106 protein-coding genes, 3 tRNA genes and 2 pseudogenes (1 of these 111 only partly in view) are annotated in these 114269 nt (G+C 71.4%); 57 read left to right on the plus strand and 54 right to left on the minus strand.

Annotated features, from left to right (window positions below; all coding sequences use genetic code 11):
• Positions 1–3 precede the first annotated feature (3 nt).
• From OH804_RS26850 to OH804_RS26860, 3 genes are read left to right on the plus strand one after another with little or no spacing between them, the layout of a single operon-like run.
• Positions 4–297: a hypothetical protein gene (locus OH804_RS26850; RefSeq protein WP_196920579.1), complete on the plus strand. Its 294-nt coding sequence runs from the start codon at positions 4–6 to the stop codon at positions 295–297.
• Positions 297–1184 carry a class I SAM-dependent methyltransferase gene (locus tag OH804_RS26855; protein WP_406060308.1) on the plus strand — a complete coding sequence of 296 codons (888 nt, stop codon included), beginning with the start codon at positions 297–299 and terminating at the stop codon, positions 1182–1184. The genes OH804_RS26850 and OH804_RS26855 overlap by 1 nt, the downstream gene beginning before the upstream one ends.
• Entirely contained in the window at positions 1181–1564 is a 384-nt protein-coding gene (locus OH804_RS26860; RefSeq protein ID WP_406060310.1) for a hypothetical protein, read from the plus strand. Before OH804_RS26855 ends, OH804_RS26860 begins: the two co-directional genes overlap by 4 nt.
• Before the next feature lie 41 nt (positions 1565–1605).
• On the opposite strand, the gene OH804_RS26865 is transcribed toward OH804_RS26860, so the two are convergent.
• From OH804_RS26865 to OH804_RS26875, 3 genes are all read right to left on the minus strand, one after another.
• Positions 1606–2502, minus strand: coding sequence for a GNAT family N-acetyltransferase (locus tag OH804_RS26865; protein WP_406060312.1), 897 nt, complete (start codon positions 2500–2502; stop codon positions 1606–1608).
• Between the two features lie 10 nt (positions 2503–2512).
• Positions 2513–3676 (minus strand): low temperature requirement protein A, encoded by a 1164-nt coding sequence (locus OH804_RS26870; RefSeq protein ID WP_196920575.1) that lies wholly within the window; start codon positions 3674–3676, stop codon positions 2513–2515.
• A 76-nt stretch (positions 3677–3752) separates the two neighbouring features.
• Positions 3753–4547 carry an SAM-dependent methyltransferase gene (locus tag OH804_RS26875; RefSeq protein WP_406066682.1) on the minus strand — a complete coding sequence of 265 codons (795 nt, stop codon included), beginning with the start codon at positions 4545–4547 and terminating at the stop codon, positions 3753–3755.
• Between the two features lie 137 nt (positions 4548–4684).
• Between OH804_RS26875 and OH804_RS26880 the strand changes: the two genes are divergently transcribed.
• Positions 4685–5149 (plus strand): hypothetical protein, encoded by a 465-nt coding sequence (locus tag OH804_RS26880; protein WP_196920573.1) that lies wholly within the window; start codon positions 4685–4687, stop codon positions 5147–5149.
• A 45-nt stretch (positions 5150–5194) separates the two neighbouring features.
• Here the strand turns inward: OH804_RS26880 and OH804_RS26885 are convergent, their stop codons facing one another.
• Entirely contained in the window at positions 5195–7591 is a 2397-nt protein-coding gene (locus OH804_RS26885; protein WP_406060315.1) for a glycoside hydrolase family 65 protein, read from the minus strand.
• Positions 7592–7762: 171 nt separating this feature from the next.
• On the opposite strand from OH804_RS26885, the gene OH804_RS26890 reads away from it, so the two are divergent.
• Positions 7763–8392, plus strand: coding sequence for a phosphatase PAP2 family protein (locus tag OH804_RS26890; RefSeq protein WP_196920571.1), 630 nt, complete (start codon positions 7763–7765; stop codon positions 8390–8392).
• Positions 8393–8422: 30 nt separating this feature from the next.
• Here OH804_RS26890 and OH804_RS26895 read toward each other — a convergent pair whose 3' ends face one another.
• Complete coding sequence (locus tag OH804_RS26895) at positions 8423–9100, minus strand: prepilin peptidase (protein WP_406066684.1); 678 nt, start codon at positions 9098–9100, stop codon at positions 8423–8425.
• A gap of 741 nt (positions 9101–9841) precedes the next feature.
• On the opposite strand from OH804_RS26895, the gene OH804_RS26900 reads away from it, so the two are divergent.
• The 12 genes and pseudogenes from OH804_RS26900 to OH804_RS26955 form a co-directional block, all read left to right on the plus strand.
• Positions 9842–10408 (plus strand): hypothetical protein, encoded by a 567-nt coding sequence (locus OH804_RS26900; protein WP_196920569.1) that lies wholly within the window; start codon positions 9842–9844, stop codon positions 10406–10408.
• Positions 10402–11331 carry a hypothetical protein gene (locus OH804_RS26905; protein ID WP_406060317.1) on the plus strand — a complete coding sequence of 310 codons (930 nt, stop codon included), beginning with the start codon at positions 10402–10404 and terminating at the stop codon, positions 11329–11331. Before OH804_RS26900 ends, OH804_RS26905 begins: the two co-directional genes overlap by 7 nt.
• Entirely contained in the window at positions 11328–11987 is a 660-nt protein-coding gene (locus OH804_RS26910) for an SAF domain-containing protein (RefSeq protein WP_406060319.1), read from the plus strand. Before OH804_RS26905 ends, OH804_RS26910 begins: the two co-directional genes overlap by 4 nt.
• 2 nt (positions 11988–11989) lie before the next feature.
• Positions 11990–12790 carry a ParA family protein gene (locus OH804_RS26915; protein WP_366635961.1) on the plus strand — a complete coding sequence of 267 codons (801 nt, stop codon included), beginning with the start codon at positions 11990–11992 and terminating at the stop codon, positions 12788–12790.
• Complete coding sequence (locus OH804_RS26920) at positions 12780–14321, plus strand: CpaF family protein (RefSeq protein WP_406060321.1); 1542 nt, start codon at positions 12780–12782, stop codon at positions 14319–14321. Before OH804_RS26915 ends, OH804_RS26920 begins: the two co-directional genes overlap by 11 nt.
• Positions 14282–15228, plus strand: a pseudogene (locus OH804_RS26925) (type II secretion system F family protein). The gene OH804_RS26920 and the pseudogene OH804_RS26925 overlap by 40 nt, the downstream one beginning before the upstream one ends.
• 105 nt (positions 15229–15333) lie before the next feature.
• Complete coding sequence (locus OH804_RS26930) at positions 15334–16203, plus strand: type II secretion system F family protein (protein WP_196924725.1); 870 nt, start codon at positions 15334–15336, stop codon at positions 16201–16203.
• Positions 16204–16226: 23 nt separating this feature from the next.
• A complete protein-coding gene (locus OH804_RS26935) occupies positions 16227–16433 on the plus strand; it encodes a hypothetical protein (protein ID WP_196920563.1) in 207 nt (68 codons plus the stop codon).
• Positions 16434–16438: 5 nt separating this feature from the next.
• The gene (locus OH804_RS26940; protein WP_196920562.1) at positions 16439–16882 is read left to right on the plus strand and encodes a TadE/TadG family type IV pilus assembly protein; all 444 of its coding nucleotides are present in this window, start codon (positions 16439–16441) and stop codon (positions 16880–16882) included.
• The gene (locus tag OH804_RS26945) at positions 16879–17346 is read left to right on the plus strand and encodes a TadE/TadG family type IV pilus assembly protein (RefSeq protein WP_196920561.1); all 468 of its coding nucleotides are present in this window, start codon (positions 16879–16881) and stop codon (positions 17344–17346) included. Before OH804_RS26940 ends, OH804_RS26945 begins: the two co-directional genes overlap by 4 nt.
• Positions 17343–17792, plus strand: a complete 450-nt coding sequence (locus OH804_RS26950; RefSeq protein ID WP_406060324.1) for a pilus assembly protein TadG-related protein — start codon at positions 17343–17345, stop codon at positions 17790–17792. Before OH804_RS26945 ends, OH804_RS26950 begins: the two co-directional genes overlap by 4 nt.
• A 14-nt stretch (positions 17793–17806) precedes the next feature.
• A pseudogene (locus OH804_RS26955) lies at positions 17807–18766 on the plus strand (LysM peptidoglycan-binding domain-containing protein); the annotation flags it as partial.
• A gap of 713 nt (positions 18767–19479) precedes the next feature.
• On the opposite strand, the gene OH804_RS26960 reads toward OH804_RS26955, so the two are convergent.
• Positions 19480–20334, minus strand: coding sequence for a Rieske 2Fe-2S domain-containing protein (locus OH804_RS26960; RefSeq protein ID WP_406060325.1), 855 nt, complete (start codon positions 20332–20334; stop codon positions 19480–19482).
• Between the two features lie 197 nt (positions 20335–20531).
• Here OH804_RS26960 and OH804_RS26965 point away from each other — a divergent pair, with 197 nt between their 5' ends.
• Positions 20532–21332, plus strand: coding sequence for a crotonase/enoyl-CoA hydratase family protein (locus tag OH804_RS26965; RefSeq protein ID WP_196920557.1), 801 nt, complete (start codon positions 20532–20534; stop codon positions 21330–21332).
• A gap of 1 nt (position 21333) precedes the next feature.
• Here OH804_RS26965 and OH804_RS26970 read toward each other — a convergent pair whose 3' ends face one another.
• The 8 genes from OH804_RS26970 to OH804_RS27005 form a co-directional block, all read right to left on the minus strand.
• On the minus strand, positions 21334–25029 hold the full coding sequence (locus OH804_RS26970) for a discoidin domain-containing protein (protein WP_406060328.1): 3696 nt from the start codon (positions 25027–25029) through the stop codon (positions 21334–21336).
• 91 nt (positions 25030–25120) lie between these two features.
• Positions 25121–28018: a discoidin domain-containing protein gene (locus OH804_RS26975; RefSeq protein WP_406060330.1), complete on the minus strand. Its 2898-nt coding sequence runs from the start codon at positions 28016–28018 to the stop codon at positions 25121–25123.
• Between the two features lie 141 nt (positions 28019–28159).
• Positions 28160–29779 carry a glycoside hydrolase family 13 protein gene (locus OH804_RS26980; RefSeq protein WP_307788560.1) on the minus strand — a complete coding sequence of 540 codons (1620 nt, stop codon included), beginning with the start codon at positions 29777–29779 and terminating at the stop codon, positions 28160–28162.
• Between the two features lie 140 nt (positions 29780–29919).
• Complete coding sequence (locus OH804_RS26985) at positions 29920–30807, minus strand: carbohydrate ABC transporter permease (RefSeq protein ID WP_196920553.1); 888 nt, start codon at positions 30805–30807, stop codon at positions 29920–29922.
• A gap of 12 nt (positions 30808–30819) precedes the next feature.
• Complete coding sequence (locus OH804_RS26990) at positions 30820–31776, minus strand: carbohydrate ABC transporter permease (RefSeq protein WP_112586243.1); 957 nt, start codon at positions 31774–31776, stop codon at positions 30820–30822.
• An 86-nt stretch (positions 31777–31862) separates the two neighbouring features.
• Positions 31863–33242: an ABC transporter substrate-binding protein gene (locus tag OH804_RS26995; protein ID WP_406060333.1), complete on the minus strand. Its 1380-nt coding sequence runs from the start codon at positions 33240–33242 to the stop codon at positions 31863–31865.
• Positions 33243–33573: 331 nt separating this feature from the next.
• A complete protein-coding gene (locus OH804_RS27000) occupies positions 33574–34578 on the minus strand; it encodes a LacI family DNA-binding transcriptional regulator (protein ID WP_406060335.1) in 1005 nt (334 codons plus the stop codon).
• A gap of 92 nt (positions 34579–34670) precedes the next feature.
• Positions 34671–36158 carry a dihydrolipoyl dehydrogenase family protein gene (locus OH804_RS27005; RefSeq protein WP_406060337.1) on the minus strand — a complete coding sequence of 496 codons (1488 nt, stop codon included), beginning with the start codon at positions 36156–36158 and terminating at the stop codon, positions 34671–34673.
• Between the two features lie 80 nt (positions 36159–36238).
• On the opposite strand from OH804_RS27005, the gene OH804_RS27010 reads away from it, so the two are divergent.
• Complete coding sequence (locus OH804_RS27010) at positions 36239–37315, plus strand: serine hydrolase domain-containing protein (RefSeq protein ID WP_406060339.1); 1077 nt, start codon at positions 36239–36241, stop codon at positions 37313–37315.
• Here the strand turns inward: OH804_RS27010 and OH804_RS27015 are convergent, their stop codons facing one another.
• Together OH804_RS27015 and OH804_RS27020 are read right to left on the minus strand one after the other, a co-directional pair.
• Positions 37316–38641, minus strand: coding sequence for a cryptochrome/photolyase family protein (locus OH804_RS27015; protein WP_406060341.1), 1326 nt, complete (start codon positions 38639–38641; stop codon positions 37316–37318).
• Positions 38638–39561 (minus strand): phytoene/squalene synthase family protein, encoded by a 924-nt coding sequence (locus OH804_RS27020; RefSeq protein WP_406060343.1) that lies wholly within the window; start codon positions 39559–39561, stop codon positions 38638–38640. Before OH804_RS27020 ends, OH804_RS27015 begins: the two co-directional genes overlap by 4 nt.
• Before the next feature lie 65 nt (positions 39562–39626).
• On the opposite strand from OH804_RS27020, the gene OH804_RS27025 reads away from it, so the two are divergent.
• From OH804_RS27025 to OH804_RS27065, 9 genes are all read left to right on the plus strand, one after another.
• Positions 39627–40769 carry a polyprenyl synthetase family protein gene (locus OH804_RS27025; RefSeq protein WP_406060345.1) on the plus strand — a complete coding sequence of 381 codons (1143 nt, stop codon included), beginning with the start codon at positions 39627–39629 and terminating at the stop codon, positions 40767–40769.
• Between the two features lie 28 nt (positions 40770–40797).
• Positions 40798–42279, plus strand: a complete 1482-nt coding sequence (gene crtI / locus OH804_RS27030; RefSeq protein WP_406060347.1) for a phytoene desaturase family protein — start codon at positions 40798–40800, stop codon at positions 42277–42279.
• On the plus strand, positions 42276–42896 hold the full coding sequence (gene idi, locus OH804_RS27035) for an isopentenyl-diphosphate Delta-isomerase (protein ID WP_196920544.1): 621 nt from the start codon (positions 42276–42278) through the stop codon (positions 42894–42896). Before crtI ends, idi begins: the two co-directional genes overlap by 4 nt.
• Positions 42886–43836, plus strand: a complete 951-nt coding sequence (locus OH804_RS27040) for a MerR family transcriptional regulator (RefSeq protein WP_196924724.1) — start codon at positions 42886–42888, stop codon at positions 43834–43836. The genes idi and OH804_RS27040 overlap by 11 nt, the downstream gene beginning before the upstream one ends.
• 75 nt (positions 43837–43911) lie before the next feature.
• Entirely contained in the window at positions 43912–44688 is a 777-nt protein-coding gene (locus OH804_RS27045) for a polysaccharide deacetylase family protein (protein ID WP_406060349.1), read from the plus strand.
• A 154-nt stretch (positions 44689–44842) separates the two neighbouring features.
• Positions 44843–44915 (plus strand) — tRNA-Glu (locus tag OH804_RS27050).
• 57 nt (positions 44916–44972) lie between these two features.
• Positions 44973–45046 (plus strand) — tRNA-Asp (locus tag OH804_RS27055).
• Between the two features lie 99 nt (positions 45047–45145).
• Positions 45146–45219 (plus strand) — tRNA-Phe (locus tag OH804_RS27060).
• A gap of 139 nt (positions 45220–45358) precedes the next feature.
• Positions 45359–45562 (plus strand): hypothetical protein, encoded by a 204-nt coding sequence (locus OH804_RS27065; RefSeq protein ID WP_196920542.1) that lies wholly within the window; start codon positions 45359–45361, stop codon positions 45560–45562.
• 159 nt (positions 45563–45721) lie between these two features.
• On the opposite strand, the gene OH804_RS27070 is transcribed toward OH804_RS27065, so the two are convergent.
• Positions 45722–46849, minus strand: coding sequence for a hypothetical protein (locus OH804_RS27070; protein WP_196925109.1), 1128 nt, complete (start codon positions 46847–46849; stop codon positions 45722–45724).
• Positions 46850–47015: 166 nt separating this feature from the next.
• Between OH804_RS27070 and OH804_RS27075 the strand changes: the two genes are divergently transcribed.
• The gene (locus OH804_RS27075) at positions 47016–47543 is read left to right on the plus strand and encodes an SRPBCC family protein (RefSeq protein WP_196920541.1); all 528 of its coding nucleotides are present in this window, start codon (positions 47016–47018) and stop codon (positions 47541–47543) included.
• Positions 47544–47555: 12 nt separating this feature from the next.
• On the opposite strand, the gene OH804_RS27080 is transcribed toward OH804_RS27075, so the two are convergent.
• Positions 47556–48260: a DUF2786 domain-containing protein gene (locus OH804_RS27080; RefSeq protein WP_196920540.1), complete on the minus strand. Its 705-nt coding sequence runs from the start codon at positions 48258–48260 to the stop codon at positions 47556–47558.
• 130 nt (positions 48261–48390) lie between these two features.
• On the opposite strand from OH804_RS27080, the gene OH804_RS27085 reads away from it, so the two are divergent.
• Entirely contained in the window at positions 48391–48831 is a 441-nt protein-coding gene (locus tag OH804_RS27085; protein ID WP_196920539.1) for a hypothetical protein, read from the plus strand.
• A 57-nt stretch (positions 48832–48888) separates the two neighbouring features.
• Here OH804_RS27085 and OH804_RS27090 read toward each other — a convergent pair whose 3' ends face one another.
• Complete coding sequence (locus tag OH804_RS27090) at positions 48889–49278, minus strand: hypothetical protein (protein ID WP_091396011.1); 390 nt, start codon at positions 49276–49278, stop codon at positions 48889–48891.
• Positions 49279–49433: 155 nt separating this feature from the next.
• On the opposite strand from OH804_RS27090, the gene OH804_RS27095 reads away from it, so the two are divergent.
• Entirely contained in the window at positions 49434–50777 is a 1344-nt protein-coding gene (locus OH804_RS27095) for an ABC transporter substrate-binding protein (RefSeq protein WP_196920538.1), read from the plus strand.
• Positions 50778–50843: 66 nt separating this feature from the next.
• Here the strand turns inward: OH804_RS27095 and OH804_RS27100 are convergent, their stop codons facing one another.
• Together OH804_RS27100 and OH804_RS27105 are read right to left on the minus strand one after the other, a co-directional pair.
• On the minus strand, positions 50844–51587 hold the full coding sequence (locus OH804_RS27100) for an enoyl-CoA hydratase/isomerase family protein (protein WP_196920537.1): 744 nt from the start codon (positions 51585–51587) through the stop codon (positions 50844–50846).
• A gap of 52 nt (positions 51588–51639) precedes the next feature.
• The gene (locus tag OH804_RS27105; protein ID WP_196920536.1) at positions 51640–52497 is read right to left on the minus strand and encodes a 3-hydroxyacyl-CoA dehydrogenase family protein; all 858 of its coding nucleotides are present in this window, start codon (positions 52495–52497) and stop codon (positions 51640–51642) included.
• 177 nt (positions 52498–52674) lie between these two features.
• On the opposite strand from OH804_RS27105, the gene OH804_RS27110 reads away from it, so the two are divergent.
• Positions 52675–52962 carry a hypothetical protein gene (locus OH804_RS27110; protein WP_091396025.1) on the plus strand — a complete coding sequence of 96 codons (288 nt, stop codon included), beginning with the start codon at positions 52675–52677 and terminating at the stop codon, positions 52960–52962.
• Positions 52963–53011: 49 nt separating this feature from the next.
• Here the strand turns inward: OH804_RS27110 and OH804_RS27115 are convergent, their stop codons facing one another.
• Positions 53012–53791 (minus strand): bifunctional 2-polyprenyl-6-hydroxyphenol methylase/3-demethylubiquinol 3-O-methyltransferase UbiG, encoded by a 780-nt coding sequence (locus tag OH804_RS27115; protein WP_196920535.1) that lies wholly within the window; start codon positions 53789–53791, stop codon positions 53012–53014.
• 54 nt (positions 53792–53845) lie between these two features.
• Here OH804_RS27115 and OH804_RS27120 point away from each other — a divergent pair, with 54 nt between their 5' ends.
• Positions 53846–54235, plus strand: a complete 390-nt coding sequence (locus tag OH804_RS27120; protein ID WP_196920534.1) for a PPOX class F420-dependent oxidoreductase — start codon at positions 53846–53848, stop codon at positions 54233–54235.
• Between the two features lie 84 nt (positions 54236–54319).
• On the opposite strand, the gene OH804_RS27125 is transcribed toward OH804_RS27120, so the two are convergent.
• Positions 54320–54529 carry a BldC family transcriptional regulator gene (locus OH804_RS27125; RefSeq protein ID WP_007073996.1) on the minus strand — a complete coding sequence of 70 codons (210 nt, stop codon included), beginning with the start codon at positions 54527–54529 and terminating at the stop codon, positions 54320–54322.
• Positions 54530–54779: 250 nt separating this feature from the next.
• Positions 54780–55619 carry a hypothetical protein gene (locus OH804_RS27130; protein WP_196920533.1) on the minus strand — a complete coding sequence of 280 codons (840 nt, stop codon included), beginning with the start codon at positions 55617–55619 and terminating at the stop codon, positions 54780–54782.
• Between the two features lie 193 nt (positions 55620–55812).
• On the opposite strand from OH804_RS27130, the gene OH804_RS27135 reads away from it, so the two are divergent.
• Positions 55813–56895: a Leu/Phe/Val dehydrogenase gene (locus tag OH804_RS27135; RefSeq protein ID WP_406060355.1), complete on the plus strand. Its 1083-nt coding sequence runs from the start codon at positions 55813–55815 to the stop codon at positions 56893–56895.
• 302 nt (positions 56896–57197) lie between these two features.
• Positions 57198–57413 carry a DUF3073 domain-containing protein gene (locus tag OH804_RS27140; RefSeq protein WP_030332207.1) on the plus strand — a complete coding sequence of 72 codons (216 nt, stop codon included), beginning with the start codon at positions 57198–57200 and terminating at the stop codon, positions 57411–57413.
• 136 nt (positions 57414–57549) lie between these two features.
• Here OH804_RS27140 and amcA read toward each other — a convergent pair whose 3' ends face one another.
• The 5 genes from amcA to OH804_RS27165 form a co-directional block, all read right to left on the minus strand.
• Positions 57550–57777 (minus strand): multiple cyclophane-containing RiPP AmcA, encoded by a 228-nt coding sequence (gene amcA, locus OH804_RS27145; protein ID WP_124821604.1) that lies wholly within the window; start codon positions 57775–57777, stop codon positions 57550–57552.
• The gene (amcB, locus tag OH804_RS27150) at positions 57746–58849 is read right to left on the minus strand and encodes a cyclophane-forming radical SAM peptide maturase AmcB (RefSeq protein WP_406066686.1); all 1104 of its coding nucleotides are present in this window, start codon (positions 58847–58849) and stop codon (positions 57746–57748) included. The genes amcA and amcB overlap by 32 nt, the downstream gene beginning before the upstream one ends.
• Before the next feature lie 126 nt (positions 58850–58975).
• On the minus strand, positions 58976–60130 hold the full coding sequence (purM, locus tag OH804_RS27155; protein ID WP_196920530.1) for a phosphoribosylformylglycinamidine cyclo-ligase: 1155 nt from the start codon (positions 60128–60130) through the stop codon (positions 58976–58978).
• 57 nt (positions 60131–60187) lie between these two features.
• Positions 60188–61726: an amidophosphoribosyltransferase gene (purF, locus tag OH804_RS27160; RefSeq protein ID WP_196920529.1), complete on the minus strand. Its 1539-nt coding sequence runs from the start codon at positions 61724–61726 to the stop codon at positions 60188–60190.
• A 168-nt stretch (positions 61727–61894) separates the two neighbouring features.
• Entirely contained in the window at positions 61895–62248 is a 354-nt protein-coding gene (locus tag OH804_RS27165) for a sterol carrier family protein (RefSeq protein WP_307788559.1), read from the minus strand.
• Positions 62249–62409: 161 nt separating this feature from the next.
• Between OH804_RS27165 and OH804_RS27170 the strand changes: the two genes are divergently transcribed.
• Complete coding sequence (locus OH804_RS27170) at positions 62410–64476, plus strand: hypothetical protein (RefSeq protein ID WP_406060358.1); 2067 nt, start codon at positions 62410–62412, stop codon at positions 64474–64476.
• A gap of 167 nt (positions 64477–64643) precedes the next feature.
• On the opposite strand, the gene OH804_RS27175 is transcribed toward OH804_RS27170, so the two are convergent.
• From OH804_RS27175 to purS, 4 genes are all read right to left on the minus strand, one after another.
• On the minus strand, positions 64644–65435 hold the full coding sequence (locus tag OH804_RS27175; RefSeq protein ID WP_372432950.1) for a 2-phosphosulfolactate phosphatase: 792 nt from the start codon (positions 65433–65435) through the stop codon (positions 64644–64646).
• Positions 65404–68061 (minus strand): phosphoribosylformylglycinamidine synthase subunit PurL, encoded by a 2658-nt coding sequence (purL, locus tag OH804_RS27180; RefSeq protein WP_406060361.1) that lies wholly within the window; start codon positions 68059–68061, stop codon positions 65404–65406. Before purL ends, OH804_RS27175 begins: the two co-directional genes overlap by 32 nt.
• A gap of 67 nt (positions 68062–68128) precedes the next feature.
• Positions 68129–68812, minus strand: a complete 684-nt coding sequence (gene purQ / locus OH804_RS27185; RefSeq protein WP_406060363.1) for a phosphoribosylformylglycinamidine synthase subunit PurQ — start codon at positions 68810–68812, stop codon at positions 68129–68131.
• Positions 68809–69072, minus strand: a complete 264-nt coding sequence (gene purS / locus OH804_RS27190) for a phosphoribosylformylglycinamidine synthase subunit PurS (RefSeq protein ID WP_030491392.1) — start codon at positions 69070–69072, stop codon at positions 68809–68811. The genes purQ and purS overlap by 4 nt, the downstream gene beginning before the upstream one ends.
• Before the next feature lie 357 nt (positions 69073–69429).
• On the opposite strand from purS, the gene OH804_RS27195 reads away from it, so the two are divergent.
• Both OH804_RS27195 and OH804_RS27200 read left to right on the plus strand, forming a co-directional pair.
• Positions 69430–70113, plus strand: coding sequence for a trypsin-like serine protease (locus OH804_RS27195; protein ID WP_196920525.1), 684 nt, complete (start codon positions 69430–69432; stop codon positions 70111–70113).
• 24 nt (positions 70114–70137) lie between these two features.
• Positions 70138–70701, plus strand: coding sequence for a YbjQ family protein (locus OH804_RS27200; RefSeq protein ID WP_406060365.1), 564 nt, complete (start codon positions 70138–70140; stop codon positions 70699–70701).
• Between the two features lie 80 nt (positions 70702–70781).
• Here the strand turns inward: OH804_RS27200 and purB are convergent, their stop codons facing one another.
• From purB to OH804_RS27220, 4 genes are all read right to left on the minus strand, one after another.
• Positions 70782–72206 (minus strand): adenylosuccinate lyase, encoded by a 1425-nt coding sequence (purB, locus tag OH804_RS27205; RefSeq protein ID WP_196920523.1) that lies wholly within the window; start codon positions 72204–72206, stop codon positions 70782–70784.
• Positions 72207–72291: 85 nt separating this feature from the next.
• Positions 72292–74685 carry a hypothetical protein gene (locus OH804_RS27210; protein ID WP_406060367.1) on the minus strand — a complete coding sequence of 798 codons (2394 nt, stop codon included), beginning with the start codon at positions 74683–74685 and terminating at the stop codon, positions 72292–72294.
• Entirely contained in the window at positions 74678–75709 is a 1032-nt protein-coding gene (locus tag OH804_RS27215) for a glycosyltransferase family 2 protein (protein WP_196920521.1), read from the minus strand. Before OH804_RS27215 ends, OH804_RS27210 begins: the two co-directional genes overlap by 8 nt.
• Positions 75710–75866: 157 nt before the next feature.
• On the minus strand, positions 75867–77159 hold the full coding sequence (locus tag OH804_RS27220; RefSeq protein ID WP_406060369.1) for an acetyl-CoA C-acetyltransferase: 1293 nt from the start codon (positions 77157–77159) through the stop codon (positions 75867–75869).
• A gap of 55 nt (positions 77160–77214) precedes the next feature.
• Here OH804_RS27220 and OH804_RS27225 point away from each other — a divergent pair, with 55 nt between their 5' ends.
• The 7 genes from OH804_RS27225 to OH804_RS27255 all read left to right on the plus strand — a co-directional run bounded on the left by OH804_RS27225 (position 77215) and on the right by OH804_RS27255 (position 84280).
• Positions 77215–78594: a 3-oxoacyl-ACP reductase gene (locus OH804_RS27225; RefSeq protein WP_406060371.1), complete on the plus strand. Its 1380-nt coding sequence runs from the start codon at positions 77215–77217 to the stop codon at positions 78592–78594.
• Entirely contained in the window at positions 78594–79460 is an 867-nt protein-coding gene (locus OH804_RS27230) for a MaoC/PaaZ C-terminal domain-containing protein (protein ID WP_406060373.1), read from the plus strand. Before OH804_RS27225 ends, OH804_RS27230 begins: the two co-directional genes overlap by 1 nt.
• Before the next feature lie 79 nt (positions 79461–79539).
• Positions 79540–80292, plus strand: a complete 753-nt coding sequence (locus OH804_RS27235; protein WP_196920517.1) for an NUDIX domain-containing protein — start codon at positions 79540–79542, stop codon at positions 80290–80292.
• Complete coding sequence (locus tag OH804_RS27240; RefSeq protein ID WP_406060375.1) at positions 80289–81260, plus strand: serine/threonine protein kinase; 972 nt, start codon at positions 80289–80291, stop codon at positions 81258–81260. Before OH804_RS27235 ends, OH804_RS27240 begins: the two co-directional genes overlap by 4 nt.
• 9 nt (positions 81261–81269) lie before the next feature.
• Positions 81270–82229, plus strand: coding sequence for a hypothetical protein (locus tag OH804_RS27245; RefSeq protein ID WP_196920515.1), 960 nt, complete (start codon positions 81270–81272; stop codon positions 82227–82229).
• On the plus strand, positions 82226–83488 hold the full coding sequence (locus OH804_RS27250) for an adenylosuccinate synthetase (RefSeq protein ID WP_196920514.1): 1263 nt from the start codon (positions 82226–82228) through the stop codon (positions 83486–83488). The genes OH804_RS27245 and OH804_RS27250 overlap by 4 nt, the downstream gene beginning before the upstream one ends.
• Before the next feature lie 156 nt (positions 83489–83644).
• Positions 83645–84280 carry a DedA family protein gene (locus OH804_RS27255; protein WP_406060378.1) on the plus strand — a complete coding sequence of 212 codons (636 nt, stop codon included), beginning with the start codon at positions 83645–83647 and terminating at the stop codon, positions 84278–84280.
• 6 nt (positions 84281–84286) lie between these two features.
• Here OH804_RS27255 and OH804_RS27260 read toward each other — a convergent pair whose 3' ends face one another.
• The gene (locus OH804_RS27260) at positions 84287–84928 is read right to left on the minus strand and encodes a response regulator (protein WP_406060380.1); all 642 of its coding nucleotides are present in this window, start codon (positions 84926–84928) and stop codon (positions 84287–84289) included.
• Complete coding sequence (locus OH804_RS27265; protein ID WP_406060382.1) at positions 84925–86076, minus strand: sensor histidine kinase; 1152 nt, start codon at positions 86074–86076, stop codon at positions 84925–84927. Before OH804_RS27265 ends, OH804_RS27260 begins: the two co-directional genes overlap by 4 nt.
• Before the next feature lie 167 nt (positions 86077–86243).
• Here OH804_RS27265 and OH804_RS27270 point away from each other — a divergent pair, with 167 nt between their 5' ends.
• Positions 86244–86903, plus strand: coding sequence for a DedA family protein (locus tag OH804_RS27270; protein WP_406066688.1), 660 nt, complete (start codon positions 86244–86246; stop codon positions 86901–86903).
• On the opposite strand, the gene OH804_RS27275 is transcribed toward OH804_RS27270, so the two are convergent.
• Positions 86878–87516 (minus strand): TetR/AcrR family transcriptional regulator, encoded by a 639-nt coding sequence (locus OH804_RS27275; protein WP_196920509.1) that lies wholly within the window; start codon positions 87514–87516, stop codon positions 86878–86880. The genes OH804_RS27270 and OH804_RS27275 overlap by 26 nt on opposite strands.
• Positions 87517–87583: 67 nt before the next feature.
• On the opposite strand from OH804_RS27275, the gene OH804_RS27280 reads away from it, so the two are divergent.
• From OH804_RS27280 to OH804_RS27290, 3 genes are all read left to right on the plus strand, one after another.
• A complete protein-coding gene (locus tag OH804_RS27280) occupies positions 87584–88036 on the plus strand; it encodes an SCP2 sterol-binding domain-containing protein (protein WP_196920508.1) in 453 nt (150 codons plus the stop codon).
• 1 nt (position 88037) lies between these two features.
• A complete protein-coding gene (locus OH804_RS27285) occupies positions 88038–89252 on the plus strand; it encodes an acyl-CoA dehydrogenase family protein (protein ID WP_196920507.1) in 1215 nt (404 codons plus the stop codon).
• A gap of 194 nt (positions 89253–89446) precedes the next feature.
• Entirely contained in the window at positions 89447–91009 is a 1563-nt protein-coding gene (locus tag OH804_RS27290; RefSeq protein ID WP_196924720.1) for an AMP-binding protein, read from the plus strand.
• 30 nt (positions 91010–91039) lie between these two features.
• Here OH804_RS27290 and purD read toward each other — a convergent pair whose 3' ends face one another.
• The 3 genes from purD to OH804_RS27305 all read right to left on the minus strand — a co-directional run bounded on the left by purD (position 91040) and on the right by OH804_RS27305 (position 94780).
• The gene (gene purD / locus OH804_RS27295) at positions 91040–92290 is read right to left on the minus strand and encodes a phosphoribosylamine--glycine ligase (protein WP_406060385.1); all 1251 of its coding nucleotides are present in this window, start codon (positions 92288–92290) and stop codon (positions 91040–91042) included.
• Between the two features lie 90 nt (positions 92291–92380).
• The gene (locus OH804_RS27300) at positions 92381–93319 is read right to left on the minus strand and encodes a type IV toxin-antitoxin system AbiEi family antitoxin domain-containing protein (RefSeq protein WP_307788557.1); all 939 of its coding nucleotides are present in this window, start codon (positions 93317–93319) and stop codon (positions 92381–92383) included.
• 171 nt (positions 93320–93490) lie between these two features.
• The gene (locus tag OH804_RS27305) at positions 93491–94780 is read right to left on the minus strand and encodes an adenylosuccinate synthase (RefSeq protein ID WP_196920503.1); all 1290 of its coding nucleotides are present in this window, start codon (positions 94778–94780) and stop codon (positions 93491–93493) included.
• Positions 94781–94904: 124 nt separating this feature from the next.
• On the opposite strand from OH804_RS27305, the gene OH804_RS27310 reads away from it, so the two are divergent.
• Positions 94905–95954, plus strand: a complete 1050-nt coding sequence (locus OH804_RS27310; RefSeq protein WP_196920502.1) for a hypothetical protein — start codon at positions 94905–94907, stop codon at positions 95952–95954.
• A 91-nt stretch (positions 95955–96045) separates the two neighbouring features.
• Positions 96046–98484, plus strand: coding sequence for a chromosome partitioning protein (locus tag OH804_RS27315; protein WP_196920501.1), 2439 nt, complete (start codon positions 96046–96048; stop codon positions 98482–98484).
• 45 nt (positions 98485–98529) lie between these two features.
• Here OH804_RS27315 and OH804_RS27320 read toward each other — a convergent pair whose 3' ends face one another.
• Positions 98530–98958: a DUF3151 domain-containing protein gene (locus OH804_RS27320; protein WP_196920500.1), complete on the minus strand. Its 429-nt coding sequence runs from the start codon at positions 98956–98958 to the stop codon at positions 98530–98532.
• Positions 98959–99207: 249 nt separating this feature from the next.
• On the opposite strand from OH804_RS27320, the gene OH804_RS27325 reads away from it, so the two are divergent.
• The gene (locus OH804_RS27325; RefSeq protein WP_196920499.1) at positions 99208–100401 is read left to right on the plus strand and encodes an LOG family protein; all 1194 of its coding nucleotides are present in this window, start codon (positions 99208–99210) and stop codon (positions 100399–100401) included.
• Between the two features lie 50 nt (positions 100402–100451).
• Here OH804_RS27325 and fbaA read toward each other — a convergent pair whose 3' ends face one another.
• Both fbaA and OH804_RS27335 read right to left on the minus strand, forming a co-directional pair.
• Positions 100452–101477: a class II fructose-bisphosphate aldolase gene (gene fbaA / locus OH804_RS27330; RefSeq protein ID WP_124853722.1), complete on the minus strand. Its 1026-nt coding sequence runs from the start codon at positions 101475–101477 to the stop codon at positions 100452–100454.
• A 135-nt stretch (positions 101478–101612) separates the two neighbouring features.
• Positions 101613–101996: a phage holin family protein gene (locus tag OH804_RS27335; protein WP_238677616.1), complete on the minus strand. Its 384-nt coding sequence runs from the start codon at positions 101994–101996 to the stop codon at positions 101613–101615.
• A 124-nt stretch (positions 101997–102120) separates the two neighbouring features.
• Between OH804_RS27335 and OH804_RS27340 the strand changes: the two genes are divergently transcribed.
• Positions 102121–102333 (plus strand): hypothetical protein, encoded by a 213-nt coding sequence (locus tag OH804_RS27340; protein WP_196920497.1) that lies wholly within the window; start codon positions 102121–102123, stop codon positions 102331–102333.
• Positions 102334–102385: 52 nt separating this feature from the next.
• Positions 102386–103954, plus strand: a complete 1569-nt coding sequence (locus OH804_RS27345) for an LPXTG cell wall anchor domain-containing protein (protein ID WP_406060389.1) — start codon at positions 102386–102388, stop codon at positions 103952–103954.
• Positions 103955–104038: 84 nt separating this feature from the next.
• Here OH804_RS27345 and OH804_RS27350 read toward each other — a convergent pair whose 3' ends face one another.
• Positions 104039–105100: an LCP family protein gene (locus tag OH804_RS27350; protein WP_406060391.1), complete on the minus strand. Its 1062-nt coding sequence runs from the start codon at positions 105098–105100 to the stop codon at positions 104039–104041.
• 2 nt (positions 105101–105102) lie between these two features.
• Complete coding sequence (locus OH804_RS27355; protein ID WP_196920494.1) at positions 105103–105582, minus strand: SigE family RNA polymerase sigma factor; 480 nt, start codon at positions 105580–105582, stop codon at positions 105103–105105.
• A 182-nt stretch (positions 105583–105764) separates the two neighbouring features.
• Here OH804_RS27355 and OH804_RS27360 point away from each other — a divergent pair, with 182 nt between their 5' ends.
• The 3 genes from OH804_RS27360 (at position 105765) to OH804_RS27370 (ending at position 110130) form a co-directional block, all read left to right on the plus strand.
• Positions 105765–107330 carry an LPXTG cell wall anchor domain-containing protein gene (locus OH804_RS27360; protein ID WP_406060392.1) on the plus strand — a complete coding sequence of 522 codons (1566 nt, stop codon included), beginning with the start codon at positions 105765–105767 and terminating at the stop codon, positions 107328–107330.
• Positions 107331–107581: 251 nt separating this feature from the next.
• Positions 107582–109153: an LPXTG cell wall anchor domain-containing protein gene (locus tag OH804_RS27365; protein ID WP_406060394.1), complete on the plus strand. Its 1572-nt coding sequence runs from the start codon at positions 107582–107584 to the stop codon at positions 109151–109153.
• Between the two features lie 155 nt (positions 109154–109308).
• Positions 109309–110130, plus strand: coding sequence for a DedA family protein (locus OH804_RS27370; RefSeq protein WP_406060396.1), 822 nt, complete (start codon positions 109309–109311; stop codon positions 110128–110130).
• A 165-nt stretch (positions 110131–110295) separates the two neighbouring features.
• Here the strand turns inward: OH804_RS27370 and OH804_RS27375 are convergent, their stop codons facing one another.
• The 6 genes from OH804_RS27375 to OH804_RS27400 all read right to left on the minus strand — a co-directional run.
• Positions 110296–110673 (minus strand): helix-turn-helix transcriptional regulator, encoded by a 378-nt coding sequence (locus OH804_RS27375; RefSeq protein ID WP_030332125.1) that lies wholly within the window; start codon positions 110671–110673, stop codon positions 110296–110298.
• Between the two features lie 57 nt (positions 110674–110730).
• A complete protein-coding gene (gene pyrE / locus OH804_RS27380; RefSeq protein WP_366631586.1) occupies positions 110731–111270 on the minus strand; it encodes an orotate phosphoribosyltransferase in 540 nt (179 codons plus the stop codon).
• A 169-nt stretch (positions 111271–111439) separates the two neighbouring features.
• Complete coding sequence (locus OH804_RS27385; RefSeq protein WP_406060399.1) at positions 111440–112249, minus strand: SDR family NAD(P)-dependent oxidoreductase; 810 nt, start codon at positions 112247–112249, stop codon at positions 111440–111442.
• A gap of 10 nt (positions 112250–112259) precedes the next feature.
• Positions 112260–112913: a hypothetical protein gene (locus tag OH804_RS27390; RefSeq protein ID WP_406060401.1), complete on the minus strand. Its 654-nt coding sequence runs from the start codon at positions 112911–112913 to the stop codon at positions 112260–112262.
• Between the two features lie 72 nt (positions 112914–112985).
• On the minus strand, positions 112986–113750 hold the full coding sequence (locus OH804_RS27395) for a hypothetical protein (RefSeq protein ID WP_406060403.1): 765 nt from the start codon (positions 113748–113750) through the stop codon (positions 112986–112988).
• A 92-nt stretch (positions 113751–113842) separates the two neighbouring features.
• A protein-coding gene (locus OH804_RS27400) for a DUF4178 domain-containing protein (RefSeq protein ID WP_406060405.1) crosses the window boundary here: on the minus strand, positions 113843–114269 show its 3' portion. 158 nt of this gene lie beyond the right edge of the window; only the last 427 of its 585 coding nucleotides appear in the window; the start codon falls outside the window, past its right edge — the gene reads right to left on this strand; its stop codon occupies positions 113843–113845.

Raw genomic sequence — 114269 nt, forward strand, 5'->3', positions numbered from 1 at the left:
GTCATGCCGTTCGGTGTGTTGCAGGAGATGCCCGGCGTCAGCGAGGCGGAATACCGGCAGGTGGAGCGACACCTCGGGCCGGACCGGCCACCGGGCCTCCTCGCCCATGTCGCCGGGCCGACCGAGGACGGCTGGCGGATCATCAACGTCTGGCAGGACGAAGCGGCATTCCGTCGGTTCCAGTCCGAGCGGCTGGTCCGGGCTGCTGGCCTGGCGGCGCAGGAGGACGGCTTCGACCCGACGAAGGCGGCTCACTTCCGGTCGGTGAGCGTCGACGGCGCCGAGATGCCGTTCTGATGGCCGACACCGCCGCCCTGCGGTCCCGCAATGCCGCCTTCTGGGCGGGAGCGGCTGCGGGCTGGATCCGTCACGCCGATCGGCAGGACGAGGTCGGCCGACCCCTGGGCGCGGCAGCCATGGACCGCCTGACCGCACGGCCTGCCGAACGCATCCTCGACGTGGGCTGCGGATGCGGCGGCACCACGGCGGAGATCGCCGCCGCAGTCGGCGAGACCGGCGCGGCGATCGGTGTCGACATCGCCGAGGCGATGGTGAACGCTGCCCGGCAGCGGTACCCGGGCATTCGGTTCCACAGTGCCGACATCGAGACTCTCGATGCCGTGCCGGGTGCTCCGTTCGACGCGGTGTTCTCGCGAATGACGCTGATGCTGTTGGCGGACCCGGTTGCCGGCTGCACCACGATCCGGCGATCACTGCGCCCGGGAGGGCGCCTCGCCGCGACCGTCTTCCGCGACAGCGGCGTCAACCCGTGGCTGTCCGCGGCGATGCTCGGCGCCGCACCGCGTCTCGGACCGTTACCACCGCTCCCGGTCGGTGACGAGCCCGGTCCGTTCTCCTTCGCCGACCCCGCACGCATCACCCGGATCCTCACCGCCGCCGGCTTCACCGCCATCACGATCACACCGTGCGACGTTGCCCTGGAGACCACGGACGACGCCGATGCGGTGGCCGAATGGCTCATCGAGGTCGGCCCGGCCGGTGCCGCGTACCGGACGGCTCTGCCGACTGCGCAAGCCTCGGCCCGGGCGGGGGCGGTCCGGCTGCTCGACCGGTTCCGTGAGCCTGGCGCCGGCTACCGACTGCCCGCCGGTCTCTGGCTCGTTACCGCGAACGCCGCCGGAACCCCCACCCACCACGAACCCCGTGAGGACAAAAGCCAATGAGTACGTTCCGACCGCTCGCACCAGCCCTCTGCCTCGTGCTCGCCCTGACGGCGTGCACTGAGGCCGACGCGCCCAAGCCCGCTGCGGCGCCAGACACGACAGGATCGACCAGCGCGGCCGGACCCGCTCCGGCCGACGGCTCCCCGGTGTCGGCAAAGGACGTGTGCGCCTACCTGGACGGCCAGGTGCCGACGCTCAAGGGGATCGGGTCCGAGACGGGCGCGATGGCCAACCTCACCGTGAACCTCTATTCCTGGTACGAGAAGCAGGGCCCCGTACCGAACGGCCGTGACATCGACGACCAGACCCGCAAGGAATGCCCGGCGACCCGGACCGAGGTGTTGAAACTCGCCGGCATGGAGAGCTTCGAGCGGCTGTAGCCACGCGAGCGCGACGCCCGATCACCGGACGGTTGCGGCCGTCAGTGCCTGAGCTGCTTCTCGAACCAGTGGTGGGCGTAGTGCTCGGTGTTGTACGCCTCGATCTCCCGGTAACCGGTCGCCCGGTACAGGGCGATCGCCTCGGTGAGGTTGCGGTTGGTGTCCAGCCGGACCGCTGTCGCGCCGTGCTCGGCGGCGTACCGTTCCAACTCGCCCAGCAGCCGCCGCCCGACGCCGAGCCCGCGTACGGTGTCGGACACCCACACCCGTTTGACCTCCGCGGACGCGTCGGGGTGGAGTTTGACAGCGCCGCAGCCGATCGGTTCGCTGTTGAGGGTGGCGAGGAGGAGCACCCCGTTGGGCGGGACGAGCGCTTCGTCGGGGAGCGGTTTGCTCAGTGCGGGGTCGAATCCGCCGTCGAATCGTCGTGCGATGTCGCGGACGTAGGCCCGCAGGCACGCGCGGGCTCGCGGGTCGCTCGGTGGGCACGGTTCGATGACGACCATCGAGCCCATGAGCAGCCGTTCGACCTCGGCCATGGCGGTGACGAGTCGTTCGCGGCGGTGTTCGCTGAGCGGTTCGAGGATCGAGGCGGCGAGATCGTCCGACCGCTGGTCGAGGTCGGCCCACTGGGTTCGGCCGGCCTCAGTGAGGGTGGCGACGCGTACCCGCCCGTCGCCGCCGGTCTGGTCGACCGGTCCGACGGTGACGAGGCCGTCGTTCTCGAGGGTGCGCAGGAGTCGACTGAGGTATCCGGAGTCCAGGCCGAGCCGGGCCCGTAAGGCGGCGACCTCGGCGCCGGCGGGGCCGATCTCCCAGAGCAGCCGAGCCTGCCCCAGGGGGCGCCCCTGGGCCATGTACTCGTCGTCGAGCGCACCCACCCGCTGGGTGACCGTCCGGTTGAACCGCCGCACGGCGGCGACGAGAGCCGAGTCCATACACCTGACTTTAGTCAGCAGATCTGGGTCGGCGGTAGGACATGATGCCGGCGTTGTCCAGGACCGCCACCGCGAGCACCACACCCGTGGCGACCGCGCTGACCGCCAGCAGCGGCATCCGTACGGCGGCCGCCGCGCCGCCCAGTAGGAGCAGGGCGCCCAGCCGGGGCCAGGACAGCCGCCGGTGGATCGCCAGCGAGAAGAGGATCCGCCCGACGAGGAACAGCGCCGGCCCGCCCAGGATGACCATGACAGCCTTCGTGTCGCCGACCTCGGTGGGGTGGGCGATGCTCAGTTCGGCCCCGACAGCCGTGAGCACGATGCCAGCGATCATCACCAGGTGCAGGTATCCGGCGATGACGCCGAGCCGCGACGTGTCGGCGTGCTCGATGGCCGAGCCGAGGTGCTGACCGGCGGGTGTCACGTAGAGCAGACCGATCAGCACGGCGGTGGCGAAGACCAGCAGGAAGGCGGCGGTCTCGGCCGGGTCGAGGCGGGTGCCGGAGTACGACAGGCCGGCGACCAGGACGAGTTCACCGAGCGTGATGATCATGATCTGCTGGTAGCGCTCGGCGAAGTGCTCGCCGGCGAGGCGCAGCTCCTGCTGCCGGGCGCGACCCAGCATGGGCGTGGGCCAGCCGAGCCGTGGCCCGCTCAGGTCGATCGCGAGCGCGGACGCCCAGAGCACCACCCGCCACTCCGGCAGGAACACGCCGGCCAGCCACGGTATGGCGGTGACGCTGTACCAGCAGAGAATCCGCAGCGCCCGGCGCTGGCGCGGATGCCCGCGCAGCGTCGAGACGGTGATCACGCCCCGGACCAGGTGGACCGCGACGTACGCGCCGGCGAACAGCCCGGCCCGTCCGTGCAGCGCCTGTGGGATCGCGACCCCGGTCAGCAGACTGCCCAGCGTGGCGGCGACCAGCACCGCTCGGATGATCGGCGTGTCCGGGTCGTACCAGTCGGCGGTCCAGGTGGTGGTCACCCAGATCCACCAGACACCGACCAGCAGCAGGGCGGTACGCAGCGTCCCGGCCAGGGTGAGGTCGTGGAGCAGATGCTCGGCCAACTGACTGAGGGCGAGGACGAACGCCAGGTCGAAGAACAGCTCCAGGAAGGAGGCGCTGAGCGGCGCGTCCCTTCCCCGTAGCAACCGCTCCGGCCTGCTCGCCATCGGCGCTTCCTCCTCCGGTGGCACGCGCTGCGTCCGTCGTACCACCCGAAGCCCGCCGCTGGCGGCGAAAGCGGTGTCAGCGGCGGACGCCGACCGCCGCGTACCCGTGGGCGTCCACGGTCTCCGGCTCACCGTCCGGTCGCCACCGGGTGGTGGTGACCAGGCCGGGTTCCACCAGGTCGTACCCGGCGAAGAAGCGTGCCGTCTCGGCTCGCGTGCGGGGCACCAGTGGGGCGCTGCTGCTGCGGTAGACGGCCTGGCCGCGCTCGGCCAGCTCCGGCGAGATGCCGTCCAACGTCAGGTGGGACAGCACCAGATGACTGCCCGGCGCGGTGGCGTCGCGCAGCCGGGCGACCGCCGCCCACGGGTCGTCCTCGTCCGGCACGAAGTGCAGCACCGCGAGGAGCAGCACCGCCACCGGCTGGTCCAGGTCGAGGGTGGCCCGCACGTCCGGGTGGGCCAGCAGTTCGTCCGGCCGCCGCAGGTCGCCCTGAACGACAGCGGTGGCGGGTACGCCCGTCAGCAACTGCCGGGCGTACCCGACGGCCACCTCGTCGTAGTCGACGTAGACCACCCGCGCGTCGGGTGCCACGGCCCGCACCACCTCGTGCACGGCGTCCTGGGTGGGCAGCCCGGCGCCGATGTCCAGGAACTGGCGGACGCCCTGCTCGGCGGCGTACCGGACGGCTCGGCGCAGGAAGTGCCGGTTGGTCTGGGCGGCGACCCCGGTCTCCGGGAAGATCTCCAGCACCCGGTCGGCGGCAGCCCTGTCGGCGGCGAAGTTGTGGCTGCCCCCGAGGAAGTAGTCGTACATTCGGGCGACGTTGGGTCTGGTGGTGACGTCAGGTGCCGGCTGGTCGGTCATGCGGATCCCTTCGGCGGCGGCGCGGAACCCGATGTCTAGCACCCGGGGCGACGACCCGCTGACCCCTCGTGTCGTTGATCCGGCTGCGCCCATGGTCACCGCTGACCACGGTGGGGGCACCGACTCAACGAGGAGGGACGCCGATGACCGCTCAGCGCGAGACCGTGCAGGTCGACCACGACCTGTTCCGCGCCGTGTACGACTCGCCCGCATCACTGCCCGGCCGACACCGCTGGACCACCCCCGAGTCGGACGTCCGGCGGCTGGAGAAACTGCTCGGCATGCCGGCGCGCAGCATCGGCGCACCCCTCTGGGTCAGCGGCGACGAACCCGACTGCCCGAAGTGCCGCCGGCGGGTCACCTGGTACGACATCGTCTCGTCGGCGCTCTCCGGCCTGCACGACAAGGCCATGATCGCCACGGTCATCCTGGGTGAGCGCAAGTACGTCAACACCGAGATCCCGGATGCCATCGCCGGGGTGCGCTGCTCCGACTGTCACACGGCGATCGACGGTCTGCGCAGCTTCAAGTGCCACAACTGGGCGTACGCCTTCGAGGCGCTGGAGGCCGTCCGCGAGCGGATGGCCGGCGGTCCGGTGCCGACCTGAGCCGACACCGCGCCGGCGTGGGCAGAGCCGCGGCGGCCCGGCTGCTCAGTCGGCCGAGCGGCGGGTGGGGCGGCGGCCGGGCGGGGAGGGCGGCTCCGGGCCGGGGTCGGGCACCGGTGGCATCGGCCGGGTGACCGGCTCGGTGCCGGTGACCCGCAGCGACTCGCCGTGGTGCCACAGCTCGACCTCGGCATCTCCGGCGGCGTCGGGCAGCTCGTAGCGGGCCTCGGCCGGAGTCAACGTGACCCGCAGCCGGTGGCCGCGCCAGCGCAGGCTGAACGCCAGCCGGTCGATCCGTCGCGGCAGGCGGGGGTCGAAGGAGAGCACAGTGCGGTCGTCGCGCAGCCCGCCGAAGCCCTGCACCAGCGCCAACCACGCGCCGGCCAGTGAGGCCAGGTGCAGCCCGTCGGCGGTCTTGTCACCCAGGTCGGCCAGGTCCTGAAGGACCGACTCGGCGAACAGGTCGTACGCCAGATCCAGGTGCCCGACCTCGGCGGCCAGCACGGCCTGCGGTGCCGCCGACAGCGACGAGTCGCGGACCGTGCGGGCCTGGTAGTAGGCCAGGTTGCGGGCCTTCTCGTCGGCGGTGAACTCACCGGGGCAGAGTTGCATGGCCAGCACCAGGTCGGCCTGCTTCACCACCTGCTTGCGGTACAACTCCAGGTACGGGAAGTGCAGCAGCAGCGGGTAGTCGTCGTCGCCGGTGTTCGCGAAGTCCCACTCGGGTTGTTCGGTGAAGCCGGCGGCCTGCTGGTGCACCCCGCGCTCGCTGTCGTACGGGATGGCCATCGCGTCGGCGGCGGCCCGCCAGCCGGCCACCTCGTCGCGGTCCACGCCCAGCCGGTCGGCCAGCTCGGGATGCGCCTCGGCGGCGTCCGCCGCGCCGCGCAGGTTGCGCTTCGCCATCAGGTTGGTGAAGACGTTGTCGTCGACAAGCGCGGCGTACTCGTCGGGGCCGGTCACCCCGTGCAGGTGGAAGTCGCCCTCGCCCGACCAGTGGCCGAAGCCGTGCCAGAGCCGGGCGGTCTCCACCAGAAGCTCCAACCCCGCCTCGGCCAGGAACCGCTGGTCGTCGGTGGCCGCCAGGTAACGCAGCACCGCATCGGCGATGTCGGCGTTGACGTGCAGCGCGGCGGTGCCCGCCGGCCAGTAGCCGGAGCTTTCCCGGCCGCCGATGGTGCGCCACGGGAAGGTCGCGCCGGTCAACCGCAGCTCGGCGGCCCGCTCCCGCGCCTCGGGAAGGTGGGCGTGCCGCCAGCGCAACGCCGAGCGGGCCACCGCCGGGGCCAGGTACGTGAGCACCGGCAGGACGTAACTCTCGGTGTCCCAGAGGACGTGCCCGTCGTAGCCGTTGCCGGTCAACCCCTTGGCCGAGATGGTCCGGTCGGAGTCCGGGCGACCGGCTTGGATCAGGTGGAACATCGCGAACCGAACGGCGTGCTGAAGCTCCGGATCACCGTCGAGCTGCACGTCGGCGACCTGCCAGGCCGCGTCCAGAGCGGCGCGCTGGTCGGTGAGCAGGGCGTCGAAGCCGTCCGCGCGGGCCGCGTCCGCCTCGGCGGCGACCAGGGCGGCCAACTCGTCGGCGGACGTCGCGTCGACAGCCGCCCACTCGTAGGCGGCGAACTTCGTCAGCCGCAACCGCTCCCCCGGGCGCAGGCGACCCGTCACGGTCAGCCGTACCCGGTCCGCCGTGCAGTCACCTGTGGTGCTCACAGTGCCCGGCCCCTCCAGCAGGTGACTGACCGCCACCGCGACGCGCTGGCCGCTGCGCTCGGTGCGGTGCACCAGCACGCCGTCGAGGCCGCTCGCACGGTACGTCTCGGCGGTCAGTGGGTCGGTGGGCACCGAGGCGGCCCGAGGGTCGTCCGACCGCTCCGGCACCTTCTCGTTGGCCAGCAGGTCCGAGCAGACCCGCAGGTCGACGGCGGTGTCCAACGGCTCGACCTCGTACCTGACGGCGGCCACCGGGCGACGCGGCAGCGACACCAACCGGGTGCTGCGGATGCGGACGCCCCGCCCGGCCGGTGAGATCCACTCGGTCTCCCGGCGCAGCACGCCGGTCCGCAGGTCGAGCACCCGTTCGTGGCTGCGCAGCGTCCCGGTCCGGAGATCCAGTGGCTCGTCGTCGACCCAGAGCCGGATCAGTGCGGCGTTCGGTGCGCTGATGACGGTGTCGCTGGCCGACGGGAACGCGTACCCCTCCTCGGGGTAGCTCAGCTCGCGCCGCTCGTGGAAGCCGCTGACGTAGCTGCCCGGCATCCCGCACGGGGCACCCTCGTCGAGCACCCCGCGCCAGCCGATCCACCCGTTGCCCAACGCGAAGATCGACTCGGTTTCGCCGAGCCGGTCCAGGTCGGCCTCCGTACGCCGGATCCGCCAGGTCTCGTCGTCCGCCGCGGCCGTGGACTGCGGTTGATCGGTGGCCGAACCGGTCTGCACGAAGTCTCCTGTCGATGTTGGTCTTCTCCCCGCAGCCAACCAGAACTGGCTGTGCGAATCCTGGACGAAGGTCGTGCGGACCGCCCGACCTTCGACAGGAGCGGTGCCCTCTGGCGCGTTCCTAGGGTGTCCCCAAGGTGAACAGGGTATGAACGTGAAGTGAGGTGATGCATGCTCAACAACGGCAGCATGGACGTTCCGGAGATCAGCGCCGAGTGGTACAGCGACGTCGTCGACGCCGCCGCCGGCAGCCCCGAGCCGGTGCAGTGGTTCGTCGGACACGCCACCGAGGGGGTGATCCTGCTGCTCGGCGCGCTGCTGCTGATGGCCGCGCTGAGCCGCTGGTCCGGCGGCCCGCACGGCCGGGCACTCGCCCTGATCGCGCCGGTGCCGGCCCTCCTGGCGTACGTGGGCAGCGAGTTCCTCAAGACCGTGGTGGACGAGGACCGCCCCTGCCGGACCATCGCCCGGGAGATCATCGCGGGCGCCTGTCCACCCCCGGGCGACTGGTCGTTCCCCAGCAACCACGCCACCATCGCCGGCGCGTTGGCGGTCACCACGTTGCTGCTCTCCCGCCGACTCGGCATGGTCGCGCTGCCCCTGGCCGCGCTCGGCGCCTTCTCCCGGGTCTTCGTGGGTGTGCACTACCCGCACGACGTGATCGCGGGCGTGCTGTTCGGTGCCCTGGTCGCCGTGGTGCTCACTCCGTTGCTGGCCCGCCCGACCAGCGAGGTGCTCCGCCGCCGGGCCGACCGCCCCGACAGCCCGGCCCCCAAACTGGCCAGCCGCTCGCGCCCCTGACCACCGACGTCCCCGCCGCCCGCCGACGGGTCAGGCCGCCAGTAGGAGGGCAGCCGTCGTGCCGAACAGCAGGAACGGGCCGAACGGCAGGTGGGTGCTCCAGTTGGCGCGGCGGGTGACCAGCAGGCCCAGACTCACCAGCGCGGAGAGCCCGAAGGTGAGCACCAGCCCGAACACCAGCACCGGCCACCCGTACCAGCCGAGCAGCGCGCCGACGCTCAGTGCCAGCTTGGCGTCGCCCAGCCCGAAGCCGCGCCGGCCGAGCAGCACCGCGGTGCTGGCGAAGAAGAGCGCCAGCCCCGCGCCGCCGATGACGGCCCGCAGCCAGTGCCCCGGGTCGGCGTCGAGCGCGGCCACTCCGAGCAGCAGCCACGTCCCGGCCGCCGCGGGCACCGTGAGCCGGTCCGGCAACCGGTGCACGGCCAGGTCGACGAGGATCGCCGGAATAGTCCAGCCGAGCCACCAGATCAGCGCCGGCAGCGCCCCGCCGGACGGACCGGCGACCGCCAGCAGCACCGCCGCCGCGAGCACTACCAGCTCGACAGTGCCCGGCGGTGGGCCGACCCGGGCGCGGCAGCGACCGCACCGGGCCGCCGGGCCCAGCGCCGGCCAGGGGCGGGTCAGGCCGACCGGCGCGCCGCAGGCGTCGCAGCCGCTCCGGCTGGGCAGACCCGGGGGTACGGCGTAGCGCAGCGCGGCCAACCGCATCAGCGGGCTGATCGCGAGGACCGCTGACACTGTCGAGACCCGGGTGCGTGCGCGCGGCGGAGGGGCGGGTTCCTGCGTACCGCCGGACGGTGGGGGTGCCGGGCTCCGATCGGGCGGGTCTTCCCGTCCGGGGACGGCCGCCGGGGGGCCGGTCAGCGCCATGCCGCCTCCATTGCGGCCACGCGCTGCCTTGCGCCGCTGAACACGGATCGTGATCGAGCACTCGCACTGGTGTAGCGGATGGCGCAGAAAGCGACCTGCCCGCCCGGCCCTGTGGAGGTGCCTTCGACCGCCGCCGGGCCCGACGAGGCGGCCCGCTGCTCGGCCGGCAACGCCGTTCGAATGCCGGGATGTGGCCACGATGTCCTACTCCCGCGACCGCTGGCGAGACCCCGGCGAGCCCATCCGACCCGGTGCCACCCCATCAATAACGACAGTTCGCTCGACCATTGCCCGGGGCACAGTGTGGACACCCGCCACCACCACCTGTCATCACGCAACGTGTTCGCTTGAATTGCCTCTGTTGCATCGGCGAGCGTCAGCCTATGCTCGCCCCTTGGGTGTGACGCAAGCCTCACCTTCACCATCGGACGACACAGGACCCCGAATTTGTAAAAGATCCGTAACGGTGAATGCAGAAGCGCAATGAACGGCTCCGGATGTGCTGATCCGGGCGCGCTTCCGCATGCCCGACGGCGGTGAACCCGTCACCGCCCCGGGCGACCACGAGGAGGCTCGACGGTGCGCGGACGGCAGCTCAGACGAGCGGCAATCTGCCTGCTGGCGGCCGTGGCGGCGATGCCGGTCACCGCCTGCGCCAGCGGACGGGAAACGGTCGAACGACCGACGGCAGCCCGCGACAACGAACAACGGACCGATCCCGACGTCGAACGGCGCGCCGCCGAAAAGGCGGCACTCGACGCGTACTCCGGGTATCTCGCGGCCTCCCGTACGGCGGGCGTGCGCAGTGATCCCCGCGCGCCGGAACTGACCCGGTTTCTCGCTGATCCGCTTCTCACCCGGGTCCAATTGTCCATTCGCGACGCGAAGGAGCACGGCGCCATGCGCACCGGGACGTTGAAGTCCGACCCGACCGTGACCGCCGTCAGTCTGGACGCGAAGCCGGCCACAGTGGATATCCAGGACTGCCTGGACACCACCGGCTACCGGCTGGTCTACGCCAAGAACAAGCGCCCGGTCCCGGGCAGCGGCGGTGGCAGACACCTCTCCACCGCCACCGCCACTCGCTATCCCGACGGCCGCTGGCTGATCAACTCCGGTACGACGCACCGGGACCAGCCGTGCTGACCCACAGCGGAAAGGGTGCCCGACGAGCGCTCGCCGGGATCGGCCTCGCGCTGCTGCTGGTCGTCGGCGCGACGGTGCCGGCTGCCGCCGCCCGACGTGCCGACCCGGGGGCGGGCTGCCCGCCCGCCCAACCCGACTGCAGCGTCTGGGACGACGAACCCGGCAACCCGGGTGATCCCGGCGGCGGCGGGGACGACGGTGGGGACGACGGCGGCGACGGTGGTGGCAGCGGCACCTGCCAGTGGGACGGGCGGATCATCCCCTGCTACGACGAGTTCCTCGGCTGGTTCAACAGCGGTGACGGCTGCTACTACAAGCTGGAACAGCCGCAGCCCGAGGCCCCCGAGGGCCAGCAGTGGTACGTGAGGACGTGCAACGGCGGCGACCTGGGCGCCCAGACCGAGGTGCTGCTGGACGATCCGCCGGCCGGCTTCGGCGCACCACCCAACCCTGAGGAGCTGGCCCGTCGCGCCCTCGCCTCGATCACGCTGCTGCCAGCCCCGCTGGGCGTCGCGCCCCGCAAGCGCGTCGGCCCCGGCCTGGTCGGCCTGCCGGTGTGGATGTGGTCCGAGAAGAACCCGAACTACTTCGGCCCGATCGACGCCCACGAAACCGACCGGGGCCTGCGAGTCGACATCACGGCGGCGGTCACCGAGATCGTCTGGGACATGGGCAACGGGGACAAGGTCTCCTGCCCAGACGAAGGCACCAGGTACGAGTCGACAGGCGATCGGGCGGGCACGACCTCCCCGGACTGCGGCTACCACAAGGGCTACCAGAAGGCCGGCACGTACAACGTCACCGCGACCACGTACTGGACGGTGACCTGGCGCGGCGGTGGCGAGAGCGGCGAAATCCTGGTGACCCGAAACAGCGGCATCGTTCCGATCCAGATCAACGAACTCCAGGTGGTCACCAGATGAGCCTCGCGACGCGCAACGGGACCCCGTCGGTGGACGCGCCCGTCAACCCGCCCACAGTGGTCCGACAGCGCCGGGTCCGTCCCGGGCTGCTCGGTCTCGCGGTCCTCCTGATCGCCCTGGGCGGGCTGGGCGCGGCGTTCGCTGTCACCTCCGTGCGGGCCACCGGCAGCTACCTGGCGGTGGCCCGACCGGTGGAGGTGGGCCGCGAGATCAGCGCCGCCGACCTGGTCACCGTGCAGGTCGCCGGCGGCCAAGGGTTGCGCCCGGTGCCCGCCGCCCGGCTCGACGAGGTGGTCGGCAAACGGGCCGCTGTCGCGCTGCTTCCGGGCACGCTGCTCACCCTGGGACAGGTCACCGACGATCCGCTGCTCGGCCCCGGCCAGCAGCAGATCGCACTCGGCCTGAAGACCGCCCAGGTGCCGGCCCGCGAACTGCACCCCGGGGACAAGGTCCTGCTGGTCAGCACTCCGGACGACAATGCCGACGGAGACGCTGCCGCCGCCAGCACCCGGTTCGCGGCCACCGTCATCGACATGGTCAGCCCGGCCAACGACGACAAGGTCCTCTACCTGGCGCTGCTCACCCGTGACGTGCCCGCGGTGGTGGCGCTCTCCGCAGAGGAACGCCTCGCCGTCGTGCTGACCGAGGCGGCCTGAGCATGGCCATCATCGCGCTGGTGTCCGCGAAGGGTTCGCCCGGCGTCACCACCTCGGCGCTGGCCTGCGCGCTGGCCTGGCACCGGCGGCTGGTGGTCGCCGAATGCGACCCGGCCGGCGGCTCGATCCTCGCCGGATACCTCGGCGGCCAACTGGACGGCCCGCGCGGCATCGGAGAGCTGGCCGTCGGCGAGTTGCGCGACGGCAACCTGGAGACCGCGTTCTGGTCCCAGCTGGTCGACCTGGACGCACCCCGCCGGGAACGGCTGCTGCTGCCCGGCCTCGTCGACCCGGCCCAGAGCGGCAGCGTCACCCCGCTCTGGCAACGCTTCGCCGACTACTTCGACGCCCTCGACCGCGGCACCCCCGGCTACGACGTCCTGGTCGACTGTGGCCGGCTGCACGTGACCGGGCCACCGTGGCCGATACTGCGGGCCGCCTCGGTGGTGCTGTTGGTGACCCGGGCGCACCTGCCGGACCTCTCCGGCACCCGCGCGGTGGTCACCGCCATCGAACGGGACTTCGCCGAGCACCGGGTGCCCCCGGGCACCCTGCGGCTGCTGCTGGTCGGCGACGGGCACGGGCGGGCCGAGATCAGCCGCGCCCTGAAACTGCCGATCATCGCGCGGCTGCCGCACGATCCGCGTACCGCCGGGGTGCTCGCCCTGGGCGGGACCGTACGGGCTGGACGGCCGCTGATGCGCGCGGCGTCCGCGCTGGAGGTCCCCATCGGGGCGCTCCTGGAACGGCGGCGGGCCCGGTTGGCGTGGCCCGTGCAGCAGGGGGTGCCGGATGCGGTTTGAGCCGGTCTCCACCGACCCACGCCAACAGCCACCGGGCGTGACCTCCACCGCGCCACCCCTGGCCGAACCGAACGGCCGGCACCACCAGTCCGGAACGCCGCCGCAGCCGATGACAGCGGCCACCCCGCCGCCGCAGCCGCCGCCCCGACCCCGGATGGATTTCCAGGTGGTCCGGGAGCTGCGCCGGGAACTCACCGAACGGCTCACCCTCTGGCAGCGCGGCCGGGAGTTCACAGTCGACGAGGAGGACACCGAGCGGGCCCGACTCGCCGTCACAGTGGTCGCCGCGTACGCGGACTCCGTGCGCCGGGCCGGCACGCCCATGGCCGCTGGTGATGAACGCCTGCTGCTCGACCAGGTGACCGCGGAGCTGGTCGGGCTCGGCCGGCTACAGACCCTGCTGGTCGACGACACCATCGAGGAGGTGCACATCCTCGGCTGCGACCAGGTACGCATCACCCGGCGCGGCGGTGGGGTGGACTGGGCCGAGCCGATCGCCGACAGCGACGCCGAACTGGTGGAGATCCTCCAGGCGGCGGCCCGCCGGGCGGGCGCGACCGAGCGGTCCCTCTCCACGGTGAAGCCCACCCTCGACCTGCAACTGCCCGACGGCAGCCGGCTGGCCGCGGTGTTCCTGGTCAGCCACCGCCCGTACGCGGTGATCCGCAAGCACAACACGCTGGAAGTGAGCCTCGACGACCTCGCGGGCGCCCGAGGTGACCTGGACGAGATGATCGACCCGCTGCTGCGCGACTTCCTCCGCGCGGCGATGCGCGCCGGTCTGAACATCATGGTCGCCGGATTGGCCGGCGCCGGAAAGACCACAGTCATCCGGGCGCTGATGAACGAGATCCCACCCGACGAGCCGTACGTGCTGTTGGAGGAGAGTCGGGAGCTGCTCCCGGCCCGCCGCCGGGAGCGGCACCGGGCGGTGATGAGCTTCGAGGCCCGCGAGGGCCACGGCGAGCGCGGCTTCGACGGCCGCCCGGCCGGCGAGGTGACCATCGCCGACCTGATCCCACTGTCGCTGCGGATGGGCGTCCTGCGGATCATCGTGGGCGAGGTGCGGTCCCGGGAGATCGTGCCGATGCTCCAGGCGATGACCACCAGCCGGGGGTCGATGTGCACCATCCACGCCCGTACCGCCGCCGGGGTGAGTGAACGGATCGTCGAGCTGGCCCTGGCGCACGGCCGCGAGATGACCGTCGACCAGGCCCGCCGGATGGCCGGCAACGCGCTCGACCTGATCGTCTACGTCACCATCGAGGACGAGACCGCGATCGGCGGGCGGAAACACCGGTTCGTCTCCCACGTGGAGGAGGTGATCGGGGCCGGCGAAGCCGGTCGGATCACCACCACCACCGTCTTCGGGCCCGGCCCGGACGGTCGCGCGGTCCCCCGGCACCTGCCGGAGCGGGTCCGCGACCAGTTGCTGCGGGTGGGTTACGACGCGCGGCTGCTGACCCGGTGGGTCGAGGCCGGCGCCGGTGCCTGGCGGCGGCCACGGCAGACCCGACTGGCCCGGCGGTGACCTGATGCTCGGCAGCCTGGAGTTGATCGCGGTGGTCTCCGGGGCCGCCTGTGTGGCCGGGTTGGTGCTGGCCGTTGTCGCGCTGGTCGGCACCCGCCGGCCCCCCGGGCCGCGCCCGGGCAGCGGGCCGGGGCTGAGCCGACTGTGGCGCGGGCCGGGCAGCACCCCGGCCGAGCAGCGCGGCTACCAGGCGCTGCTGGTCGCCGCGCTGGTCGCAGGCGCGTTGGCGTTCCTGCTGACCGGGCTACCGGTGGTCGGCCTGCTGGTCGCGGTGGCGGTGCCCGGCACCCCGTGGCTGTTCGGGGTGGGCAAGGCCGAACAGCGGGCCATCGCCCGGATCGAGGCGGTCGGCGAGTGGACCCGCCGACTCAAGGACGTCTCCGGCACCGGGCAGGGCCTCCAGCAGTCGATCATCGGCACGATCGGCAGCGTGCCACCCGGCATCGAGGACGAGGTACGGCTGCTCGCTGCCCGTCTCCAGGCCGGCTGGATGGCCCGCTCCGCGCTGCTGGCGTTCGCCGACGAGATCGCCGATCCGGTCTGCGACCAGGTGGTCGCGGCGCTGATCCTGCACCTGTCGGACCGGGGTGAGCGGCTGGGTGACGTGCTCGGTTCGATCGCCGGCGCGGCGTCCGCGGAGGTGGCCACCCGGCGGGAGATCGAGGCCAAGCGCACCCAGCCCCGGTTCGCGGTTCGCTTCCTCACCGGGATGACGCTGGCGACCCTGGCGTACGGGCTGATCAACGCCGAGTACGTCAGGCCGTACGGCACACCCGTGGGTCAACTGGTGATGGCCGCCCTCGGCGCCGCCTTCATCGGCCTGCTGGCCTGGGTGCGGTCGATGAGTCAGCCGCAACGGCCGGCCCGGTTCCTGCCGGCGCCCGACCCCAGCGAGGTGATCGCGTGAGCGCGCAGCGGAGCCCCGCAGTCGCGAACGAAAGGCGGCTCCAGTGAGCGCGAGGAGTGCAGCGCAGCGGAGCCCCGCAGTCGCGAACGAAAGGCGGCTCCCGTGATCCTGAACTGGCAGTTGGCCATCGCGGTGTGCGGTGGTGCCGGGATCGGCCTGGGCGTCTTCCTGGTGGTCCGGGAGTTGGTGCCGGCGACACCGGCGCTCGGGCCGGCGCTGCGCCGACTGCACCAGCCGCCGGGCACCGGCCGGGTGTCCACGCCCGCGTCCCGCCGACTCGACTGGTTGACCGGCATGTCGCGCTGGTTGCGGCCGCCGCAGATGCAACTCGCCCTGATCGGTCAGACCCCCGAGCAGTACGCGCTGTCGGTGCTGCTCTCCGCCCTGATCGGGTTGGCCACGCCGACTCTGCTCGGGGCGGCGCTGTGGGTGCTCGGCGTTCCATTCCCGCTGGTAGTGCCGGTGCTGGGCAGCCTCGGCCTGGCGCTGCTGGGCGGCCTGCTGGCGCACCGCGCCGTGTTGACCAAGGCGAACGCCGCCCGCGACGAGTTCCGCCAGGCGGTCTGCACCTACCTCGACCTGGTGGCGTTGCAACTCTCGGCGGCGCACGGGCCGGTGCAGTCGCTGGAGCGGGCGGCGGCGGTCTGCGACGGTTGGGTGTTCGACCGGCTCCAGGAGTCGCTGCGGATCGCCCAGATGCAGATGCACGCGCCCTGGGACGAACTGCGCGACCTCGCCGACAAGATCGGGATCCCCGAGCTGGGCGACGTCGGCGCCATCATGCGCTCCTCCGGCAGCGAGGGCGCGCAGGTGCACGAGACGCTGCGCAGCCGGGCCGACTCGCTGCGCGACCAGATCCGCACCGACAACCTCGCCCGCGCCGAGGGGGTGACCAGCAAGCTCGACATCCCGGGTGCGCTGCTCGTCTTCGTGCTGCTCGGGTTCGTCCTCTATCCGTTCATCGCCCGTGTCTGACCCCCTCCCTGAAGGAGTACGCCATGTCCATCCTCAGCTACCTGCACGTCGTGCTGACGACGCGCCTGGCCGAGCTGCGCCGGGAGGGTGAGCGCGGCGACAGCCCGGTGCCCACCGCGGTGATCATCGCCGGCCTGGTCGTCGTCGCTATGGCCGTCACCGCTCTCGCCCTGACCAAGGCCGACAGCTGGATGACCGGCATCCCGGACTACACGAAGCCCGCCAAGTAGCCGGGATGCGTCGAGCCGCGCTGTCGAGGTGGCACCGGGTGGTCATCGCCGCCCGGCGCCGCCTCGCGGCCAGCGACCGGGAGCGGGGGGCCAACCCGGTGGAACTGGCAGTGATGATGCCGCTGATCCTGGTGCTGCTCTTCGCCTCGATCCAGATCGCGGCCGTCTTCCTCGCCCGCTCCACCGCGTTGCACGCCGCGCAGAGTGGCGTCAACGCCCAGCGGACGTACCAGGCCAGGGACGGTGTCGGAGTGGACGGCGCCACCCAGTTCCTCAAGGCCGCCGGGGGTTGGCTGGTGGGCTGGGACAAGGCCGGCCCGACCTGCGTGACCACCACTACCGACGTGACCTGCACGGTGAGCGGCCGGTCCCTGTCGGTGGTGCCGGGAGTGGACTTCGCGATACAGCAGACCGCCCACGGGACGGTGGAGAGGGTGACCCCGCCATGACCCGTACCGCCGAGCGGGGCTCGGTCTCCATCGAGGTGGCGGTGCTCGCGCCCGCGTTCATCGCACTGATGGTGCTGGCCGGTGTGGTCGGGCGCAGCGCGGTTGCCGCGGAGGCGCTCGACGCGGCCGCGCACGACGCGGCGCGGGCCGCCTCGATCTCCCGGGATTCCGACACCGCCCGGCAGAAGGCGCTGGAGGCCGCCCAGAAGCAGTTGGACTGGCACGGCCTGGTCTGCGCCAACGACCTGGACCCGGCGTTCACCGGCTCGTCGCCGGGCAACGAGTCCAGCTTCGACGACGCCTTCAGCAGCTCGGTCGGTACGGACGCCACGGTGACGGTGACGATCAGCTGCCTGGTGTCGTTCAAGGACGTGACGCTCGACATCCTGCCCGGGATGGAGAGTGAACGATTGATCACCGCGCAGTTCACCTCCCCACTCGACCGTTACCGGGGTCGGCAATGACGGCCACCAGGTCGGCTGTCAGGTCCTCGCGGGCAGGTGAGCACGGCCGGGTGAGCATCTTCCTCGCGGTGACGATGGTCGGCGTACTGGCCATCATCGGCCTCTCCTTCGACGGCGCCGGGCAGCTCCGCACCCTGCAACGTGCCCAGAACCTGGCTGCCGAGGCGGCCCGGGCCGGCGGTCAGGCCATCGACCGGGCCACCGCCATCGAGGGCGGGCCGAAGCGGATCAATCAGCCGGAGGCGCGCAAGGCGGTCGCCAACTACCTGGATGAGGTGGACACCGCCAGCCACACAGTGAGCTTCCCCGAGGTCGACGGGGAAATCCTGATCCGGGTGACCGTCTCCATCACCTACCAGCGCTCGATGATCGGACCGTTCGTCCAGGACAAGGCGGTCACCGTCACCGGCGAGGCGACAGCGCGTGCCATCACCGCAACACCGTAGGAAGGTAGGCAGCCATGCCCGTATCGGGTGGGTCCGTCGTACGGCGGACCGGACGGATCCTCACCGGTATCGGCGCGTTGGCCGTGCTCCTGGTGCTGTTGGTCGGCGCGCCGATCGCGCTGCTCGCCTTCGCCGGTAACCCACTGCCCGATCACCTGCCCACGATCAGCGAGGTGGGCACGGCGCTGACCAGCCGGGACGACGGTCAGCTCTTCCTGCGGGCGTTGGCCGTGGCCGGTTGGTTCGGCTGGGCCACGTTCGCCTTCTCCGTCCTCGTCGAGTTGGGGGCGCAGACCCTGCGCCGGCCGGCGCCGAAGCTGCCCGGGATGGGCCGCCAGCAGAAGGCCGCCGCCGCGCTGGTCGGCTCGGTCGCGCTGATCCTGGTCGCCAGCCCGGCCGCCGCCAGCGCTGCGGCGATCTACGGAACTCCGGTGTACGCGAGCCCGAGCGCGCCGGCCGTGACCACCCTGGCCGCGCCGACCCACGCGACCACAACCCCGGACATGGCCGCGCCGGTGTACCGGGTGGCGCGGGGCGACTACCTCGGGGAGGTGGCCGAGCGGTACCTGGACGAGTTCGGCGACTACCGACAGCTCGCCAAGCTGAACAAGCTCGACGACCCGGACCGGATCCGCCCCGGCCAACTGCTTCGACTGCCCACTGAGGCCGCCGACCAGGGGTCCCGGCAGCACGCCACCGGCCGGCTCGTCGACCGGCCCGCGGCGCCGAAGCCGCCCGCGCCCCGGCCGGCGCCCGAGCGGGCCGCACCGCCGCGGGTGGCCCCGGCACCACCCAGCGGTACGGAGTCAGCGGGCCAACCACCAGCGATGACTGTCGGTGCGGCCCGAGCCGGTGCCGCCGATCGGGTGAACCGCCCGCTGGCGGTCTCCGCAGTACTGGCGGTGGCGAGCATCGTCGGCGCCCAGATCGGCGCGGTCCTGGGGCTGCGTCGCCGCCCAGCCACCGCCGGGGCGGCTCCCCGACTGGCCGCCTCCTCCCGCACATCCCGGCGCGGCGCGGGCCAGATCGGTGGAGGCACAGTCCGAAGCGATGGCGCGGGCCGGAGCAGCAGTGGCGCGGGCCAGCGGGCCAGTGGTGGGGTGGCCGGGAGCGGTGCCGCGTGGGCTGCCAGCCGGGCGGCAGCGGCCATCGAAGCTCCCGCGACACCGAGCAGCGGGGCGGCAAGTAGCGGCAGCGGGTTCGCACCTTCGGGAAGCGGAGCGGCACCTGCCGGCAGCGGAATGGCTTCCCCCGGTAGTACGGCGTTCCCGGGTAGCGGGATGGCTCTCTCCGGCGGCACGGCACCCCCCGGCGGCGGGATGGCGAGCGCCGACGCAGGGGGCTGGAGTGGTGACGGTGGCTGGGCCGGTGCTGGTGGCGAGGGCGGGCTGTTCGACGGCGGGCACGGCCTGGACTCCGTACCGGACGGTCCGCCGGTCGGCCGACACCGACGCACCTGAGCGGGCCGCACGACCTGGTGTCTCCGCCCGGTGTCTACGCCGCCTTGGCGGGAGCGGCCGGGGCAATGTCTCGGAGAGCGATATGACTGTGAGTCATCACGATGACTCACAGGCATCAGCATCGAAGGCGTTACTGTCTTGGGCGCGGAGCGTCGGCGTGAGGTGAGACATCCCGACGCCGGAGGCGCCCGGACCAGGTCACGGCGCGGGCGGGCCAGCGCGAACGGTCAGGGCAGGCGGGTCTGGAGCACGCCGTTCTGGATCCGGGTGGGCAGGATCTGCTGGTCGTTGCCGGACGGCCCCTGCACGACCTCACCGCCGTTGAGCCGGAACGCGCTGCCGTGCCACGGGCAGACCACGCAGGCGTGGCCGTCGATCTCCTGCACTTCGCCCTCGCCGAGCGGCCCGCTCTGGTGCGGGCAACGCTCCAACATCACGGTGACCTCGTCACCGTGCCGGTAGAGGATCACCGAGATGTCGTCGTCCACCTCCCTGGTGATCAGGGTGCGTTGCGGCAACGTCGCCATGTCGGCCAGCGAGTGCCAGCCGTCGGTCATCCGGTGCAGCTCGGAGATGCTCTGGTTGACCTGCGCGCCCTGCTTGTACGCGAGGTGACCCCCGATGTACGCGCCGAGGCTCACTGTGGAGAGCCCGAGGAAGCCGAGGGCGCGGCCCATTCCGTGCCGGCCGGACAGCCGAGCGGCCAACGAGCCGGCGTAGAGCGTCAGGCCGACGGTGTTGGCGGCGGCGTGCACCAGGCCGACCCGGCGCTGGTCCCGGGCGAGTGCCGCCCAGTCGTTCAGACCGGCGACCGCCGCCGGCACGGCGCTGACGGTGCCGAGACCGACGAGTACGGTGGCGGGCCGGCGCTGCCCGGGCATGAGGTCCAGCACCGCGGCGCTGATCCACGCTCCGACCGGCACCTGCACCATCGCCGGGTGCAGCGGATGCCCGAGGGGCACCCCGTGCAGCAGGTCGCGCAACCGACGCGGACGCAGCGTCCCCAGGACGACCTTCTGCAACCGGTCACCCACGCGGTCCAGCCGGGAGTCCTGCTCAACTTTCGTCAAAAGTGCTCGCACGAGTACCGACTTCCCGGCGATCGCCGTCGCAAACCGGTCGGCGGCGACAAACCTGCCGCACCGCCTCCGCACCGCCCAGGCCGCCGATCTTGCGGTTCCTGCTCCGACAATTCGGGGCACAAGCCGCTAACCGACAACCGGGAGTGCAAGATCGACGGGGATTGTGGGGGTTGGGTGGGGGCGGGCATGCTGGCGGGATGGGTGTGCGGGTGGAGCGGGTCGGGGCGGTCACCACTGTGGTGTTGGACCGGGCGGACGTTCGGAACGCCGTGGACGGTCCTACGGCTCGGGCGCTGGCTGACGCATTTCGGGCCTTCGACGCCGACCAGGACTCATCGGTGGCCGTGCTCTGGGGCGCCGGTGGCACGTTCTGCGCCGGCGCCGACCTCAAGGCGATCGGCACGCCGAGCGGCAACCGGGTGGAGCCGGAGGGGGACGGCCCGATGGGTCCGACCCGGATGACGCTCAGCAAACCGGTGATCGCGGCGATCTCCGGGTACGCGGTGGCGGGCGGGCTCGAACTGGCGCTCTGGTGTGACCTGCGGGTCGCCGAGTCCGACGCGACGCTCGGAGTGTTCTGCCGCCGCTGGGGAGTGCCACTGATCGACGGCGGCACCGTCCGGCTGCCCCGGTTGATCGGCGAGAGTCGGGCCATGGACCTGATCCTCACCGGCCGCCCGGTGGCGGCCGACGAGGCGTACACGATGGGGTTGGTCAATCGGTTGGTGCCACCCGGCCAGGCGCGGGCCGCGGCCGAGGAGTTGGCGGCGGCGATCGCCCGGCATCCGCAGACCTGCCTGCGCAACGACCGGGCGGCTCTGCTGGCCGGCGCGGGGCGAGGAGAGCCGGAGGCGCTGGCGACCGAGTTGGCGTACGGGATGAACTCGCTGGCCACTGACGCGGCGGCCGGCGCGGCCCGGTTCGCGGCGGGTGAGGGCCGACACGGCGCGACGCCGCCGGGAGGGGTGCACCCCCCGGCGGCGTCGGCTACCGGCTAGCTCAGTTGCGGTTGATGGTGAAGGTTGTGGTGGGGTTCTGGATGTCCACCGCGTTGTTGCTCAACCGGAGGTTGTTGAAGGTGACCGACCCGACGGCCGGCCCCTGCCCGGCCTCCGGCATCGGGTTCGCCCAGATGGCGAAGCCGGACTTCGCGTCGTAGGCGTCCCCGCTCTTCCGGGCACCGCTGATGGAGATGTTCGTGAAGACCGTGTCGGTGATCGGGTTCTGCGGCTGCCCGCCGACGTAGTTGGTCTGGAACATGATGCCGCTGTAGGTCGGATCGATGATGTCGACATCGCTGACCCGGATGCCCTGGAACACCTTCGAGGCGGAGAAGACCCAGATCGCCGGGAAGGTTTGTGAGCCCCAGAAATGCCCACCGGCCCGCACGATCGAGATGTTCTCGAACCGGGTGGGCGGGCTGGCACCGAAGCCGTTCATCGGATAGCCGAAGTCGAGCGAGCTGATGGTGATGCCGGAGTACACGAGCGTGTCCGCGATGTAGATGTTGCGGAACGTGTTGCCGTAGCCGCCGTACACGGCGACACCGGCGGCCCGCCAGGTCAGCGTCGAGGTCAGGTTCTCGTAGACGTTGTCCCTCATGTCGGCGCCGCCCGCGTCGATGGCTGAGAACAGCGCGAAGCTGTCGTCGCCGGTGGCCCGGGCGTCGTTGTTGCTGACCAGGTTGTTGGTGCTCCCGTTGGTCATGTTGATGCCGTCGGCGAACATGTTCCGGATCCGGGAGTTCTTGATCGTCATGTAGTCGGTGTTCGCGCCCCAGTAGAGGCACACCATGTGCTCGTTCCAGATGTTGTCGATCACGATGTTCGACACGTTGGAGAAGTCGAACACCTTGCCCGGACCGTCGATCCGCGAGGTGTAGTTGCCGAAGTACGCGAAGTTCTTGAACGACGAGTTGGCCGCCGAGTTCTCGGCCCGGAAGCCGATGTCGGTGTTGTCCTGGCCCGACGGCGCGTTGAACCGGGTGTACCAGGGGCCGGCGCCGGTCACCTGGACCGCCTTGCCGTACACCTGGAACTTCGACGAGGTGGAGTAGTTACCGGCCGGCAGGTACACCCCGATCAGGTTGCCGGTGGTGTCCATCCGCACCCGGTCCAGGGCGTTCTGCACGTCCTGGTGGGTGAAGCCGGTCGGCGTGGTGTAGCGCGCCGGGTCCGGGTTGGCGATCGGCGCCACCTGCTCCGTGTTGATGAAGTCGATGGCGTACGTGGTGGTATTGGCCGGGTCCTTCTGAAGGCGGATCTTGCTACCGGCCGGAACTGTGGAGTTGAGCATGACGTTGGCTTCGTCGTAGATGTGCCTCGGACCGCCGGCGCTCGGCGAGTTGCCCGGGCTGGTCTCGTTGCCGTACAGCCAGGCGTACCGGGACGTCAGGTCGATGGCCTTGTGGAAAGTGCCATTGACGTAGACGTTCAGCGTCGAGTTGATCCCGCCACCGCCGGCGGCGTCCGGGATGGAGAAGCGGGTGACAAGCGTGTTGGTGCTGGCCCGGGTGGTGAACTCGACGTAGCTGCCGTTCGAGTTGAGGGTCACCGCCCGCCGACCGGACGCCTCGCCGGCCAGGTCCCCGACCTCCCGGTTCGGTCCGACGACGGCGGCGCCGCCGCCGATCACGCCGTCCTCGGCCTCGTACATGTCGTACGGCATGTTGGCGCCGCGCCCCACGAAGAGCGGCCGGTCACTCGTGTTGTTCGCCTGCTTCACCGGCAACTCGTTGCCGTCCACGGCGAGCACCACCCGGACGGTGTACTTGCCGTTCGCGGCGGTCCAGGTGCCCAGGCTGATCGGGCCGACCGTCGCCCCGGCGTTGATCACGCCGGAGTACGAGCCGGTCAGGGTACGGACCACGGTGCCGGACTCGTTGAGCACGGTCAGTGTGATGCCGTGCGCCCCGGATGCGGATGCCTGGTTGCCGGCGTTGCGGATGGACACGGAGAAGGTCACCGTGTTGCCCGCCGACGGGTTGCCCGGCGACCAGGCGACCGCCGAGGCGACCAGGTCGGAACTGGCGACCGCGGCGACGACCAGCGGGCTGGGGTTCGTGTAGCTGTTGTTGGTGTCGTCCTGCTCGACGACTGTGTTCGACTCGTCGACCTTGGCGCTGAGCGGGTAGCTGCCCGAGTCGCGGGTGCCGATGCTGGCGCTGACAGTCGTCGAGGCGCCGGCCGCGAGACCGCCGACCGAGGCGGTGCCGACCCGGGTGGAGCCCAGGTAGAAGTTGACGTTGGTCGCGCCGGAGGCCGCCGAGCCCGCGTTACGCACCGTCGCGGAGAGCGTGATGGTGCTGGTCTCCACGGGTGCGGACGGGCTGAACGACATGCCGGTCACTGTCAGGTCCGGGTTCGGCGCCGGGGTGCCGAAGACCTGGAACTCGGCCACCTGACCGGCGGGAGCGCCGGTGTTCGAGGCGATCGAGAGCCGTACGTCGGCCGCCGCGCCGGAGACCGGGATGGTCACCGTGTTGCCGCTGCCCGGGTTGAAGGTGTAGTTCGTCGCGCCGACCAGTGTGGTGAAGCTCGACGAGCCCTGGTCCCGGCCGAGCACCGTGATGTTCTGGGTACGGGTGCCCCACGCCGAGTCCGGGTTGAGCTTCAGGACGACCTGGCTGAGGCTGGCGTTCGCGCCGAGCTGCACTGTCAGCGTGCTCGGGTTGCCGTTGCCCTCCCAGTAGGTGGCCACGTTGTTGTCGTTGGCGTTGGTGGCCACGAACGTGTGCACGAACCCGGAGGCGGTGATCGGCTTGCCGATCGCCAGGTTGGAACCGGTGGGCGGGTTGCCGGTGCCGGTGCGGGTCACCGTGTTGCTGTTCGCCGACTGGTTGCCGGCCGCGTCCTTGGCCCGCACCTGGTACGACACCGTGGCGCTGTCCGCCTGGCTGTCGGTGTAGGTGAGCGTCGAGCCGTTGACGCTGCCGCGCAGCGCGCCGTTGGCGTAGACGTCGTAGCCGGTCACCCCGACGTTGTCGGTGGACGCCGACCAGGTGAGCCGGATCTGCCCGCTGGCCGGCTGGGTGTAGGCCAGGTTGCCCGGGACGCTGGGTGCCTGGGTGTCGGTGCTGCCGGTGGCGCCGTACACCTCGACCTCGGAGAGCTGGGCGGCCGGCCAGCCGGTGTTGCCGGTGACCTGTACGCGTACGTAGCGGGTGCTGGCGGCGGTGAAGCTGACGGTCGCGGTGTTGCCGCTGCTCGGGTTGAAGGTGTAGCCGGCGGACGCCTTCAGTGTGGTGAAGGACGAGCCGTTGGTCGAACCCAGAACCGACAGCGTCTGGGTACGGGTCTGCCACTCCGCCGCGGGCGGCAGCTTGAGCACCACCCGGTCCACGCTGACAGTGGCGCCCAGGTCCGCCTGGATCCACTGCGGGAACGCGTTGTTGGCGCTCTCCCAGTAGGTCGACGCGTTGCCGTCGTTGGCGTTGCCCGCCACGTAGTTCTGGTTGTAGCTGCTGGCGGTCATGGTGGCGGAGAGCCCGGCGAGCATGGCCACGCGGGCGGCGGCCGCGGACCTGTCGGCCGCCGGTGCCGCGCTCGCCATGGGGGTGACGACCGGGGCGGTGGCGAGGAGCATCCCGGCGAGCGCGCCGGCGAGGAGTCGTCGGTGGCCGCTTCGGGCGGTACGGGGGACGGTGGTGGGCGCGCCGGTTGGCGGCGTGCCTCGTCTGGTGCCGGTCCTGGACATGGGGTCGCTACACCTCTTTCGGGGGTGGGTGTGGGTGCGTTGCCCGGCGACGGGTGCAGGGGTACGCCCGTCGATCCGCGACAGGTGGGGGCTAGCTGGAGTAGACCTCGAACTCGCTGAGCTGGCCGGCTGGCCAGCCGCTGTTGCCGGTGACGGTCAGCCGCAGGTACCGCTGGGTGGTCGCCGTGAAGGTCACGGTGACCGTGTTGCCGCTGGCCGGGTTGAAGCTGTAGCCGGCGGACGCCTTCAGCGTGGTGAACGTCGAGCCGTTCGTGGAGCCGAGCACCGCCAGCGTCTGGGTACGCGTCTGCCAGGCCGATGAGGGTGGGAGCTTCAGCACGACCCGGGACACCGACCGGTCGGCCCCCAGGTCAACGGTCAACGACTGCGGGAACGCGTTGTTGGCGCTCTCCCAGTAGGTGTTCGCGTTGCCGTCCACCGCGTTGGGGGCGGCGTACACGTCGGAGTGGCTGGTCTCGGTGATCGACCGCCCGGCCGCCAGGTTGCCGCTGGGCGGCGGCGTGGTCGGGGGCGGCGTGGTCGGCGGCGGGGTGGTCGGCGGCGGGGTGGTCTGGGTGCCGCCGTACACCTCGACCTCGGAGAGTTGCGCGGCCGGCCAGCCGGTGTTGCCGCTGACGGTGACCCGGATGTAGCGGCGGTCACCGGAGGGCAGCCCGATCGACACGGCGTTGCCAGTGCCGGGGGCGAAGACCCGACCGGCGGACGACGCCAGTGTGGTGTACGCCGAGCCGTCGGTGGAGCCGAGCACCGACAGCGTCTGGGTGCGTTGCTCCCAACCGCTGGGCAGCTTGAGCACCACCCGGTCGACAGACCGGGACGCGCCCAGGTCGATGGTGACCGACTGGGGGAAGGCGTTGTTCGCGCTCTCCCAGTAGCTGGCCGCGTTGCCGTCCACCACGTTGGCGCCCGTGTAGTTCTGGTTGGTGCTGGTAGCTGTCGTCGGCCGGCCCAGCGCCAGGTTCCCGCTGGTCGGGGGCGGGGTGGTCGGAGGTGGGGTGGTGGGCGGTGGGGTGGTCGGCGGTGGGGTGGTCGGCGGTGGGGTGGTCGGCGGCGGCGAGGTGGGTCCGCCGCCCCACTGGGGGTTCGGCCACGGGCCGCAGTACGGGGTCGGCGTGTACCAGCCGGAGTTGCCGGAGCCCTGGGTGATCTGGAAGCCGGCGCCGACGCAGTTGTGCATCGGGTTGCTCTGCGCGATGTTGGTGGCCCGCACGTTGGTGAACGACACCTGGCTGTTCGCCTGCACCTGGAGCGCGTACGTGCCGGCGCCGTCGATCCGTACGTTGTTGAGGTTGATCCCGTTGGTCTGGCCCTCGATCCAGTGCAGCGCCGCGTACGAGCTGTCCAGGATGTCGGTGTCGGTGATGTTGATGGTGGGGTTCTGGAACGCCTCGTTCAGCGCGGAGAACCAGATCGCGCCGACCCCGAAGTTCCAGTTGTAGTCCGAGTTACCGTTGCGGATCAACGTGTTCCGGGCGATCGTCCAGGTGCCCTGGACTCCGGTGGCGCCCTGCACGCCGGGGTAGCGGTTCGCGACGTGGATGCCACCGCCGTTGGTCAGCGAGTCGGCAGTCACGTTGTCGGTGATCTTGATGTCCCGACCGCCGTAGCTGACCAGGTGGTTGGCCAGCAGGGTCACCCCGATGGTGTTGTGGGTGAAGGAGTTGTTGACGTTCGGCACGCTCTGCGCCCACATCGCCAACGCGTCGTCGCCGGTGTTGCGCACGAACGTGTTGGTCACCGTCGAGTTGGTCACGCCGGTGTGGAAGTTCACCCCGTCCGCGGTCTGGTCCAGGATCCGGCTGTTGCGGATGGTGAAGTTGTCCATCGGGCCGTCCATCCACGCCCCGACCTTGGTGTTCTCCAGCCAGAGGTTGTCGACCACCGAGTTGGTCATCGCCCCGCCCAGGGCGTTGACCTGGTCGTCGTCGATCCGCTCGCGGATGTCGCCGATGATGGCGAAGTCCCGCAGCGTGACATTGCGGCTCGGCCCGTTCACCTCGTGCGCGCGGACCGGGCCGGTGTAGCCGCCACCGGGCACGTACTTGCCGTAGATGCCGACGGACCTGTTCCGGTCGGTGGGGTGCCGGCCACCGAGCACCGAATACCACGGGCCCGCACCGCGCAGTGTCACCCCGTCGACCACCACGTGATCCCAGAGGGTGAAGGTCCCGGTCGGGATCCAGACCGCCCGGCCCTGGGCCTTGCCGGCGTCGACGGCCGCCTGGAACCTGGCGGTCGAGTCGGTCGCGCCGCTCGGGTCGGCGCCGAAGTCGGTGACCACGTCGAGCACACCGGAGGGCTTCGTGATCGCCGGGGCGACCAGCTCGAAGTCGGCCAGGTCGATGGTGAACGTGGGCGACTGGGCGGTCGAGGCGACCTGGAGCCGGATCTTCGTGCCGGCCGGCTGGGTGCTGCCGAACAGCGCCCGGGTCTCGTCGTAGAAGTGGTGCGGGTTGGTGTCGCCCGGGTTGTTGTTGAACGGGTATCCGCCGTAGTACCAGCCGTACCTCGACGTCACCGGTACCGACTTCAGCAGCGCCCCGTTGGCCCGCAGGTCGATGGCGGCGTCGCGGCCGGTACCGGCCGGGCTGTCCGGCAGGCTGTAGCGGAAGGTGACAGCGTTGGCCGGAGCGGTGAGGGTGAACTCGACGTACTCGCCGACGGCGTCGAGGGTGACCGCCTCCCGGCCGGACGCCTCCGACGGCAGCGTGCCGTAGCGCCGGTCCGGGCCGATCTTCGTGCCGTTGTGGGCGGTCTCCTCCGCCTCCTGCTCGACGAACGGAACTGTGGCGCCCCGGTTGGGGATGTCGAAGGGGGACAATCCCGCCGCCGAGGCCGGGGTCGCGGTGCCGGTGACCGCGAGGGCGGTCACCGAGGTGGCGGCGAGCAGGGCGGCGGCGATGGCGGCCAACCCAGCCCGGGTCGGGTGTCGATGGTGGTGCGGGGTGCCGGTGGTGTGGTTGGCCATGAGCTGCGCTCTCCCTTTCGTCAGGCAGGCCAGATCCCCCCGTGTCGGTGCGTCGTGCGAGTCCCCCTCGTACTCCTCTCTTCGGGTGTGTGGTGCCGGCGGCCGGGACGGGCCGCCGGCACCACGGCGAGCAGAGTCAGGTCAGGCCGGGCCGTCCGCCCCACGCGGCCCGTCGGTGGATTCGGCGGTACGCAGCCAGACCGCCGTGTCGGACGGCAGCATCCCGTCGTCGAGCGGCCCGCTGGCCAGCACCAGCTCCCCCTGAGCTGGCATCGGCACCGGCGCTGCGGAGAGGTTGACCAGGCAGCTGAAGCCACCGCCGCGGCTGAACGCGAGCACCCCGTCCGGGGCGGGCAGCCAGGTCAGCTCACCGTCACCGAGCGCCGGGTCGGCCTTCCGGGCCTGGATCGCCGCCCGGTACAGCTCCAGCATCGAGGCCGAGTCGCCGGTCTGCGCGCTGGCCGTCCGGTCCTTCCAGTCGGCTGGCTGCGGCAGCCACGGCGTCGCGGCACCCTCGGGGCTGAACTCGAAGGGCGGCTCGTCCCCGCCCCACGGCAGCGGTACGCGGCAGCCGTCGCGACCGGGGTCGATCCGACCGGACCGCTCCCACATCGGGTCCTGCCGCAGCGCGTACGGGATGTCCTCGACCTCGTAGAGGCCCAGCTCCTCGCCCTGGTAGACGTAGGCCGCGCCGGGCAGCGACAGCGACAGCAGCGCGGCGGCGCGGGCCCGACGGGTGCCCAACTCCAGGTCGGTGGGGGTGCCCTCGCGCTTGGCGGCGAAGCTGAACCGGGTGTCAGCGCGACCGTAGCGGGTGACGTGTCGGGTGACGTCGTGGTTGGAGAGCACCCAGGTGGCCGGCGCGTTGACCGGCGCGTGCGCGCTCAGCGTCCCGTCGATGCTCTCCCGCAGCGCCGCGGCGTCCCAGGCGCAGCCGAGGAAGTCGAAGTTGAACGCGGCGTGCAGCTCGTCCGGGCGCAGGTAGTTGGCGAACCGCTGCCGGTCCGGCAGCCACACCTCACCGATCAGCGCCCGGTCGGCGTACTCGTCGGCGACCCGACGCCAGCCCCGGTAGATGTCGTGCACCCCGTCGAGGTCGTGGAACGGGTGCGGCTCGTCGTCTCGGACCTCGGGCAGCGTCCCGTCCTTGACCAGGAGCCCCGCCGAGTCGATCCGGATGCCGTCCACGCCCCGGTCGAACCAGAACCGCAGGATGTCCTCGAACTCCTCCCGTACCCGGGGGTGGTCCCAGTTGAAGTCCGGCTGCTGAGGGGCGAAGAGGTGCAGGTACCAGTCGCCGGGGGTGCCGTCCGGGTTGGTGGTGCGCGTCCAGGTCTCGCCGCCGAACTCGCCGATCCAGTCGGTGGGTCGCTCGTCGCCGTTCGGGCCCCGGCCGGGCCGGAACCAGAACAGGTCCCGTTCGGGCGCGCCGGGTCCGCCGGCGAGCGCCGCTTGGAACCAGGGGTGCGCGTCGGAGCAGTGGTTGGGCACCACGTCGACGATGGTCCGGATGCCCAGCGCGTGCGCCTCAGCGATCAACGCCTCCACCTCGGCGAGGGTGCCGAAGACCGGGTCGATGTCGCGGTAGTCGGAGACGTCGTAGCCGGCGTCCGCCATCGGGGACGGGTACCAGGGGCTGAACCAGATCGCGTCGACGCCGAGCGCGGACAGGTGGTTCAGCCGGGACCGGATGCCGGCGATGTCGCCGATGCCGTCGCCGTTGCCGTCGGCGAAGCTCCGGGGATACACCTGGTAGATCACGGCTCCCCGCCACCACGGACTTCTGTCAGCTGTGGACACGAGCACCTGCTTTCTGCGTCAGTACGTCGGCGGGTTCGCCGGACCTGGATATGTGTCGGGCGAACTGTCGTTGTTCGCCGCGCGGAAGAACGCGGTGGGGGCTATCCCTTGATGCTGCCCGTGGTCAGACCGGACATGATGTTCCGTTGGAAGATCAGGAAGATGATGACTGTCGGGATCGCGGCGATGACCGACGCGGCGATCACCACGTTCATCGGCGTGCCACCGGCGAAGGCGTAGATGCCGACGCTGACCGTCCGGGTCTCGGGCGACGGCATGACCAGCTTCGGCCAGAGGAAATCCTTCCACACCGCCGTCACTGCGAAGATCGAGACGACGCCGAGGATGGGGCGCGACAGCGGCAGGATGATCGACCAGAGCGTGCGCAGTGACGTCGCCCCGTCCATCAGGGCCGCCGCCATCAGCTCCTCGGGGATCGAGTCGAAGAACCGCTTCAGCAGGAAGATGTTGAACGCGTTCGCGACCAGGGGCAACCAGATGGCGAACGGTGAGTCGAGCAGGTTGATGTGCAGGATCGGCAGGTCGATCACCGTCACGTACTGCGGAACGATGAGGACCATGGCCGGGATCATCAGCGTCCCCAACATCAGGGCGAGGATCACGTTGCCGAAGATCGGCCGAAGCTTGGACAACGAGTACGCCGCGGCGGTGTCGAAGACCAGTTGGAACAGCACCGCACCGATCGCGTAGTAGAAGGTGTTGAATAGCAGCTTGGCGAGGGCCAGGTTGTTCCACGCGTCGATGTAGTTCTGCGGCTGCGGGTCCTTCGGGAACAGCGACGGTGGGGTCTGCGCGATCTCCTGGCCGGACTTGAGCGCGCCGGTGACCATCCAGTAGAGCGGTCCGAGAAAGACGAGCGTGAACCCCGCCACCACGACGACCAGCAGCGTCCAGTAGATGACCCGGCCGCGCCCGCGGCTGAGCTGGGATTGGGAGATGAGGGTCCGGGTTCCGGAATCCTGTGCCATTCCTCGCCGTCCTTAGTCCTGTTTCGCAGTCAGTCGCACGTACACGGCGGAGAAGCCGGCCAGCACCACGAGCATGATCACGCCCAGCGCGGCGGCGCCGTTGAGGTCGTTCTGGAAGAACCCGTGCTGATAGATGAGGTACGCCACCGAGGTCGCGGAGTCCTCCGCGCCCGCACCGTTGGCGAGGATCAGGGGCTCGATGAAGAGCTGCATCGTGGCGACGATCTGCAACATCGCCAGGAGCGCGAGGATCAACCGGGTCTGCGGGATCGTCACGTGGACGATCCGTCGCCAGATGCCGGCGCCGTCGAGCTCCGCCGCCTCGTACAGCTCGCCGGGAATGTTCTGCAACGACGCCAGGTAGATCAGCACCGCGCCGCCCATGTTCATCCAGGTCGAGGCCAGCACCATCGCCGGCATCGTCATCTCCGGCGACTGCATCCACTGCGAGGTGGGCAGGTGCAGTGCCTTGAGGATCGCGTTGAAGAGCCCCGCCTCGCTGGGGTCGTACGCGTAGAACTTGAAGAGGAACAGCGCGGAGGCCGGCGGCAGCATCACCGGCAGGTAGACAAGGATCCGCAGGTACCCCTTGGCGTGGCGGAACTCGTTGAGCAGGATCGCCACGAAGAACGGCACCACGTAGCCGAGGGCCAGCGCGAGCACCGTGAAGTAGAAGGTGTTCTGCCAGGCCGTCCAGAAGCTGGGGTCGGCGATGATGCGGGAGTAGTTGTCCCAACCCACCCAGGTGGTCTCGCCGCGCCGGGTCCGCTGGAAGCTCATGATGATGCCGCGGACCATCGGGTACCAGGAGAAGACGACGAAGCAGAGCACCGCCCCGATCAGGAACGCGTGACCGGTGAGGTTGTCCCGTACCTTGCGGCCGAGGCTGGTGCGCTGTGGCCTCGCCGAGTACGGCGACGGCGGGCGGCCCGGTTTCCTGGGGGTCTCCGGGACGGTGGTGATCGCCAAGGCAACTCCTGGGTGAGTCGGTGACGTCGAGATGTGGTGCGGGTGGCGTGGGGGTCGGGTCGGCGTCCCGACCCCCACACGATCGGTCAGCTCTCGGCGGCGAGGAGCTGGTTGACCTTCTCCTCGGCGGTCTTGAGCAGTGCGTCGATGTTCGAGTTCGGGTTGGTCAGCACACCCGACATCGCGGCGTCGAGCACCGCGTAGACGGCCTGGGCGTTGCGCGGCTCACCCTTGATCGGAACCGGGGTCGCCTCGAAGAGCGCGAAGTTCGCCGTGTCGACGTTCGCGTTCGCCTTCCGCAGCTCCAGCTCCTGCTTCTGCGCGTCACTGCCGTTGGCGAAGAGCAGCGGCTGGGGCAGACCCACCGGGTAGTTCTGCGGCTTGGCCCGGACGTAGTCGAACTGGCCCTTGCCCGGGGTGAGCTTCTGGTACGCGATCCACTTCAGACCGGCCTTGACCTGCTCGGGCGTGAGGTCCTTCTTGAAGAAGTAGCCCTCGCCACCACCGAGCGTCCCCTTCGCCGCGCCGTCCTGGCCGGGCAGCGGAGCCATCGCCCAGTCCTGGAACTTGCCCTGGAACTGGCTGACGATCGCCTGGGTGGCGTCCGGCGCGCCGATGAACATGCCGACCTTGCCCGCGCCGGCGTTCGTCAGCAGGTCGCCCCACTGCAGCAGCTGGCGGGCGCCCATGCTGTTGTCGCCGTACCGCATGTCCTTGAGGTTCTGCAGGACCTGCTTGCCCATGGCGTTGTTGAAGTCGGCCTTCTTGCCGTCCTCGGTCAGCACCCGGCCGCCCTGCGAGTAGAGCAGGGAGGTGAAGTGCCAGCCGCCGGTGTTGCCGGCGCTGTACTCCGAGTAGCCGGCGATGCCGTTGCCGAGCGCGGAGATCTTCTTGGCCGCGGCCCGGACCTCGGCCCAGGTCTTGGGCGGGTTGTTCACGTCGAGCCCGGCCTGCTGGAACAGGGCCTTGTTGTAGACCAGACCCATCGAGTAGTTCTTCACCGGGACGGCGTAGAGCTTGCCGCCGTCGGTGAAGACCTCCTTGAGCGCCGGGTCGACGCTGTCCCAGGTCGAGATCGCGTCCTTGTTGACGTGCGGGGAGATGTCCATCGCCTGACCGGAGTCGAGCACCTGCTGGAGATCGGTCATGTACCCGTAGAACACGTCGGTCACGGTGCCGCCGGCGAGGCGGGCGGTGAAGTCCGGCGGGTTGTTGCACTGCTCGCCGACGCTGACGCTCTTGATGGTGATGTCCGGGTTCTGCTTCTGGAACTCGGCGACGTCGTCGTTCCAGTTCTTCAACAGCTCTTTCTGGGCGCCGACCGGCTGGCAGTCGACGGTGATGGTGACCTTGCCGCCGGCGGTCGAGCCCTTGTCGTCACTCTTCGTGGAGCATGCCGTGAGGCTCAGCCCCAGGCCGGCCACGAGCGCGACCGCCGCAGCCTTTCGGTATTGCGGTACGGACATCTGTCCATCCCTTCGGGAACGGGTGTCTCCAATGACCTTCGCTGATCTGCGGTGATACGACCTGACGCCCAGTAGCTGCGTCGGAGCCAGGTGTGAGTGGAGTCACTGTAGCGAGGCCGACTCATTTCGGCAAGGTATCGACCCTGTTCCGAAAGGACACGACGTGATGACGACAGATGTTGGCAAGGATCTGAAAGCAGGCCCTTTTGCCAAGTTTTGCACCGTTATGGCGGGTCATTCGGCCCGGTCGATGCCGACGGTGCGAGCAACGACGAAAACGGCCGCCGACCGCGAGAGCGGTCGACGGCCGAAGCGTCGTTCGGGATGGCGCCTAACGGCCGGGGGCGGGCGCTGTGGAACCCCGCACCACCAACTCCGGCTCGAACAGCAGCTCGTCCTGCAGCACACCGGCACCCTCGATCTGGGTGACCAGCAGATCCACGGCGGCCTGCCCCATCGTCTCGATCGGCTGCCGCACAGTTGTCAACGGGGGATCGGTGCACGTCATGAACGCGGAGTCGTCGAAGCCCACCACCGACACGTCGGCCGGCACCGAACGCCCCAACCGCCGGGCCGCGCGGATCGTGCCCAGCGCGAGCACGTCGCTGGCGCAGATGATGCCGGTCACGCCCCGCTCGACCAACTTCGTGGCGGCGACCCGCGCCCCCTCCATCGAGAAGCTGGAACGCTCGACGCACTCGGCGTCTCCCTCGTCCCAGCCGGCCGCCTGGATCATCGCGTTGAGCTTGCGCCGCGACGGCACATGCCCCTCGGGGCCTAGCACCATCCCGATCCGTTCGTGCCCGAGCGAGCGCAGGTGCCCGTACGCCTGCTCCACCGCCACCGCGTCGTCAGTGGAGACCCGGGGGAAACCCAGCTCGTCCACACCCGCGTTGACCAGCACGACCGGAAGCCCCCGGTCGGTCAGCCGACGGTAGTGGTCGTGTTTGGCGTCGGCGAGCGCGTACGAGCCACCAGCGAAGATCACCCCGGAGACCTGGTGGTCGAGGAGCATCTCCACGTAGTCCATTTCGGAGACGCCGCCGATGGTCCGGGCACAGAGCGCCGGGGTGTAGCCGCGCTGGGCCAGCGTGCCGGTGACCACCTCGGCCAGCGCCGGGAAGATCGGGTTCTGCAGCTCCGGCAGCACCAGCCCGACCAGCCGGGCTCGTTCGCCGCGCAGTTTGGTCGGCCGCTCGTAACCGAGCACGTCCAGCGCCGTCAGCACGGCCGTCCGGGTCGCCTCGGAGACCCCGTCGCGGCCGTTGAGCACCCGGCTGACGGTGGCCTCGCTGACGCCCGCCTTCTTGGCAACTTCCGTCAACCGCTTGGTCACGGTCGCAATCGTACGTCACCTGCATGAAAGAAATGAACAGCAAATTGCCGGCGTTTGCTGACGCACTGCTTGATCGCCGCGCGGAGCCGGGGTCAGGACAGGTCGCGTAGGGCGGTTTCGATGGCCCTGTGGAAGGTCGGGTACGCGTAGATCATGTGCCGGAGCTGACTCAGCGGCACCGCCGCGTGCACCGCCACCACCAGCGCGGACAGCACCTCACCACCGGCCGGGCCGACCGAGGTCGCGCCGATCAGTACGCCCTGGTCGGCGTCCGCGACGAGCTTGATGAAACCGTCGTCGCCGACCCGGTGGATCCAGCCTCGGGTCGAGCTGCCGAGCTTGGTGAAACCCACCTGCACGTTGATGCCGCGGTCGCGGGCCTGCTGCTCGGTGAGCCCGACCGCGCCGATCTCGGGATCGGTGAAGGTCACCCGGGGCAGCGCCCGGTAGTCGGCGCGCGGGACCGTGCCGGCAGATCCGCTGGACCCGCTGGCGGCCAGCGAGCTGGACGCGCCCATCGCTCCGCCGACCACGCTGGAGGTGCCACTGGCGTCCGCTCCCGCCTTCGCCTGCCGGGCGCGGGCCAGGATGTCGGCGATCACGATCCCCGCCTGGTACATGGCGATGTGGGTGAAGGCGCCCTCGCCGGTCAGGTCGCCGACCGCCCAGACGTGGTCGGTGACGTGCAGACGGTCGTCGACCGGGAGGTAGCGCTGGCCGGCGTCCAGGCCGATGGTGTCCAGGCCCAGCTCGGCCAGGTGGGCCTTGCGCCCGGTCACCACCAGCAACCGTTCGGCGGTGAACTCCGCGCCACCGCCACCGCGCACTGTGAACCTGGTGCCGTCGTGCTCGACCCGTTCGGCGCGTACCCCGGTGTGGATCTCCACGCCGTCGGCGCGCAGCGCCGCGGCGGCGACCTCGGACGCCTCGGGTTCCTCGATGGCCAGCACCCGGTCGAGTGCCTCGACCACTGTGACCCGGGATCCGAAGCGGGCGAAGACCTGCGCCAATTCCAGGCCGATCGCGCCACCGCCGAGGATGAGCAGCGACTCCGGCAGCTCCTCGGCCTCGATCGCCTGGTGGTTGGTCCAGTACGGCGTGTCGGCCAGGCCGTCGATCGGCGGCACCGACGGACGGGTGCCGGTGCCCAGCACCACCCCGTGTCGGGCCTCGAAGACCTGGTCCCCGACGCGGACCCGGCGTGGACCGTCGAGCCGGCCGCTGCCCCGCACGAGCCGGCCGCCCTTGCCGATGAACCGTTCCGCGGCGACCGTGTCGTCCCAGGTGTCGGTGGCTTCCTCGCGGATCCGCTTGGCCACGGGCGCCCAGTCCGGCTGGACCTGGGCGGTGCCGGCGAGCCCGTCGACCCGGCGGGCCTCGGCGAGCGCGTTGGCGGCTCTGATCATCATCTTGCTCGGGATGCAGCCCCAGTACGGGCACTCCCCGCCGACGAGATCCCGTTCGACGCCGACGACGCTCAGGCCGGCCTCGGCAAGTCGCTCGGCCACCTCCTCGCCGCCGACTCCGAGCCCGACCACGACCACATCCACCAGCTCCGGCTCCGCCACACCGAACAGCATCCCCCAGCGACACCACCCCGACCACCGGGGTCGGCGGAAAAGTCGGCACGCGCACCGGCCCGGACGCCTACCGTGGCCGGATGCACGCACGCTTCGCTCCGGTCCGGGACTGCTTCCACGACCTGCTCGCCTCCGGCCGGGAGACCGGCGCCGCCCTGACCATCTGGTATGACGGGCAGCCGGTAGTGGACCTCGTCGGCGGCTCCCGCGGCGGCCACGGACCGGGCGGCGAGCCGTGGCTGCCGGACACGCTGGTGAACGTCTACTCGGTCGGCAAGCCGGTGGCCGCGCTCTGCCTGTTGCTGCTCGTGGATCGGGGAACCGTCGATCTCGACGCGGCAGTGGACCGGTACTGGCCGGAGTTCCGCACTCCCGCCACAATCCGTCAGGCGTTGTCGCACACCGCCGGGCTGCCGGCCTTCCCGGTGCCGCGACCGGCCGCCGCGATCGCCGACTGGGCGTTGCTCGCCGGCGACCTGGCCGCCGCCGAGCCCGAGTGGTCGCCGGGCACTGTCGCCGGGGAACACGCCTGGACGTACGGGCACCTGGTGGGCGAGGTGGTCCGCCGCGTCGACGGGCGGTCGGTGGGCCGGTTCTTGGCCGAGGAGATCGCCGACCGGTGGCAGCTCGACCTCGGCTTCGGGCTGACCGAGGCGGACCAGTTGCGCTGCGCGGACGTGCGGTACGGCGACCCGGGATGGCCGACCCGGGCGCTCGGTGAGCCCGGCTCGATGCGGGCGCGGGCGATGGGCAACCCGGCCGGCGGGCTGGACTTGGCCGTGCTGAACAGCCCGCTGTGGCGGGGCGCGGAGGTGCCCGCGGTCAACCTGCACGCCACAGCGCCCAGCCTGGCCCGGCTCTACACCGGTCTGCTGGCCGGCGGTGTCCTGGACGGGGTTCGGCTGTTCAGCGCGGATCTGGTCGCGGAGGCGACAGGGGTCCAGTACGACGGGCCGGACCTGGTGCTGGACCGCCCGGCCCACTGGACGCTGGGTATGCAGTGGGAGCCGGACGGCAGTTGGGGCATGGGCGGCATCGGCGGCAGCAGCGCGTGGGCCGACCCGGAGCGGGGCTACACCTTCGCGTACGCCACGGCGCACCTCGCCGAGCACGACCGGGTGGACGAGCTGGTCGAGGCGCTGCACTCGGTGCTCTGATCAGCGCAGCCAGACGGGGTCGGTGCCCGGTACCGAGAGGGGCGGTGGGTAGTCGAGCGGCTGGCGCAGGGCCTCCGGCAACCGCCACGGTTGGTGGATGGCCTTGCCCTGCACCCCCGCCAGCTCCGGCACCCACCGGCGCACGTAGTCGCCGTCCGGGTCGTACCGTTCGGCCTGCCGGACCGGGTTGAACCCCCGGTAGGGCTTCGTGTCGTTGCCGGTGCCGGCGACCCACTGCCAGTTGCCGGAGTTGTTCGCCACGTCGCCGTCGAGCAGCCAGCGGAAGAACACCGCCACCCCGGACCGCCAGTCCTGCCCGAGGTGCTTCGTCAGGTAGCCGGCGGTGATCAGCCGCGCCCGGTTGTGCATCCAGCCCTGCGTCCGCAGCTGCCGCATCCCGGCGTCGACTATCGGCATCCCGGTGCGTCCCTCGGTCCAGGCCGCCAACGCGTCGTCGTCGTAGCGCCACTGCTCGGTGGCACCCCGTCGGTACGCCGTTGTCGAGATCTCCGGGAAGGCGGCGGTGACCTGGTAGTAGAAGTCTCGCCAGCAGAGCTGCCTGACGAACGGGCCGGACCGGTCCCCGGCGCGGTTCGCCACCGCCAGCGGTGACGCGCAGCCGAAGCGCAGGTACGGGCTGAGTCGGGAGGTGTCGTCGCCGGCCATGTCGTCGTGCTGATCGCCGTACCGGCTCAGGTCGGGCAACCAGTCGGTGAGCCGCGCCTGGGCGACCCCCTCGCCGCCGATGGCCGCGTCCGGCGAGTCGCCGGCCGGCAGCGCCGGCAGCCGGCCCACGCTCACCCGGTCGGGCAGCGCGATCCGGTGCGGCGCGGCCAACTCCTCACGCCACCGGTTCGCGGCCCAGGCCCTGTGGTACGGGCTGAACACCCGGTAGTGGTCACCGCCGCCACCGGGCCGCAACACGCCCGGCTCGACCACTGTCAACCCGGGGAACAGTCGCAGGTGCAGCCGGTGCCGCTCGCACTCGGCGCGTAGTCGCCGCTCCCGGCGGACCGCGTAGTGGCTGACGTCGGCCGAGAGGGCGACGGCTGTGGCACCGACCTCGTCGGCCAGCCGGATCGTCTCGGCCACCGGGTCGCCGTGCCGGACCACCAGGTCGCCACCACGGTCACGGAGCTGGGCGCGCAGGTCGGCGAGGGCCTGGTGCAGGAAGCGGGTGCGGTTGGCGGAGCGGTCGGCCAGCGCCGGGTCGAGCACGTACAGCGGCACCACCCGGTCGAAGGCCGCACAGGTGGTGGCCAGCGCCGGGTGGTCGTGCACCCGCAGGTCGCGGGTGAGGAGCACGATCGCCGTGCTCGTGGTCACCGGCTCTCCGGGTGGATCGTCGGCCCGGGGATGACGACCGGCGTACCGGTCGAGCTGAACAGGGCCCGCGCGGCCACCGCCATCCGTCGACGCTGCGGCACCAGGGCCCGCCGGACGAAGACGTCGTAGTCCTGCGCGGCCACCTCGTCGAGGATGCCGCCGTAGAGCGCGTACGCGGTGCGCATGCAGGCCTGCGAGGCGGGCGCCAGCATGGTGATGCCCGGTGCGGCGGCGGCGTAGTGCGCCTGGGCGCGGGTCACCTCGTACTCGATCAGCTCGCGGATCCGGGGCGTACCGCGACCCCGGGCGCGGGCCTCGGCCAGCTCCTCGCGGCTGACCCCGAACTTCGCCAGGTCCTCGTCCGGCAGGTAGGTGCGGCCCCGGTCGAGGTCCTCGGCGACGTCCCGGATGAAGTTGGTCAGCTGGAACGCGAAGCCGAGCTGCCGGGCCGGCTCCCGGGCCGCCACCGGGTCGGAGCTGCCCAGGATCGGCAGCATCATGGTGCCGATGACCGCCGCCGAGCCCTCCATGTAGTCGAGCAGGTGGTCGTAGGTCGGGTACGCGGTGACGGTGAGGTCCATCGCCATGCTCTTCAGAAACGACGCAAAGTCGTCCCGGTCGAGATCGAAGACGGCGATGGTGTGCAGCACGGCCGGCAACAGTGGGTCGTCGACCGGCGAGCCGTGCAGACCGGCCACGAACTGGCTGGCCCAGCGGTCCAGCAGGGCGGCCCGCTCGGCCGGCGGAAGGTCCTCGGTGCGGTCGACGATCTCGTCCGCGTACCGCGTGAACCCGTAGAGGGCGTGCACATGTCGTCGTTTCCAAGCGGGGAGCAGACGGGTGGCGAGATAGTAGGTGCGGCCGTGGCGTTTGTGCAGCTCACGGCACCGGTCATAGGCAGCGGTGAGATCAGTTTCCACCGGCCCTCCTCCATTTATCGACGCACCAATCGACGCAACTCGTAGCCTAGGGTACGCTCAGCCGCATGGCCAACGACGCAGTTGCGGGCAACGTGACCCGCGTGGCGCCGGCAGGGCCAGGGGACGGGGACGATCCGGTCCGCGCCGTTCTGGCCGCATACACCCACGATCTGGTCACGGCGGTCGACGAGACCCTGGACACCTTCCTCACCGCCGAGGTCGACACCCTCAACGACATCGATACATCGATGGGCAGCTTTGCCGCCACCGCGCGGGAGGCCGTCCTGGCCGGCGGCAAGCGGATCCGGTCCACGTTCGCCTACTGGGGTTGGCGCGGGGCGGTCGGCGGCACCGAGGCGCTGCCACCCGTGCTGCCCGCGCTGGCCGCACTGGAGCTGCTGCACACCTTCGCGCTGGTGCACGACGACGTGATGGACGCGTCCACCACCCGCCGCGGCCGGCCCACCGCGCACGTCGCGCTCGCCGAGCAGCACGTCGCCGCCGGCCACCGAGGCGATCCCGGCCGGTTCGGTGAGGCCGTCGCCGTGCTCATCGGCGACCTCTGCATGGTCTGGGCCGACCAGTTGCTGGCCCACGCGTCGGTGCCGTCGGCCCGACTCTTCGAGGTGCGCCGCTGCTACGACCAGATGCGGGTGGAGACAGTCGCCGGGCAATATCTCGACGTGCTCGGCGAGAACGACCCGGGCAGCTGGTCCGTCGACCGGGCGCTGCGGGTGGCGCGCTACAAGACCGCCAGCTACACGGTCCAGCGGCCACTGCTCTTCGGGGCCTGCCTGGCCGGGGTGCCCGCCGACGACCAGCTGGTCTCGGCGTACACCCGCTACGGCCTGGCTGTCGGCGAGGCGTTCCAGCTCCGCGACGACCTGCTCGGCGTCTACGGCGACCCGGCTGCCACCGGCAAGCCGGCCGGGGACGACCTCCGCACCGGCAAGCCGACCGCGCTGCTCATGCTGGCCCGGGAGCTGGCCACGCCGGCCCAGCTCACCGCGTTGGAGCGGGCCGCCGACGGGCCTGTCGACACGCTCGCCGGGCTGGTCGCCGAGACCGGCGCGGTGACCCGGGTTGAGCAGATGATCGCCGAGCGGGTCGGCGACGCGCTGGCCGCGCTCGACGCCGCACCCGTGGACCAGACGGCGCGGACCGCGCTGACCGGGCTGGCCACCGCCGCAGCCAACCGGCGGGCCTGATGAGCGACTTGAGCAAGGAGGTGGTCACGTGCGGACGGTGACAGGACGGACGGACCGGGTGGTGGTCGTCGGTGCCGGGCTGGGCGGGCTCTCCTGCGCGCTGCACCTGGCCGGCAGCGGTCGACAGGTGACAGTGCTGGAGCGTGAACCGGTGCCCGGCGGGCGGGCCGGACGCCTCGGCCTGGACGGCTACGAGTTCGACACCGGCCCGACAGTGCTCACCATGCCCGACCTGATCGCCGAGGCGCTCGGCGCGGTCGGCGAGGAGCTGCACGACTGGCTCGACCTGACCCCGCTCGACCCCGCCTACCGGGCCTACTACCCGGACGGCTCGACCCTCGACGTGCTCACCGACACCACCCGGATGGCGGCCGAGATCTCCCGGGTCTGCGGTCCCCGGGAGGCCGACGGCTACCTGCGTTTCGTCGAGTACGCGCGGGAGCTGTGGCGGCTGGAGCGCACCGACTTCATCGAGCGCAACCTGGACGCGCCGACCGACCTGATCACCGGCAACCTGCTCAAGCTGCTCAGCGGCGGGGCCTTCCGGCACCTCCAGACGAAGATCAACCAGTTCTTCCGGGACCCGCGTACCCAGCGGATCTTCTCCTTCCAGGCGATGTACGCCGGCCTCGCGCCGCACGACGCGCTGGCCATCTACGCGGTCATCGCGTACCTCGACTCGGTGGCCGGCGTCTACTTCCCCCGCGGTGGCATCCACGCGGTCTCCAGGGCGATGGCCGGCGCGGCCGAGAAACACGGAGTGCAGATCCGGTACGACACCACTGTGACCCGGGTGGAGACCGTGAACGGCCGCGCCACCGGCGTACTCACCGCCGACGGCGACCTGGTGCCGGCGGACGTGGTGGTGCTCAACCCCGACCTGCCGGTCGCCTACCGGGACCTGCTCCCCGCCGCGCCGCAGCGCCGGCTCACCTACTCGCCGTCCTGCGTCGTTCTGCACGTCGGCTCCCGACAGGCCTATGCGAAGATCGCCCATCACAACATCCATTTCGGACGCGCGTGGAAGGGCACCTTCGATGAGGTCATCCGACGGGGTGAGCTGATGACCGATCCGTCGCTCCTGGTGACCAACCCGAGCCGGACCGACCCCGCGGTGGCCCCGCCGGACCGGCACACCTACTACGTGCTCGCCCCGGTGCCCAACCTGCACCGGGCGCCGTTCGAGTGGCGCGGCGACCTCACCCAGCGCTACACCGACCAGCTGATCGGCACCCTTGAGGAACGCGGCTACGTCGGCTTCGGTGACGGGGTCGAGGTGCTCCGGGCGATCACCCCCGCCGAGTGGGAGGAGCAGGGAATGGCCGCTGGCACCCCGTTCGCCGCCGCGCACACGCTCTTCCAGACCGGCCCGTTCCGCCCGTCCAACCTGCACCGCGACCTGTCGAACGTGGTCTTCGTCGGCTCCGGGACCCAACCCGGCGTCGGCGTGCCGATGGTGCTCATCTCCGGCAAGCTCGCCGCCGGCCGGATCACCGGGGAAGGCCGATGAGCAGCCGTGAGAAGCACCTCGTCGAACTCGTCGACGAGACCGGCAAGGCCCACGGCGAGACGACCGTCGCCGCCGCGCACCAACCCCCGGGGCAGCTGCACCGGGCCTTCTCGGTGTTGCTGGTGGACCCGGACGGCCAGGTACTGCTCCAGCGCCGAGCCGCCATCAAGACCCGGTTCCCGCTGCGCTGGGCGAACTCCTGCTGCGGTCACCCCCAGCCCGGGGAGTCGCTCGCCGAGGCGGCCAACCGACGGCTGAGCGAGGAGTTGGGCGCGGGCCCGGTCGAGCTGACCGAAGTCGGCATCTACGTCTACTACGCCGAGGACCCGGCGACCGGCCGGGTCGAGTTCGAGTACGACCACGTGCTGCGAGGCGAGTTCCTGCCCAGCGCCCCGCTCCTGCCGGACCCGGAGGAGGTGGCCGAGCTGCGGTGGGCCGACCCCACCGCGCTGGAGGCCGATCTGCAGCGTGACCCCCGGTCGTACGCGCCCTGGCTGGGCGGGGTGGTGAACCGGCTGCTACGCCCCTCGGGGTCCGGGTCGGGCGCAACCGGCCCGGCCATGACCCCGCCCGGATCTTCGGCGGATGACACGGCGGAGCGGTCGGGTGGTCGATGAGGCGCTGAGCGCGGGCGCTGTCGCACGCCGGCTGGGGGTCGCGGTGACGACCCTGCGCACCTGGCACCAGCGCTACGGGCTCGGGCCCAGCGAACACATCCCCGGTCACCACCGCCGGTACACACCCAGCGACCTGGCCCGCCTCGAGATCATGCGACGACTCACCGCCGAGGGGGTGAGCCCCGCCGAGGCGGCCCGCTGGGCCCGCCAGGCACCGGATCCGACGCCCAACGGCACCGGCGTCGTCGCCCCCACCCGGCTCCATCCGACGGGCCGTGACGGCGGCGGCTCCATCCCGGTCGGCCGTGCCGGCCCGGCCGCCCGTGGACTGGCCCGGGCCGCCATGCGACTGGACGCGGCGGCGATCAGCGAAACGATCGCGCACGCGCTGGCCGCCAGCGGGGTCGTCGCCACCTGGGAGGGCCTGCTGCGCCCGGTGCTCGCCGGCATCGGCGAACGGCACGCCGCCACCGCCGGGCTGATCGAGGTGGAACACCTGGTGTCCCGCTGCGTCTCGGAGGCTCTCGCGGCGGCCAGTCGGGCCAAGGTCCCCACCGGGCCGGCCCGGATCCTGCTCTCCTGCGCCGACGAGGAGCAGCACACACTGCCGCTGGAGGCGTTGGCGGCAGCTCTCGCCGAGGCCGGCGTCAGCTACCGGATGCTCGGCGCCCGAGTGCCGGTGGCCGCTCTCGTCGAGGCGGTCAACCGGACCGGACCGGCCGCCGTGGTGCTCTGGTCGCACACCCGGGCCACAGCCGACCCGACCCAACTCAGCGCACTGCTCGCCGCACCCCGACGCCCGTTGCTGGTGCTCGCCGCCGGCCCCGGCTGGCGAGCCGACACGCTGCCCGCCGGGGTGGTACGACCGGTCGACCTGGCCGAGGCGGTCTCGCTCTCCGCCGCCGTCCGCGACTCCCTGGACCAGTCGAGGCGTGATTGATCGCACTGTCGCCGGCAGGCGGCGTGAACTACCGTCGGGCGGGTCCGCCTACCCCGACCCCCCGGGAGCGAGCAGATGCAAGCCCGCGCCGTCCTGGCGTCCGTCCTCGCCGTGGCGCTGGTCCTGTCCGGCTGTGCCCAACCGGACCACACCATCGCCGCCGCGCCACGGCCGGTGGAATCGACCACACCGCCCACCCCGAAGCCGCACCCCAGCGCCACCAAGCCGGCCAAGCCGCCACTGCGGCCGCTGCCGGCCAAGCTCCCCGCCGGCCTGGGTCGCAACACCGGCGTACGCCCGGTGGCCCTGACGTTCGACGACGGGCCCAACCCGGCCTGGACGCCCAAGGTGCTCGACCAGCTGAAGGCCGCCAAGGTGACAGCTACCTTCTGCGTCGTCGGTCGCGAGGTGCAGCGCCACCCGGAGCTGGTCCGACGGATCGTCCGGGAGGGACACCAGCTCTGCAACCACAGCTGGCGACACGACCTCGATCTTGCCCGGCGACCCGTCGGCGAGATCCGGGCCGACCTGGACCGCACCAACAAGGCCATCCAGAAGGCCGCCCCCGGCGCGAAGGTGTCGTTCTACCGGCAGCCGGGCGGCCGGTGGACGTCGGAGGTGCTCGGGGTGGCCAAGGACCTCGGCATGCGTCCGCTGCACTGGTCGGTCGACCCGCAGGACTGGGACAAGCCGACCGCGGCCACCATCGGCAAGCGGGTCCACACCGCCACCCGCCCCGGTGGCATCGTTCTCCTGCACGACGGGGGCGGAAATCGGGCCGCGACGCTCGCCGCGTGCCCCAAGTTGATCGCCGACCTGAAGAAGCGCTTCGGCATCACCCGGCTCCGCTAGAACCGCTCTGACCTGCGGTTATGGCCCGCCCCACCCCCTTGCGGATACCGATTTTGTCGACCGACGGGGCATCACGTATGCTTTCCAAGCCTCCGGCGGGGCCGGATGGGAGCAAGTCCGCTTGAAGTTGCGAATGTGCAATGATGGCGGGGCCGCCCTCATCGTCTAGCGGCCCAGGACGCCGCCCTTTCAAGGCGGTAGCACGGGTTCGAATCCCGTTGGGGGCACGACCGGCGTAAGCCGGAGCAAGGCAAGACCGGCGCAAGCCGGAGCAACACAAGCTAGGTCCTGTGGAGCAGTTGGAGTGCTCGCCGCCCTGTCAAGGCGGAGGTCGCGGGTTCAAGTCCCGTCAGGACCGCAGCGCTGACGCCGCGCCCCGCGCGGCGTTCTGCGTATCGGAGCAGGTCGCCTTGCCGCCGGTTCGTCCGGTTGCCGGGTAACATGAGCCGAGCGACACGGCCAGGTAGCTCAGTTGGTACGAGCGTCCGACTGAAAATCGGAAGGTCGGCGGTTCGACCCCGCCCCTGGCCACATAGCCTTTCGCCGGGCTACAGAGGTCCCCGCCAGCGGAAACGCAGGTGGGGATCTTGCTTTTCCGGTACTTGGCCGACCCCCTGGTCGACAGCTCATCGTCGACCCGCGTTCATCGTCCGCACCTACGCTCCCGCCCGTGGACAAAAGGCCTGGCGGGACCGTCGAAACCATCGGAACCCTCGGCGCCGTTGTCGGCGGCGCCCTCTTCGTCATGGGCCTGAGCGGCGTCAATTCCAGCGGCGAGTTTCTCGTGTCCGGCGCCCTGCTGGTGATCGCGGGCCTGCTGCTCCGCATCGAGGCAGCGGTGCTGGGCTCCCGCTGGCGCGGACCAGGCTTCTGACCTGACCGCGTGATCGACTCGACTTCCCTGATGTCGGGGCATCCCAGCGCTCGCGACACCGCGATTTCAAGGAAACCGAGTCGATCACGCCCTGGTACGAGCGCGGAGGGCTTCTGCGTGGCGGCTGTGCGGCAGACGGTGACGCACGATGGCCGGGTGTCAGTGGTCGCGCCGACCCTGCGGGCGGTGCTGCGCCACGCTGCCCTGGATCGCCTCCCACACGCTGCGTCCAGCCTGTCGCAGCGTCTCCCCCGCCTGCTCGGCGAGTTGCGCCGCGCTCTGGGCTGCGCTTTGCGCCGCGGCCGGCAGACCACCGTCGCCATGCCCGGACGGGCTCGGGCTGGGCCCAGCCGACCGACCGGGCTGGTTCGCGGCCGACCCTCCCGCCCCCTCCGCCGGTCCCTCGGGGCGCTGCTGGTCCCGGCCTGCCGCTCCCGGGCGCTTCCCGTCGCCCGAGCCTTCGAGCCGCTTCTCCTCGTCGTGACGCGGTCCCTCGTGCCGTTGGCCTTCCGGGCGGTTGCCGCCTGGAGCGCCGACCTCCGGCTCACGGCCCTCCTGCTGCCGCCCTTGAGGATGCTGGCCCTGCGCGTGCTGGCCCTGCGGTTGCGCCTGGTCCGCTGACCCCGGGCCGCCAGCTCGCGGCCCGGGTCCTCCAGCACCTCGTTCCGAGCCGACAGAGCCTGCCCCCGACCGACCCCCACCCGGCCGACCCCCACCCGGCCGGCCAGCGCCCGGCCGATCTGGGCCCGGCAGACCTGGATCCGGCCGAGCGGAAGCCAGTCGGTCGCGGTCGGCCACCGGGCTGGCCGCGCCGACCTGCCGTTCCGGCTCGTCGCGTACGCCGCCCAAGCGCCGACTCGACGTCGTGACGTCGGCCGCGTCCGTGGCCAGCTGCTGGGCGCTGCGGTTCACGTCGTCGAGGGCGGTGCCGGCCGTGCGCGCGAGCGCCTCGATGATGTGCGGGTTGTGGTCGAGCGTGTCGAGCGCGCGGCCCAGGATCCTGGTCAGCTGCTCCAGCCGCACCCGCAGCTGCGCCTCGGCGTTCACCCCGTCGATGTTCAACTCGCCGCCGTTGAGGTGCACGCGTACGCCGGCGTCGACCTGGAGCAGGTTGGCCACCCGGGCCCGCAGCGACAGGTCGGCCTCCAGACCGTCGACCGCCAGCCGGATGGAGTCGACGGAGACCTTCGGAATGTCGAGCAGGACGTCCGGGTTCCCGCTGTCGACGTTCCGGTCCGGCTCCCGCTGCTGCCGGTCCGGCTCCCGCTGCTGCCCGCTCTCGCTCATGCTCTCCCGCCCCGCCTGCACACCGGCCCGGTCGTCCGAGCCGTTCGGCGCGGTTACCCGCTTTCCGGCGGGGCATCCCGTCCGTGACGACCCGGCGACCCTCTGTCTGGAACTGGGCACCGTGTGAAGCTGCACACCGAGGCATCAGCCGGTATGGTCCGGGCCTATGGGACAGGAATTGACTGATCCAGCCGACATCCGGCAGGACGTCGGCCAGTTCTCTCTCCGGTGCACGCTCCGCGTCCCGGGCTCCGTCGAGCACGCGTTCGCGGTCTTCACCGACGAGCTGACCGACTGGTGGGTCACCGAATACACCTGGTCCGGTCCGGACGCGCTGGCCGAGTTGGGCATGGAGCCGCGGGCCGGCGGCATGCTCTACGAGGTGGGCCCGTACGGTTTCCGCGCCGACTGGGGACGGGTGCTCACCTGGGATCCGCCTCGCCGGCTGGTCTTCGTCTGGCAGATCGGCCCCGACCGGGCGCCGGTGCCGGACCCGGCCCGCGCGAGCGAGGTCGAGGTGCTGTTCCATTCCGAGGGGCCGGAACACACCCGGGTCGAGCTGGAGCACCGGCACTTCGACCGGCACGGCGAGGCTGCCGAGGGTTACCGCAAGGCGCTCACCGCCGGCTGGCACGAGCTGCTCACCCGTTACGTCGCCACTGTGTCGCGCCACCGCCCCACCACGACGGCCTGACGACCCAGCGGGTCAGCGGGTCAGCCGCCGATCGGCAGCGGGCCCACCGAGGTCCCGACCGCCGAGGTTCGCGCGTTGGCCGGCCTCCGCCCCGGAGCCGAAGCCGGTGCCGCCCAACCGGCGCGGCGGTGCGGTACGCAGCCGTGGGTACTCCTCGGTGAGCCGGCGCTGCACCCGGTCGGACCGGTCAGCCAGCACCAGCGCCATCGACGGCGCGCCCGACTCGCTGGCCGCCGCCGTCTCGGCCGCCCAGAGTCGGCCGCCGACCACCTCCGCGAAGCCGGCCAGCCAGGAGCGGCGGAAGGCGGCGGGATGGTCGTCCGCTGGCACCTCGGTGGCTGCCAGACCGTGCGCCGCCTGCACGAGCAGTGAGGTGAAGAGCAGGTCGACCCGTTCCAGGTCGCTGGTGAAGCCGAAGAGGTGCAGGGCGAAGCCGTTGCCCTGCCGACGGCGTACGCAGCGGCAGCGCAGGGGCTCGGCGACCGCGGCGAGCAGGCCGACCTTGTCGCGGGCGTACGGGGCGACGACGTCCAGCACTCGATCGCCGACCGGGTCGGTGGTCGGGTCCCGGGCAGCGAGCAGCGCCCGGTCGACGCCGTAGCGGGCGATCAGCTCGGTCGCCTTGGCGGTGAACGCGGCCGACTCGGCCGGCGTGCAGGCCGGGTCCTCGGCCTGGGCCAGCAGCTTGCGCACCTTGCTGAGCATGGCCTCGGACATGCCTACAGAGCTACCACACGGGCCGGACATCATCGGGGCCACGCCGCAATCGATCGATACGTATCATCGTCACGGCCAGATGATCAGTCCGACACGGACGGTCAGACAACTGCTTGGGAGGAACGAACGGATGCCATCCCCGACCGCTCGCCTGCTCGCCGTCGCCACGGCCACCGCACTGCTCTCCGCCGGTACGCCCGCGCAGGCGGAGCCACTCACCCCGACCGCACCGGTCAGCTCCGGGCCGAACGCGTTCGCGCCGCTCGCCACCTGTTACGGCGGTGCGGTCCGGTCGTACTTCGAGACCGGCCGCTACGGCGGCTCGGCCGGCCAGTACCGCACCACGACGCGTTGTCGCGACATCAACGTCCGTAACGCGAGCGTGTACGCCACCGAAGCGTGCGTGATCTTCGTGGACAAGACGAGCGCCTGCAACTACTGGACCTACCTGCCGGCCAACTCGGGCTGGATCACGGTGGCGACCAACGTCCGGGACGGCGTCAACTTCCGGGTCCGCTTCGAGAACCTGCGGTACGAGTACGAACCGCTGATCGCGTACCACGCCTTCTGACCGGCCCGCGCGGTCGCGGCGTCCGCCCCCCGACGGACGCCGCGACCCGTCGGCGCGTCACCCGGCGCGGCTGCGCAGGGTGGCGATCGTCGAACCGGCGAGGGTGAGCAGGCAGTCGGGGAGCAGCCCGTCCGCCGCCGCCGCGCCGAACAGCGCCTCGCCGGTCGGTTCGTCGCGATTCGCGTACGCGCTGACGAAGCGGGCCACCCAGCGGGTGTCGTACCCGGCCTGATCGATCCCCGGAAAGTCGAGCGCCGCTCCGCTGGCCGCCGGCGCGTCGCCGAGCATTGTCGCGGCGAGGCACCAGGCAACCCCGTACGCGCCGTCCAGGCCGGCCCGGTCGACGACCGCGTCGAAGGCTCCCACCACCGCGTCTCCATCGCCGGTGAGCGCCGAACGGAGCACGGCGGCCGCGTCATCGAACGTCTGCTGTGGTAGGTCGGTCACGCAGCGCACAGTAGGACGGGTGGTCAAGCCTCCCGGCAACCGTCACTCTCCGTATTCAACGCGAGCTACCTGCGCATTACGCCACCTCCACGGTCCCGCCGCCGGCCTTGGCACGCTAATGTGCGCAGCGGACCTTCGCCGGAGGAAGGACGACCATGTTCGTATCACGCCGCTCGCGGGTAGCCACACTGGCTGCCTGCGCGACGATCCTGCTCGCCACAAGCGCTTGCGGGGATGACAAGCCCGAGGAGGCGAGCGCCCAACAGGTGCGCCTCTACGGCACGGATGGCAACATGCTCAACTCCTATCCTGCGGAGTTGAAGGAACGGGCCAGTCTCGTCGACGGGATGAAGGGCACCACGCCGCTCACCCCGTTACCGGACGACTTCAAGAGCCGGCTACGGGCCGTCAATCCGGCGCTGACGGACTACCTGTACTCCGCGGAGACGTACGACGCGGTGGTGATCGCCGTGCTCGCCGCTCAGCTGGCCGGAAGCACCGACCCGGCTGCCATCGCGAAGCAGATCGTCGCCGTGACCAACGACGGGCAACGCTGCGAAGACACAGCCAGCTGTCTCGCGCTGGCCCGCAACGGGCAGGACATCGAGTACCGCAGCGTGTCGCTGACCCGGGCGGGCTTCACCGACAAGGGTGAGCCGGCCACCGCGAGCTACGCCACGCTGACCTTCGACGGGCAGCAGATCAACGACGGCAAGACCGAGTTCGTCGGAGCCGGCATCGAGTCGGCGGCGAGCACCAAGACGCCGCCGAAGCCGAAGAAGCAGCGCTCGGGTGGGGACTCCGACCAGGAACCGCTGATCCTCGGTGGCCTGCTGCCGAAGACCGGTGACCTCGCGATCGCCTACCCGCCGATGGCAGCCGGCGCCGCGCTGGCCATCAAGGAGATCAACGCCGCCGGTGGCGCACTGGGCAAGCCGGTCACCTGGCTCGACGGCGACGACGGCACCAGCCCGGCGGTGGCCAAGGCGACGGTGGCCAAGCACGTGACGGACGGCGTCAGCGTCATCATCGGCGCGGGTGGTTCGGGTATCTCGCGGGCGGTGCTGCCGGACGTGGTGCAGGCCGGGAAGATCCTCTTCTCCCCGTCCAACACCGACAGCGGGCTGACCGACGTGGAGGACAACGGCCTCTACTTCCGCACCGCCCCGCCGGACAGCCTCCAGGGCCGGGCGCTGGCCGACGTGATCCTCCGCGACGGGTCACAGAAGATCGTCATCGTCGCCCGCAAGGACTCCTACGGTGAGGGCCTGCAGGGCACCGTCCGTGACGAGTTGGAGAAGGCCGGCATCGCCAACGACCGGCTCAAGCTGATGACCTACGAGCCGCCGGCCGACGCGAAGGCAGCGCCTGTCGACTTCAGCAGCGGCGCGAAGGAGATCAAGGAGTTCGGCGCGGACGCCGTACTGATCATTGGTTTCGGTGAGTCCGCCCAGGTGATCCGCGGTCTGGCCGACGCCGGGGTGCAGATCCGGCAGTAGGCAGGACCCGAGACCCACGACGGCCGCACCGGCTTCCCGCCGGTGCGGCCGTTTTCGGTACGTGGATCAGCGCGCCCGGCGACGCTCCAGGAACTCGGTCATCCGGCGGTGCTTCTCGTCGTCCTCGAAGAGCACCGCCTGGCTGACCAGGTCCAGATGCGGGTGCGCGGCGGCCGGCGCGTCCACCGCCAGCTTGGTCAGCCGCATCGCCAACGGTGAGCCCAGAGCGATCTCGTCCAGCAACGCGTGCGCCACCGTCAGCAGCTCACCGGGCTCGTCCACCACCCGGTTCACCAGGCCGATCCGCAGCGCCTCGGTGGCGTCCACCCGCCGGCCGGTGAAGAGCAGTTCCTTGGCCCGGCCCTCGCCGATCAACGCGGGCAGTCGGTGGGTCGCGCCGGCGCCGGCCAGGATGCCCAACCGCACCTCCGGCTGGCCGAAGACCGCCCGCGCCGTGCACACCCGCAGATCGCAGGCGTACGCCAGCTCCGCGCCACCGCCCAACGCCGGGCCGTCGACGGCCGCCACGGTCGGCATCGGCAGCGCCCGGATGCGGGCGAAGGCGGCCGAGTTGATCGCGGCGAGAGCGTCCGTGCGACCCCGTTCGCGCAGCTGGCCGATGTCGGCACCACCGGCGAAGATGCCCGCCGTGCCGCCGGTGAGCAGCAGCAGGCGCGGGCGCGCCTCCAACTCAGCGCAGACCTGGTGCAGCTCGGCGATCAGGTCGGCGTCGATGGCGTTGCGCTTCTCCGGCCGGTCCAGGGTGACCACCAGCCGGTCCGGCCGCTCCTCGATCCGCAAGCCACTCACTGTGCCGACCTTTCGTTCGCGACTGCGGGGCTCGCAAACTCAATCCTCGCGCTCACTGCTTGCCCCCGGCTTCCCAGCGGTAGAAGCCCTGCCCGGACTTCTTACCCAGCCGCCCGGCGGCCACCATCTCCACCAGCAGCGGCGGCGGCGCGAAGCGGTCCCCGTACGCGGCCTGGAGGGTGCGGGCGATGTCCAGCCGCACGTCGAGGCCGACCAGGTCGGTGAGCTCCAACGGCCCGATCGGATGCCGGTAGCCGAGCACCATGGCCTTGTCGATGTCCGCCGGGCTGGCCACCTCGTCGGCGACCATCCGGATCGCCTCCAGCCCGAGGGTGACCCCGAGCCGGGACGTGGCGAAGCCGGGCATGTCGCGTACGACGACGGGGTCCTTGCCCAGCCGGCCGGCGAGCGCGACGGCCGCGGCGGTGGTCTCCTCGGCGGTGGCAGGGCCGACCACGATCTCCAGCAGCGTCATCGCCCAGACCGGGTTGAAGAAGTGCAGGCCGAGGAAGTGCTCGGGCGCGTCCAGTTCGGCGGCCAGATCACCGATGGCGATGCTGGAGGTGTTGCTGCCCAGCAGCTCCGGGCGCAGCGCGGCGGCGTCCCGCAGCACCGCCCGCTTCAGGTCCAGGCGCTCCGGCACCGCCTCCACGATCACCTGGGGGGCGGGAGCGACAGCGGCGAGAGTCGGACGCAGCGTCACCCGCTGCCGGTTGGTGGCGGCCTCGTCAGCGCTCAGCTTCCCGCGCTGCACCGCCCGCTCCCACAGCTCGGCGAGCCGGTTCTGCGCGGCCGCACCCCGCTCGGGGTCCACCTCGACCAGCTCGACGGCGTGCCCGGCGCCGGCCGCCACGTACGCGATGCCGAGCCCCATCGTGCCGGCACCCACGACCACGAAACGATCGCTCATCACGCCTCCCTGTCCCGCCCGCCGACGCGCGGGGTCCCCGCCACGCCGGCCCGGGTCTCCCGACCGCTCCGCTCGCTCATGGTGCGACCCTAGACAGCGCGACGACCCGGCCCATGCGTGGGGGAGCGCCGGATCGGGTAATGACGGCCCGTCAACCGAGGGAAGGACCGCATCGACATGAGCCAGGCACCGGAGAGCGTCACCGACGGGGAGATCGTGGAGACCCGAGGCGACGAGCGGGTCGAACTGCTGCGCGCCGACACCAACAACGACGGCAAGACCGACGTGTGGGTGGTGGACACCGACGGCGACGGCAAGGCGGACCTGTTCCAGTTCGACACCGACGGTGACGGCAAGGTGGACATCACCATGGTCGACATCGACGAGGACGGCCAGCCGGACGAGGTGGTCGACGGCGACGGCGGCCTCCCGCCCGAGCAGCTCCCCCCGACCGTCCAGGTCTGAGACGTACGACGGCCCCCGCTCTCCGCCCGGCGGAGAGCGGGGGCCTCGCTCAGTCGACGAGGCGCAGGGTGGCCAGGTAGTAGGGGGCGTCGCTGTCGTCCACATCGGTGAGCCGCCAACCGGTGCCGTGCACCAGAGCGGCGAACTCGTCCGCCGAGCAGACCAGGTAGTCGAACCACTCGGTGCTCAACTCGCGGTAGCGCAGCCGCAGCCGCAGCTGGCCACCGAGCCGGCCGCGTCGGCGGTTGCGCTCGTGGTAGCCGGTGTGCAGCGGGTCGCGGGTGCCGTACGGGTCGGTGCCCTGCGCGATGATCTGCGCACCGGGTCGGGCCAGCGCGGCGAGCGCGGCCAGGAACTCGGGAGCGCGCTCCCGCCCCTCGAACAGCCCGAGGTTGTTGCCGAGCAGCAGGAACGTGTCGTACTGCGGACCGTCGGCGACGTGCGTGTCGACGGTGCCGTGCACCAGCCGCCGGACCCCGCGACGCCGGCTCACCTCCAGCGCACCGGCGGAGGTGTCCAGCCCGGTGACCGGTACGCCACGCTCCTGGAGCAGCAGCGCGATCCGGCCGGCCCCGGTGCCGATGTCCAGCGTCTCGCCGTACGCACGGTCCACCGCGCGGTGGTCGTACGGCTGCCACTCCGCCGGCCCGTCCAGGTAGTGCGCTGCCGGCGCGCCGTTGATCAGGCCGTCGTCCCGTTCGATGATCTCGATGACCGGTCGGGGCAGTCGACCGCCGACCAGGGGCCGGGGACCCACCCCGGTGGCCACGGCGAGGGTGTCCCGCAGCAGTTCGCCGATCACGTCACCGATTAGAGGCTCAACCGTCACGACGTTCACGCTATCCGGCCATTCAGTGGCCCGCGCCGGTCGTATCCTGGCGGCGTGACCACGCTGGACCGGCTGTCGGCCGAGAAGTACATCCTGCTCACGACCTTCCGCAAGGACGGTCGGGCGGTTCCGACCCCGGTCTGGGCGGTACGCGACGGCGAGGCGTTGGCGGTCTGGACCCGGGCCGACTCGGGCAAGGTGAAGCGGATCCGCCACAACGGTGAGGTGACAGTGGCGCCCTGCGACGTGCGGGGTCGGCCACACGGGGTGGAGGTGCCGGCTCACGCGACGATCTACGGGGGCGGTGACACCGGCCGGGTCCGCGACCTGCTGAAGCACAAGTACCGCCTGATCGGGCGGCTGAGCCTGCTGGGCAGCCGGTTGCGTCGCGGCGAGGGCGGCACTGTCGGCATCCGGGTGACGTTGGCCGAGCCGCAGCGCTGACTCCGGTCGGCGTCGTGCTCGGCGGGGCATGGAAAGGGGCGGTGGATCGAGATCCACCGCCCCTGACGAAAAACTGTCGCCGGCTCAGTCGCCCTGCCGCTGCTGCGGGATCTGGCCCTGCAGCAGCGCCCTGACCTCCGACTCACGGTACCGACGGTGGCCACCCAGGGTGCGGATGGCACTGAGCTTGCCAGCCTTGGCCCACCGGGTCACCGTCTTCGGGTCGACCCGGAACATCGACGCCACCTCGGCCGGCGTGAGTAGCGGCTCTGGTTCGTGCGTTCGCGATGCCATCGGTCACTCCTCCACATGTATAGACATCGGCCGGGGTCCCGCCGGCCGACGCGTCTCCCATGGTCCGGCTAGTCCCCGATGTCCGACATGGGCCGAACGGATGAAGGTCCCTAGACGGACGGATGAACCATGCCCGATTTTTACGACTTTTACACGGCAGAAACTACCTTATTCGGACTCATGATCACGGTTCGTGATGCGTCAACTACGAGCACAACTCACCTTGGGAGCGCTCCTAGGGTGATATGCCCTAGTTGCACCGCTCCAAAAGCTGCACCGCGCGCCACCGGGCCACCAACTTGTCGTACGCGGCCGACGCCTCCTCGGCCTCGCCGCGCGACAGCCCCGCGAGGCCACCGGCAACCAACTCGGGTGAGTCGTCCGCGGCGAGGGTCTCGTCGGAGAGCAGGTCGACCAGACCGCCGTAGTCCAGCTCGACCACTGACCGCGGATGGAACTCCTCCAGCCAGCGGGCCGCCTCCTCCACCGCCTCGGTGATCGGCGCCTCGCCCACCGACTTGCGCAGCACCGACAGCGCCCGCGACGAGCGGCGTCGAGCCTTGGAGATCTCGGTGCGATAGCGCAGCGCGCGCCGGCCCGGCTCGGTGACCAGGTCCCGCTCCGCCGGGTCGAAGAGCACGAACCACCGCAGCGGTACGCCCCAGGTGGCGATCTGCTCGTGCACCCGGGGCACCCCGTGCTCCAGCACCCGGGCGCCACTGCGCCAGTCGTCCACCACCGCCCTGGCCTGCCCGGCGAGCACCGGCGGCACGAAGGCGTCGGCGAGCACCGACGGCACCCCGTCCCGGGCGCTGAGCGCCGCCTCGGCGACCCGGATGCGCAGGTTCCAGGGGCAGACCAGCAGGCTGTCGTCCGTCTCCAGGACGTACGCCTCCTCCGGCAGGTCCGGCAGCCGGGTCCAGCCGGCTCCCAGTGCCTCGATCACCGCCGTCCGCTGCCGACCGGGCCCCTCGACCGGGGCGACCGCGCGCCCCTCCGAGACGTAGCGGCGCCAGTAGCTCTGCCGGTCTCGGTCGAAGGCGGCCAACGGTTCGTACACGCGCAGGTAAGAAGCGAAGAGCGACGGCACCGCGCGATCCTCCCACGAACCACGCCCGGACGGGCTCAGCGGCCGGAGCACGCGCGCCGCAACGTGGGACGGCGGTGGCGCGTCGAGCGCCCGGCCGGCGGCCGATACTAGGCTCGATCACACCGGCAGCATCCCCGCCGGGGTCCACCAGGTCCGTGTCCCACAAGGACGCACACCACAGTAGGAGCCAACAATGGGCGTATTCGCGAGCACCGACGACCCGGTATCGACCGGTCACGAACAGGTCGTGTTCTGCCAGGACAAGCAGAGCGGCCTGAAGGCGATCATCGGGATCTACTCCACAGCGCTGGGCCCGGCGCTCGGCGGCACCCGCTTCTACCCGTACGCGAGCGAGGACGACGCCCTCGCCGACGTGCTGGACCTGTCCCGCGGGATGGCATACAAGAACGCGCTCGCCGGGCTGGACCTGGGCGGCGGCAAGGCCGTCATCTGGGGCGACCCGGATCAGATCAAGAGCGAGGCGCTGCTGCGCGCGTACGGCCGCTTCGTGGAGTCGCTGGGTGGCCGCTACTACACCGCCTGCGACGTCGGCACCTACGTGGCGGACATGGACGTCGTGGCCCGGGAGACCCGCTACGTGACCGGGCGCAGCGTGGAGCACGGCGGTGCCGGCGACTCGTCGATCCTCACCGCCTGGGGTGTCTTCCAGGGGATGCGGGCCGCGGCCGAGCACGTGTGGGGCACCCCGAGCCTGCGGGGCCGCCGGGTCGGCGTGGCCGGCCTGGGCAAGGTCGGCAAGTACCTCACGGGGCACCTGCTGGAGGACGGCGCCGAGGTGGTCGCCACCGACGTCAACCCGAAGGCGCTGGCCTGGGTGCGCACCAACCACCCGCAGGTCACCCTCGTCGACGACTCCAGCGCGCTGGTCGCCGCCGACCTCGACGTGTACGCGCCGTGCGCGCTGGGCGGCGCCCTGAACGACGACACGGTGCCGGCGTTGCGCGCCAAGGTGGTGACCGGTGCGGCGAACAACCAGCTCGCCCACCCGGGCATCGAGAAGCTGCTGGCCGACCGGGGCATCCTCTACACCCCGGACTACGTGGTCAACGCGGGCGGCGTCATCCAGGTGGCCGACGAGATCGAGGGCTTCAACTTCGACCGGGCCAAGCTGCGGGCGACCCGGATCTACGACACCACCCGCGAGATCCTGCACCTGGCCGACGCTGAGGGCGTGCCGCCGGCCGTGGCCGCCGACCGGCTGGCGGAGCGGCGGATGGCCGACGTCGGCCGGCTGCGGGCGATCCACCTGCGCTGAGCGTTCCCCGGGGGCGGATCGACGAGATCCGCCTCCGGGCCCCCGGCCTTGGGTGTTGCTGGGTAAGCTGAGCCCGGGTCAAATTTGATGCGGTTTGTCCGGTGTCACGGGTGCTAACCGTTCCGCTCCTTACCCGGTACACTGGGTGACGGCCGGATCGACGCGACGCGCAGAGCCGGCTGACGGTAACCCGAGGTGCCGAACGGTGGCATCCCCATGTACCGTAAGAGCCACGAGAGATGCCTGACGTCATCGGGGCCCGCCTTCGGGCTGCCCCGCATTCTGTGCGAGGGGGTCGAGCCATGGGGCGCGGCCGTGCTAAGGCCAAGCAGACTAAGGTGGCGCGGGAGTTGAAGTACCACTCCCCGAACACCGACCTCACCGCCTTGCAGCGCGAGTTGGCGGGTGCTGGTAAGTCTGAGCACCACTTCGACGACGACTCGAAAGAGTTCGTCGACGACGATGATGAGGATCACGCGGACGACGATCCGGATCCCTGGGTCCGTCCGACCCGCTGACCTCTCGACGCAGCTGAGCACGCGGTAACCCCCGCGTGCTCACGCACGTCCTCTGCAGGTGCAGCCGCCGACGATCAGGGGCCTGGCCCGACCGGAGCCATCCGGCCGCTCGACAGGCCCCTGACAACGGCTCCCCTCAGCGCGGGCGATTGTTCCAGTTGTAGAACGTCGGGATGTTCTCGAAGTGGTTCCAGGCACAGACCGCGCTGGAGCCGTCTCCGCCCGACACCTCCGAGCGCAGCCGCCGTGCGTCCTCGGCCTCCTGGAGCAGCGCGACGAGCGCGGGAGCCGCGTCTCGCACCCGTTCGGTGACTCCGTCGTCCGCTTCGCGCTCAGGCCGCCGGTGACTCGTGGTCTCGGGCATGCTCCAACACTCCCTCCAATAGGCGGATCTTGCTGTTGCGGCAGTGCTCGGTTTCCGTACCGTCAAAACGCCCCAGCTCGAAGTAACGGTTGGCGGCATGGCCACCACCGCAGAAGCCGAAGTACGGGCAGGACGCCCGACACGCCTCCACCCCGGCCAGGAACTCCTCCACCCAGGGCGTCGCCGCCGCGTTGCCGAGGATCTGCGCCAGCGGGGTGGTCAACACGTTGCCGCTGCTGAAGTCGCCGTACCGGGGGTCGGTGAAACCGGCCAACTCCGGGGAGAGCACGATCACCGAGCCGTCGTGACCGATCGTCGGGATCGGGTCCAGTTGACGGGGCAGCACCCCGTCCGCCGAGTTGTCGAGCACCGCCGCGGCGTAGCGCAACGACCACTCGATCTCCCGGAGGTGGATCCGGGGCTCCCGGCGCCACGCCCCGACCAACTCCGCCCAGAACGCGGACACCGCCGACGGGTCGTGGCGGTTGTCGCGGGTGTTGACCCCCTCGGTCTCCTCGATGTTGATGCCCAACACGTCGCAGCCCAGTTCGAGGAAGTAGTCGTACAGCTCGGTGGCGAGCCCCGGCTCCGGCCGGGACACCACTGCCAACGCGGAGAACGGCAGATCGCGCCGGCGCAGCGCCGAGATGCCGTGCAGGATCCGGTCGTACGCCGGCTGACCGCCCCGGTTGACCCGGTCACCGTTGCGCGCCCGGGGCCCGTCGACGCTCACGCTCACCCGCATCTCGTGCCGGACGAAGAAATCGCACCAGTCGTCGTCGATGAGGGTGGCGTTGGTCTGCACGTGGTGCTCGACGTCGGGCCCGAACGGGGCGATCAGATCGGCCAGGTGCTCTCGACCGGCGGCCAGCGGCTCGCCGCCATGCCACACCACCGAGAAGCGACCGTTCGCCGCCCAGGGGTTGACCGCTGCCGCCACCGCTTCGGCCACCGCCACCGGCATCCGCCGGTCGGCGGCCCGAAACGGCAGGTAGCAGTACGCGCAGTCGAGGTTGCAGAGGGTGGTGGGCTGCATGACGACGTACGACGGGACGGCGGCCAGACCCCGCATCCCGCTGAACGAACGTCCCTGAGCAGCCATCGCCCTCCTCCGCCTAGCCTGAGCCCTTCAGGCTAGGCGGCATTGGCCACTCGGGTGAAGCCCTGATCAGGTGCCCGTACGATCACCGGAGCGTGATCATCCTCGGGTGTGCTGACCGACCATCTGCACGTTGCCGGTGCCCTCGATGATCTCGCCGGCCTGCCACGCCTCGACTCCACGGCCGGTCAGGGTGGCCAGCGCCCGGTCGGCGTCCTCCGCCGACACGATCGCGAACATGCCGACGCCCATGTTGAAGGTCGACTCCATGTCGTGGTCGTCGATCCGACCCTTCGTCTGGATCAGGTCGAAGATCGGCTGCGGCTTCCAGGTGGACCGGTTGACCACCGCGTCGACGTGCTCCGGCAGCACCCGGACCAGGTTGCCGGGGATGCCGCCACCGGTGATGTGGGACAGCGCCCGCACCTCGGCCTCGGCGATCAGCTTGAGGCAGTCCTTGGCGTAGATCTTGGTCGGGGTGAGCAGCTCCTCACCGAGGGTCCGCTGCCGACCGAAGTCGTCGATCACGATGTCCAGACGCATCCGCGCCGCGCCGAGCAGCACGTGCCGGACCAGCGAGTATCCGTTGGAGTGCAGACCGGAGGAACGCATGGCGATCACCACGTCGCCCACCTCGACCCGCTCCGGGCTGAGGATGTCGGCCTCCTCGACGACGCCCACGCCGGTCGCGGAGATGTCGTACTCGTCCGGGCGCAGGACGCCGGGGTGCTCGGCGGTCTCCCCGCCCAGCAGCGCGCAGCCGGCGTAGCGGCAGCCGTCGGCGATACCCGCGCCGATCTCGGCGACCTTGTCCGGAACGACCTCGCCGGTGGCGATGTAGTCGAGCAGGAACAGCGGCTCGGCGCCGCAGGCCACCAGGTCGTCAACGACCATGGCGACCAGGTCGATGCCGACCGTGTCGTGGATGTCCATCTGCTGAGCGATCACCAGCTTGGTGCCCACCCCGTCGGTGGAGGACGCCAGGATCGGGCTCTTGTACTTCTTCGTGTCGAGCCGGAACAGCCCGGCGAAGCCACCGAGGTCACCGAGCACCTCGGGGCGGCGGGTCTGCCGCACCTTGGACTTCAGCAGCTCCACCGCGCGGTCGCCCGCGTCGATGGAGACGCCGGCGTCGGCGTACGAGACCGAGCGTTTGCGCGCCTGGCGGCCAGCACCGCCCGTCCACGGCTGGCGGTCGCCGCCGGCGCCGGTCGGGCTGCTTCCTGCGCCGCTGCGCTCGGACACGTGCGTCACGGTTCTCCCCTTTGGTTCTCGGTGCCGCCGGCGGTAGCCGGGCCGCGCCGGTTGGTGCTACGGGCGGTTTGCGGTAACGCCACCCGGAGTGGCGACGGACGAGCCGTTGGTGTGCGGGGCCTCCGACGCCGAGTTGGCGACGCGTCGGCCCACCCCTTCGAGCACGTGCTTGCCGATCAGGTTGCCGGCCGGCAACTCGATCGGGTACTCCCCATCGAAACACGCCCGACACAACCGGGTCTTCGGCTGCTCGGTCGCGGCGATCAGACCAGGAAGGGAAACGAAGCCCAGCGTGTCGGCGCCGATGGAGCGCCGGATGCCGTCGTTGTCCAACCCGTTGGCCAGCAGCTCCGCCCGGGTGGCGAAGTCGATGCCGTAGAAGCACGGCCAGCTGACCGGCGGCGAGGAGATCCGGACGTGCACCTCCAGCGCACCCGCCTCACGCAGCATCCGGACGATGGCGCGCTGGGTGTTGCCGCGCACGATCGAATCGTCCACTACCACCAACCGCTTGCCGCGGACGTTCTCCCGCAGCGGGTTGAGCTTGAGCCGGATGCCGAGCTGACGCAGGGTCTGCGACGGCTGGATAAAGGTGCGACCCACGTACGGGTTCTTCATCAGGCCGGCGCCGTAGGTGATGCCGGACGCCTCCGCGTAGCCGATCGCCGCTGGAGTGCCCGACTCGGGCACCGGGATCACCAGGTCGGCCTCGACGGGGTGCTCCTTGGCCAACTGCCGGCCGATCTGCACCCGGGCCGAGTGGATGTTGCGCCCGGCGATCGTGGCGTCCGGGCGGGCGATGTAGACGTACTCGAAGAGGCAACCCTTCGGCTCCGGCGCGGCGAACCGGGTGGAGCGCAGCCCGTTCTCGTCGATAGCGATCAGCTCGCCCGGCTCGACCTCGCGCACCACGCTGGCGCCGACGATGTCCAGTGCGGCCGTCTCGCTGGCGACGACCCAGCCGCGCTCCAGGCGGCCCAGCACCAGCGGGCGGACGCCGTGCGCGTCGCGGGCCGCGTAGAGGGTCGACTCGTCCATGAAGACGAAGCTGAACGCGCCACGCAGCTGCGGCAGCACCTCCATCGCGGCCGCCTCGACCGACAGATCCGGTCGGCTGGCCAGCAGCATCGTCACCAGGGAGGTGTCGTTTGTCGAACCGTCGGCGATGAGGCCGCGCTCGGCGACCTCCTTCTCCAGCTCCGCGGTGTTGACCAGGTTGCCGTTGTGGGCCAGCGCGATTGTCGTGCCGGAGGTGGTCGACCGGATCGTCGGCTGGGCGTTCTCCCAGTTCGACGCGCCGGTGGTGGAGTATCGGGCGTGCCCGATCGCCAGGTGACCACGCAGGCTCGCCAGAGTGGGCTCGTCGAAGACCTGCGCCACCAGGCCGAGGTCCTTGTAGACCACCACGCCGGAGCCATCGCTCACCGCGATGCCCGCCGCCTCCTGGCCGCGGTGCTGGAGGGCGTAGAGGCCGAAGTAGGTCAGATTGGCAACCTCTTCACCGGGGGCCCAGACGCCGAAGACGCCACAGGCATCCTGGGGGCCAGGTCGTTGGGGGTCAAGGTCGTGGCTCAGCCGGCCGTCGCCTCGGGGCACCTACCGCTCCCTCATGCTGGTCTGGACCGGCCGGGCGGGGATCACGGGCGGATCCACTCTCCTCTGCCGGGACCACTGTCGTCGCCTGACAGTGTACGCGAATCGGCGTCAATACAGAAAGTCACGATTCCCCTGCTCACCGTCACGGGGAGTGGGACATCGGGACGACTAGAGGGGCAGATAGGCCGAGAGGTCCGCCCGGTTGCCACTCATCTGGACGCGACCGTCGGTGACCGCCGACGCCCAGTCGACCCTGCCGGTTGCCAGCTCCAACCAGGTGTTCGGGGCCATCTCGACCACGTTTGGTGGATTTCCTCTGGTGTGTCGAGGCCCCGGTACGCACTGGATCGCCCCGTATGGTGGAACGCGCACCTCCACCGATCGGCCGGGGGCGCGCTCCGCGAGGACGGCCAACAGCGACCGGACCGCCTCCCGGAACACCGGCCTTTCGGGTGTACGCCCCTCGTCGAGCGCCGACAACGCGGCCGCAACGGCAGCGGACTTACTGTGCGGAGAGGACACGACGGGACGATACGACCCCCAGGCCAGACACGCGACGCTGGCCCTGGGTCGCGCTCATGCAGTCGGACAAGGCATAGTTGCCGACGGCGTATTCGTACCGTGATGATCCCCGGCCCGGCGCCCCGCCGGTCAGAGGGAAGTCAGCCCGGAAGGCGGTGGACGTGTCAACACACCGACGTGCCTGGAAGCAGCGGGCCGGTGTGGTCGTAGCGCTGGTTGCCGGCGCTCTGCTCGCCGTCCCCGCCACACCAGCAATGGCCGCTCCCAACGTTACAGATGTCTCGGCCTCGCCGAGCAGCGTCGAGGCCGGCAAGACCACGAAGATCAGCTATCGGCTCGCCTTCGAAGACGGTGCCGGGCCTGCGGACATCAGTTTCAGCTCGAGCAGCTCGAAGCTGACCTGTGTTGACGGGTGCTCTCGCGGCCGGGTGACGTCGAGTGGGACCTTCGACGCCACCTTCAAGGCTGCGGATGACGCAGCCAACGGCAGCGCCACGGTCACCGTCAAGGCGACAGACTCCACCGGGGTCGTGAAGCAGACCGAAGAGGCGTCGACCACTGTCACGTTGGTCGCCAAGGCAGCGCCCCCGCCGCAGAACCAGACCGTGCGTTCGATCTCCGGCAAGGTGATCTCACAGGCCGACAGCAAGGCGGTCGCGAACGCGGTGGTCATGCTGCGCGACAGCACCGGCCGGCAGTTCGACACCACCAGCAACGGCAGCGGCGACTTCCGGTTCACCGGCACTAGCGACAAGCCGATCGCACCCGGTCGGATCGACCTGGGCGCGAGCTTCGACAACGTGGTGGCCACCAAGACCATCAACGCCGCCGCCGGGCAGGCCGTCACCGGGCAACGGATCAGCCTCGCGATCAAGGTCGAGGTGACGCCCAGCGCCACCCCGTCCGCCACCCCCGAGGCCACGCCCACCGACGAGGTAACCGAGGAGGGCACCGAAGAGGAGCCCACCGAGGAGGCCAGCCAGGGCGCTCCGGCGAACGCCTCGAACAACGAGGACAGCGGTGGCATCGGCTCGTACATGATCATCTTGCTCGGTGGTCTCCTGGTCGCCGCCGGTGTCGGCACGATCGTGCTGCTCTGGATGAAGCGCAAGGAGAACGGCGACGACGACGACGTTCCGGCGGCCGCCGGTGGTGGCGGTGTGGTGCCACCCTCGCGGGGCGGGTTCCGCGGCCCCGACGACCAGACCCGGGTGGTCGGCGGTCGTCCCGGCGCGGACCCGACCATGGTCGGTGGCGCGGCGCTGAGCGAGGCGCCGACGATGATGCACCGCCCGGTGGTCGACGACGTTCCACCGGACCCGTACGGCGCGCCTGCCCAGGCGTACGGCGGCGCGGGTCAGCAGGGCTGGGGCGGCGCCGGCTACGGCGACGAGCCGGCCCCCGGCGGATATGGTGCCGGCGGCTACGGCAACGCTCCCGCCTCCGGTGGTGGCTACGGCAACGCCCCGGCCTCAGGTGGCGGCTACGGCAACGCTCCCGCCTCGGGTGGGGGCTACGGTGCCCCGGCCGGCGCGGAAGGCGGCTACGGCGCCGGTGCGGCCGGTGACGGTTACGGTGCCGCACCCGGTGGCGGCTACGGCAACGCTCCGGCCTCCGGTGGCGGCTACGGAAACGCACCAGCCTCCGGCGGTGGCTACGGCAGTCGCGACTACGACGCTCCGGGCGGCACCACCGCGTATCCGGCGGCTCCCGCTGGCGGTGCGGCGTACGGCGAGCGGTTCGACGAGCCGACCGGCCGGTACACCGGCGACACCCAGTACCCGGCCCCGGCCGACCCGTACGCCACCGGCGTCTACCAGCCGGAGCAGGGTCAGGGCTACGGCCAGCCCGAGGCCGCCCCGTACGGCGGTCGCGCCGCCGAGCCGACCGCGGGCTACGGCGCTCCGGAGGCGGGCGGGTACGACCAGGGCGGCTACGGCCAACCGGCCGGCGGGTACGACCAGGCCGGCAACTACGGCCAGGAGCCTCCGCAGCAACGCGGCGGCTACGACGACCGGGGCTACGACCAGGGCGGCTACGGCCAACCCGCCGGCGGGTACGACCAGGCCGGCAACTACGGCCAGGAGCCTCCGCAGCAACGCGGCGGCTACGACGACCGGGGCTACGACCAGGGCGGCTACGGCCAGCAGCCCGCCGGGCGGAACCGACCGGAGACCCCGCCGCCGACCGAGCGCGGCGGTCGCCGCCTCGACTGGCTGGACGACTGACCCCACCACAGCTCATGGAAACGGCCACCCGGAGGTATCCGGGTGGCCGTTTCGCTGTCACAAGACCAACCCGACCCGCGCCGATGTTGCCGTTTCGGTCGCCCGTACGGGCGGAATGCCCCCTATGTCGGGGACAGAAAGTGCAAGATCGCGGGATGGGGGCGCGGTCAGGCTGCGGAGAAGACGCCCTGGTGGAGCACCGGCACGACGTTCGACACGCCGATCCGGACGGCGACATCCACGTCCCCGGCGAAGCCGTTCTCGGTCAACTCCCGCCCGGAGACGCTGCCGCGCACGGCGGCGGGCACATCCGGGGTGCTCGCCAGCGCGGCGAGCGCCATGGCCGCCTCCACCGACAGCCCACCCGGCACGCCGGAGAGGGCATCCAGCACCGAGGCGGCGCCGAGCTGGTCCTCCACCGACGGACGCAGTGACCCGTCCGGCCACCGCTCTCCGGAGGCGATCACGCCGATCGGAGCGTCCACAGTGCCGTACCCCTGGCGGCGCAGCCAATGCCCGACGGCGCGTGCGTTGCGCAGGCACGCCGCGACCACCGGCAGGCCGGTGGCGCTGGCGGCGGCGCTGATGGCGGAGCCGTTCGGGGAGGGCAGCACCAGGTCCGCCACCACGGGTGCGCTACTCAACGCGGCCGGCGAGAGCGACCATGGGTGTTCCGCTGTCGTCTGCCGCCGCCCGACAGCAGCTGTCGCGCCGACCCGGACGGCGTACTCGGCGGCCTGCTCACCCCAGGGGAACGGGTGCACCCGCATACCCCGGGCCACCGCCACCTCGACGGCGGTGGTGAACGACAGCACGTCCACCACCACCAGCGCCGCGCAGACCCGGCCGAGCTCGGCCGCCCCGGTCAGACCCCAGTCGAACCGGGCACCCGAACCGGGTTGGCCGTAGACGGCAGCGGCCAACGCCTCAGCGCTCGTCAGGCGACGGCTCGGCGTCACCGGAGTCAGACTCGGGCTGCTCCGACCCGATCGGCTCGACAGCGCCGGTCTCCGGAGACGGCCCCGACGAGGCGATCGGCTCGGAGACCACCTCAGCCGGGTCGAGCGGCTCGGCCGGCGCCACCGGCAGCGGCACGGCCTCGACCGCACCCGCCACACCGGCGGCCGGGGCGGGCACCTCGACGGCCGCCGAGCCCCCGAAGAGTCGCGGCAACGTCTCGGTGTGCGCGGCGCGCAGCTCGTCCAGGCCGATCCGGAACTGGCCGTGCACCTCCAGCGCACCGCCGGTCGGGTCGGTGACGCCGATCAGCTCGAACGGCACGCCCCGCTCGGCGCAGAGCGCCGCGAACGCCTTGTCGTGGCCGCGCGGCACCGACACCAGCGCCCGCGTGGCGGACTCGCTGAACAGGTACACGAACGGCATCGAGCCCTCGGTGAACTGCTCCGGCACCGCGACCCGGGCACCGACGCCCCGACGCAGGCAGGACTCGACCAGGCTCTGGGCGAGGCCACCGTCGGAGAGGTCGTGCGCGGAGGCCAGGTGGCCGACCCGGGCCGCCTCGGCCAGCAGCTCGGCAAGCGCCTTCTCGCGGAGAAGGTCGACCTGCGGCGGAATACCGCCGAGGTGCTCGTGCGTCACCCAGGCCCACTCCGAGCCGGACAGCTCCACGTTCGTCTCGCCGAGCAGGTAGAGCTGGTCGTGGTCGCCACCGGCGCGCGGCACGAAGCCCATCGGCACCCGGTCGGCGACGTTGTCCAGCACACCCAGCACGCCGACCACCGGGGTCGGGTGGATGGCCGCCGCGCCGGTCTGGTTGTAGAAGCTGACATTGCCGCCGGTCACCGGGATGCCCAGCTCCAGGCAGCCGTCCGCCAGGCCGCGCACGGCCTCGGCGAACTGCCACATCACGCCCGGATCCTCCGGCGAGCCGAAGTTGAGGCAGTCGGTAACGGCGATCGGCTTCGCGCCGGTCACCGCCACGTTCCGGTACGCCTCGGCCAGGGCCAGCTTGGTCCCGTTGTACGGGTCGAGTCGGGCGTACCGGCCGTTGCCGTCCACCGACAGCGCCACGCCGAGGCCGGTCCGCTCGTCGATCCGGATCACGCCGCCGTCCTCCGGCTGGGCGAGCACCGTGTTGCCCAGCACGTAGCGGTCGTACTGCTCGGTGACCCAGGACTTGTCGGCCAGGTTGGGCGACGCGATCATGCGCAGCACGGTCTCCCGCAGCGCCTCCGGGTCGGCCGGGCGGGGAAGCGTCTCGGCCCGGTCGGCCTGGAGCAGGATCAGGTCGGCCGGCTCGCGCATCGGCCGGGCGTAGACCGGGCCGTCGTCGACAAGCGAACCCGGCGGCACGTCGACGACCAGGTGGTCCTGCCAGGTGATCAGCAGTCGACCCGGACGGCCGTCCGGCTCCGGTGCGGTGACCTCACCGATCGCGGTGGCGAGGACGCCCCACTTCTCGCAGGTCTTGAGCACCGCGTCGAGCTTGTCCGGCTCGACGACGAGCAGCATCCGCTCCTGCGACTCGCTGGCCAGGATCTCGTGCGGGTCCATCGAGGGCTCGCGCAGCGGCACGCGCTCCAGCCAGACCCGCATGCCGGTGCCGGCGGCGGCGGCGGTCTCGGTGAGCGCGCAGGTCAGGCCGGCGCCGCCGAGGTCCTGGATGCCGACGACCAGTTGGCCGTCGTACAGCTCGAGGCACGCCTCGATCAGCAGCTTCTCGGTGAACGGGTCACCGACCTGCACGGCGGGGCGGCGCGCCTCGCTGCCCTCGTCGAAGGTGGCGCTGGCCAGCACCGACACGCCACCGATGCCGTCCCGGCCGGTCTTGGCACCCATCAGCACGACAACGTTGCCCGGGCCGGCGGCGGCCTTGTTCTGCAGCCGCTCGACCGGCAACACGCCCAGGCAGAGCGCGTTGAGCAGCGGGTTGCCCTGGTAGGAGGGGTCGAAGACCAGCTCGCCACCGATGTTGGGCAGGCCGAGGCAGTTGCCGTAGCCGCCGACGCCGGCGACCACGCCGGTGAGCACCCGGGCGGTGTCCGGGTGGTCCGCGGCGCCGAAGCGCAGCGGGTCCATCACCGCGACCGGGCGGGCGCCCATGGCGAGGATGTCCCGGACGATGCCGCCGACGCCGGTGGCCGCGCCCTGGTACGGCTCGACGAAGCTCGGGTGGTTGTGCGACTCGACCTTGAAGGTCACCGCCAGCTCGTCGGACACCTGCACCACACCGGCGTTCTCACCGATGCCGGCGAGCATCCGGTCGCTGTGCGGGGCCTTCTCGCCGAACTGCCGCAGGTGCACCTTGCTCGACTTGTAGGAGCAGTGCTCGCTCCACATGATCGAGTACATGGCGAGCTCGGACTGGGTGGGCCGGCGGTCGAGGATCTGCCGGATCCGGTCGTACTCGTCGTCCCGCAGGCCCAGCTCGGTGTACGGCTGAAGCTCGCCCGGGGTGCCACCGGCGCGCGGCACGGTGTCCACGCCCTCGGTCCACACGGCGGCGGCCGGCTGGGCGGGGGCGGTCGCCGGTGCGACCGGCTGCGCCGGGCTCGGCTCGGCCGGCTGCGCCGGGGCGGAGTACGCCTCCGGTGTGTCGCGTACCGGGTCCGGATGGGTGGTCATGACCTCTCCTCGCTGCGCTCGCGCCCGCCGGGCCGGCGGTTGAGCTGACCGATGATCGTCTCGCCGGTCACGCCGGCGTCCCCACCAGGTGCTTGAGGACCGAAGTGAAGAAGCCGAGGCCGTCCAGCGAAGGGCCGGTGAGCGCCTCCACCGCGTGCTCGGGGTGCGGCATGATGCCGACCACGTTGCCGGCGGCGTTGGTGATCGCGGCGATGTCGCGCTGGGACCCGTTGGGGTTACCGCCGACGTAGCGGGCGACGACTCGACCCTCGGCCTCGAGCTGGTCCAGCGTCGCGGTGTCCGCGACGTAGCAGCCCTCGCCGTTCTTCACCGGGATGAGCACTTCCTGGCCGGGCTGGAACGCGTTGGTCCACGCGGTCCCGACCGACTCGATGCGCAGGACCTGGTCCCGGTTGCGGAAGTGCAGGTGCTGGTTGCGGGTGAGCGCGCCGGGCAGCAGGTGCGCCTCGCACAGGATCTGGAAACCGTTGCAGATGCCGAGCACCGGCAGACCACCCCGGGCGGCGTCCACGATCGTCTCCATCACCGGGGCGAACCGGGCGATGGCACCGCAGCGCAGGTAGTCACCGTAGGAGAAACCGCCGGGCAGGACGACGGCGTCGACGCCGTGCAGCTCCGGGTCGCCGTGCCAGAGCCGGACCGGCTCAGCGCCGGCGATCCGGACGGCCCGGGCCGCGTCCCCGTCGTCGAGCGAGCCGGGGAAGGTGACGACACCGACCCGGGCGGTCACGAGCGGGCGTCCGCGGTCTCGTCGGCCTCGACCAGGCGGACGGTGAAGTCCTCGATGACCGGGTTGGCGAGCAGTTTGTCGGCAATTTCCCGAGCGCGGTCCAGGTCCGGTTCACCGGTGAACTCGATCTCGATCCGCCTGCCGATCCGAACCGAGGCGACGTCACCGACGCCGAGCCGGGGCAGCGCGTTTGCGACGGCCTGGCCCTGCGGATCGAGGATCTCGGGCTTGAGCATGACGTCGACGACGACGCGAGGCACTGGGCACTCCTGACTGTGTACGCAGTTGGGTGCCGACCCACAATGGGCGAGCGCAGCCAGCGTACCTGGCAGATATCGCCGCGGACGCACCGGCCGGGTGCAGTCCAGGCAGTGATCGACATTACCGACGCCCACTGTGACCCGTCAGGCGCTACAGGTGGTCTCAGCAGGGCTTATACGGCGCAACAGGTGGCCAAATCGTTACATTGGCCAACCTCGATCAGATCCTTGATAACGGCCGCGTCGGGCCCTACTGTACATCGACGTAAGTCGATTCAGGCGCTCGCGGGAACCCCCGCTGCCGTCCCCCACCCGCACCCGGCGATCCCGGGCCGCCCCGTCCAAGGAGTCCACCCGATGCGCATCCGCCCCCTGCTCGTCGTACTCAGCACCGCACTGGTCGGCGCCCTCGGCGTCACGTCCGCCGCATCCGCCGCCCCAGCCGGCCCGCAGCCCATCATCGGCGGCGGCACCGTCTCGTCCGCGCCCTGGGCCGCCGCGGTGCTCAGCAACGGCTCGTTCACCTGCTCCGGCAGCGTCATCGCCGCGCAGTGGGTGCTCACCGCCCGGCACTGCATCAGCGGCACCATGTCGGTGCGCGTCGGCAGCGTGAACCGCACCTCCGGCGGGGTCACCCGCACGGTCAGCGCCACCTACACCCGCAACGACCTCGCGCTCATGCGACTCTCCAGCACCGTCAGCACCTCCACTGTGAGCCTGGCCAGCAGCAACCCGCCGATCAACTCGACGAACTCGATCTACGGCTGGGGCATGACCTGCTACAGCGGCTGCTCGGCGTCCACCGTGCTGAAGACCGCCACCGTCCGGGTCACCAGCAACAGCGCCACCGACGCGTACGGCGGCCAGGCGATCCGCAGCACCCGGATCAACGGCAACGCCTGGCGCGGCGACTCCGGCGGCCCGCAGTTCTACAACGGCCAGCAGGTCGGCGTCGCCTCCACCGCCGACGGGTCGAGCATCCAGAACTACGGCAGCGTTGCGTACAACCGGGCCTGGATCACCTCGGTGGCCGGTGTCTGACGGTTAGCGCCCGGCTCGGCGCGGATGGTCGGCCGCGTGCCGGCCGTCCGCGCCGCGTGGTTTTGCAGCATCCGATCAGGTGAACAATGCACACGATCGGGTCGCGCCACTCCTGACAGCATCGGAACCGTGCTGGTCGTGACGACAGAGCAACTGCCCGGCTACGAGATCCGCCAGATTCTCGGTGAGGTGGTGTCATCGATGGCCAGGACACGCAACCCGTACCGCGAGGGTGTGAAGAACCTGCGCGGTGGCGCGTACGACCCGATGGCCCCGGACAACCTGACCCGGTGGCGCACGGACTCGGTGGCCCGCCTCGGCGAGGAGGCCCTGCGGCTCGGTGCGAACGCGGTGATCGGCATGCGGTTCGACAGCCGGGACTGCGGCGAGATGTGGATGGAGATCTGTGCGTACGGGACGGCAGTGGTCGCCGTACCCAAGATGCCCGAGGTCATGCCGGCCGACCAGCCAGCGGTAGCCGCGGAAACCGCGGAAATCGCGGGCATCACCGAGGCTCCCGGCGGCATCGCCGAACCGGCCAGCGCCCCCAACCTGAGAACCGCCGCCGAAACCGCAACCGGCGAATAACGCCGAGGTCGATCATGAGGTTGACCGGCGGTTTAGAGCTCGTGCGGCCCGCCAACCTCATGATCGACGGCAACGGTGGGTTAGAGGATGGGGGGTGGGGAGTAGGTTGCGGCTTCGGGGTGGGCTTCCACCACGGTCGTGATGCGGCTGGTTACCGCTGCCACCTGGGCCTGGGCGGCGCCCACGAAGGCGTTGCGGTCGGCGACCAGGGTGTCGATGTCGGCGCGGGACAGGCCGAGTCGGCCGTCCGCCGCCAGGCGGTCGAAGAGGTCGTTCTCCGGTGAGCCCTTCTCACGCATCGCCAGCGCCACAGCGACCGCGTGCTCCTTGATCACCTCGTGGGCGACCTCCCGGCCGACGCCCCGCCGGACCGCCGCTACCAGGATCTTCGTGGTGGCCAGGAACGGCAGGAAGCGCTCCAGCTCCCGGTTGATCACCGCCGGGTACGAGCCGAACTCGTCGAGCACGGTGAGGAACGTCTGGAACAGCCCGTCGGCGGCGAAGAACGCGTCCGGCAGTGCCACCCGCCGGACCACCGAGCAGGACACGTCCCCCTCGTTCCACTGGTCACCGGCCAGCTCGCCGACCATCGACAGGTAACCCCGGATGATCACGGCGAAGCCGTTCACCCGCTCCGAGGAGCGCGTGTTCATCTTGTGCGGCATCGCGCTGGAGCCGACCTGGCCCGGCTTGAAGCCCTCGGTCGCCAACTCCTGACCGACCATCAACCGGATCGTGGTGGCCAGCGACGACGGCGCCGCGGCGGTCTGGGCCAGCGCGGCCAGCACGTCGAAGTCGAGCGAGCGCGGGTAGACCTGCCCGACGCTGTCCAGCACCCGGGAGAAGCCCAGGTGCTCGGCGACCCGCCGCTCCAACTCGGCCACCTTGTCGGCGTCGCCGTCGAAGAGGTCGAGCTGGTCGGCGGCCGTGCCGACCGGTCCCTTGATCCCCCGCAGCGGGTAGCGGGCGATCAGCTCCTCCAGCCGCTCGTACGCGATCAGCAGCTCCTCCGCCGCCGACGCGAAGCGCTTGCCCAGCGTGGTGGCCTGCGCCGCCACGTTGTGCGAACGGCCGGTCATGACCAGCTCGGAGTGCTCGTGGGCCAGCCAGGCCAACCGGGCGAGGGTGGCCACCACCCGGTCGCGGATCAGCTCCAGCGAGGCGCGCACCTGAAGCTGCTCGACGTTCTCGGTGAGGTCCCGTGAGGTCATCCCCTTGTGCACGTGCTCGTGCCCGGCGAGCGCGCTGAACTCCTCGATCCGGGCCTTCACGTCGTGCCGGGTGACCCGCTCCCGCTCGGCGATCGAGGCGAGGTCGACCTGGTCGAGCACCCGCTCGTACGCCTCGACCACGCCGTCCGGCACCGGCACGCCCAGGTCACGCTGAGCGCGGAGCACGGCGAGCCAGAGCCGCCGTTCCATCCTGACCTTCTCCTCCGGGGACCAGAGGGCGACCAGTTCGGGCGAGGCGTACCGGTTGGCCAGCACGTTGGGGATCGTCGTCACGTACCTCATTGTCCCGCACCCGCTGGTCGGGAGCGGGACCGGGCCGGGCCTCGGACGCCGGGACCGGGCCGGGGTGCTCGGGCGGTCAGGGCCGGTTCAGCTCGTAGACGGTGACCGGACCGGCGACCAGTCGGACCTGGGCCAGCCCGGCCAACTCCGCCGACACCGCACCCGCCCTGGTGTCGGCGAACAGCCACCGGACCCCGTGCTCGTTGCGGAGCCGGTCCAGGTCGGCCCGGGTCGGCGCGCTGAACACCCCGTCGTTGAGCGCGAGCAGCGCCTGGTCGGGGAAACTCTGTCGGGCGTACCCCAGGCCCTCGACGCCGTGCGCGGCCACTACCGCGTCGGTGTAGGCCCAGCTCTCCACCACAGTGCGGTGCCCGCCCAGGCCGGTCACCCAGAACGCACGGGCGTCGCAGTGCGGGGTGGTCCGCACCGGCCGGCAGTGCACGTTGGTGGCGACCACGTCGTCGTCGGCGGCGTTGTCGTCAAGCCACAGCGCCGCGCGCATCTCGTCGGCGGTCAGCGCGTACGGCTGCGGCCCGGTCGCCCGCACCGGCTCGGTCAGCACCGAGCGGACGGTACCGCCCACGGCGACGGCGGCGCTGGCACCGAGCATCGCCGCGGTGACCCCGGCCAGGGCGATCGTCGCCGTCCGCCGACGACGTGCCGAGCCGTCCGCCGGCACCGGTGCCGGGACGCGGCGTCGCCACAGGGCGGCCACCCCGACGGCGAGCGCGGCGGCCACCGCCACGAACAGCACGTACCGGGCCGCTGACAGACCCAGCACCCGCAGCCATCCCTCGATCGTCGAGGTGGTGGGGGTGCCGGGACGGCTGATCCTGGGCACGGTGAAACCCGCAAGCGTGCCGGCCGTGGCGAGCCCCGCCAGCACGCCGGCCACGGCGGGCACCACAAGCACCGGCCAGGGCGCTCGGGCCTGGGCGAGGGACCAGGTGGTCAGCACGACGCCGAGCGGGATGACACCCATCCAGAAGTAGATCTGACTGATCGACGGGTGCTGGAACACCCAGGTGGTGGCCGCTCCGGCCAGGACCGTGCCGGCGAGCAGCCAGACGGCCGGGTCGGCCCGGTGCCCACCGTCGACGAGCAGGCTCATGCCCACCCATCGGGGCGCCTGACCCAGCACCCACCAGGCGACCACGGCGAACGCCAGCAGCCACCCGAGAAAACCGCCGTCGTTGATGCCCGGCGGCAGCGGCGCACTCGGCCAGATTCCGTCACCCGGCCCGAGGGTCTCGGCGTACGGGGCGATGAAGTGCAGCATCGCCAACGCCTGCAGGCGCAGCGTGCCGGCTCCGCCACCGGCGAACAGCCGGAAGCCGAGCGCCATCGCCGCCACGAGGCAGGCCAGCGCGGTCAGGGCGGGTCGCGGGATCTGGCGCTTCCGCCACCAGAACACGACGGCGGTGAGACCCAGGCCGGCGATCACCGGCGGCAACGCGCTGGACTTCGCACCCGCACAGACCAGCCCGAGCGCGGGAACCAGCGGCCAGGCCGGGCCGAGGGAACGCCCCCGGACCACGTCGACGATGAGCCCGGCGAGCAGCAGCAACGGAACCAGCACGTACGTCTGGGAGGGGCTGGCGTACGACAGCGGCATCTCGCCGGAGACGCCCACCGGCGCACCGAGCGTGACCCCCGCTCCGATGAAGGCGGCGAGGGCGGCCACCGGGCCGGTCCAGACGGCACCACTCAGGTCGCGGGCGAGCCCGGCCGCGAGCAGCACCGCGGTTGCGACCACCGGCACCAGCCAGAGTCGTAGCAGCACCACCGCCGGAGAGATTCCGGTGATCATGCTGCCGCTGGCGACGTGCGCGTCGGACAGGTAGTGGTAGCGCAGCGCCTCCCCGGCGACGTGCGGCAACTCGAACGGCATCGCCCGGGTCAGCTCCTGCACCAGACCCAGGTGGTAGAGCACATCCTGGTAGTAGCCGCCGGACACCGGAGGCAGCGGGACCGTTCGCCACTGGGTGTATCCCCAGGCCAGCACCACCAGCAGCGCCGCGCCCATTCCCCAGTGCCAGGCGAGCGGCAGCGGACGGCGCTCGCCGACCCGCCAGTGCCGGCGCAGCCCGGGGACGGCGGCGAACGCCACGAGGACGGGCAGCGGCCACCACCGCAGCAGGGACTGCTGACCGGTCGCCGCGGCCAACGCCCAGGCCATGATCTCCAGCAGCAGGCCGGTGGCCGCGCCGTAGCCGAGGTCCTCCGGGAGGTTGCCCCGGCTGCCGCGCAGCGCCCGGTGCACCAGGGTCCCGGGGAGCACCAACGCGAGGGCCCAGTACGCGGAGAACCGCGCCAGGTCCGGGGCGGGCACACCGCCGCGGGACCAGACCACGAGCAGCGCGGCGATCACGAGCAGCCACGGGAGCGTGCTGAGGACCGGCAGGAGAGCGTTTCGGCGCGACGCCGGCGCCGGGGTGTCGACCCGCTCGGCGAGAAGGAGGTCAGCCACGGACGCCGACCGCCGAATCGAAGCTCGGCGTACGGGCGGCGTCATCGCCCCGGGCGACCGGCTGCGCGTCCGGGACCTCGTCCCGGGAGTCGAACCCGATGTGGAACGCGGGCCGGTTCTGCACCGTGGCGTAGATCCGTCCGACGTACTCGCCCAGCAGGCCGAGGCAGACCAACTGCACCCCACTGAGCAGCAGCACCGCGACGAACATCGAGGTCCAGCCGGGGATGGTGGTGCCGGAGACGTGGGCGAACATACCGAACAAGATCAACGCAAGGCAGAGCAGGAAGCTCGACATGCCCAGCCAGGTGGCCAGGCGCAGTGGCGCGGCGGAGAAGTTCGCAGTGCTCTCCCAGGCCAGGGCCACCATCCGGCGCAGCGGATACTTCGTCTCGCCGGCGGCGCGGGCCTCGCGGTCGTAGCGCACCTCGGCGCTGGGAAAGCCGAGCGACGGCACCAGCAGCCGGTAGACCGGGGCGCGTTCGGGCAGCCGACGCAGGACCTCGATCACGTCCCGGCTGAGCAACCGGAAGTCGCCAGCCTGGGCGGGCAGGTCGACGCCGACGAGCCGGCGCATCGCCCAGTAGTAGCCACGGGCGGTGTTGCGCTTGAAGACCGTGTCGGTGCTGCGGTCGGCGCGGACGCCGTAGACCACATCCACCCCGTCCTCGCGGGCCACCCGGAGCATCTCGGCGATGGTCTCCGGCGGATCCTGGAGATCGGCGTCGAGGCTGACCACCCACTGGCCGACGGCCCGGTGCAGGCCGGCGGTCAACGCCGCCTGGTGGCCGCTGTTGCGCCGCAGCCGGAGCACCCGCAACTGCGGCCAGTCCCGGCCGTGGTCGAAGAGCACCGACACGGTGTCGTCGCGGCTGCCGTCGTCGACGGCGACCACCTCGTAGTCGACGCCGAGCGCGTCGAGCACCGGCCGCAGCCGGGCGACGAGCGCCGGAATGACAGCGGTCTCATTGAACATCGGGATGACCACCGAGAGGGTGGTCGTCCGTGGGAGGACGGACTCCATGGTGTTACGGCCCCGTTCCGCACGCAGGAGTGATCGAACCGCGCCTGTAGCGCGGCAACGATCACCGTCGCGTGGTAAACCCTCCACCAGCGGGCCAACTTCTGAACGGTCCGTTAACGCCTGCTGGCGGTCACCCCGGTAAGGGACGATCCCGCGTTCAACGCTCCAGGATGGCGGTCACGCCCTGACCACCGGCGGCGCAGATGGAGATCAGCCCGCGACCGCTGCCCCGCTCGGCCAGCAGCTTCGCCAGGGTCGCCACGATCCGCCCGCCGGTGGCGGCGAAAGGGTGCCCGGCGGCCAGCGACGAGCCGTTGACGTTGAGCCGGTCGGTGTCGATCGAACCCAGCGGCGCGTCCAGGCCGAGCCGGTCCTTGCAGAACTCCGGTGACTCCCAGGCGGCGAGGGTGGCCAGCACCTGCGACGCGAACGCCTCGTGGATCTCGTAGTAGTCGAAGTCCTGCAACGTCAGCCCGGCGCGGGCCAGCATTCGGGGCACCGCGTACGCGGGTGCCATCAGCAGTCCCTCGTCGCCGTGCACGAAGTCCACCGCCGCCGTCTCCGACCAGCTGAACCAGGCCAGTACGGGCAGGTGGTGCGCCGCCGCCCACTCCTCGCTGGCCAGCAGCACCGTGGACGCGCCGTCGGTGAGGGGCGACGAGTTGCCGGCGGTCATGGTGGCCTGTTCGGCGTCCGGGCCGCGGGTGCCGAAGACCGGCTTCAGCGAACCGAGCTTCTCCAGGCTGGTGTCCGGGCGCAGGTTCGCATCTCGGGTGAGCCCCAGGTAGGGCGTCATCAGGTCGTCGAAGAAACCCCTGTCGTACGCGGCGGCGAGGCGCTGGTGTGAGCGCAGTGCCAGCTCGTCCTGGGCGCGTCGGTCGATCTGCCAGCGCACTGCGGTGCGGGCGGCGTGGTCGCCCATGGACAGCCCGGTGCGCGGCTCGGCGTTGCGGGGGATCTCCGGCTTGAACGGCTGGAGTGGGCGCAGCTTCGCCGCGATCTTGAGCCGTTCGCCCAGCGTACGGGCCGAGTTGAGCTTGAGCAGCGTGCGGCGCATCTCCTCGTTGACGGCGAGCGGGGCGTCGGAGGTGGTGTCGACACCGCCGGCGATGCCCACGTCGAGCTGGCCGAGGGCGATCTTGTTGGCGACCAGGATCGTCGCCTCCAGACCGGTGCCGCACGCCTGCTGGATGTCGTACGCCGGGGTGTGTGGGTCGAGCCGGGAGCCGAGGACCACCTCGCGGGTGAGGTTGAAGTCGCGGGAGTGCTTGAGCACCGCACCTGTCACCACCTCGCCGACGCGCTGCCCGGCCAACCCGTAGCGGGCGATCAGGCCGTCGAGCGCCGCGCCGAGCAGGTCCGCGTTGGACGCGTCCGCGTAGCGGGAGTTGGAACGGGCGAAGGGGATGCGGTTGCCCCCGATGACCGCGACCCGCCGGATGCTCTGCACGATCCGCCTCCTCGACATGTGTTGCTCGAACCCTACTCGCCAGTAGGCTACGCCCATGACCGACAGGTACGCGAGCTTCGTCCAATCGGCCGCCGGCCGCGCGCTGGTCAAGCGCCTCGGGCTGCCCGACCCGCCCCGACTGCGCCGGCACCATCCCGGCGACCCGTTGCTGGCCGGCCCGGCCCTGCTCGGCGCGGCCACCGGCGGTCGGCTCGCCGAGCCGATCACCAAGATCCTGACCGCCGCCGGGGTCGAACTGGCCGACCCGACCGGCGCCAACCCGCAGCGGTACGGGGCACTGCTCTTCGACGCCACCGGGATCACCGACTCGACCGAGCTGCGCCAGCTCTACGACTTCTTCCACCCGCAGGCCCGGGCCGTGCTGCCCAGCGGCCGGGTGATCGTGCTGGGCACCCCGCCGCAGGAATGCCCCACACCCCGCGAGGCGACCGCCCAGCGCGCCCTTGAAGGGCTGGTCCGCAGCATCGGCAAGGAGTTCGGCCGGGGCACCACCGCACAACTCGTCTACGTGACCCGCGGCGACGGTGCCGCAGCGGGCGGCCCGGACCTCTCAGCCGACACGCACACCGGCCTCGCATCGACAGTCCGATTCATTCTGTCCGGCCGTTCCGCGTACGTGTCGGGTCAGGTCATCCGGGTCGGCGGCGGCGCGGCGAGCGCCCCGGCCGACTGGGACCGCCCGCTGGACGGGCAGGTCGTGCTCGTCACCGGCGCCGCCCGGGGGATCGGCGCGGCGCTGGCGAAGGTGCTGGCCCGCGACGGCGCGCAGGTGGTGGCCCTGGACATCCCGGCCGCCGGCGACGCGCTCGCCGCGGTGGCGAACGACATCGGCGGCACCGCCGTCCAACTCGACCTGACCGCGCCGGACGCGCCGACCCGACTCGCCGAGCACCTGGCCAGCCGGCACGGCCGGGTCGACGTGGTGGTGCACAACGCCGGCATCACCCGGGACAAGACGCTGGGCCGGATGGACGCCGACCGGTGGGACCAGGTGATCGACGTCAACCTGTCCAGCCAGGAGCGGATCAACGACGTGCTGTTGGAGCGGGAACTGATCCCGGCCGGCGGGCGGATCATCTCGGTCTCCTCGATCGCCGGGATCGCCGGCAACCGGGGGCAGACCAACTACGCCACCAGCAAGGCCGGCGTGATCGGGCTGGTCGACTCGCTCGCCCCGGCCCTGCGGGACCGCGGGATCAGCGTCAACGCGGTGGCCCCGGGCTTCATCGAGACCCGGCTGACCGCGCGCATCCCGCTGGTGGTCCGCGAGGCGGGCCGACGGATGAACAGCCTGGCCCAGGGCGGGTTGCCGGTGGACGTGGCCGAGACGATCGGCTGGCTGGCCTGGCCGGCCAGCGGCGCGGTCAGCGGAAACGTGGTCCGGGTCTGCGGCCAGAGCCTGCTGGGGGCGTGATGGGCGGGGGGCCGGAGTCGCGCAGCCGCAGCCGTGTCGAACTGCCCCGGATGCCGGCGGCCGGGGCGCTGCACCGACGGGCGTTGCTCGGCGCGTTACCGGGCCTCGGTGGTGGGCGGCGGGGGCCCGACCTGCCGGCGGTCGAGTTGACGGTGGCCGGGGTGGGCGTCGACCGGACGCAGCTGGCCGACTACGACAGGGTCTGCGGGTTCCGGCTCAGCGACCGGCTACCCGCGACGTTTCCACACGTCATGGGCTTCCCACTGGCCCTACGCCTGATGACCGCGCCGGACTTCCCCCTCCCGCTGGTCGGCCTGGTGCACGTCGGCAACCGGATCACCACGCATCGCCCGGTCACCGCCGACGAGACCCTCGACTTCACGACGTACGCGCAGGATCTGCGCCCCCACGACCGGGGGCGGCAGGTGGACGTGGTGCTGGTCGGCTCGGTCGACGGGGAGGAGGTGTGGCGCGGCGTCTCGACGTACCTCGGTCGGGAGGGCAGGTCGGGTGGCCGCGAGCCGGGCGAACGTCCCGCGGCGCCGACGGCCACCGCTCGTTGGCCTGTGGAACCGCGCGTCGGTACGGAGTACGCGCGGGTCTCCGGCGACCACAACCCGATCCACACCTCCCGACTCGGGGCGCGGCTGTTTGGTTTCCGCCGACCGATCGCGCACGGCATGTGGAGCAAGGCGCGCTGCCTGGCCGCGCTGGAGGCCCGGCTGCCGGACGCGTACACGGTCGAGGTCGCCTTCAAGCTGCCCGTGCCGCTGCCGAGCACTGTGAACTTCGCGCGCCTGCCGGACGGCGGGTTCGCCCTGCACGACGCGCGCGGCCGACCGCACCTGGCGGGTCACCTGCGCTGAGGATTCCGAGCTTGGCAGAAGCTTCCTCGTGCGCTAGGTTGTTCTCACAGCGAGATGTTCTCAGAATGAGAGAGACGCGATGAACGAGCAGGAGTTCCTGGCCGCGTACGACCCCCGGGCCTACCCGTCGGTCGCCGTGACCGTCGACGTGGTGGCGCTGACCATCCGCGACGGCGCACTGCACCTGCTGCTGATCCGGCGCGGCGAGGCACCCTTCGCCGGGCACTGGGCGCTGCCCGGGGGCTTCGTCCGCCCCGACGAGGACCTGACCACCGGCGCCCGACGGGAGCTGGCCGAGGAGACCGGGCTCGGCGGCGAGGCGCTGCGCCGCGTACACCTGGAGCAGTTGGGCAGCTATGGCGCTCCCGACCGTGACCCGCGCATGCGGGTCGTCTCGATCGCCCACCTCGCCTTCGCCCCCGACCTGCCGGATCCGGCCGCCGGCAGCGACGCCGACGAGGCGATCTGGCTGCCGGTGACCGCGTTGACCAGCCGACAGCTCGCCTTCGACCACGGCCGGATCATCGACGACGCGTTGGAACGGGCCCGGTCCAAGCTGGAGTACACCCCACTCGCCACCCGCTTCCTCGCCGCCGAGTTCACCATCAGTGAGCTGCGGGCCGTCTACGAGACGGTCTGGGGGCACCCGCTGCACGCCGGCAACTTCCACCGCAAGGTGCTCTCGGTGCCGGGCTTCGTGGAGAGCACCGGCGCCAGCACCGAGCGTGGTGGCGCCCGAGGCGGCCCGCGCGCCCGGCTCTACCGGGCCGGCGACGCCCGGCTGCTGCACCCGGCGCTGCTGCGCCCCGCCCGCGAGGAGACGGTGCGGTGAGGGCCGCGGAGGCCATCCGCCTGGTCGCGGCCGCCCGCACCGACGCCGACCTGTTCGGCGCCGACCAGCCGGCCCGCCGCTACCGCGAGCTGGTCGCGGCCCTGCACCCCGACCGCCTGCCGACCGACCCGGCGGTACGCGCCGAAGCCATCGACGCGTTCATCCACGTCACCACCCGGTGGCAGGCCCGGCAGACCACAGTCCTCGGCGACTACCGGCTCGGCGCGCCGGCCCACTCGGGTGACCTGGCCGACCTCTACGACGTCGGCGACGACCGGCTGCTCAAGCTCCCCAGACGGCCCACCGACAACGACCTGATGGCCCGCGAGGCGCACGCCCTGCGCACCATCGCCGAGCGCGGCGACCCGCGCTACCTGCCGTACGTGCCCCGGCTCGTCGAAGAATTCCGGCACCGGGACACCGCCACCGGCGCGGAACGGCGGATCAACGTGCTCGCCACCGCACCAGGCCTGCACGACCTCGACGAGGCGCGGCGCGCGTACCCCGACGGGCTGGACGCCCGGGACGTGGCCTGGATGTGGCGGCGACTGCTGGTGGTGCTCGGCCTGGCCCACCGGGCGGGCGTGGTGCACGGCGCGGTCCTGCCGCGACACGTGCTGATCGAGCCGGATGCCCACGGCGTGGTGCTCGTCGACTGGTGCTTCTCCGCCCCGGTCGGCAGCACGGTCCCGGCGCTGGCGCCCGGCCACGACGGGTGGTACCCGGAGGAGGTCCTCAAGAAGCAGCAGTGCGGCCCGGGCACCGACATGGCGATGGCCAGCCACTGCATGAGCTGGCTGATGGGGCCGCGCGCACCCCGCGAGCTGCACAGCTTCGCGCAGGGCTGCCGGCAACGGTCTCTGGCCAAGCGGCCCGACGACGCCTGGCGTCTGCTGCGCGAACTCGACCAGGTGCTGGACCGCCTCTACGGGCCACGCACCTTCCGACCCTTCACCCTCACCCCCTAAGGAGCTGTCATGGGCAGTGGAATCTGGTCCACCGACGTGTACGACGCCGCCGACCGCTACCGCCGGTCCACCGGCAAGAGCGCCTTCTCCTACAGCGACAGCGGGGCACGCACAGTGCACCCCGCGCTCGACCCCCGGGACGCGACCCGGGAGAGCCGCGACTCCGACGAGCACCCCCGGTCGACGCCCGTCGCGGTGCTCTTCGACGTGACCGGCTCGATGCGCACGGTGCCGCGGGTCCTGCAGACCAAGCTGCCGCAGCTGCTCGGGCTGCTGCAACGGCAGGGCTACGCCAGCGACCCACAGATCATGTTCGGCGCCATCGGCGACGCCACCTGCGACCGGGTGCCGTTGCAGGTGGGCCAGTTCGAGTCGGACAACCGGATGGACGACGACCTCGGCCGGATCGTGCTGGAGGGCGGTGGCGGCGGGCAGATGAGCGAGTCGTACGAGCTGGCCATGTACTTCATGGCCCGGCACACAGTCACCGACAACTGGGAGAAGCGCGGCCGACGCGGCTACCTGTTCATCATCGGCGACGAACTGGCGTACCAGCGGGTGAAGGCCCGGGAGGTGGCCGGCCTGATCGGGGACGACCTCTCCGAGGACGTGCCGCTGCGGCAGGTCGTCGACGAGGTGACCCGCCGCTGGGACACCTACTACCTGCTCCCCGCCGGCAGCCACTACGCCGGCAACGCCACGGTGCTCGACTTCTGGCGGGACCTGCTCGGGCAGAACGCCGTCGTGCTCGACGACCTCGACGCGGTCTGCGAGACCATCGCGCTCACCATCGGCCTCGGTGAGCAGGCCATCGACCTGGACGAGGGGCTGCGCGACCTGGACCGCGCCGGCTCCGGCGCCACCGGGACCGTGTCGAAGGCGCTGGCCCGCCTCGGCCGGGACCGGCGGGCCGAGGTGTCGACGCTGCCGGCGTTCCGCGACACCGCCAGCGGGGTGACCCGGCTGTGAACCACGTGGCGGTGGTCGACCTCGGCTACGGCGATGCCGGCAAGGGCACCGTGGTGGACTGGCTCTGCGCCACCCGTCCCGTGCACACGGTGGTCCGCTTCAACGGGGGCGCGCAGGCGGCACACAACGTCGTGCTGCGCGACGGGCGGCACCACACGTTCGCGCAGTTCGGCGCCGGCACCTTCCATCCCGGTGTCCGCACACACCTGTCCCGGCACGTGGTGGTGGACCCGTTGGCGCTGGCAGCCGAGGCCGACCACCTCGCCACAGTCGGGGTGTCCGACGCGCTCGACCGGCTGACCGTCGACGGGGACGCGCTGCTCGCCACCCCGTACCACCGGGCCGCCAACCGGGCCCGCGAGATCGCCCGGGGAGCCGACCGGCACGGCTCCTGCGGGCTGGGGGTGGGCGAGGCCGTCGCGTACGGTCTCGCCCACCCCGACGACGCGCCCCGGGTCGCCGACTGCCACAGTCCAGCGCTGCTGCGCCGCCGGCTCACCACACTGCGGGACCGGCTGACCGCCGAGCTGGGCACGCTGGACGCGCCACCGGTCGAGGACTGCCTGCCCGCGTTCACCGGCTTCGCCGGGCGGGTGGCCATCGTCGGCGGCAGTTGGCTCGCCGAGGCGCTGCGCACCGGGACCTGCGTCTTCGAGGGCGCGCAGGGGGTACTGCTCGACGAGTGGCACGGCTTCCACCCGTACACCACCTGGAGCACCACCACGTTCGCCAACGTGGACAGCCTGCTCGCCGAGGCGGGCCGGTCCGGCGACGTGACCCGGATCGGTGTGCTCCGCGTGGTCACCACCCGGCACGGGCACGGTCCGTTGGTGACCGAGGACCCGAGCCTGCCGTTCACCGACCGCCACAACGCCACGAACCCGTGGCAGGGCCGGTTCCGGTTCGGCCACTTCGACGCGGTCGCCCACCGGTACGCCCTCGCCGCGGCCGGCGGCGTCGACGGCCTGGCCCTGACCCACCTCGATCTGGCCGGCCCCGACCTGCGGATCTGCCGCCGCTACGACACCACCGACCGGCTCACCCCGGGCCCGCCCGGCGACCTGGACCGGCAGGCCGCGCTCACCGCCCGCCTGCTGCGCTCCCGCCCGGTGTACGACGACAAACCGCAGGACTGGCCGGCAGCGGTGCGCGCGGAGCTGGGCACACCCGTGGTGCTGACTTCGCACGGCCCCACCGCCGACGACAAGACCCCGTGCGGTCCGCTGCTCGCCCCACCGACCCTGGCCCACGCAGCCTGACCCACCCCACCCCGTCGATCTTGCACTTTCGGTCGTTGTTCTGCGGCTTTTATACGGGTTGGTCCGGACACAAAGTGCAAGATCGGCGCGGGGAGAGGTGGGGGTCATCCCGCGGCTTCGGCCACCGGGCGGGTCGCACCCCGCGAGCATGGGGGCATGGACTCCGCGCTCGACCTGCTCCGACAGCTGGTCACCTCACCGTGGGTGTACCTGCTGATCTTCGGGCTCACGGCGGTCGACGCGTTCTTTCCGGCCGTACCCGGCGAGGCGGCCGTCATCACCGCCGCTGTGCTCTCCACCAGCGGAAATCCCAAGCTGGCGGCGGTGATCGTCGCCGCCGCGCTGGGCGCCTGCGCCGGTGACCACCTCTCGTACGCCATCGGGCGCGGTGGCGGCGCGAGACGCCTCGCCGGGTTTCCCGACGGCAGCCGCCGACGAGCCAGCTCGGAGTGGGCACGGCGCGCGCTGAACCGGCGCGGCGGGCTGATCCTGACCACCTCCCGGTATCTGCCGGGCGGGCGGACCGCCGTCACCCTCACCATGGGCGCGGTGCGCTATCCCCGCCGGTCGTTCCTGCTGTACGACGCGATCGCGACGGTCACCTGGGCCCTGTACTGCGGGCTGCTCGGCTATTTCGGTGGGCTGGCCTTCGAACGGCACCCCGTCAAGGGCGTCCTCGCCGGGATCGGCCTGTCGGTGATCGTCACGCTGGGGATCGAGGGCATCCGTTGGCTGCGCCACCGGGCGCGCCGCCGCGCCGCCGCCACCACCGACCGGGCCGGACCGACCTGACACCCGTCACAGCAGGTCGGCGTCGTGCACGAGGATGGCCACCTGCACCCGGTTGCCCGCGTGGAGCTTCGCCAGGGCCCTGCTGACGTGGGCCTTGACGGTGGCCTCGCTCATCGTCAGCCGCCGGGCGATCTCCGCGTTGCCGTGCCCGCGCGCCACCTCCCGGACGATCGCCAGCTCCCGCTCGGTCAGCGGTGCGAGCCGCTCACGGGCCGCGTCCCGGCGGGCCGGACCCCGCTCGGCGAACGAGCTGATCAGGCGGCGGGTCACCGTCGGGGCGAGCATCGCGTTCCCGGCGGCCACCGTACGAACGGCGGCGGCCAACTCGCGGGGCGGGGTGTCCTTGAGCAGGAAGCCGACAGCGCCGGCCCGCAACGCCCGGTGCACGTACTCGTCCAGGTCGAAGGTGGTCAGCATGATGACCTTCGGGCCGGCGGCGACCACCTCGGGCGCGACGGTCAACCCGTCGACGCCCGGCATCCGCACGTCGAGCAGCACCACGTCGGGGCGTAACCGCTGGGCCTGCTCCAGCGCGCCGGCGCCGTCCGCTGCCTCACCGACGACAGTGATGTCCTCCGCCGCCTCGAGGATCAGCCGCAGCCCGGCCCGGACCAGCTGCTCGTCGTCGACCACCACCACCCGGATCACGCCGCGCCCTCCAGCGGGATCAGGGCCCGGACCAGGAAGCCACCGTCCACCGGAGTCGCCTCCAACCGGCCGCCGAGCAACTCCACCCGCTCACGCAGCCCGAGCAGCCCCTGCCCGGCACCGGGCAGCGCGGCCCCGCCCTCGGACGGGCCGTTGCGGACCAGCACCTCCAGCCCGTCGGGCAGGTAACGCAGACAGACGGTCGTCTCGGCGTCGGCCGCGTGCTTGCGCACGTTGGTCAGCGCCTCACGAACCACCCGGTACGCGGTACGCCCCAACGTCGCCGGAAGTGCCGTCGGCACACCCTCGTCCTGCCGGGACACCCGCAGCCCGGCGGCGCGGGACTCCCCGATCAACTCGTCCAACGTGTCGAGCCCTCGCTCCGGCGTCACGGCCGGGCCGGCCTGGCGCAACACACCCAGCACCTCACGCAGGTCGGTGAGCGCCTGCCGGCCGGTCGTCCGGATCAGCGCGGCGGCCTCGACGGTCGCCGGGTCCGCGGCGGTCACCTCCAACGCCCCGGCATGCACCACCATCAGCGAGACCCGGTGCGCCACCACGTCGTGCATCTCCCGGGCGATCCGGGTCCGCTCCTCGGCGCGGACCCGGTCGGCGCGGGCCTCCTGCTCGCGTTCCAACCGCTCGGCCCGGTCCCGCAGCGCGGCCAGCGTGTCCCGGCGGGCCCGCACCCACAGGCCGAAGACCAACGGGAGCCCCACCAGGCAGGCGGCGAGCAGCAGCACGTTGCCGGTGGTGGCGGTGGTGATCCGGCGTACGCCACCCACCGCCAGCCCGACCAGCACCCCGCCGGTCAGCACCACTGCCGCCCCGGCGAGGTAGCCGGCGAGTTGGCGACCGCGCAGCCGCAGCCCGGCCTGGTACGAGGCCAGCACCCCGGCGGCCGCCGCGGCGAGCACCAACCAGCCGACCGCCGCGGCCAGGAACAACGGCCAGCGACGGGCGCGGACCGTGCCGGCGGCCCACGCCGAGCCCAGCGCGATCAGCAGCACGACAGCGCCCGGCAGCGACGAGCGGACACCGAGGTCACCTGTCGAGCTGGCCCAGACGGCCACGGCGACCAGGACGGCGAGCAGCAGCGGGGCGTACCGCTGGACGACCCGCCGGACGGCGACGGCGCTGGAGGCCACCCCGCGAGCGTAGGACTCAGCCGACGGATCGGGCCGCCCCGCACCGCCGGACCGGGGCGCGGTGGGGGAAGACCCCTACCCGCCCTCGGGGACGGTCGCTACCTAAGTAGTGGCGCCCACCTGACCACTGGCCGATGTCGGGAGTCGCCGCCCCGACCAGCATCGGGATCATGGATCTGCTCGACCTGCTGCACGACACGATGTCCTCGCCCTGGGTGTACCTGGCGATCTTCGCGATCGCGGTGCTCGACGGCTTCTTCCCGGTGGTGCCGAGTGAGACGGCGGTGATCACCGCAGGGGTGTTCGCGGCCTCCGGAGCCCCGTACCTGCCGGCGGTGATCCTGGTGGCCGCCGCCGGGGCGCTGGTCGGCGACCACATCTCGTACGCCATCGGGCGGGGCGGCGGCACCCGCCTGCTCGACCGGCTGCCGCCCCACGGTCGACGCCGAGCCGCCATCGACCGGGCCCGTCGGGGGATCGCCACCCGGGGCGGTCTGATCCTCACCGTGGCCCGCTACATTCCGGGCGGCCGGACCGCTGTCACCCTCACCATGGGTGCGGTGCGCTATCCCCGGCGACGGTTCCTGGCCTTCGACGCGCTGGCCGCCAGCTCGTGGGGGCTCTACTCGGCGCTGGTCGGCTACCTCGGCGGGCTGGCCTTCGAGCAGGACCCGCTGCGTGGTCTCCTGCTCGGTCTGGGCCTCGCCCTGACGGTGACTGTGGTCGTCGAGGTGGTCCGCTGGCTCCGCAACCGACGCCGGTTCTCCGAGCCGGACACCGACGCTCTCCCCGCCGGGGCCGTCAGTCGGTCGGCGGACGCCAGGTGACGCCGTGCAGCAGTTGGGCGGCACCGAGCCAGGCCACGTTCATCATCCGGGTCGCCGTCTTCTCCGGGTCGGCGTCCGGGTGGTCAGCGAGCCAGTCGGCCAGTGACTCGGTCGCGCCGACCAGGGCGTACGCGACGACCTCCAGGTCGATGGCGGCGATCTCGCGACCCTCGGCGCGCAGCGCGTGGTCGAGCATCCCGGCCACCACCTCGACCAGCCGGGCCCGCATGGCGGCCAGTTCGCCGGCGAACGGCTGCTCGCCCCGGGCCTGCCGGTAGAGCACCGCCCAGCCGTCCCGGTGGGCGCCCACGAAACCGAAGAACGCCCTCAACCCGCGCCAGAGCCGCTCGTCGGCCGGCAGGTCGGGAGCCGCCGCCCCGGCGATGGCCTGCATCATCCGGGTGCCCTCCCGGTGCAGGCAGGCGACGAAGAGCTCCTCCTTGGTGCCGAGGTACGCGTACACCATGGGTTTGGAGATGCCGGCGTCCTCCGCGATCTCGTCCATGCTGGCGGCGTGGAAGCCACGTCGGGAGAAGACCTTGACGGCCGCGTCGAGCATCTGCTGCTCGCGGACGGCGCGAGGCAGGCGCTTGAAGGCGGGGACGCTGGACACCTTGCGAGCATACCTACTCGTGCGTAGGGTTACGCGCGAGTAGCCAATCTTCCGGAAGGCGCACCTGATGACTGACTTCGACCCGGCCACCTTCGCCAACGTGGGCCCCAAGGAGTTCGCCCAGCTGGTCAAGTCCACCCCGGACGACAAGATCGCCCAGGTGATGTCCGGAGACCTGCGCGACAAGGTCCTGGGCGAGGTGTTCGGCCGGATGCCGTCGCTGTTCCGCGCGGACCGGGCCGGCTCCACCAACGCGGTCATCCACTGGATCATCACCGGTCGCCCCGACGGCGGCAGCGACACTTACGAGGTGGTCATCGCCGACGGCACCTGCGTCGTCAACGAGACCCCGCAGCACGACCCGAAGCTGAGCCTCACGATGGGCCCGGTCGAGTTCCTGAAGATCGTCTCCGGTGGCGCCAACCCGGTGATGATGTTCATGACCGGCAAGCTGAAGGCGAAGGGCGACCTCGGCCTCGCCGCCAACATCGCCAACCTGTTCGACATCCCCAAGGCCTGACATGGCTGAGTTCTCGCTCGACCTGAACGAGGAACAGCGGGATCTACGCGACTGGGTGCACGGCTTCGCCGCCGAGGTCGTGCGCCCAGCCGCCGCCGAGTGGGACGAGCGCGAGGACACCCCGTGGCCGGTGATCCAGGAAGCCGCCAAGGTCGGCCTCTACGGCTTCGAGTTCCTCGCCACCTGCTGGGCCGACCCGACCGGGCTCTCCCTGCCGATCGCCAGCGAAGAACTCTTCTGGGGTGACGCCGGCATCGGCCTGAGCATCTTCGGCACCTCGCTCGCCGTCGCCGCCATCTACGGCGCCGGCACCCCGGACCAGATGGTCGAGTGGGTGCCGCAGTGCTTCGGCGACGTCGACTCGCCGGCCGTCGCCGCCTTCTGCACCAGCGAGCCGGAAGCCGGCTCCGACGTCGGCGCGATGCGCACCCGGGCCGTCTACGACGAGGCCACCGACGAGTGGGTGCTCACCGGCCAGAAGGCGTACGCCACCAACGGCGGCATCGCCGGAGTGCACGTGGTCACCGCCTCCGTCGACCCCACGCTCGGCTCCCGCGGCCAGGCCGCGTTCGTCGTACCCCCGGGAACCCCCGGCCTGGCCGCCACCCGCAAGCTGCGCAAACTCGGCCTCCGCGCGTCCCACACCGCCGACGTCTTCCTCGACGGGGTACGCGTACCCGGCCGCTGCCTGCTCGGCGGACGGGACGCCCTGCTGGAACGCCTCGACCGTGCCCGCTCCGGTCAGCGGGCCACCGGGCAGGCCGCCATGCGCACCTTCGAGCTGTCCCGACCCACCGTCGGCGCCCAGGCGCTCGGCGTGGCCCGGGCCGCCTACGAGTACGCGCTTGACTACGCGAAGGACCGTGTCCAGTTCGGACGCCCGATCATCGAGAACCAGGCGGTCGCGTTCGCGCTGGCCGACATGCGGATGGAGATCGACGCAGCGCGGCTGCTGGTCTGGCGGGCCTCCTGGATGGGCCGCAACAACCGTCCGTTCACAGCGGGCGAAGGGTCGATGTCCAAGCTCAAGGCCGGCGAGGTGGCGGTGTCGGTCACCGAGAAGGCAGTGCAACTGCTCGGCGGGGCCGGCTTCCTGCGCGACCACCCGGTCGAACGCTGGTACCGGGACGCCAAGATCTACACCATCTTCGAGGGCACCTCGGAGATCCAACGACTGGTCATCTCCCGGGCAATCTCCGGGATGCAGATCCGCTGACCGCCGTCGGCCCGACCCCACTCCACGGGTCCGGCCGACGGCGGCCCGAATTCCACGATCTGTGCCGTCTTCGTCACCCCACGCCGACGCCAACTGGGCCTCCAGCCGCGCCCAGTGCATGATCAAGGAAAGAAGCCCTGATGGGCGGGGAGTCGGTCGCCCCGTCCGCGCACCACCCCGAGGAGGTCTGCGGCATGGACCTGCCGTTCATCGTTGCCACGCTGACCCGTCGCGGGCTACTCACCCCCGGCAGCCCGATCCGGGTCGCCTCGCAGCTCAACGCGTTGCGGACGTGGGGATGGAGCCTGGCAGGCGAGCTACGCCAAGCAGCCGCCCGCGACCCGGGCCGCCCCGCCGTCATCGACGAGGACGGCGTCGAGCTGACCTACCACGACCTGCTCGACCGGGCCGAACGGATGGCCCGCTCGATGCGGGCCGGGCTCGGCGTACAGGCCGGCGACCGGATCGGCGTGCTCTGCCGCAACCACCACGGGCTGATCGAGACGATCGTCGCCGCCACCCTGCTCGGCGTCGACGCGGTGCTTGTCAACACCGGGCTCAGCGCCGCCCAACTGGGCACCGTCGCCGAGGAACAGCGACTGCGGCTCCTGGTGCACGACGACGAGTTCGCCGAACGGGTCCTCGGCCTCCCCGCCGAACTGCCCCGACTCGACGAACGCGCCCGCGAGGAACTGGTGGCCGGGGCGCTGCCGGGTGACCTGCACCCGCCGGAGCGCGACGGCCGGATCATCGTGCTCACCTCCGGCACCACCGGTACGCCCAAGGGTGCCCGCCGGCCCACACCCGGCGGTTTCGGCCCGCTGGTGTCCATCATCGACCGCATCCCCCTGCACGCCCGGGACCGGGTGATGATCGCCGCGCCGATCTTCCACACCTGGGGATTCGCCGCCCTCCAGGTCTGCCTGGCACTGCGGGCCACCATCGTGCTGCACCGCCGCTTCGACCCGACCGCCACCCTCGCCGCCCTGACCGAGCACCAATGCGACGCGCTCTTCGCCGTACCCGTCATGGTGCAGCGACTGCTGGAGGTGCCCCCACCGGACCCGCGCCCCCCGCTGACTGTCGTCGCGGTCAGCGGCTCCGCCCTGCCCGGCGGGCTGGCCCCCAAGTTCATGGACGTCTACGGAGACGTCCTCTACAACCTCTACGGCTCCACCGAGGTCTCCTGGGCGTCCATCGCCGACCCCCAGGACCTGCGTCAGGCACCGACCACCGCTGGCCGTCCACCGCACGGCACCCGCCTGGAACTGCTCGACGACGACGGCCGGCCCGTACCGGACGGACGGGTCGGACGGATCTTCGTCGGCAACGAGATGCTCTTCGAGGGCTACACCTCCGGTGTCAGCCGGGAAACCCACGACGGCCTGCTCAACACCGGCGACCTCGGCCGGCTCAACGCCGACGGCCTGCTCTTCGTCGACGGCCGGGCCGACGACATGATCGTCTCCGGTGGCGAGAACGTCTTCCCGTCCGAGGTGGAAGATCTGCTCGCGCAACTGCCGCAGGTCCGCGAGGCGGCCGTGATCGGCGTGCCCGACCCCGAGTACGGCCAACGCCTGTCCGCGTTCCTCGCCCTGCACCCCGGCGAGACGCTCGACCCCGAGGCGGTACGCGAATACGTCCGCCACTTCCTGGCCCGATTCAGCGTCCCCCGGGACGTGATCTTCGTGAAGTACCTGCCCCGCAACGCCACCGGCAAGGTGCTCGCCCGCGAACTGCGCCGCTACTACGGCTGACCGCCGTTCACGGGCCGGAATTGCCCGGGTTCAGCCGGGAATCGTGATCCGATCCTCGATCGCGGCGGCGGCGATGTCGGTACGGTGCTGCGAGCCGGCCAGTTCCACCCCGTCCACCAGCACGTACGCGGCGTCCCGCGCGGCGGCCAGGTCGGCGCCGGTGGCCGTACCGCAGAGGACCCGGCCGCCGGCGGAGAGCAACGCGCCGTCGCCGGCCCGGCGGGCGGTGCCCGCGTGGATGATGCCCGGGCGGTCCGCGCCGGTGATCACGTCGCCGGTGCGCGGCGCGGCCGGATAACCAGCGGAGGCGAGCACCACGGTCACGGCGCTGCCGTCCCGCCACCGCAGCGGCGGGTGCTCGGCCAACGTGCCGGTGGCCGCCGCGTGCAGCAGCCCACCCAGCGGAGTCTCCAGCAGCGCAAGCACCACCTGGGTCTCCGGGTCACCGAAGCGCGCGTTGAACTCGATCACCCGAGGGCCAGCGGCGGTGATCGCCAGCCCGACGTAGAGCAGGCCCGCGAACGGGGTGCCCCGGCGACGCATCTCAGCGAGCGTCGGGTGGACCACATCCCGCATCACGTCGTCGACCAGGCCGGACGGGGCCCAGGCCAGCGGCGCGTACGCCCCCATGCCGCCGGTGTTCGGCCCGGTGTCGCCGTCGCCGAGCCGCTTGAAATCCTGAGCCGGCACCAACGGCAGCGCCGCCTCGCCGTCGGTGACCACGAAGAGGCTGACCTCCGGGCCGTCGAGGAACTCCTCGACCACCACACGGCCACACTCGCTGGCGTGCGCCAACGCGGCGGACCGGTCGTCGGTCACCACCACGCCCTTACCGGCAGCCAGCCCGTCGTCCTTCACCACGTACGGCGCGCCGAACTCGTCCAGCGCGCGGGCGGTGCTCTCCTCGTCCGTGCAGACGTACGCCCGGGCCGTCGGCACGCCGGCGGCGGTCATCACGTCCTTGGCGAACGCCTTGGAGCCCTCCAGCTGAGCGGCCGCGCCGGACGGACCGAACACGGCGATGCCCTTGGCGCGTACCGCATCGGCGACCCCGGCGACCAGCGGCGCCTCGGGCCCGACCACCACCAGGTCAGCCGCCACCTCCACGGCCAAAGCCGCCACCGCAGCCGGATCTGTGGCATTGACGGCCCGCAGCTCAGCCACGCTGGCGATCCCCGGATTACCCGGCGCCGCAACAAGCGCGGAAACCCCCGAATCGCCCGTCAACCCAAGCGCGAGCGCATGCTCCCGCCCGCCACCACCCACCAAAAGAACCCGCACAACCCGAGATCCTACTGTCCCCCGTTACGTCACCGTTGATCATGAGGTTGACGGGTCATTTGGTGATCCATCGACCCGTCAACCTCATGATCAACGGGATTGGAGGGCTGCGATTGCTTGGCGGACCGTCCAGGGGATGTAATCGGGGCGGAGGGTGTCCTGCCAGGTGAAGCGGAGGATGGTCCAGCCGGCGTTGACCAGGCGGTTCTGGCGACGGCGGTCGGCATAGGCGGCTTCCGGAGCGCCGTGCGCGTCTCTGCCGTCCGCTTCGGCGATCAGCCTCGGGACGCGCCAGCCCAGGTCGCCGATGCCGAGCAGATAGCCGTCGTCGTCGCGCACTTCCAGCTGTAGCGCGTCTGGCGGAACTCCCCCGTCAACGCATCGCAGCCGAGCGCGGGTCTCCAGTGGAGACTGCGCCCGGCCATCTGCCTCGGCAAGGTAGCCCCGTGCTGCGACCGCACCGCGTCGACCTCGGATCAGTGCCGGAATGGTGGCGAGACATTCGGGCGTGAGCAGCTTCCGATTGAGGGCCGAATCGAGCACCGAGACCGCCGGGTACCGCCGCTCCCTCAGGATGATTTCGGAGACGGTCAGTCGTGGCTCCGTAGCCGCGATCCCGTTCACGTGCACCACAGTGCCCAGAGGGTGTTCGAGCTGGTGCAGCACGACCGCGGGATCCGACACCCGCGCCAGCTTCGCCGCCCGGCCCGGCAGCGCCACGTGGATCTCGTCCCGACGCGGCAGTCCGGCGATGCCGTACAGCTCAGCCGCGGTGCCGAAGACCGCGTGAGCCGCCGGGCCCAGCGAGAGCACCGCAGCACGAATACGACACCGACGAGCAGGTGGTTCACCGTACGGGCCGCGCGTCAGATAAACCGCTCGAGCAAGTGGCCGCCAACGGCCCACCGCCACCAGATGATCGATGTCGTGCCGGCTGAAGCCAGCTCCCAGCGCCTGCGCTCGGGTGATCAGGTCATCCTGGGCGGCAGCAATTGAGCGAACGAGCTCTGCGCGATCCACAAAGCCCACGCTGGCCGCTCCACCAACCAACCACCAGGCCTGTGGATAACCCTGTGGACAACGACATCCGCCGCTTCAGTGATCATGAGGTTGACGGGACCCTTGTAGATCGAATACCACGTCAACCTCATGATCACCGGAGCTCGACCAACGCGGAGGGAGGCCCGGGGACCGCGGGGGTTAGGGGAGGAGGGGGTGGAGGTGGACGTTTTCTTCTCGGCCTGGGCCTACGCCTACGACGCTCACCCTCGTGTTGCAGAGTTCTTCGACCCTCGCGATGTAGCGGCGGGCGTTCTCCGGGAGGTCGTCGATGGTGCGGGCCTTGGTGATGTCCTCCCACCAGCCGTCGAGTTCCTCGAAGACGGGCTTGGCGTGGTGGAAGTCCGTCTGGCTCATCGGCATGTCGTCGACCCGGACGCCGTTGATCTCGTAGCCGACGCAGATCGGCACCTTCGGCAGGCCGGTGAGTACGTCCAGCTTGGTGATGACCAGGTCGGTGACGCCGTTGAGGCGGCAGGCGTACCGGGCGACGACCGCGTCGAACCACCCGCACCGGCGTTCCCGCCCGGTGGTGGTGCCGTACTCCGCGCCGATCTTGCGCAGGTGGTCACCGTTGGCGTCGAACAGTTCGGTCGGGAACGGCCCGGCACCGACCCGGGTGGTGTACGCCTTGCTCACCGCGATGACCTTGTTGATCGCTGTCGGCGGGATGCCCGCGCCCACGCAGGCGCCACCGGCGGTCGGGTTGGACGAGGTCACGAAGGGGTAGGTGCCGTGGTCCATGTCGAGCATGGTGGCCTGGGCGCCTTCCAGCAGCACCGTCTCGCCCCGGTCCAGGGCGTCCCAGAGCATCGCCCGGGTCTCCGCGATGTACGGCTTGAGCCGCTCCGCGTACGCCAGGTACTCCTCGACGGTCGCCTCGAGGTCGATCGCCTTGCGGTTGTAGACCTTGAACAGGATCTGGTTCTTCTCGCGCAGCGCGAGTTCCAGCTTCTTGCGCAGGATGCCCGGGTCGAGCAGGTCCTGGAGGCGGATGCCGATCCGGGCGACCTTGTCCCCGTACGCCGGGCCGATGCCCCGGCCGGTGGTGCCGATCCGGGACGAGCCGAGGTAGCGCTCGATGACCCGGTCCAGGGCCCGGTGGTGCGGCATGATCAGGTGCGCGTCGCCGGAGATCCGCAGCCGGGACACGTCGACGCCGCGCTCGGCCAGGCCGTCGATCTCGGCCAGCAGCACCTTCGGGTCGACCACCACACCATTGCCGATGACGATCATCGCGTTCGGTGAGAGCGCGCCGGACGGCATCAGGTGCAGCGCGTATTTCTGGCCGTCCGGGGTGATCACCGTGTGGCCGGCGTTGTTGCCGCCGGAGTAGCGCACGACGTAGTCGACCCGCTCACCCAGCAGGTCGGTAACCTTGCCCTTGCCCTCGTCGCCCCACTGAGCGCCGATGAGCACGATCGCTGGCATCTTTTCCGCCTCCAGAAGGCTCGGGTGCCAGGTGGCGACCGCTCGGCGAGCCCGGGTTGTCAGGTTAACAAGTAGTGACGGCGTGGCCGGCAGGGGTCGCGTCGAGAGGCAGGAGGCTCCTTCCGTGTACGACGTGGTGCTGCTCACCCTCGGTTCGGAGCGGGACGCTCCCGGGGGCTGTGGCAGCGGCGGGGCCTGCTGCGGCGGCGCGACCGGGGCCGACACCGCCCCGACGAGCCAGTCCGACACCGACCAGGCGAACACCGATCACGCCAGCACCGACAGCGAGCAGTGCGCAACGGAGCGGCCACGGGTGCCGGTCCTGGCCTGCGCCGACGCGCTGACCGCCCGGGGCGCCCGGGTGGAGACGGTCACCGCCCGCTCCGACGCGGAGATCGACGCGGTGTTGGCCCGGCTCGACGGCCCACCCCGTCCGGACGGCCTCACCTGGCCGGACCCGGACAGCAAGACCCGGCTGGTCGTCGCCACGGCCAGCGACGGGCAGTTGCGCGCCGTCATGCGCCGGCTGGTCAAGCGGTACGCCCCGGCGCCGAGCAAGCGCCCGGCGGACCTGCCCGGCAACCGCACCCTGCCCGACCTGCCGCCGGTGGCCGTACTCCCGCTCGATCCGGCCCGTGGCGGCACCCACCGGGACCTGGCCGCGCAGCTCGGGTTGCCCCGCGACCCGGTGGCGGTGGCCACCGCGGTGCTGGACGGCACGCCGCGCCGGCTGGACCTGCTGCGCAACGACGGCGGCTCGGTGACCCTGGACGGCGCGCTCCTCGGCGCGGCCGACGACGCCGGCCGGCCGCTGCACTGGCGCGCCCGGGTGGAGGTCGACGACACGATCCTCACCGACGGCGTGGAACCGCTGCTGGCCTGCGCGGTCGGCAATGCCGGCGGGTACGCGACGCTCGACGACGTGACGTTGCTGACCGCGCCGGACCCGGCCGACGGCCAGGTCGAGGTCGCGGTGGCCGTGCCGGTGGTCGTCCGCTCGGCGTGGGGGCGCAAGCGGGTACGCCTCGAAGTCCGGCGGGCCCGCGGGCGGGCGGTGTCGGTGCTGCCCAGGGAGGGCAAGGTGCCGTACCTCGACGATGGTGTCGAGGGAGAGCTGACCCGCAAGCGTTCCTGGTGGATCGAGCCGGGCGCCTGGGCGGTCTGGTCGGTCTGAGGCCGACCGCACGGACCGGCCGACCTGCCTGCGCGATCGGCCCTGCTGGGCGATTGGGCCTATCCTCGCAGGAGGACTGGGGAGGGCCGTAATGGACGAGAACGCCGACCGGGCGCAGGTGCCCGGCCAGCAGCCGGTGCCGGAGCGGGACGTCGAACCACTCTGGCCGCCAGATCCGGGCGACCGGGGCGCGGTGCCGCCCTGGGCTGCGGTCGCCGAGCAGCGGGGTGGGCCGTCGCCGGTGACCTCGCCGGTCACGCCACCGGTGGCCGCGCCGCCGATCGGGCGACCGCCGGTTCCCGGCCAGCCCGGCGCTGCGGCCCAGTCGCCGCCCAAGCCGTCGGACTACCCGTCGCTCACCGGCGCCGTCCCGGCGCCCGGAGGTTGGGGGGCCAGCGGCCCGTCCGGCACCGGGTCGGGTTGGGCGCCGGCGCAGCCGAGTTGGCCACCACCGACCGACCCGGCCGCCGGGTCACCACCGCCCGCTCCGCAAACGACCGGTGCCCAGCCGACGCCGCCAGCGACCGGCCCTGGGAGCAACGGTGGGCCGGCTGGCCCCGGCGTCCCCGCTGCGGCACCCAACACCACCTCCGGGCCGAGGGACGGCCGGCCCGCCGGGAACGACGCGGCCAGTCCTGCGGCCAGCCAGACCGGCGATGCGACGCAGGTGCAGCCCGGCGGCCGGGGCCCGATCGCACCGGGCGGGGTCGACCTGAACCTGCCGTTCACCCTGGATCACGCCAGCGCCGCCGACCGCCCCACCACGGCCGCAGCCACCCCCGACCGGTCCGCAGCCACCGACCGGCCCGTTCCAGCCGGCACCGCCTCCGCCGCCAGCCCGAGCGCCACCACCGACGGCGCGACGGCCGCCGGTCCCGCGCCGGCAGACTCCTCTGCCGCAGGCCCCGCGGTGGCCGGTCCGGCACCGCAGCCTGGCGAGCCGGCGCAGCAGGCCGGCGGACCGGCACCACAGCCTGGTGGTCCGGCACCACAGCCCGGCGGAACCGCGTCGCAGGCCGGCGGCCCGGCGCCTAAGCCTGGTGGGCCACCACCACAGGCCGGTGGACCAGCACCGCAGGCGGGACCAGCGCCGCAGGCCGGTGGGGCCGGTGAGGACGGGTCCGCTGACGGGCCGACGCGGCCCATTGCCGAGTCGCCGTGGGCGTACCCGCCGCAGCGCCCGGCCGGAGCGGCCACGCCCACTCACGACGAGGCGGGCGTGACGCCTCCGATCCCGCCGCCGCCCGTCGTCCCGCACGTCGGTCCCGCGCAGGCACACCCCGGGCAGCCGTTCACCCCGGCCATCCCCGGCCAGGCCGGCCCGGCGCAGATCCCGCCGCCGCCCGACCTGACGCAGTTCAGCCCCCCGCCGCCCGGCCCTCCCGCACCGCAGCACACTCCTCCGCAGGCCGGGTCGGCGACACCACCGCCCGGGCCGTTCCCGCCCTCGCCGGGTTGGTACCCACCGCCCTGGCAGCAGGGTTCGCCCGGCGGCACGCCTGGGCAGTCGTACCAGGAGGCCGACGGGGTGACCCGGGTGCCCGCCCCTGCGTATCCGGACGCGACCGCTTACCCGGACGCGAGTTGGACACCGGACGCCACCGCCGCTCCGACCGCCGAGGACTTCGCCCGACGCCGCCAGGTTCGACCGGCCGACCCGGTGGCGACGATGGGTGTCCGCGCGGTGGTCAACAAGATGGGCCTGCTCCGGCTCTCACCGGGGCGGCACGAGCAGGAGCTCAAGCGGGACATCGAGATGGTGCGCCGCAACTTCGGCGGTCTGCGGCAGGTGACCGTTGTCAACCCGAAGGGCGGCGCCGGTAAGACGGTGGCCATTTTGCTGCTCGCCATGACGTTCGGTCAGAAGCGCGGCGGCTACGTGCTGGCCTGGGACAACAACGAGACCCAGGGCACCCTCGGGATGCGCGCCCAGCAGGACTTCCACTCCCGCACCGTGCGGGACATGCTGCGTGACCTCGGGCAGTTCCAGGGCGCGCACGGGCGGGTCGGCGACCTGTCGCAGTACGTCCGCTCGCAGGGCGAGGGAATGTTCGACGTCCTGGCCTCGGACGAGTCGGCCACCGGTGGCGAGATGTTGACAGCGGCCGCGTTCGCCGAGATCCGCGAGGTGGTCAGTCGGTTCTACAAGTTGATCTTCGTGGACACCGGGAACAACGTCCGGGCGCAGAACTGGCAGGCGTCGATGGACGCCACCGACCAGCTGGTGGTCACCATGTCGGCCCGTAACGACTCCGCCGAGACGGCCGCCCGGATGCTCGACCACCTGGAGCAGAGCGGCCGGCAACGGCTGGTCCGTCAGGCCGTGACTGTGGTGTCGATGCCGCCGTCCCGCAAGGAGATCGACCTGCCGGCCATCCAGGAGCACTTCGCGGCCCGAACCCGGGCGGTGCTGCTGGCCCCGTACGAGCGGCTCATCGACAGTGGCGAGCCGATCCGGTACGGCGGGCTCTCCTCGGCCACCCGGGACGCCTGGCTGAAGATCGCCGCGGCAGTCGCCGAAGGGTTGTAACCCACCGACGGCCGGCCCGGTGTCGGGCCGGCCGCCGGTGCGGGATCAGTTGCTCGCCAGCGCGTCCGCCGCTTCCGGGTCGCAGTCGCGCAGGAACTGGGCACAGCGGGCCGCCTCGTCGGCCTCGCCGATCTCGTCGGCGGCGCGGGACAGCACGTACAGGCAGCGGAGGAAGCCCCGGTTGGCCTCGTGTGACCACGGCACCGGGCCGTGCCCCTTCCACCCACTGCGGCGCAGCTGGTCGAGGCCCCGGTGGTAGCCGGTGCGGGCGTACGCGTACGCCGTCACCACCTGGCCCTGCGCGAACGCCCGCGCCGCGAGCTCCGCCCAGGCGGCACTGTAGGTCGGGAAGCCGGCCGCCACGTTGGCGTACGCCTCGTCGGTGCCGGCCTCGTCGGCGGCGGCCAGGGCGGCGTCGGCCTCGTCGTTCACGGGCAGGCGGGTGGCCGGTGGCTCTGGCAAAAGGTTCTGCATCGCCCCATTCAACCCGCTGGACGGGGCGACACGCGAGCGGGTCGGCCGACGTGTTCCGCTGAACGGCTGAGGAGTTGGTCACGCCTGCGGCCTATGCCGCTGCCTGGTGTTTTCCACTACAACTAATGGTCCGGAGCCTCCCCAGGAACCGGTTATGCAGGAGCCCGGTGGCCACGACCACCGGGCTCCTGTCGGTTCCACCCCCGGCCCGAGGTTTGGCCGGACCCGGAGGACGGGCAGGATGGCCGGGTGCCGACCCCACCTCCCGCCGACGTAATCGAGCCGCACCTGCACGCCAGTGAGATCCAGACCCGGGCCGAGTTCGATCAACAGCTGACCACCGGCCGGCTGACCGGGCTGACCGTGCAGGGCCTGCGGCTCGACCTCGCGCCGGTGCCCGACCTGACCGGCGTGGACGTCGCCGGCACCCTCTTCGTCGGTTGCCGGTTCGCGTCCCGGGACGTGGGCGCCGACCTGGTCCGGCGTGGCGCGAACGTGGTGCCGCCGTTCTCGGGGCTGCCGTACCCGACCCAGCCGACGCACCTCTACACCCCGGACGACCTGGCCGCCGGGTTCGCCGAGGGCGGGTTCACCGGGATGTACGACACCCGGGTGTACGACCACTACCGGGCGCACGGCGGCGCGCTGCCGGACGTCAAGGAGGCGCTGGGTCAGCGGCTGCACGACCACGGCGTGGACAACGCGCTGGCCGACGCCACACGGGTCTGGTTGGCGGCGCACGGGCCGCAGTCGGTGGTGGGCATCATGGGCGGGCACGCGGTACGCCGCGGCAGTCCCGCGTACCGGATGGCTGCCGTGCTGGGTTGGGAGCTGGCGCGGGCCGACCGGCTGGTGGTGACCGGCGGCGGCCCCGGGGTGATGGAGGCCGCGAATCTCGGCGCCTACCTGGCGGACCGGCCGGCGACCGATGTGACGGCGGCGATCGACCTGCTGGCCACCGCCCCCGACTTCACCGACCACCACCGGTACACGGCGACGGCGCTGACGGTCCGGCAGCGGTACGCGGGCGTGCCCCGGCAACGTGGCGACGATCTGGATTGGGCGCGTGCGGGTGGCCTGGCCATTCCGACCTGGCTGTACGGGCACGAGCCGGCGAACCTGTTCGCCGGGCGGATCGCGAAGTACTTCTCGAACGCGATCCGGGAGGACACCATCCTGCGGCTCGCCCGGGGTGGCATCGTCTTCGCGCCGGGGCGGGCGGGCACGGTGCAGGAGGTGTTCCAGGCGGCCACGAAGACCTACTACGGCACCGACGGCGCGAGCGGGGCGTACATCTTCCTGGACCGCGCCTACTGGACCCGTGAGCTGCCGGTGGAGGCGCTGTTGCGCCCGCTGCTGGCCGCGTCGCCGTTCGGTGACCTGTCGTCGACGATCCACCTCACCGACGACGTCCGCGAGGCCGTACGCCTGCTGACGAGCTGACGACGACGGCCGGCGCCCCGTGCGGGGAGCCGGCCGTCGGTGGGACGTCGTTACTTGGTCATCGTGGTGCCGGTCGAGCGCAGGTGCTCGCAGGCCTCGACGACACGGGCGGCCAGGCCGGCCTCGGCGGCCTTGCCCCAGGCGCGCGGGTCGTACTGCTTCTTGTTGCCGACCTCGCCGTCGATCTTCAGCACGCCGTCGTAGTTGCGGAGCATGTGGTCCACGACGGGGCGGGTGAAGGCGTACTGGGTGTCGGTGTCGATGTTCATCTTCACCACGCCGTAGTCCAGGGCCTCGCGGATCTCGCTCAGCAGGGAGCCCGAGCCGCCGTGGAAGACCAGGCTGAGTGGCTTGTCCTTGCCGTACTTGGCGCCGACGGCGTCCTGGATCTGCTTGAGGATCTCCGGACGCAGCTTGACGTTGCCCGGCTTGTAGACGCCGTGCACGTTGCCGAAGGTCAGCGCCGCCATGTAGCGGCCCTTCTCGCCGAGGCCGAGCGCCTCGACCATGGCCAGGCCGTCATCGGTGGTGGTGTAGAGCTTGTCGTTGATGGCGTTCTCGACGCCGTCCTCCTCGCCACCGACGACGCCGACCTCGATCTCGAGGACGATCTTGGCCTTGGCGGCCTCGTCGAGCAGCTGTGCGGCGATCTGCAGGTTCTCCGCGACCGGCACGGCCGAGCCGTCCCACATGTGCGACTGGTAGAGCGGCTCCTCGCCGCGCTTCACCCGCTCCTGCGAGATGCCCATCAGCGGACGCACGAACCCGTCCAGCTTGTCCTTCGGGCAGTGGTCGGTGTGCAGCGCGATGTTGACCGAGTACTTCTTGGCCACCTCGTGCGCGTACGCGGCGAACGCCACAGCGCCGGTGACCATGTCCTTGATCGACGGGCCGGAGAGGTACTCGGCGCCACCGGTGGAGACCTGGATGATGCCGTCGCTCTCCGCGTCGGCGAAGCCCTTGAGCGCCGCGTTCAGCGTCTGGGAGGAGGTCACGTTGATCGCGGGGTACGCGTACCGGCCAGCCTTGGCGCGGTCCAGCATCTCCGCGTAAGCCTCGGGGGAAGCGATGGGCATGTGATGCGCTCCTTACTTACCACTCTCGGCCTGCTGGCCGCTGTTCTTCATTTGTGCGCCGGACCGCGCTGTCCTCCGCCCGGAAGTATCCCGTAGGTGAGGTGCGCCGGAACAACCGACCCGGGTGTCAGCCGTTCACCGGCGGTCCAGGTTGTCCGGCACGATGACGCTGATCAACCAGGTCACCACGGTCATCACGATGGCTCCCCAGAACGCCGGCCAGAATCCGTCCACCTGGAACGGCAGGTCGAGCCCGCTGGCGATCCGGTCGGTGAGCAGGAACAGCAACGCGTTGACCACCAGCGCGAACAGGCCCAGGGTCAGCAGGTAGAACACGCAACCGACGACCCGGATCACCGGTTTGAGCACCGCGTTGATCACGCCGAAGATCAGCGCCACCACGATCAGGGTGAGCACTGTGTTGCCACCCGAACGGCCGTGCACGTCCACCCCGGGCACGATCAGCGTGGTTATCCACAACGCGACCGCGGTGATCGCCAGTCTGATGAGGAAGCCCACGGCACCATCCTGGCATCGGGTCGCGTCGCCGAGGGCTGATTCCGCCTACTCCGCTTCCGGGCGGTGCGCCCGCCCAGCCCGTACGGTGGGTGGGAACCGTGCCCCGAGACCCCCGGGAGGGACCATGGGTCAGCCCGACGAGGACTTCATCCCCGGCGACCACCTCACGCCCAACGAACGCGACCCCGAGGCGGACCCGGCGGACGCGGTCGAGCAGGCCACTGTCGCCGGCCCCACCGACGTCGACGGTGAGCCGCACCGTGGCCTGGAGGTCGGCGACTGGGACGCGATGGAGCAGGCCCGGGTGGTCACCGGCGACGAGGACGACTACCGCTGATCCCGCCGCCGGGTTGGACGAGCGCCACCTGTACCCCCACGGGAGGACCCCCATGCTCACGCACCCGCTCCGCTGGCTGACCGGCCTCGGCGCCGCAGGCGCGCTGGTGGCCGCCTCCGCGACCCCCGCCGTCGCCGCGGCCACGATCGAGCCCTACTTCCAGGACTCCACCCTGGCGGTCGGCGCGACGCCGACCACCCGCGCCCTGTTCCTGTACGCCGACGAGCCGACGGTCCTCACCGACGTCTCGGTGCGATACGACTACCGCTCCCTGGCCAACAAGATCACCGTGGTCCCCGCCGACGGCCAGAAGTGCACCGCCCCGGAGGCGGGCGTCCTCGTCTGCGAGGAGCCCGAGGACGTCGTCCTCCACGAGGTGCCGCCGATCGGCAGCGGGACCTACCGCAACGTGACGAAGCAGGTGCGCCTCGGCCTCACCGAAGACGCGCAGCTCGGTGACTCCGGGGACGTCGCCGTCAGCTTCCAGGCGGCCGGCGGGCGGAGCGGTGGCTACACCTCGCAGGTCCGGGTCGGCGAGGGGGTCGATCTGGCCGGCGGCCCGTTCACCACCCTCTCCGCGAAGCCGGGTGGAAAGTTCACTGTGCCGCTGGCCGTGGCCAACTCCGGCGACACGGTCGTCAACGGATTCGTCGCGGTCTTCGATCTCAGCTACTCCATTCGCACCAGGGACCGGTTCAGCAACTGCCGCTACGCCGACGACCACCTGGTCTCCTGCCAGTTCGACGAGGACATCCCGGTGGGCACCGGGCTCGTCGCCACGCTGAACCTCGAACTCGCCAAGGACACGTACGCGCCGACCAACCAGTCCGGCTACGCCCAGTTCATGACCACTGCCGACTTCGAGGACCTGACCCGGGTACGGGCAGCCGTCGGCGCCCGGGCGGCCACCCCCGGCAGCGGTCCGAAGCTGACTCTGACCGAAGCACCCGGCAGGATGCGGAAGGCCGACCAGACCGACGTCGCCCCCGGCAACGACTACACCGGGTGGACCATCAAGGCCACCGGCACGAACGGCACCGACCTCGCGGCGATCGGCGCCACGCTCAAGGGCAGGGCCGGCGCCGTCGTCACGGCGACCGTGGGCTTCCGGAACAACGGCCCCGCGACGCTCGACAAGACGAACGGAGACTTCGAGGCCGCCACCCACACCGCCGTGGAACTGCCGCCGGGCACCACCGCCGTCGAGGTCCCCGACAGCTGCCAGTTGCGGCAGGGCACCCGCACGTACCAGTGCGCCTCGGAGATGCTGCTGGTGGCCGGGCAGAGCTACACCACGAAGTTCCGGCTACGCATCGACAAGGTCATCCCCAATGCGCGGGGTGCGGTGCGGGTCAACGCGCCGTGCGAGTGCCCCGCCGGCGGCAGCTTCCAGGACGACATCAAGCCGGCCAACGACAAGGCCACCATCGTGGTCAACGCGGCCCAGAGCGGCGGTGGCCAGGGTGACGGTGATGGCGACGGTGGCGGTGGTGGCGGTGCTTCGCTGCCCATCACCGGCGCACCCACCACCATGATCGCCGGCATCGGGGCCCTGCTGCTCGTCAGCGGTGCGGGCTGCTACCTGCTCGCCCGACGCCACGGCAGCCGCTTCACCGCCTGACACCCACCTGACCCACCTCGACCCGACCGACGCCCCGCCGACCCATACCGGGCCGGCGGGGCGTCGTCGTGATCTCCTCGTCCGTCAGCGGACCGGATTGACCTGCTCCGGGTGCTGCGTCACCCACTGCGCCAACCGATCCTCGCGCAGCGCGGCGAGGAATGCCGGGCTCTGCTTCGGGTCCAACTGCAGCCGCCAAGAGCTGCCCGTCGGCGGGCCGACCGGGAGGCTGAGCCCCACCGGGTCGACGCTCTTGAGTTCGGGTAGCACCCCCACCAGCCTGGTCAGTGGCAGGCCGTCGTCGTCGACAGTCAGACCCGTACCGGCCGCCGACAACAGCGCGGCGAGCCGGACCGGATTGGTCAGCACGTCCTGCGCGACCGCCCGCCGGACCAGCCCAGCCACGTAGCGCTGGGCGTTACGGTCCCGGTCCAACGCGCCGTCGGGCAGGTACCGCCGTTGCCGCAGCAGGTCGACGGAGGCAGCGCCGTCGAGCCGCTGACATCCGGCCGGGAAGGTCCGGCGGGTGTGCCAGGACCGAACCTCCTTCGGCAGGCACACCTCCACCCCGTCGACGGCCTCGGTGATCCGGCGCAGCCCCGCGAAGGTCAGCACCGCGCCAGCGTCGACGCGTACCCCGGTCAGGTCGGCGACCACCCGGCGGGTCAGGTCGTAGCCGGCGTCCAGGTCGGGCCGGGCCTCGGTGGCACCGGTGAAGAACGCGCTGTTGAGCTTGTCGGTCCCCCGTCCGGGGACCGACACCTCCAGGTCACGCGGCAACGAGATGAGGTACGGCCGGCTCCGGTCGGCGGGGATGTGCACCAGCAGGACGGAGTCCGCCAACCGGTACGACGGTTCCTCCCCGAAGCCGTCCACACCGACCAGCAGGACGTTCAGCGCCCCGGACTGCGCGCCAGCCGGTTTACCGAACAACAACGAGCCCTCCACCGGCCGATCGGGGCGAAGTTGGGGCACACCGACTCCGAGCGCGGCGAGCACGGCGAGCACGACGCCAGCGGCCTGGAACCGCTGCCGGCGGCGACGGCGGACGGCGGCGAGCCTGTCGATCGCGACCCGCAGCGGGCCGGTCGACGGGGTCAACGGTTCGTGCCGGGCGAACGCGGCACGCAGGTCATCCTCGATCATGTTCACGCCTCCACGTACTCGGCCCGGAGCGTGGCCAGGGCCCGGGAGATGGACGAACGGACGGTCCCGACGGCGCAGCCGAGAATGTCGGCGATCTCGACGTCGGGCAGGTCCTCGTAGTAGCGCAGCACCAGCGCGGCCCGCTGCCGACGCGGCAGCCGGGACAGCCAGGACCAGATCTGGTCCCGGTCCACGGCGGACTGGGCATGGTCGGTGGGCATCGGCACCGACGCGTCGGGCTCCCCGCGCAACAACACCCTGCGGACCCACGAGCCGCGCCGCCAGTCGACGTACTGGTTGGTGAGCATCCGGCGTACGTAACGCTCGGGCGAGTCCGCGCGGGCGACCCGACGCCAGTTGAGCTGGACCCGGACCATGGTCTCCTGGACCAGGTCCTGAGCCTGGTGCGGTTCGCCGGTCAGCATCACCGCGTACCGCAGTAGCGGGGCCAGCCGCGTGTCCGCGAACTCCTCGTACGTCACTGCACCTCCCGGGGGGCTCCTGCCTCAGATGACGGGAGTGGACGGACGGAACATTGCGGCGAGCCCGATCAACCTTTCGGCTGGTCTTGATCGATGAGCGGCAGCATGGGCGGCGGCCAGCCTTAGTGATTCCTTAAGATCCGCAGGCTCCACCTGATCCCCCAACTGGAGGAATCCCCCTCATGCTCACCCACTCCACCCGGCGTTGGCTCGCCGGTCTGGGCGTAGCAGGCGCGTTCGTCGCCGCCTCCGCCGGCCCGGCCGTAGCCGCCGATGCTCCATTCGAAATCGCCACGCACGATCTGCTTGTCGCACCCGGTCACATGGACTACGGCTGGTTCTACGCCCAGCCCAACGACACCGAGTCCGAGCCGAAGTTCGGCCGTACCTCTGTCGACATCGACCTGTCGGCGGTCGCGGGGTTCGCCACCGTAGAGCCGGCGTGGGGCTGGACGTGCGACACGGCGCCGACCAAGCTGCACTGCGAAGCTGACATCGAGGACGGCGACTCGCCCGGCTTCGATTACCAGGTCTACGGCAAGGAGGACGCGAAGCCGGGGCAGAAGGGCGCTCTCGCGATCAGCATGACCTCCGGCGGCAAGACGGCCAAGGCGACGGCGAACATCACCGTCGCCGAGGGCGTCGACCTGGTGAGCGACCCGACCGTCGAGGCCAGTGGCGCTCCGGGTGGCAACGCGCTTCTGCCGGGCGTGGTGCGCAACGCCGGTGAGACCCCCGTCGAGGGCGCCGTCCTCGTCGTCCAGGCCCAGTACCTGGCCCCCTACGGCGGAGACTTCTCCAACTGCAAGTCGGACGAGTGGGGTTCGGTCGCCTTCTGCGCGTTCGACACTAAGATCGAGCCGGGCAGGTCGTACAAGCTCTCCGAGAATCTGCCGATCAAGGTGACCTCCGAGGCACGCACCGGCGCCGAACTCCCGGTCGCGCTCGACTGGTGGACCACTGACGACTGGGACCTGGCGTTCAAGGACTGGTTCCTGGACGACGTCAAGCCCGGCAAGGGCGAGAAGCTGCGGCTGGTCGAGGCCACCTCTGCGGCCCGGGTGCCGCAGACCGACCTGGACCAGATGAACAACTTCACCATCGGGACCGTCCGGGTTACCGGTGACAACCACGCCGACCTGGCCACCAAGGCCGTCACCGCGAGTGGCAAGAAGGGCGACGTGGTCACCGTCGCGCCGGGCTTCAGCAACCTGGGGCCGGCTGTGCTCGAGTACCTGGGCCAGGGCACGCCGGGCATCCAGCTCGAGGACCTGCCGGTCCGGGTGTCCATCCCGGCCGACACGACTGTGGTCGAGGCCCCCTTCGACTGCGTGCCGTTCACCCCGGAGAAGGAGTGGGACCCGTGGAACGCGGGCTGGGGTGAGCCGGGTGCCAAGGAGTACGCCTGCCAGGTCCTCGAGACCCCGAGTGACAAGGACTTCGAGTCCCTGTACGAGTTCGGGCTCCGGATCGACAAGGTCGTCCCGGACGCCACTGGTGTCTTCACCACCGCGCTGACCGGCGACCCGAACAAGAGCAACGACACCGCGAAGATCGTCATCAACCCGACCTCCACGGATGGCGGTAACGGCGGCGGCGGCGGTGGCGACGACGACGGTGACGGCGGCTCGCTGCCGATCACCGGTCAGTCCACCGGCCTGATCGCCGGCCTCGGCGCGCTGCTGCTCGCCGCGGGCGTCGGCGGCTACCTGGTGGCCAAGCGCCGCCGGACCCGCTTCGTCGCCTGACCCACCCCGCACCACCGGTGCCCCGCCGACCACCACGGTCGGCGGGGCACCGTCGTTCGGAGTTCCACAGCAGGACGTGCGCTCAGCAGGTGGTGAGGGGCGGGAGCGGGCGGGCCGGACGTTGCGGTGGTGCTTGATCACCCTTTCGGTTCGTCTTGCTCGTCGGAGGAGTCTCGGGGCCACAGCCAGCCTTAGTGATTCCTTAAGATCCGCAGGCTCCACCTGATCCCCCAACTGGAGGAACCCCCCTCATGCTCACCCACTCCACCCGGCGTTGGCTCGCCGGACTGGGCGTAGCAGGCGCGTTCGTCGCCGCCTCCGCCAGCCCGGCCGTCGCCGCCGAGGAAGCGCCCATCGAACTGGGCGCCTACTTCAACGACACCACCCTCGCCGCAGGGTCCGAGGGCAAGATCGACTCACCCCTCCTGTTCGCCTCGGAGCCGGTGGTCGTCCAAGGCCTCACCGTCACGTACGACTACCGGAACCTCGACGGGGTCGTCGACATCACGCCCGACTCGTCGACCTGGGGCTGCGAGACGCCGGAGGCCGGCGTTCTGGCCTGCACCGACCCCTTCGAGATCGACCTCTACGAGTGGGCCTCCGGCGGCCTCTTCAGCGTGGTGATGACGCCGACCGCGAAGGCGGCCGACGGTGCCACCGGCAACCTCAAGGTCACGGTCAGCGCCGAGGGGCTCGCTCCGGCCAGCCACACCGCGAAGGTGCGGGTCGGTGAGGGCGTCGACCTGGCCGCCCCGGGCGAGGAGACCAACATCTCGTCCGCTCCTGGCGGCACGTTCAGCGCACCGCTGACGCTCAGCAACGCCGGCAAGACCGACGCCAAGGGAGCGGTCGCGGTCTTCGACCTGGACCACTCGATCCGCCCCGACAAGCAGTTCAGCAACTGCACCTACGACGATGGTCGCCTGCGGACCTGCGCCTTCTCGGAGGTGACCGCCGCCGGAAAGGCCCGGTCGGCATCGCTGTCCTACACGCTCGGCAAGGACACCTACGCGCCGGGCAACGAGTACGGCGGCTACAACTGGTTGACCGTCGCCGAGTTCGAGGACTTCAACGCGTACCTCCAGGCCGGGGGCTATTCGGTCGGGAAGCCCGGCAACGGTCCGGTCCTGAGCCTTCCGGAGGCTCCGTCCAAGGTGGCGGCGCGCGGCTTCCAGGCTGACACCGACCCGATGAACAACTGGTCCAGCATGACCATCAAGGTCAACGGCAAGAACGGCGCTGATCTGGTGGCGCTCGGCGCCCAGCTCACCGGCGATGCCGGCGACGTGGTCAAGGCCGCCCTCGGAGTCCGCAACGACGGCCCGGCCGCGCTGGACTTCAGTCGGGGTGGCTCGCCGGTCACGAAGATCGACATTGCCGTTCCGCAGGGCACCACCGCGGTCAAGGTCCCCGAGGTCTGCGCACCGCTCGAGGGCGACCAGCAGGACTGGGAGAACGCCGGCAAGCCGGGCGCGAAGCTCTACCGCTGCTACCCGGACGTCTTCATCGGTGTCGGTGAGAAGCAGACGGTCGACATCGACCTCCGGATCGACAAGGTGATCGCCAACGCGGCGGGCACCGTCACCATCAACGCCAAGTGCGAGTGCGAGGGCTTCACCGACGACCTGAAGCCGGCCAACGACGTCGCCAAGATCCTGGTGAACGCGACCGGCGGCAGCGGCGGTGGCGACGGTGACGGCGGTTCGCTGCCGATCACCGGTCAGTCCACCGGCCTGATCGCCGGCCTCGGCGCGCTGCTGCTCGCCGCGGGCGTCGGCGGCTACCTGGTGGCCAAGCGCCGCCGGACCCGCTTCGTCGCCTGACCCACCCCGCACCACCGGTGCCCCGTCGACCACACGGTCGGCGGGGCACCGTCGTTTGACCCCACGGCGCCGGGGCGCCGTCGTTGGACCCACGGCGCGGGCGGGTGGTGCGGGCCGGTCCGGCGCGGCCGGGTCCCTGGGCTTCGGTACCCTTTGTGGCCGTGGACACAGCTGAGAAGACCCGCGCTCTCGTGGAGAGCGTCGCCCTGAACCCGCTCGATCCCAAGGATCTGTTGCAGACCTTCGGGCTGATCGGCGTGTGGGTGATCCTCTTCGCCGAGACCGGCCTGCTGGTGGGGTTCTTCTTCCCCGGTGACTCGCTGCTGTTCCTCGCCGGGGTCGCCTCGTCGCCGGTCGCGGACGCGATCTTCGGCGACGGCACCCGCCTCTCCCTCGCGGGCCTGCTGATCGGTGGGCCGATCTGTGCGATCGTCGGCGCCCAGCTGGGGCACTGGCTCGGCGCGCGGTACGGCCGGCCGATGTTCGAGCGGCCGAACTCCCGGCTCTTCAAGAAGGAGTACGTGGAGAAGGCCGAATACTACTTCGAGAAGTTCGGCCCGGCGAAGGCCGTCGTGCTGGCGCGCTTCATTCCGATCGTGCGGACGTTCCTCAACCCGGTCGCTGGCGCGCTCGGCATGCCGGCCAAGAAGTTCCTGCTCTGGAACATCGTCGGCGCGGTGCTCTGGGTGGACGGCATCCTGCTCATCGGCTACCTGCTGGCCGAGCAGATCTACCAGGCCATCGGCGACAAGATCGACCACTACATCCTGCCGGTGGTGGCCCTGATCATCCTGATCTCGGTGCTGCCGATCTTCTTCGAGTTCCTGCGCGACCGGCGGGCTCGTAAGCGCGGCGAGGCGGTCGCGGTGGTCGCGGCGGCCAGTGCCGCCGGCGCGGTGGAGGCGGCCCGCGAGGCGTTCGACCACGACCGGCAACAGCACGGCCACCAGCGCCCGGAGCACGGTCAGGACCGTTGAGGTACGGCGACGGCCGGCCCCCTGGCGAGGGGGTCGGCCGTCGGCATGTCGAACCCGGCCTCCGGTGGTGCGACCGGGGACGAGCAGGTGTCAACCACCGGTGGCGCCACCCCTGGCTCGCCACCGGACGCCGTCCCGGCTCGGGACGGCGTGTAGTGCCTTACGTCAGCGGGCCTTCTTGGTGGCTCGCTTACGCGGCGGGGTCAGCAGGTCGGCGATCGTCGCGATCGCACTCGGGACCAGGCTGTAGTACGCCCAGACACCGCGCTTCTCCCGCTGCAACAAGCCAGCCTCGGTGAGGATACGCAGGTGATGACTGACCGTCGGCTGAGAGAGGCCGAGCGGCGCCGTCAGGTCACAGACGCACGCCTCGCCCTCGGGGGCCGACTGGATCAGGCTGAGCAGCCGCAACCGAGCAGGATCAGCAAGGGCCTTGAGGACCCCGGCAAGACGCTCGGCATCGGCACGTTCGATCGGCTCGCCGTTTAGCGGCGAGATCTGAGGCATAGTCATTTCGGCCAACGCAGTTCCCACGTATTCCATCCTTCCACCAGCAGCATCGATCCGCCTGCATATCAGCAGATCCGAATCGGCAGACTTTTACGCCACAAGGCCGAGGTCAGCCAACGTATAGGCCGCCCGGTACGGCAATCCGGCGGCTCGCACCGCGTCGCCGGCGCCTCGATCAACAATAACCACCACGCCCACGACTTCCGCCCCGGCCTCGCGAAGCGCCTCGACAGCAGTCAAAACACTTCCGCCCGTCGTGGAGGTGTCCTCCACCGCCAACACTCGGCGGCCGGCCACCTCCGGTCCCTCGATCCGCCGCTGAAGACCGTGGGCCTTGCCCGCCTTGCGCACCACAAAGGCGTCCAGGGCCCGGCCGGTCGGAGCGGCGGCGTGCAGCATCGAGAGCGCGACAGGATCCGCTCCCAGGGTGAGGCCCCCGACGGCGTCGAACTCCCAGTCCGCAGTGAGGTCGAGCATCACCCGGCCGACCAGAGGAGCGGCCTGGTGATGGAGCGTGACGCGGCGCAGATCCACGTACCAGTCTGCCTCGCGCCCCGACGAGAGCACTACCCGTCCGTGGACCACAGCCAGGTCGGTAATGAATTTACGCAGGTCGTCGTGGTCCCCCATGGCGATAGAGGTTACTGCGCAACTCTGAACGCCGTGTGTGGGGTCCACCCTGATCAGCCCCGCGGGGAACCGATGACTGGCGATGTTCGACTACGCTCAGCGACTGGCCCGACAGCGCCGCGCCAACGTCGTCCGGCCACTCGCCCGGGGTCGACGGGCTGGTCGGAGCTCAGCGCTCGTCGCGACCGATCCGGCCGCGGGTGTCCCGCGCTACCGCCTGGAGCAGCCGTCGCGGCGCGTGCCGCATGCCGGCGACGACCACCTTGTACTTCCACGCCGGGATGCTGACCATCTTGCCTTTGCCCAGGTCACGCAGGGCTTCGTCCACCACATCCTCGGCCCGCAGCCAGAGCCACTCCGGCGTCTTGGACATGTTGATGCCGGCTCGCTGGTGGAATTCGGTACGGGTGTAGCCGGGGCAGAGGGCCATCACTCGAACGCCGAACGGCCGCGCCGACTGGCCGACGGACTCACTGAAGTTGGTGACCCACGCCTTGCTGGCGGAGTACGTCGATCCGGGCATCGCCGTACCGAAACCCGCGACCGAAGAGACATTTATCACTGCCCCATTTCGCCGTTCAGTCATCGGTCGGAGCGCCGCCAGGGTCAACCGCATGACCGCGTGCACGTTGAGCCGCAACAGTCGTGCCTCGTCCTCCGCCGTGGAGCGCAGGAACGGTTTGTTCAGGCTGATCCCCGCATTGTTGACCAGCAGGTGAACAGGGCTGCCGTCGGCGAGCCGCTGTTCCACGGTGGTGCAGCCGTCGTCGGTGGACAGATCCGCCGGAATCGTCTCCACCTCGCGCCCGTGCGCGGACCCCAGCTCGGTGGCCAGCTCGGTCAGCCGCGCCGCGTCGCGGGCGACGAGCACCAGGTGCCAGCCGTCGGCGGCCAGCCGCCGGGTGAACGCCGCGCCGATGCCGGCCGTGGCCCCGGTGATCAGGGCTCGGCGCTCGGTAGTCGTGGGATCGAGCGTCACGGGGCGGTCCTCACCTGGGCGGGTACGGGGGCGCGGGCGGCGCCGACAGGGGCTGGTGCGGGGCGGGCGTGAAGCTGGGCGGTGCGGTAGGCGTCGGGGGGCGACGGGCGAACCAGCTGTTCGCCGCCGGCAGCGCCAGCAGCGTAGCTACTACAAGGTAACCGAGCCCCTGGGCGACGGAAAGCCCGGCGTTGAGCGGGATCCACCAGGACGGGTACGCGTCGCCGATCAGGCCCAGCAACTCGGCGAGGGACTGCTCGCCAGAGCCCAGTTGCAGTGGCGCGGCCCGTTCGCCGACGACCACCGCCACGCTGCAACAGCCGCCGAACAGGCCGAGCCCGCTGACCACCCAGGTCGCCACCCGGACGCCGTTGCGGCCGGCCAGCAGCCCGAGGGCGAGGCCAGCAAGCAGCGGCGCGGAGAGCGCCGCCACCACCGCCGACAGCACGGCGGACGCGCGGAGCAGGGTCACCACGTCGTTGATCTGCTCGGGGCTCGCCGAGGTGTCGCGGGCGGCGGAACGGAACGCGTCGACCGTCCCACCCAGCACCACCAGGTCGACCACGGCGTACACGAGCGCGGCGACCGCCATCACCAACAGCACTGTCGCGGCCGACACGACGGCTGCGGGCCGGCGGGCCGGCGCCGATTCCGGGTACGACACGACGAATCCCTCCGGTAGGCGTCGGGTTGCAACCTACTCGGAGGGATCGTCGGCGTCGTGCTTATCGAGCCGTCAGTTGGTCGGCGGCGGGGTCGATCCGGGCCGGTCCGTGGGCGGCGTGTCGTCCGGCCGGTTCGCGGCCGGTGGCGGCGGGTAGCTCGGCTCCCCACTCGACGGATAACCCGGCTCACCGGATGCCTGCGGGTAGCCCGGCTGACCGGGCGACTGCGGACCCGGGTAGCTGGCGCCCGGGGTCGGCGGCTCCCAGGCCGCGGTCTGCTTGCGGAAGAACGGGTTCGCCTTCGGCAGTGCCAGCAGGACCAGCGCCGTGATCAGCGCGATCAGGCTGAGCACGCCGAGCAGGAGGCTGACCGGGGTGACCCAGGAGGGCAGGGCCTCCTCCAGGCGACGCTGGATCTCCTCGGGGCTCGGCCCGTTGGCGGTATTCCCGCCACCGGTGTTGAAACCGCCGGCCGCGTTGCTGAGCAGGCCACCGCCGACGCAGCAGACCATGATGCCGCCGACGATCCAGGTGGTGATCCGGGCGCCGTTGCGGCCCTGGTTGTTGAAGAGGGCCAACACGCCCAGCACGACCGCGAGCAGCAACAGGACGATGCTGCCACCGATACCGATGACGGCGAAGACGTCGGCCACCTGGTCACCGTCGGTGCTGCTGCCCTCGTACGCCGCACGGAGCGCGTCCCGCGTCTTGCCGAAGGTGCTGAGCGTGATGATCAGACTGATCACCTGGAGCGCCAGGAACAGGAAGAGCAGGTAACTGGAAATCGACACAATGGATGGCCGCTGGCGGGCCGGCGTGCTCTGGGAATCGACCACGATTCTCCTTCCCTAAGATCGCGCCCACACCGTATCGACAACCGGCCAGTTCGGCATGCCGTGACGAGCCCGGCGCGCCCGCCCGGTCCGGCTCAGCGAGCGTCAGGCGTGGGGCGGATCGTCAGGTCGGCGGGGTGGAGCAGCTCACCGCGGGCCACCCTCCAGCCCTCTTCGCCGTATGCCTCGAAGGAGAGCCGCGCGGCGCCACCGGACTGGTAGTCGTGGTAGCGCATCGTCCCGGTCGACGGCAGCTCGGTCTCACCGATGGCTGTGTAACGCGCCTGCCCGGTCTCGGCCCAGGTGTAGCGCCGCCCGCCGAGTTCGATGGTCGGGGCGCCCGGGGTGACGGTGGCGCCCGGTTCGGCGGTCCAGAGCACCAGCTCGAGTTCGGGGCCGTCCTCCACGGAGAGCCGGTGACGGGTGCCGGAGTCGTCGTCGAGGAGGTGCTGCACCCAGCTCCAGTCGCCCTCGACCAGGCGGATGGTGGCGCTCACCGCGTACTCCCGCTCGCGAATGCGC

The sequence above is a fragment of the Micromonospora sp. NBC_00860 genome (assembly GCF_045207375.1).
Taxonomy (GTDB): Bacteria; Actinomycetota; Actinomycetes; order Mycobacteriales; family Micromonosporaceae; genus Micromonospora; species Micromonospora vinacea.

Coding starts and splice junctions, on each gene's coding strand:
- OH804_RS26850 (WP_196920579.1), top strand. CDS start 4: ATGCCGTTCGGTGTGTTGCAGGAGATGCCCGGCGTCAGCGAGGCGGAA.
- OH804_RS26855 (WP_406060308.1), top strand. CDS start 297: ATGGCCGACACCGCCGCCCTGCGGTCCCGCAATGCCGCCTTCTGGGCG.
- OH804_RS26860 (WP_406060310.1), top strand. CDS start 1,181: ATGAGTACGTTCCGACCGCTCGCACCAGCCCTCTGCCTCGTGCTCGCC.
- OH804_RS26865 (WP_406060312.1), bottom strand. CDS start 2,502: ATGGACTCGGCTCTCGTCGCCGCCGTGCGGCGGTTCAACCGGACGGTC.
- OH804_RS26870 (WP_196920575.1), bottom strand. CDS start 3,676: ATGGCGAGCAGGCCGGAGCGGTTGCTACGGGGAAGGGACGCGCCGCTC.
- OH804_RS26880 (WP_196920573.1), top strand. CDS start 4,685: ATGACCGCTCAGCGCGAGACCGTGCAGGTCGACCACGACCTGTTCCGC.
- OH804_RS26890 (WP_196920571.1), top strand. CDS start 7,763: ATGCTCAACAACGGCAGCATGGACGTTCCGGAGATCAGCGCCGAGTGG.
- OH804_RS26895 (WP_406066684.1), bottom strand. CDS start 9,100: ATGCGGTTGGCCGCGCTGCGCTACGCCGTACCCCCGGGTCTGCCCAGC.
- OH804_RS26910 (WP_406060319.1), top strand. CDS start 11,328: ATGAGCCTCGCGACGCGCAACGGGACCCCGTCGGTGGACGCGCCCGTC.
- OH804_RS26915 (WP_366635961.1), top strand. CDS start 11,990: ATGGCCATCATCGCGCTGGTGTCCGCGAAGGGTTCGCCCGGCGTCACC.
- OH804_RS26920 (WP_406060321.1), top strand. CDS start 12,780: ATGCGGTTTGAGCCGGTCTCCACCGACCCACGCCAACAGCCACCGGGC.
- OH804_RS26935 (WP_196920563.1), top strand. CDS start 16,227: ATGTCCATCCTCAGCTACCTGCACGTCGTGCTGACGACGCGCCTGGCC.
- OH804_RS26940 (WP_196920562.1), top strand. CDS start 16,439: ATGCGTCGAGCCGCGCTGTCGAGGTGGCACCGGGTGGTCATCGCCGCC.
- OH804_RS26945 (WP_196920561.1), top strand. CDS start 16,879: ATGACCCGTACCGCCGAGCGGGGCTCGGTCTCCATCGAGGTGGCGGTG.
- OH804_RS26950 (WP_406060324.1), top strand. CDS start 17,343: ATGACGGCCACCAGGTCGGCTGTCAGGTCCTCGCGGGCAGGTGAGCAC.
- OH804_RS26965 (WP_196920557.1), top strand. CDS start 20,532: ATGGGTGTGCGGGTGGAGCGGGTCGGGGCGGTCACCACTGTGGTGTTG.
- OH804_RS26970 (WP_406060328.1), bottom strand. CDS start 25,029: ATGTCCAGGACCGGCACCAGACGAGGCACGCCGCCAACCGGCGCGCCC.
- OH804_RS26975 (WP_406060330.1), bottom strand. CDS start 28,018: ATGGCCAACCACACCACCGGCACCCCGCACCACCATCGACACCCGACC.
- OH804_RS26985 (WP_196920553.1), bottom strand. CDS start 30,807: ATGGCACAGGATTCCGGAACCCGGACCCTCATCTCCCAATCCCAGCTC.
- OH804_RS26995 (WP_406060333.1), bottom strand. CDS start 33,242: ATGTCCGTACCGCAATACCGAAAGGCTGCGGCGGTCGCGCTCGTGGCC.
- OH804_RS27005 (WP_406060337.1), bottom strand. CDS start 36,158: ATGCTGTTCGGTGTGGCGGAGCCGGAGCTGGTGGATGTGGTCGTGGTC.
- OH804_RS27010 (WP_406060339.1), top strand. CDS start 36,239: ATGCACGCACGCTTCGCTCCGGTCCGGGACTGCTTCCACGACCTGCTC.
- OH804_RS27025 (WP_406060345.1), top strand. CDS start 39,627: ATGGCCAACGACGCAGTTGCGGGCAACGTGACCCGCGTGGCGCCGGCA.
- idi (WP_196920544.1), top strand. CDS start 42,276: ATGAGCAGCCGTGAGAAGCACCTCGTCGAACTCGTCGACGAGACCGGC.
- OH804_RS27045 (WP_406060349.1), top strand. CDS start 43,912: ATGCAAGCCCGCGCCGTCCTGGCGTCCGTCCTCGCCGTGGCGCTGGTC.
- OH804_RS27070 (WP_196925109.1), bottom strand. CDS start 46,849: ATGAGCGAGAGCGGGCAGCAGCGGGAGCCGGACCGGCAGCAGCGGGAG.
- OH804_RS27075 (WP_196920541.1), top strand. CDS start 47,016: ATGGGACAGGAATTGACTGATCCAGCCGACATCCGGCAGGACGTCGGC.
- OH804_RS27080 (WP_196920540.1), bottom strand. CDS start 48,260: ATGTCCGAGGCCATGCTCAGCAAGGTGCGCAAGCTGCTGGCCCAGGCC.
- OH804_RS27085 (WP_196920539.1), top strand. CDS start 48,391: ATGCCATCCCCGACCGCTCGCCTGCTCGCCGTCGCCACGGCCACCGCA.
- OH804_RS27095 (WP_196920538.1), top strand. CDS start 49,434: ATGTTCGTATCACGCCGCTCGCGGGTAGCCACACTGGCTGCCTGCGCG.
- OH804_RS27105 (WP_196920536.1), bottom strand. CDS start 52,497: ATGAGCGATCGTTTCGTGGTCGTGGGTGCCGGCACGATGGGGCTCGGC.
- OH804_RS27110 (WP_091396025.1), top strand. CDS start 52,675: ATGAGCCAGGCACCGGAGAGCGTCACCGACGGGGAGATCGTGGAGACC.
- OH804_RS27125 (WP_007073996.1), bottom strand. CDS start 54,529: ATGGCATCGCGAACGCACGAACCAGAGCCGCTACTCACGCCGGCCGAG.
- OH804_RS27135 (WP_406060355.1), top strand. CDS start 55,813: ATGGGCGTATTCGCGAGCACCGACGACCCGGTATCGACCGGTCACGAA.
- OH804_RS27140 (WP_030332207.1), top strand. CDS start 57,198: ATGGGGCGCGGCCGTGCTAAGGCCAAGCAGACTAAGGTGGCGCGGGAG.
- amcA (WP_124821604.1), bottom strand. CDS start 57,777: ATGCCCGAGACCACGAGTCACCGGCGGCCTGAGCGCGAAGCGGACGAC.
- amcB (WP_406066686.1), bottom strand. CDS start 58,849: ATGCGGGGTCTGGCCGCCGTCCCGTCGTACGTCGTCATGCAGCCCACC.
- purL (WP_406060361.1), bottom strand. CDS start 68,061: ATGACCACCCATCCGGACCCGGTACGCGACACACCGGAGGCGTACTCC.
- OH804_RS27195 (WP_196920525.1), top strand. CDS start 69,430: ATGCGCATCCGCCCCCTGCTCGTCGTACTCAGCACCGCACTGGTCGGC.
- OH804_RS27200 (WP_406060365.1), top strand. CDS start 70,138: ATGGTCGGCCGCGTGCCGGCCGTCCGCGCCGCGTGGTTTTGCAGCATC.
- OH804_RS27215 (WP_196920521.1), bottom strand. CDS start 75,709: ATGGAGTCCGTCCTCCCACGGACGACCACCCTCTCGGTGGTCATCCCG.
- OH804_RS27225 (WP_406060371.1), top strand. CDS start 77,215: ATGACCGACAGGTACGCGAGCTTCGTCCAATCGGCCGCCGGCCGCGCG.
- OH804_RS27230 (WP_406060373.1), top strand. CDS start 78,594: ATGGGCGGGGGGCCGGAGTCGCGCAGCCGCAGCCGTGTCGAACTGCCC.
- OH804_RS27235 (WP_196920517.1), top strand. CDS start 79,540: ATGAACGAGCAGGAGTTCCTGGCCGCGTACGACCCCCGGGCCTACCCG.
- OH804_RS27245 (WP_196920515.1), top strand. CDS start 81,270: ATGGGCAGTGGAATCTGGTCCACCGACGTGTACGACGCCGCCGACCGC.
- OH804_RS27255 (WP_406060378.1), top strand. CDS start 83,645: ATGGACTCCGCGCTCGACCTGCTCCGACAGCTGGTCACCTCACCGTGG.
- OH804_RS27280 (WP_196920508.1), top strand. CDS start 87,584: ATGACTGACTTCGACCCGGCCACCTTCGCCAACGTGGGCCCCAAGGAG.
- OH804_RS27285 (WP_196920507.1), top strand. CDS start 88,038: ATGGCTGAGTTCTCGCTCGACCTGAACGAGGAACAGCGGGATCTACGC.
- OH804_RS27290 (WP_196924720.1), top strand. CDS start 89,447: ATGGACCTGCCGTTCATCGTTGCCACGCTGACCCGTCGCGGGCTACTC.
- OH804_RS27305 (WP_196920503.1), bottom strand. CDS start 94,780: ATGCCAGCGATCGTGCTCATCGGCGCTCAGTGGGGCGACGAGGGCAAG.
- OH804_RS27315 (WP_196920501.1), top strand. CDS start 96,046: ATGGACGAGAACGCCGACCGGGCGCAGGTGCCCGGCCAGCAGCCGGTG.
- OH804_RS27320 (WP_196920500.1), bottom strand. CDS start 98,958: ATGCAGAACCTTTTGCCAGAGCCACCGGCCACCCGCCTGCCCGTGAAC.
- fbaA (WP_124853722.1), bottom strand. CDS start 101,477: ATGCCCATCGCTTCCCCCGAGGCTTACGCGGAGATGCTGGACCGCGCC.
- OH804_RS27340 (WP_196920497.1), top strand. CDS start 102,121: ATGGGTCAGCCCGACGAGGACTTCATCCCCGGCGACCACCTCACGCCC.
- OH804_RS27345 (WP_406060389.1), top strand. CDS start 102,386: ATGCTCACGCACCCGCTCCGCTGGCTGACCGGCCTCGGCGCCGCAGGC.
- OH804_RS27350 (WP_406060391.1), bottom strand. CDS start 105,100: ATGATCGAGGATGACCTGCGTGCCGCGTTCGCCCGGCACGAACCGTTG.
- OH804_RS27360 (WP_406060392.1), top strand. CDS start 105,765: ATGCTCACCCACTCCACCCGGCGTTGGCTCGCCGGTCTGGGCGTAGCA.
- OH804_RS27365 (WP_406060394.1), top strand. CDS start 107,582: ATGCTCACCCACTCCACCCGGCGTTGGCTCGCCGGACTGGGCGTAGCA.
- OH804_RS27375 (WP_030332125.1), bottom strand. CDS start 110,673: ATGGAATACGTGGGAACTGCGTTGGCCGAAATGACTATGCCTCAGATC.
- pyrE (WP_366631586.1), bottom strand. CDS start 111,270: ATGGGGGACCACGACGACCTGCGTAAATTCATTACCGACCTGGCTGTG.